Raw genomic sequence first — 112,265 nt, 5'->3', positions numbered from 1 at the left:
CGTGACCACGTGACAAAGTATCCATCGTCGCCTTCGTTGCGCCAATCTCCAGTTACGGGTGGATAGACGACTTTTGCGTCCCGGTGATAGTACCGCTGAATCCGGTCACGGATGAGTTCGCTGTTCGCAACGAACGTATCGACGAAGTCGTTCGCTTCCTTGTCCAACGCGCGCCACCACTTCGCGTAGGTCTTCAGCGCGAACCGAACGCCGGGATAGTCGAATGATTCCATCCGGTCACGATAGAGGTCGTACAGCCATCGCGGTGGACTGTGTGGATAGTGGATGATCGTCTGGTCAACCGTCGGAACGTAGTGTTTAGACAGGGGCGCACTCTCCAAAACCACGTCGTACTGTGTGAGGTCGGGATGCGCGTCGGTCATGTCAATCGCAACAGAAAGCGTTTCAAATGGGTTCGACCCCTCGTTTTTCCATGCGAGGAGATGTTTCGACAGACCACGTGCATACTTTTCTTGCTTGATAGGAATGACACGCACGTCGTCCGGAATCTCCGTGCCTGGGTACACATACATCGTATAGATTGGAGCATTCAGTGTTCGAGCCGCCTCAATGGCGAACTTCTCACCGCCACCGATTTGCGGAAAACGGTCATGAAGAATAGCGACAGAAGGCGAAGCATCGGACTTGGAATCCTGCGAAGTCGAATCAATGTCGCTCATTCGAACGCCTCCCGCAGTTCCTCATCAATTTCCCACGTTCCATCACCCTCTCCACGCAACAGTTCCAAACTCGCGCGGAACAGCGACACCTGCGCGTCGAAAATCGCGTACAGTGGTTGCAGTGGGCCGAGTTGATCGTTTCCACCCAGTCGAACGAAAACCGCGAGCGCGCTGGGGACGACTAACCCGAACGGGCCTGCCGCAACCAGCACGGCACCAGTCAGCAAGCCAATCCCCAACGCGACCAACCACGGTGAAACTATCATGAACCACCAGTTGAACGGAAGCACGAATCCGCCGTAGTTGCCGTGCTTGCCGAGAGCGTCACGGTGCTGGAACAGCAGCCGAATTAGACCCATTCCGCGCCGGTCTTTCTGCAATCGTCGCTTTTTGAAATCGGAGTGTGAGGCCTCGCTGTATCGGATGTCCGGGTCGAAGACGACGCGCTTTCCGTTTCGGCGAATCTTCAGCGCGAGTTCGGTGTCGTCCGCGAGCGAGTTCGGGTCGAGGGGAACGATAGCGTCGTTTTCGAACGCGGAGAACGGCCCGTGGAAGATGAGCGTCGAATCGAGATGTGATTCGAGCGTTTGGACGTGTGCCTGCACGCCGCGATAGCCTTCTTCGACTTCGCTTCCACCGAGAACCTCTGCGTTCTGTCCGGTAACCGCCGCAATTCCGGGGTCAGCGAGATTCGCCGCGGCAACGCGAAGCGCGTCGTTTGCGACGAACGAGTCGCAGTCGGTTTTCACGACCATCTCGTGTTTTGCGGCGGCGTAGGCGTCGTTGAGCGCCGGGGCGAGGCCACGGCGCTCTTCCTCTTCGATGAGGGTCAGTTCGGGATGTTTGTAGTCGCCGAGATACTCCCGAATCAGGTCGGGCGTCTCGTCGTCGCTCGAATCGACGACGACGAGTTCGACTTTCTCCATGGGGTAGTCCAGTTCGAGGAGGTCGTCCAGTTTTTTCTCGATGATGTCCGATTCGTTGTACGTCGGGAGGACGATGCTCACGCTCGGCTCTGCCTCCCGCTTTTTTGCGGGCGAGCCATCGGGACGAATGAGTCCGTATAGGCCGAGAAATGCGAGATAAGGGATTGCAGCGACCGCGACGACGACCGCGGCAGCCTTCGCAAGCCGGTTCATATTCGGTGGTTGGGCGGTTTGTTTTAAACATCTATGGATTGTCCCGGTCGGAAATCCGAGAGGAAAAGGTTGGGCTTTTAGCCCCCGGTGTCTATCTCCCCGACAATGCCCGACTCCGAGGACGTGTGCGTACTCATCCCAACGCTGAACGAAGCCGAAACTATCGGTGACGTTATCCAGGGGTTTCAGGAGCAGGGCTTTTCGAACGTTCTCGTGGTAGACGGCAATTCGGACGACGAGACGCAGGAAATCGCACGAAATCGCGATGCTCGCGTCATCGCACAGTCCGGAGTCGGAAAGGGCCAAGCGGTTCGTGAAGGCATCGAGAACGTCGAAACCGAATACGTCCTGATGCTAGACGGCGACGGCACGTACAAACCGGAAGACGCAGACGTAATGCTCGAACCGCTGGACGACGGCTACGAACACGTCATCGGGAACCGATTCGCCGACATGGAAAACGGGTCGATGACCAAACTGAACCGGTTCGGCAACCGAATCATCAATCAGGCGTTTTCGGTCATCCACGGCCGGGATTTCGGCGACATTCTCAGCGGCTATCGGGCGTTTTCCCGAAAGTCCGCGGAGCGCGCCTATCTCACGTCCGACGGATTCGGCGTCGAAACCGAACTGGCGGTCGAATGCGTGAAACACAGCGTTCCGACGACGGTCGTACCGATTACCTACGAAGAGCGCCCCGACGAGTCGGAGACGAATCTCCACCCGATTTGGGATGGCGGGGACATCATCATGACGCTCTACCAGTTGGCCAAAACCAACAACCCGCTCTTTTATTTCGGAAGCGTCGGATTTTTCTCCATCCTCGTCGGCCTGCTCGTCGGCGGCTACGTTGGATTCGAATGGTTCCTCGCCACACCTCGACGGAGCCACGAAGTCCTCGCCGTCGTCTCCGGAGTCGCCATCATCTTCGGCGTACAACTGCTTATGTTCGGCGTCCTCTCGGATATGATCGTCACGCTTCATCGAGAACAGATGCGGCGGATGGACGAACGGCGATAAAATCTCCGTTCTCGTTTTTCTGTTTCTTGCTTTTGCTTTCAATCTCTTGTTTTCTCTTCCCGTTTTTCGCGGGAGTTAGGCAATATCCCGGCTGGTGTCGATAGCGACCGATTCGGTGAGTTCGAGTTTGATGGTTTCCGGAAGCGCGCGCCCGCCACGGAACTTCGGCACCGCCAACCGGTTTTCCACTCGGTCGCCCGAAATCTCAGTGTGCAGTTGGAACACCACATCGACGGCGTGTTCCGTGATATCGCGTTGGTCGGGGACGCTCCGGCCGTCGAGACAGTGGAGTACGGCGAGGCTGTCGGTGCCGCGAACGTGACTCTGCAAGTCGTGGAGGAAGTTCCGGTATCTGGTCGGGTCTTCGCGTTCGAGCAGGTCAACCGGGTCTACGACGAGCGTCGAGTCGCTCGGCAATCGCTGAAACAGTCGCCGGGCGTGGTCTAAGGGAGCATCGCCGGGTATGTAGCGAACTTCGGGCGTTCGCCTGTCGGATGCGCGCCGAAACTCCGCGCTCACGGATTCCTCGGTGCGGTCGGTCGTGAGATAGAGCGTGGGGCGACTCGACGTGAACTCCGACAGGAGGAGTTCGGCTTGGCTCGCGGGGGGCGCACAGAGAGCGACGGTGCTCCCCGGTGGCAGTCCTCCCTCAAGTTTCCGGTCGAGCACCGGAACGCCGGTCGAAAGTCGCTCTCCCATAAATACGACAACTCCGACAGCGTTCATAAGTGTTTGGACAGGATAGCCGACGCGAGGGCATCGTATGCCCGAGCGACTGATTCGTCGGGAAGAACGGGCGGGCCAACGTCGGGAATCGTCGCCAAAATCGGACTGTCGAGCAATCGCTCGATGCCGGGCGGCGGGCGCTCCGTTTTGGTCACGACGCAACCCACGATGGGCGTGTTCAGCGTGCGCGCCATCGCCGCGGTTTTCGCCGTGTCGCGGAGACAGGCGGGGTCTGGCGTCGTCACCAGCAGAACGTGGTTCACAGCGCGGAGTGGCGTGACGGCGTCCGGCCCTGCCCCGGCGGGACAGTCCACGAGAACGTGGTCTGCACCATTTTCGAGTCGGGAGAGTGCGGCGGGGAAATGAACCTCTCGGGTTCCGGATTGCGGAGCAGGAACCACTCTAACCCCGGAAAGTCCGGACGGTTCGGGCGGTGGGTGCGTAACGTCCTCGATACTGCCGCCGTTTGCGACCGCCGCGAGTCCCGGTTCGCCGTCCACTTCGGCGAGCAGGTGGAGGTTCGGCATGTCGAGGTCGGCGTCAACCGCGAGCACCGACCGACGAGTTCTACCGAATGCACCGGCAAGACCGAGCGTGGTCGTCGTTTTTCCACAGCCTCCCTTTCCCCCTGCAATGGCGAGCATACCGCGATTGGTTCCGCCATCCGATTTAAAATTCGGGGCGACCCGTGGCTTTCAAGACTGGTGGTGACGCCTGTTCAAACGATGCGGGACGACCACCTCATTGATACGAAACAACTCGCGCGCGAGGACATCGAAGCCGTCCTCGACCGCGCCGCCGAAATCGACGCCGACCCCTCGGCGTTCGCCGACCGACACGCGGGGAAACTGCTCGGTCTGCTGTTTTACGAACCGAGCACTCGCACGAAGATGAGCTTCGAAACCGCCATCAAACGCCTCGGTGGGGACATCGTCGATATGGGTTCCGTCGAATCGTCCAGCGTGAAGAAAGGCGAAACCCTCGCCGACACGACGCGGGTCATCGAGGGCTACGCCGACGCGCTCGTACTTCGCCACCCGAGTCAAGGCGCGGCGAAGATGGTGAGCGACTTCGTTGACGTTCCCCTGCTCAACGCGGGCGACGGCGCGGGCCACCATCCGACACAGACCTTGCTCGACCTCTACACGATTCGGGAGAACGCCGGACTGGACGACATCACCATCGGCATCATGGGCGATTTGAAGTACGGGCGGACGGTTCACTCGCTGGCGCACGCGCTGACGAACTTCGACGTCCGTCAGCACTTCATCAGCCCCGGCAGTCTGCAACTCCCACGGAGCGTCCGGTACGACCTCCACGAGTCGGGTGCGAGCGTCCGCGAGCACACCGACATCGAGGACGTGCTCCCGAACTTGGACGTACTCTACGTGACGCGCATTCAGCGCGAACGCTTCCCCGACGAGAACGAATATCGGGAGATTGCTGGCGAATACCGTATCGACATGGAGACACTCGAAAATGCGACGGACGATTTGACCATCATGCACCCGCTTCCCCGCGTCGATGAAATCGCGCCCGAGGTGGACGACACGGAGTACGCGACCTACTTCGAACAGGCGCACAACGGCGTCCCGGTGCGGATGGCGATTCTGGATTCCATGCTGGAGGAACAATGAGCGACCACGAACTTCGCGTCAGTAAGATTCGAAACGGCACCGTAATCGACCACATCCGCGCCGGACAGGCGCTCAACGTCCTCGCCATCCTCGGCATCGACGGAACCGACGGCGAGGCAGTGAGCGTCGGAATGAACGTTCCCAGCGACCGGATGGGACAGAAAGACATCGTGAAAGTCGAGGGCAAAGAGTTGAGCCAAAACGAGGTGGACGTGCTGTCGCTCATCGCCCCCGACGCGAGCATCAACATCATCCGCGAGTACGAGGTTGCAGAAAAACATCGATTAGTGCGTCCCGAGGAAGTTGTCGGTATTCTCTCCTGTCCGAACAGCAACTGTATCACGACGAAAGACGAACCCGTCGAGTCGAAATTCGAGGTGCTTGCGGACGGCGTCCGATGCGAATACTGCGACACGATCATCCGAACCGACCTCGCCGCACATATCAGCGTCAAGTGAGAAACGGCGGCTTAACCCCCAAACTGGCCAAAACGGTCGATTTGGTTTATGCCGTCTCTCGGATTTGTGGCAGTATGAGAGTCCCAGTCGACCACCGGATCACTGTCGTGTCTGTGCTCGTTTTATCGGTTCTCCTCGCACTCTCGGGAGTAACACCGCTCGCTGGCGGCGTCGGTTCGACGCCGAACGCGAAACCGGCCGTCGGCGACAGTTACGAAGCGAATGGCCAAGTCAATCAGTTCGGGCAGTTCGGCCAACTCGGCCAGTACAAAGTCTCCATCGACAACGCGACGATTCGAACGTGGGCACTGCGAAACGCCACGGTGCGAAACGCCACGGTGGATACCGTTCGCGTTCGGAGACTGCAAACGGATGATGAAGTCCGCCGGAACGTTACACTGCGCAACGTCGATGTCGCCGAACTCGAAATCGAAGAAGGGGAACTGAACAACGTGACCGCACAGCGAATCGTCGTCAGAAATCGCTCGATTCTCGATATTCCGGGCGGCGACATCTTCGACCCGGGCGTGAGAGACCGTGTTATCGAGCGAACCGTCCTCGCTAACGTAGTCGTCGAAGGTGCGAACCTCGACGCGCTGACTGTGGAGAACATGACCGTCCGAAACGTGGAGGTGCCAGAACGTTCCGATGAGTCACCGGTTTCGTCTGCCGCGACAGACCCCTCGTCAGCACCGCGACCCGACGTCGTTATTCAAAACGGAACCGCGGAATCGGCGGTCGTTCGAAACGCGACTGCTGGGGAGTGGTCGGCGGAGGAAGTCGATAGGGGAAGCGAAGGACAGGAAACCGCGACGAGTTCGCCCGGAAACGGCTCCGACAACGGGAATGGATCCAACACTGGAGGCGGCTCCGACAACGGTAACGACTCCAACACTGGAAACAACTCGGACAACTAAAACAGATTTTTCGTGTCTATTTCTACTGTTTCGGTTTGCGACCCATCCGAAAACGCATCGCCAGCCAGTCGAAATCGCGGAATCCAAACGTCTTCGCGGTCTCGGATTTCGAGTCCCGGAACGCCCCCGAAAATCAACCTAAATTTTTCCGATGCGGTTTCGTCTCCGTCCGACTCCGAAATCGTGAGTTCGACGGCCTCGAAATGCGCGTCGTCCCACGACCCGAGAGATTCCTCCACCGCGCTTCCGTCCGGATGCAGTTCGACCCGAAACCCCCACGGGGTCATGACGAACGTTCGTCTCCCGTCGCGGTCGCGCACCGACCACCCCGTGTTCTCCGCTCGGTCACAAATCGCGTCGAACTCGCACGTACAGAGTCCGAGATGGTCGAAATGCGGCTTTTGTCCGGGTGCGACCGTGACGTTCGCGTAGCCTCGCTCTGCGTCCTGAAGACGTAGGCGAAAGTCCTCCGGAATCGGTTCGTCTGCATCCAGCGCGTGAGATTCGCCATCGATGTGGCCGAATCGGTGGTTCAGCGGCAAACCGACTTCCGAAAGTCGTCGCTCTGCGCGGCCGACGTCCGGCGTGTTGAAGTGGAGATGAAAGAGTCTCGTCGGGGTGTGCATACCCCGATAGTTGTTTACGGCCGAAAAAACGGTTCGGTTACGGCTTTACTCTTCGACGTCTTCCGCTTCGTCCTCGCCTTCCGCTTCGAGTTCCTCGACGATTTCGTCCTCGTCGATGTCAGCGTCTTCGAGAGCCTCTTCGAGGTCCGCCTCGCCGGCACCGCCCATCATGCCGCCCATACCGCCCATCATGCCACCGGCGGAGCCGTCGATGGTTTCCTGCACGATGACGCGGTCTAAGTCGAGTCGGTCGATGACGTCCTGTGCGATTTGCTGTTTCTGGAACATCCACTGCTGGTTCATCGAGAGCTGTGGCGTCGCCTCGATGTACAGCGTCTCCTTTTCGACCGTCTCGGTTTCGCCGTCTTCGTCCTCTTCCTCGACTTCGTCCGTCTCAATCCACATGTCGAGGTCGGCGTCGATGTACATCGAGAACAGGCCTTTTGCCTTCTCGTCTTGGTCGTCGACTTCTTCGAGCACTTCGTACTCGTATTCGATGTCTTCGCCCGCGAGCGGGTGGTTGAAGTCCACACGTGCGCGGCCGCCGATGATTGTCTCGACGTAGCCCTGCTGGCCGTCAACGTTGACGCGCGCGCCGGGATAACGGTCGTCTTCCTGAATCTTGTCGGCACTGATGGTTCGAACCTCTTCGTTGTCGTACTCGCCGAATGCGAGTTCGACTGTTACCTCACCCTCTGCGCCCGCTTCTTTGCCGTAGATGTCCTCTTCGACACCCTCGAAGATGTGGCCTGCACCGAGAACGATGGTGCGCGGGCCGAACTCTCGGCCTTCGGCTTCGACGCCTTCTTCTTCCGCAACCTCTTCGCTGGTCGTGTCAACGAGGTCGCCTTCTTCGACGGTTCGTGCGGTGTAATCGAGACTGATGAAGTCGCCTTCTTGCAGTCCGTCCTGCTGTTCGGTTTCTTCTTCGGTCGCTTCTGCCTCTTGTTCGTCACTCATACACGAAACGACACCCGTTCGCCCCTTAAGAATCACGTTTCGCCCGCGAGAGAGTGCATCGTTGAAGAGGGACGTTTACATCCCTCCTTCGTGTAGTTTTCGGCGATGAATGCGTCAGAGGCCGCCGCGTTCCTCGCCGGGTCGCCGGAGCGACACCGGTTGCTCGCCCATCTCCGCGAGCAGTCGGGTTCCCCACGGGACATGGCCGACGCGACGGACGTTTCCCGCCGAAGTGTTCAGCGAAATCTCTCTGAGTTCGCAGACCGTGGATGGGTGAAAAAACGTGACGGCGTCTACGAACTCACCACCAGCGGCGAACTCGTCGCTCGAACCCATCGGAAATACATCGAAACGCTCGATACGATTTCTACATACGACCCCTTCTATCGACATCTTCCGGATGCAGACCACGCCCCGAATCCTGCGTGGTTGGCCGACGCGACACTCGTTACGGCATCCCCCGACCAACCACAGGCCCCAGTGAGCCACTACGTAAAGCGACTGCGCGCGCGAGAAACGGAGACGGTTCGCATGCTCGCCCCCGTCCTGAGTAGACTGTATCACGACGCGCACGCAGAACTCGTTCTGTCTGGCGTCGAAACGGAACTCGTCATGCCGCCGGAGCGAATCGAAACCGCACGGTCAAGCAATCCGCTCGAATTTCGGCTCGTCAGTCGCGCCATCGACATCTACGAACACGACGGCCCGGTTGACTTCGGCCTCACACTCGGCGATAATTGGGCGTTCGCGGGCGCATACGACACAGAGGGGCAACTTCGAGCACTGCTTGAGTGCGACGACCCGAAGTTTCTGGATTGGGCTAAAACCCTCTATCAGCAGTATCGCAATCGCTCGTCCCCCATTCGGTGACGGCGGGGAGTTCCGAAGGTGATAAACCACGCCGAACCATTCGCCGGTGTATGGACGTGGCGTTGGGTGGGACGTTTGACCCGGTACACGATGGTCACCGGGCGTTGTTCGAGCGAGCGTTCGAACTCGGCGACGTGACAGTTGGATTGACGAGCGACGACCTCGCGCCGAAAACGCGCAACGAAGACCGGAACGTTCGGTCGTTTGCGAAGCGAAAAGCCGACCTCGAAGCCGAACTCAGACCGTTCGCCGAAGAGAAAGACCGCGAGTTCGACGTTCGAAAACTCACTGAACCGACCGGTATCGCCACTGAGGAAAAGTTCGACGTACTCATCGTTTCCCCCGAAACGAAACACGGCGGCGAGCGAATCAACGAAATCCGGGAAGAGCGGGGATTCGACTCGCTCGAAATCGTGGTCGTCCCGCACGTCGAGGCCGAAGACGGCGACATCATTTCCAGCACGCGAATCGTCAGGGGCGAAATCGACGAGCACGGCAATCTCACCCCGGCCCAGAGCGGACGCGACTGAGTTTTCGGTTTTTCTTTTCGACTGTCTACCACGACGGCGGTTGCAGTCCCGCTGTTTCCAGAATCGTCTTCCAGCGTTGCTGAATCGTCAGCCGGGCGACACCGACCGCATCCGCCACCGCCTGCTGTGAACGCTGGTCCCCCTCGATGAGCGACCCGGCGTAGAGGCTGGCTGCGGCGACCGCGCGCTTCGACCGGTCTTCGGGGTTGTCCACGTCGGAAATCGTGGTGAGAAAGAGGTCGGCCGCGCGCGAGCGCGCCCCGGTTTCGAGTTCCAGACGGTCGGCGGCCTGTTGGAGTTCGGCAAGCCACGCTTCGTTTTCGACTTGGTCACGTGCCCGATACACGACACGAGGTAGCGCGGCATGGAATATAAACGCTCGTCCGACGAGAGCGACAGGTTCTTATCGCAGAGTTCGGAAGTTGATGTTGCGTGCGGGTAGCCAAGCTAGGCCAACGGCGCAGCGCTTAGGACGCTGTCTCGTAGGAGTCCGCCGGTTCGAATCCGGTCCCGCACATTTTGTCACGAACAAATCGTGAGTGACAAAATTGTGCCGAGCAGATTCGAAGTAGACGAGACGCACGCCCGGGAAGCGAAGCGACCCGGAACGTCTTGGCGTGGTTCGAATCCGGTCCCGCACATTCTCCTCGAACTTCGTTCGTGAGAGGAGAATGTGTTCAGCGGATTCGAATCCTGCAAGTCACAACGAATCACATGACTACCGAAAATGAAAAATCACCACTCGCCGCTCAACACAACTTCAGTGGTCGCTGAATCCGTCGATAACGCCGCCACAATCAGGGCACGACACCATTTCTGTGCCGGTACTTTTGTGTCCAGTTGGGTTCCCGTTGCGAGTCGTCTTCGAATTACTGCCGCCGAGTAGTTCAGAACTACAGTATGGGCACTCTTGCATGATACTCACTCACGTTCGATACGTGGTAACACTCGCCAACACACGATGTACCTTGATATACTTTGTGTCGGTGGAAACGTTCAGAAGTGAATTGCAGTAACCAGTTCGGAACGACGTGGAAATCAACGAAAATCGGAGAGAGTCGTCGTCAGGCGAGTGCGTCGCGGGCGTTTTCGACCGCGGCGTCTTTCTTCGCGGGATAGGCCTCGACTTTCGCGCGGAGGGTAATTCCCTCGCCGAGTTCGACCGTGTCGCGGTACGCTGACTGCTTGTCGAGCGAGACAAAGAACGAACAGTTGTCGTCCACGCGCTGGTTTAGTTCGTCCCGGATTTGGTCGATGTCGGCGAGTTCGCGGAGTTTGCCGAGGACGTGGCGCATCTCGTCGGCGTTCTCTACGCGCGCGGAGAGGACGATGATTCGGTCGCCGTGGTGTCCTTCGCTTTTCATTCGGTCGATTTCGACCTCTTCGGGGAGGTACGTTTCGAGGGCGGTTTCGACGCGCTGGTCGTCCTCAGTTGCGTAGCAGAACGTCCGCAGGTCGATGTAGTGGAAGGGAACGCTGGCCATAATGGATGTACGAGTGGAAGAAAGAAAAGTTACGCTTCGTCTTCGACGGCTTCGAGCGAGTCCTCGGGGATGCCCGTTTCCTGTCCGTCTTCGAAGCTAATCGTGTACGTGGCGTCGCCGAACATGCTCTCCATGACCTGCGTTATTTTGCCCTCTTCGCCGTCGTAGTCGCTGTGCTGGTCGTGCAGGATGACGTGGTCGTCTTCCTCGAAGCTCATACCGCCGAATAGCCCGCCCGATGGTAAAAAGCGACCGATTCCGGAGTGTCGGTGACCGAAGGCTTATTCTGCCTGCCGGAATACCGTGGCACATGATTACACTCGCTCCATCTCCTCGCTCGTCTCGTCGGTCGCGCTCCACACCACCACGGTCACGGCCCCACGCGACCAACGATGACGCTCGATGACCTGTGGTTTCTCGCCACCGAGGCGGAACAGCGCGCCGAGCAGGCCTACCACGGACTGACGGACGACCACACGCAGTTTTTGGAGTTTTCACGCACCTACGACGTTTCCCGCCGACGGTTCCGGACGCTCGCCCAAAGAGTGTCAGAAAGCGGCGCACCTTACGGCGCGCACACCGCCGTCTATCGACCGTCAGGCGAACTGCTCCTCGTCTGGCACGAAGGCGTGGATATGTGGGTACTCCCCGGCGGCGGCGTTCGTGACGGGGAATCTTTCCGCGAGACGGCGGAGCGAGAACTCGACGAGGAGGCGGGAATTGGGGCGAAATACGAGGGGTTAGGCATTGCGACCCGAACTGCAATTCGGTGCGGCGACTATTCGACGTGGGGCGTCCTCCCGGTGTTCGAAGCGAAAGCCGAGACGACTTCCCTGACGGTCGATGACCCCGATGGGGAGATTACTGACGCGCAGTGGTTCGCCGAACTGCCCGAAAACACCCGCGACCGCGAGCAGTTGTGCGCGTGGCGAGACGAGCGGTTTTAAAATTCGATTTTGAATTCAGTTTCCGTGCGAGACCCCCTCGCGCGAGTCGGCGTCCATCCGCCGAATCGCGCCGCGAGCGTTGCTGGATTCGTAGCCGAAAAACACGTCGTTCGCGTAGGCGTCCGCGACTTCCGTGGCGTGAATCAGGTTGTCGATGTCGATATCAACCGCGTAGAGTTCGATGCTGAACGGGATGTCGAGCGCGTCTTCGAACCCGGTTGCGATGACCTCCAACCAGTAGGTCGTGGAGTAGGCCATGTCGTACAGCGGGACGACGAACTCGTCTACGTATTCCGACAGGGCGTCCAAATCCAGTCCGGCGCGCTCGTAGAGGTGGCCGGGATAGGGGTCGGGATAGAGTGTGAGATAGGTTTTGCCAGGGATTCGGTCGGTTGCGTCCGCGACGAACTCCGTGATGACGTTGGCTCGCCATTCTTGCCAGTCGTCGTAGTCGCTTTCTTCGAATTCGGATTCACACTGGTCGCAGTGACAGTACTCTGCGCGCGGGAATCCGATGTCGTCTAGTCGAACGTCGGGGTTCGCCTCTGCGGCATCGGAAATCATCTCTAACAATCCTTCGCGGTAGGATTCGCGCGTCGGACAGATGTAGCCCCAATCGAAGTAGGGTCGCTCCCGGGTCGCCAGTTCGCCTTCGTCGCTCACCGGAACCAGCGAAGGGTCGTTTTCGGCGGCGTTGCTGTCGCCGAAACAGGAAATCATGTTCACGCCGGACTCGACTGGTTCGGTTGCGCGTCCCGTTACGTCTTTCATCTCGTAGAAACCCCATTCGAACTCGGGCCAGTCGAGTTCCTCCGGATTTCGAGTCACCACGCCGTACATGATTCGATAGTTGTGTTCGTCCGGGTAATCGGTTTCGGATGCGAAAAATCGCATTTCAGATACACAAAAAATCGGCTACGAACGCGGGTCGGAAAATACGACCGTCGTCCTTTTTAACCATTTTCGAGTGCGCCCGGCATCTTTACCATGCTGTGGGTGGTGTTATCCATCCATGCTTCAAACGCTCTTTCGCGTCGTGAAATCCGGGATTCGACTGTTGACCTCCACTGCCCCCTCCCCCTCGGGAGGCAATTCCTTGGACAAACTGAACGTCATTTCCCTCCTCGCGCAAGCCGGAAACGCATTCCGGAAGGGAGAACCGATGAAAGGCGCGATTTTAATCGGTGCGGCGACCATCGCGCCGAAAAACCGAAAACTGTCGTACCTCGTGCAGGGCGTGGTCACGGCGGACAACATTCGGAAACGGTTCAAATAACGACCGACCGCTAGCCGCTTGTCCGGTTCGCGGCGAGCGAGAACCGGACGGCGATGGGAAAAGTAAAGGATTGACTAGCCGCATTTTCGGGTATGGACTTCAGTCTCTCCGCAGAGCAGAAACAGATTCGGGACATGGTCGCGGAGTTCGTAGACGAGGAAATTAAGCCTCGCGCCGCAGAAATCGACGAAACCGACGAGTTCCCCGCAGACCTCGTGAGCGAGATGGCCGACCTCGGCCTGATGGGAATGCCCTTCCCCGAGGAGTACGGCGGGGCCGGACTCGACTACCACTCTTACGCAATCGGCCTCGAAGAAATCTCGCGCGGTTCTGGCGGCCTCGGCACTATCGTCGCGGCCCACACCAGTCTCGCGGGTAACATGCTCTATGAGTTCGGCAACGAAGAGCAGAAACAGGAGTACCTCACCCCGCTCAACGAAGGCACCGACATCGGTGCCTTCGCGCTCTCGGAACCCGGTGCGGGAAGCGACGTTCCCGCGATGGACACCACCGCCGAAAAGGACGGCGACGAGTACGTCATCAACGGCGGCAAACTCTGGATTTCGAACGGTTCGGTTGCTGAAACCGTTACGGTTTTCGCCAAAACCGACGAGGCCGCGGGCAACAAAGGCATCTCCTCGTTCGTCGTCCGACCCGAGGAAGATGACGGATTCTTCGTCGAGGGCACGGAACACAAACTCGGCGACAAGGGCTGTCCGACCGCAGAACTCCGATTCGACGACATGCGGATTCCCGAAGACCGCTTGCTCGGCGAAGAGGGTCGCGGATTCGTTCACGCGCTGAAGACGCTGAACGGCGGGCGCATTACTATCGCCGCGCGCAGTATCGGACTGGCCCGCGCCGCGAGGGACGACGCGCTGGAGTACGCTCAACAGCGAGAGCAGTTCGACCAACCCATCAGCGACTTCCAGACCATCCAGCACAAACTCGCGGACATGGACACGAAAGTCAGCGCCGCGAAACTGCTCATGCATCAGGCCGCAGACCGCAAGATTCGCGGCGAAGATTACATCAAGCAGGCTGCGCAGGCCAAACTGTTCGCCAGCGAAATCAGCCGCGAGGTCGCAAACGAAGGCATCCAGATTCACGGCGGCTACGGCTACACGACGGATTTCGATGCGGAACGCTACTACCGCGACGCCAAACTGAACGAAATCTACGAAGGAACGAGCGAGGTTCTGCGGAACACCATCGCCGCACAAATGTTGGACTGAACAGTTAGTCGTCTTTTGACAGAGTAGTCTGTTCTCGGCAGACTGTTCGCATTTTTATACGAGTCCGCGAGCGCATGGACAGCCCGCCGAATCCCGAGTGAACCCTCACATTGTAGCCGAAATTCACATTCGGTTACAAACCTTACATCACGCGACCATGGGGGGATACGTAGTCGCAATCGATGGGTCACGGGAAAGCATGGACGCACTTCGATACGCAACCGACCTCGCTCGGGGCACGGGGGCAAACATCACGGCGATTCACATCGTCGTGCCGAATCAGCAGTTCACGGCGGGCGACACCGCGCCGACGAGTTTTGCGGAGGCAGAACGCGACATCCTGCTGTCGAACATCGAAGATGCCGAAACGCACGGACAGGAACTGTTGGACGAAGCGTCGGCAGTCGCGGAACAGGAAGGGTTGGAAATAGAAACCGGACTGCTGTACGGCGAACCGGTCGAACGAATCACGGAGTACGCCGACGAGAACGAGTTCGAGGCCATCTTCCTCGGCCACCGCGGAACGTCGGAACGCTACGAAGGCCTGTTCGGAAGTACTGCAAAAAACGTCGCGGGACGGGCGACCGTTCCGGTGACGATCGTGCGGTAACCATTGTTGTCAACAACTAGTGGTAGGCGGCGATATTGACGGGAGGCGGTATTCTATTAGCCCTCCGTGACGACGACTTGCACATGAACGTCGAACTCTCTCAGTCGTCACTCTCGGGGACGGCGCGGGCACCGTCGTCGAAGAGTTACACCCACAGAGCGATTCTCGCCGCAGGCTATTCCGGCGGCGCACTGGTGTACGACCCACTCGTGAGTGCCGACACGAAAGCCACGATGCGGGCCGTGGAGGCTTTCGGCGGCGACGTAACCGACACCGGAGAGGCCCTCGAAATCGACGGCTTCGACGGGGAACCGCAAGTTCCGGCGGACGTTATCGGCTGCGCGAACAGCGGAACAACGATGCGACTGGTGTCAGGAACGACCGCACTAGTGGACGGTATCACGGTTCTAACCGGCGATTCCTCGCTTCGCTCGCGTCCCCAAGGGCCGATGCTGTCGGCCATCGAACAACTCGATGGCCGGGCCGAGAGCAGTCGCGGAAACGGCAAAGCTCCGCTCGTCGTGAAGGGGCCGGTTTCGGGCGGCACGGTGTCGATTCCGGGCGACGTTTCGTCGCAGTACATCTCCGCCCTGTTGATGGCGGGCGCGCTGACGGAGGACGGCATCGACATCGAACTGGAAACCGAACTCAAATCGGCACCCTACGTTGATATCACGCTGGAACTGCTGGCCGATTTCGGCGTCGAAGCCGAAAAAGACGGTCGAACGTTCCGCGTTCCGGGTGGCCAGTTCTACGAACCGACCGACGGCGAGTACCACGTTCCCGGCGATTTCTCGTCAATCTCCTACCTGCTGGCGGCAGGCGCAGTCGCGGCGAAGGAGGGTGAGGAACTTCGAATCAAAGGTGCGTACCCCAGCGCGCAGGGCGACACGTTCATCGTCGAGGTGTTAGACAGGATGGGCGCAGACGTGAACTGGAATCGGAACGACGGCGTGCTCACGGTGAAACGCTCCTCCTTGTCGGGCGTCGAAGTTGACGTCGGTGATACTCCGGACTTGCTTCCCACCACCGCGGTCCTCGGCGCGATTGCCGACGGCGAGACGACAATCGTCAACTGCGAACACGTCCGGTACAAGGAAACCGACCGCGTGGCCGTGATGGCGAGCGAACTCGACGCCCTCGGCGCAGTCGTCGAGGAAGAAGCAGACGAACTCACGATTTGTGGCGGGGAGTCCGATTTGTCGGGAACGGACGTGGCGGGCCACGGTGACCACCGAATCGTCATGTCGCTCGCGGTCGCGGGACTCGTCGCCGACGGAACCACGACGATTGCGGAGGCGGAACACGTGGATGTTTCCTTCCCGAACTTCTTCGAGGTGCTGTACGACCTCGGTGCAAAGATAGAACGATAGCGTTGGTCGGAACCGAAAGACGAGCGACAGGATTTTACGGAACTCCGACAATTTTCCGGCATGCTTCGGAGCGCAGTCGAACGGAAACTACTTGCAGAACACCGAGAGAGCGACTACGTCTTCCCTGCGTACGACGACTACTGCTTTGCGAACGTCTCTCGAACTGCGCTTTCGGTGCTCGATTCGTCGTTCGACGCCGGACTTCCGGACGACGTGTTCGACGGTGTCGCGTGCGATGCGGAGAACGTCGTCGTCCTGCTCGTGGACGGGTTTGGCTACGAACAGTGGAAACGCGACTACGATGCTCATCCGCTTCTTTCGACATTCACCGAGCGCGGAAGAGTCACGCCGCTGACGTCCGTCTTCCCATCCGAAACTGCCGCGGCGATGACGACGAATCACACTGGCCGCCATCCGGTCGAACACGGACTTCTCGGCTGGTATCAATACTATCAGGAGTTCGAGGGAGTGGTACAGACGCTTCCCTTCAGCACGCGAGCAGACGAACGTGCCGAAAACGTGTTTGATGACGCCGACCCGGAACTGCTCTTTGCGGGAGACTCGTTGTACTCGCGCGCCGAACAAGCAGGAATCGACACGTATCTCGTGCAACCCGCACACACCTTTGACGGTGGGTATTCGGAAATGACGCTGGGGAGCGCGACACCGGTTCCCTACGACAACGTCCCGGAGATGGCGATGAAGATCCGACACACGCTCGAATCGACCGACGAACCGACGTTCGTGTTCGCGTACGTTCCGACAATCGACGCCGTCTCACACGCCGCCGGAACCGACTCGGAAGCGTACCAGACGCAGTTGGCGATGGTCACCGAAAGCGTGCGCCGGGAAGTGGTCGAAAAACTCGACCCCGACATTGCCGACGAGACGCTCCTCGTCGCCACGGCAGACCACGGCCACATCGACACGACCGACAACGTCGATATCAGCGAGTTCGACCCTATTTGGGACAACCTCCGGCGGAACAGCGACGGCGGCCCGATTCCACCGGTCGGCAGTGCGCGAAACGTCCAGTTACATCTTAAGGAAGGCATGGTCGAATCAGTTCGAGACGCAGTCGAGAGCGCATTCGACGTGCGGACGTTTACTCGTGAGGAAGCGACTTCGCGGAATCTGTTCGGCCACAGGTCGCCGAGCAAACGGTTCGAGAAACAGTGTCCCGACCTCGTGGCCGTCCACCGCGAGAAGGGTATGTGGTGGGACGAGTCTGAACTCGACCTTATCGGGATGCACGGGGGACTCTCACGCGAGGAGATGTTGATTCCGTTCGCCGTGGGGAACGTTGCTACTTTACAGTCGTCCCATAGCCTTCGTCCGGATTTTGGCACGTCGCGGTGATGCCGATGCCGTCCATTCCGACATCGACTAAAATCGTGTTCGTCTCACAGCCCCACATATCCCACTCCGCGACGCGCCACATGCCGTTGTCAACCTCGACTCGTACCTCGTATTCGCCTGCTTTCAGCACGTTTTTGCGGGTTCCAACCCACCCGGGCCAAAGGGAAAACTCCGACTCGTAGGCTTCGTCGGAGTCCAGTCCGTGAACCGAGACGAAGACAGCGCGTCTGCTCTTGAAGTAGTTGCGAACGCGGATGCTAACCGGGTTCGCGGGCGGGCCATCGGAGGGGAGGACTCCGACACAGCCCGGGAGGCCTGCAAGACCAAGCAGGGCGGCGAAACGACGCCGTTCCATCGGATTGCCTTTCACTGCCGGGGTATAAATTTTCTTTTGCGATGCGCGGCGAAACGTACCGCCTCCTGCAACATCTAAATGGCCTGCACGCAGAACAGGGTGTATGAACGGAAATCGGTTCGGACGCCTGTTTCAGGTCACGACCTACGGCGAAAGCCACGGCGAGGCGATGGGCGTCACCATCAGCGGTTGTCCGGCGGGACTCGAACTCACAGAAGACGACGTACAGCGCGATTTAGACCGACGGAAACCCGGCCAGTCCATGATAACGACCAGTCGGGGCGAACCGGACGAAGTCACCATCAACAGCGGCGTTCAGGATGGCTACACGACCGGAACCCCAATCGGAATGGTCATTCAGAACAAAGACGCCCGGTCGGGCAAGTACGAACCGTTCATCACGGCCCCGCGACCGAGCCACGGTGATTTCACCTACTCCGCGAAGTTCGGAACTCGGAACTGGGGCGGCGGCGGTCGGTCGTCCGCGCGCGAAACGGTGAATTGGGTCGCTGGCGGCGCAATCGCCAAGAAAATCCTCGCGGAACACGGCGTCGAACTGAAAGCACACGTCAACCAAATCGGCGATATTCAGGCGGACGACGTGACGTTCGAGGACATCAAACAACACAGCGAGGAAAACGAGGTTCGATGTGCCGACCCGAAAGTGGCCGAGGAGATGCGCAAACTGATTGACCAGTATCAGACGGAAGGCGACTCCATCGGCGGGTCGATTTACTTCGAGGCGCGCGGCGTCCCGCGCGGACTCGGTGCGCCGCGCTTCGATGCCGTCGAAGCGCGACTCGGACAGGCGATGATGGCTGTTCCGGCCAGCACCGCCTTCGAGTTCGGACTCGGCAGGGAGGCCCGCGAGTGGGCCGGACACGACAGAAACGACGAGTGGGAGTTCGCATCCGAGTCGCGCGGCGACTCGGATGCGAGCGGGAAGGATGGCGAACCGCAGCAGGTTCCGAAACCGAGTTCGAACCGCCACGGCGGACTCCAAGGCGGAATCACGACCGGGGAGCCGATTTACGGCGAAGTGACCCTTCACGCGCCGACTTCGATTCCGAAGACCCAGACCACGGTGGATTGGGAGGCGGGCGAGGAAAAAGAAGTCCAAGTCGTCGGGCGACACGACCCGGTTCTGCCGCCTCGCGGCGTGCCGGTTGTGGAGGCGATGCTGGCGCTGACACTCGTCGATTTCATGCTTCTCGGTGGACGAATCAATCCCGACAGAATGGATAATAATCCGGGAGAGTACGACACGGACTACCACCCAACCCAGCCTGAAACGTAATTTTATTGCTCTTCGCCCCATCCTCTAGGATAGTACTCCGACCATGCACTCTGACGGGGGGATGGACGCGAGTGAGCCAATGGTCGTAGCGAGCGAACCCCGCGGATACCACGTGTATCACGATTCGCGGGACACGTATTCGCTCAGCGAAACCGTTATCGAAGCGGTTGCGACCATTCGAAACCGCGACCCGACCGACGACCCGATTCCGTTGGCGAGCATCATCGACCCGGACGCGCTCGATTCGCTGTTCGCGAACACACACCGCGGGTCGGAACGAAACGCGGGGCACGTCGTGTTTTTGCTCGACGGACTGGAAGTGTTCGTCCACGCCAACGACCACATTTTCATCCGCGAGCGGCCGTCCGACAACTAAAATTGGCTCTCAAAGAACGACGTCACGGATGAAATGTGTGTTCTCTACAACTATTCTAATATATTAGGTCGAAATTTAATACGACACAGAACGCTAGCTAGTATCGTGGGGGTCGCATACCAGTGCTTAGGTTTGAACCACTCACGGACGCCGACCTCGCCGTCATCGACTCCATCGAGCGACGACGGTACGTCCTCGGCGTTTCGTCCGTGGTGAATCCTGAACCGGCGGACGAAACCCTGTTTCACTTCCCGGTTGACCGGGCGGTGAGGATTTCGACCGACGAACTCCGCCTCGACCAGCGCGTCGATACCTTCGTTCGCGGGGCGCGAGGAGAACCGCTGTTCGAGGTGAGTTCCGACACCAACGAACAGTTGCCTGCGGGAACCTACACCGTCGAGCTGAACGCCCCCGTCAAACTCTACCTTCGAGTCGATGGGGAACTCTCGGTTCGGGCGACCATGGATAGCGTTGTGTTCGGGTTCGATCCCGCGGAGGTACGCATCGGTGCGCGCTCGTATCACAAGCATCCGGCGGTCACGGTGACGACGACGGACGACCCGGAAGACGTGTTTTCCGCCCTCTCGTCGCTGTCGTCCGCCCTAAAAACGACGACCTGCGAACGCTCGTATCCGACTCTCCGTGGTCATCCTCCGAGCGTCGAACTGGGCGACGAACTGCACGTTCCCGACGAACTGGAACGACCGGACACGGGAGTTCGCCTCGAACTGCCGCCGACGCTTCGTTCGGCATACGTTTCGGCACCGCTCGCGTACTATCTCGGTGCAGAGATGGTTCCCGGCGACGACCCGAAACTGGTCGCGGACGGGTTCGAATATCTGCTGTCGGAGGCGAATTTCGAAACCGAAATCGAGCGCGTGTTGAAACAGGTGTTTTTCCTCGACTGTCTCACGCGGACGGAGGGCTACTACCGGGTGGATCTCTATGAACGCGAGCAGGCCGAACGCACCGCAGACCTCACGCTCGATTTCACCGATCTGTACGACCGACCCATCGCCGAGCAGTTGCCGGAGTATCTCTCGGTTTCGTTCGACCGACTCGCCCCGTGGATACCGCGCTGGCCGCTAACTGCGCACGTCGCGCCGACACCGGAGCGAATCGAAGCTCTTCCGTTCGTGGTGAACGACCTCGGAATCGTCAAAACGCCGCGGGCGACACCGGCATCCGTGGACAACATGCTGTCATCCGCGTTGGATTCGTTTCTTCGAACGACGCGGAGTGAGAGTACGACACGGGATGAGGGTACGACGCGAGGATGGCGAAAAAACGATTCGCGATTCGTCTGCGTGCACGCGGACGAATCGCTCGAGCAGGCGTGGTTCGCCGATGACATTCCGCTTCGTGCGACGAAAGCGATGCCGCAGGCGTTTCGGAACAAACTCGACCGGAAACCGAACGCCGATACCATCGACATCGCCGTCGTCTGTAACGACTCGGCGATGGCGGCGGACGAGGGCGTTGAAACCGCCTACGGTCGTCGGCCTGAGGTAGCCTTCGACGTGACGTTTCACGACGACTGTTCGACGGACGAACTTCGTTCCGTCCTCGAATTCGACGTGGATTTCCTCCACTACGTCGGACACATCGACGACGAAGGATTTCGGTGTCGGGACGGTGCACTCGACGCGACGACGCTGACGACTGTGGGAGTGGCGACCTTCCTCCTCAACGCGTGCCAATCGTACGAACAGGGTGTGGCGCTCATCGACGCGGGCGCGGTCGGCGGCGTCGTCACGTTTCACGAGGTGGTGAACGACGGTGCCGCAAAAATCGGGTACGCGATGGCGAGACTGCTGAACCTCGGATTTCCGCTTCGCTCGGCGCTCGCGCTCGCTCGCGCCGAGAGCATCGTGGGAAGTCACTACCTCGTCGTCGGCGACGGAAGCGCGGACGTCGTTCAGGTCGAAGACGGCGTTCCGACCCTCTGTGACATCGTGACGCGCGACGACGGCGAGTACGACGTGACGCCGCGAACCTACCCCTCGCGGGAGGGGAAAGTCGGGACGATGGCGTTTCCGCTGGTGGAATCGAACGACCAGCATTTTCTCGTGCCGGGGGCGACCCGGACGTTTCGATTGACTGCGGACGAGTTACGGCAGTATCTCGTTTGGCATCAGTCTCCCGTGCGAAAAGACGGCGATTTAGTGTGGGACGAACGCTCACTGTAGCGATAGTGCTCGGCTACACAGGGTACGGTTCGTAAACTGGACTACGGCCCGTACACCGCCAGCGTGCCGACGCCCGCCGCGGCGGTGCCTACTTGTGCAAGCAGGCACGCCGCCATGAACAGCACGCCTATCATTCGTGGGTTCTCGCTAAGGTACGATTTGAACGTTTGGTCGGTCATCGGTATGAGATGAATACCAACCTCGACTCACTTCGGTATGAGCCGCGTAGAACGCGATAAACGAACCCTACGCGAACGATAGGTGAGAGTTACGTCGGATACGCACGGCTTTCGGTTTCGGTACGACGTCCATAATATCCCCCATAGATGCGACGCAAATTTTTTACGCCAGCCAAACGCATAGTTTATTCTAATGAGTAGGGTGAACACGGGCTTCGATGAAAACGACCCGAAACCGACGCCTGTTGCGAACGAAACCGGCTATCACGTCTATCACGACGCGACGACCGATTGGGAACTCAGTGAAACTCTGCTCAGTGCAATCGCCGTAATACGGAATATAGACCCAACTAAAACACCGATTCCGTTGACGAACACAGTCGACTCGGACGCGCTCGACGCTCTATTTGCCGACACGCATGACGGCCGAAAGCGAAGACAGGGACACATCGTGTTCGCCATTTCGGGACTCGAAGTGTTCGCGCACGCCAATGGACACGTCTTCATCCGCGAACAACCCGAACTCGCCGGAGTCGGCGACGTACTCTAACCACCGTCTGACGATGACGACTTGCAACGCGAAATCCTCCACTATGACCTCACACAACCGAATCACGAGCGAGCGACAATGACCGAACCAACATTCGATTTCGACGTGGAACGTAGCATCCTCGTCTCCGTTCCGACCCTCTCCGATGCTGTCTGTGACGACGGACACCACCTTTTCGACGCCGAAACGGAGTCCGTCGTCGCAGTGCTGTACGACCGCTCGGCGGACACGTTTCTCCGAACGTGGCGCGACAGCATCGGAACGGTGCCGAAGTACGCCCGAATTGTCGATGTTGAACAGACAATTCGGTCTACGGCGACCGACTCGACGAGCGGTGCGAGCGGAACCCGCGGTACCGTCGTCCAAACCGTTCAACGACCCGACGACCTCGGTGGAGTCGAAACCGCCATCGAATCGGCGCTGGCGTCAGCAACCGGTAAAACGACGCTCGTGTTCGATTCGCTCACATCGTCGCTCGAACACGTCTCGCTCGCCGAAATGGTGCCGTTTTTCCGACAGCTCACCGAACTGCTCGCGGATTTCGATGCGACCGGCTACTTTTACCTCGACCGTCGTGCTCACGACCCTCCACCCGTCAGAACACTTCGCGCACTGGCAGACGCGACGGCCGAACTCACCGACGACGGAACCGAGTGGTCGGTTCGTCGGCGGAACCTACCCATGCCGGACGACCCGTCACTCGACGTAGTGTTCGACGTGCTTCGCTCGAAGCGGCGACGCGAGGCACTGCGGTATCTGCTTTCGAAGCGTGGCCCAGTGGACATAAAAGAACTTGCCACCGCGGTTGCCGACTTCGAGGGAGACGACCGCGCGACGAGGAATCGACATCGCAGATACTACACGACGTTGTATCAACTCCATCTGCCGAAATTGGACGATGCGGGCCTCATCGACCACGATGCCGCGAATCATCGAGTCTCGGTTCGTGAGGCGGCAGATTGGGTCGCACCGTTTCTCGCCCTCGCCGAGGAGTAGTCCCTTTTAGCGTCGCGCTACAACGACGGGTATGGACGCGAATCAGGAAACGCGCTCGAACCCATTCAGCATGGACGAGGCCTGTACGAACTGCGATTTGTGCGAAACCCGCACGAACGTCGTTCACGGGTACGGGGACGTGGGTGCCGAGTTCCTCTTTGTCGGCGAGATGCCGAACGCAGGGGCGGACGAAACGGGAATTCCGTTTACCGGAGACTCTGCGGGAGAGCGATTGCAGGATATCCTCGGCAGACTGGGACTGAGCGAATCCCCCCCGGATGCAGACGACCCCGAAATCGAGAACGCGTTTCTGACGTATCTGACGCGATGTTATCATCCCGAGCGTGGCCCAAACGACAGCGAAATCATGACCTGCGAGCCGTATCTGAACGCCGAAATCCGGATGATAAATCCGGAAATCCTCGTCCCCGTCGGGGAGCGCGCGCTCGAAGCAATCGCCACAGAATACACGACGACGCGCGCGAGCGACCTCGACATTGCGGCCGACCACGCGACGACGATTCGCGGCCGCGGATTCGAACTCGTGCCGATGGTGCATCCGGGAAAACAGACCGACGAACAGACCGAAGCGTTCGTAAAAGCGTTCGCCGAGTTGATGGGTACCGATTATCGCCAGACGAAAGGCCGACAGGGTCGATAAGACGGAGGGAAATTACCAGTACGGATTCTGTCGCCACTGCTTCGATTTCGCGCCGAGAACGGAGAGTGCGACGATAAATACGATACAGAGCGCGAGGGTGGCGACGGCCGCAACGTCCGAAAGGAGGGTCGTCATTAGCAGTGCGAATGCGCCGAGCACGAGCACTGCGAGGACGGCAACGCCGAGCAAGGCAAGGGGTTTCGTTCGTTTCATAGGAAAACTAAGCGCAGTCGGGGCATAAAATGGTGGCTTTCAAGGCCGTCCCGCGCCGACTACCGAGTATGACCACCATCGCCGTGCTGGCCGACCCGCCGCGCGAGGGATTCGTGCTGCCGGAACTCGCACACTCATCGCCGCTCTCCGAATCCGAAGTAGCGGAACTGTACGCCGAAATGCTGAAAGATACGTTCGTCGCCGCCGCGAAAAGCGGCGGCGACCTGCTGGTCAACTACCGTCCCGACGACGCGATTCCGGACGAGTTCGCGGGCGAGACGAGTTCGGAGGACGAACTCCGAAAGCTGGCGGAAAAAGCGCTGGAAGACGTGACACTCGGCGAAGACGACGAGGTTCGCTTCGAGGTGCAGGTCGGCGAGACGTTCGCGGGTCGCGCCGGAAACACCGCGACCCACCTGCTGGAGCAAGAAAGCGTGGATTCCGTCGCAATCGTGGACGGAACCACCCCGATGCTGACGCGCAAAGACCTCGACAGCGCGGCGATGAAACTCCGCCGAAGCGAAGTCGTCCTCGGCCCCGCCGAGGACGGACGAGCGTACTTCGTCGGCCTGAAAGATACCATCGACTTCACGGAGGCCTACGCGACACCGGAACTGGAAACCCTGACCGAGAAAGGCGTTGACGCGGGCCACGAAGTCGATTTCATGCCGACGATGACGAACGTGCGAACGGGCGAGGATTTGCGCTCGCTGGTTCCCCTGCTGAACGCGCGAATCGCCGCCGGTCGAATCGTTCCGGTCAACACAGCGACGTATCTCAACGAACTCGGTCTGCGCGTCGAAGAAGTGGACGGCAGCCGTGAAATCGTTCGGTAGTCGAATCGCGAAAATACGTTACTGCGGTCGTCAGTCCGCGGTCGTGGCGGATTTTTTCTTTTCGGACGGCGTTCCGATTCCCAGTCCCGTCGCGGCCATCGCAAACAGGACGAGGGGTGAGAGGTAGCCGAAGAAGTAGTACGGCGCGTACTGAAGCGTCGGGACGCCCAACGCCGTGGCCATGTACACTGCTCCGGCGTGCCACGGAATGAGTGCGCCGGTCGGCGTTCCGGCGGCCTCGACCGCCCGCGAGAGATCTTTGCTTTCCAGCCCGTACTCCTCGTAGAGGTTTCGGAGCGTCATTCCGGGGACGACGATGCTCATGTACTGCTGGGCCGTGAGAACGTTGGTGAGCGTGGCCGACGCGCCGGTTCCAGCGACCAGTCCGCCGACGCTGCTGACCTTCTTCGAGAGGTGATGGGCAAGCACCGCCAGCGTGCCAGTCGTCTCTAGCAGGCCACCGAGGGTGAGTGCCGCGACCACGACGCTAATCGTCCACGCGGAGCCTTCGATGCCGCCGCTCGCCAAGAGGTTGTTCACCATGTCCATTCCCGTCTCCGGACTGGTGCCGCCGAGAAGCACCTGCCAGCTCTCGGTGAACGACTGCCCTTGCACCAGAATGGTCACTATCGCGCCAGCGAAGACGCCTGCGAGAAGCGACGGAAGCGCGGGGTAGCCGCGCAGTGCGAGTCCGAAGGTGACGACCAGCGGAAGGAAGACGAGCAGTGAAAGCGAGTAGGTGCCCGTCAGTGCGGTCTGAATCTCGCCGACGCTTCCGGTCGAACCGCCGCTAACTGACTGCACGCCGAGGACGGCGTAGCCGAGGACACCGATTCCGAACGCGAGGATTGTTCCGGTTCGCATTCCTCGGATGTGCTCGTAGAGGTTGGTGTTGGTCACCGCCGCGGCGAGGTTCGTGGTGTCCGAAAGCGGTGACTGTTTGTCACCGGCGTAGGCTCCCGAGAGGATGGCACCCGCCGTCATCGGGGCGGGGACGCCCAGTCCGGAACCGATGCCGATGAACGCCACGCCGAGCGTTCCCACCGTGGTCCACGAGGAACCGATGGAGAACGCGACGAGGCCCGACAGCACCGCCGTCACCGGCAGGAAGATGGTCGGTGAGAGGAGTTGGAGGCCGTAGTACATCAGTCCCGGAATGGTGCCGGAGCTAATCCACGTCGAAATGAGCGCGTAAATCGTGAACAGGATGAGAACGGCCTGCAAGCCCATCAGGAGGCTGTCCGCCACGCCGCCGTACAGGTCGTCCCACGACATTCCCAGTCCGTAGTAGCCGACCAGCCCGGTGAACGCGATGGCCCACAGCAGAGGAATGTGTGGATCCATCTTCAGCCAAGCCGAGCCGACACCTAAGAATACGACCGTTGCGAGAACCGGCAGGAGCGCCAGTCTCAGCGACGGTCGCCGGTTCTCCGGTAGCTCCGCGTATGTGAGGGGTTCGAAATCCAGTGACGCCATCGTACCTGTTCCGATGCACCAAGGGAATTAAACGGTTATGGTTCGATGCCTGTGGGTAATCGTTAGGCGAATGATCTATTCGTCCCGATACGTCGGCGGAACCAGACCGACAGTTCTTAAACCCGGTATCCAGTACTGTGGGGTGTGGTGGGATGGCAGAGCGGCCTATTGCGCCTGCCTTGAAAGCAGGTGGCGTCATGCCTCTTGGGTTCAAATCCCAATCCCACCGCTTTTCACACGACTATTCGGCGAGCATCGTGTATTCTCATCTCGTAATATCAAAACTAGTTGATTACGGTGTAATGTAGGAATATTTTTGCCCGCTTATTGGAACTATATTTTATGGAATTTCTCACCCGACGCCAATTTTTAGCAACTAGTTCGGTTTCAATGGGAACGCTCACCGGTTGTTCGTATCTAGATGGCACCAGCCAAGTGACGCTTGGAGGGATTTCGCTCGTCAATACAATCTCCAAAGTGAGGGAATTTCACGTTACGGTCAAGTGCAACGGCGAAAGAATCCACCAGTCTTCTCACGAAGTAGAACCACCGCTTGACGGCAAAAACAATACCATGAAAACGATTGCCCCCGATGTGCCAGAGAATCAATATCCTATCGTTGTTAGTGGACGCATCGGCAATCAACAGCGCACAGTTGATCTGAATAGGGACCAATTTGATGGTCAATGTATGATACCGACATTTATTTTCGAAAAGTATGAAGGAAGTCTTGGAACGACTGTTTTTGCTACGGAGACTTTAGATGATCCTCCAGCGGTTATCAAGTGCGATAAGAAATAACTCCGTTGCGGCATGGGACTGACGAATGCGATTCCTATCGAGAGCAAACGACTGAAGAGACGACGTACCCCCTGAATAGCAACTGCTCGTGATTGGAGACCTTAAGCCATGCAAGCCAAACTCCCGTCCCGTCCTGCCCTCACACCAACCTTTTTCGCGCCGACAGACCTCCCACGAACACATGGGCGCACTCTCCGACCTCCGCGTGCTGGACTTAACACAGGTTCTCGCGGGGCCGTACTGTACGATGTTATTGGCGGATATGGGCGCGGACGTGGTGAAAATCGAACGACCGGGCGGCGATTTGATGCGCTCCAAACAACCCTTTACCGAGGAGGACGACCCCTACGGCGGCTATTTCCAGAGCGTCAACCGCGGCAAGCGGAGCGTCGAACTCGATTTCGGGGACGAAAGCGACAGAGCAGATTTCCTCCGATTGGTCGAGAAAGCCGACGTGGTGGTCGAAAACTACCGCGCCGGGACGATGGAGCGATTCGATTTGGAGTACGAACGACTTCGGGAGCGAAACCCGGAACTCATCTACGCCTCGATTCGCGGGTTCGGCGACCCGCGAACCGGCGAAACCGACCGACAGGGGCGGCCCGCGTTCGACCTCATCGCGCAAGCATTGGGCGGCGTAATGGAGATTACAGGCCACCCTGACGGCCCGCCGACGAAAGTCGGGCCGGGAATCGGCGACTTGTTCGCCGCCGTGCTTCACGGAATGGGGATTCTCGGCGCGCTTCACCACCGAGAACGAACCGGTGAAGGGCAGTACGTCGATACTGCGATGTACGACAGCATGGTGAGCATGTGCGAGCGAACGGTCTACCAGCATTCCTACACCAGCGATGTTCCGGGTCGTGAAGGAAACGCACACCCGACGCTGTTTCCGTACGATGCGTTCGAAGCATGGGACGGATATCTCGTCGTCGCGGCCTTCAGCGACGGCCACTGGCAATCACTCTGTGAGGCCATGAACCGCCCCGAACTAGTCGAGGAGTATCCGACAGGAGACGACCGACTTGAAGACCGCGAGCGACTCCGCGCGGAAATCGAATCGTGGATGGCGGATAAAACCATGAAGACGGTTCTCGACAAACTCGACGGACTCGTTCCCTGCGCACCGGTACAAGACGTTTCGGACGTATTCGCAGATCCGCATATTCACGACCGAGATATGCTGGTTTCCGTCGAACAACCCGGAAGCGACGAAACCGTGACGATTGCGGGGACGCCGATTAAGATGACCGAGACACCGCCGGAACCCGGGACTCGTGCGCCGCTACTGGACGAACATCACGAGTCGGTGCTTCGAGAGTGGAATCGGTGAGCGAGCGCGAGCGCAGAATCCGGACTCGAAATCTCGTTCCAGCCGTCCCACGCAGAATTATCTTCGTCATCATTCGCGTCGTCCCACCAGTTGTTTTCGTCTTCGCCAGTATCCCGACCATCGTTGTCGTCTCTCCAATCGTCTTCGTTGTCGTTCCAATCGCTGGTTCTATCGTTCTGTGCGTTTCCGTTCCCACCCACGCGAACGACCTCGATACCCGAAAGCATCGGGTCTTCGATTTCGTGGAGGAAGCGCACGTCAATCGCGCCGTCGTCCGGTTCTACGGCGAACGATTTCATCGTCCCTCTGTCGTGGCCGAGTTCTTCGTACATGTCGTAATCGTCGAGAACCCGCTCCCCTTCGATTTCGACGTCGAATTTTCGCGGCCCTTTCTCGTCGTAATCGTTCCAACCGGAGTTACCGAAGTACGACTCCACGAAGTAGAGACGGACGACGTATCTGCCATCCTCGACCGGGAACCGATACTGCATTTCCGTGTTGTCGCTGAAGTCGTTCGGATTGTCTGCGTCGTATCGCCTGCTCTGGAAGACCGCTTCGGGCGCTCCGCTGGGGACGGACGGCGTCGTTGCGATTCGGTCGCTCGTCGTGTTCGTGTGACTGCCGCTTTCGCGTGCGTTTCCGAACCGTGATGGGCGCTGTTCGGAGTCCTGTTCCCAGTCGGGACCGCCATCAGACATCGCAATTCGCTGGCCACCGACGTTGACGCGGTAACGCACGGTTTCCTCGGCTGGCTCTGCTGTAGTCGTCTGTGTCGTTGGCGGTGTCGTGGTTTGCGTCGTTTGCGGTTGCTGGGTCGTGGACTGTGCTGATTCAGTCGTTGACTGCTCTCCGGTGGTTTCGGTCGGCTGTGTATTGGTTTGTGTTTCCGTCGGTGCGGATGTCGTCCCGTCGTCCATTCCGCCCGTTGACGACCCGAGGATTCCGGGAATCCCCGCAACGATAATCATCCCAGCGACGAAAAAGACCAGTCCACCACCGATGAGTGCACCGTGAATAAATCCACCCGATGACGCGCCTGACATGTTTCTCAAATCCCCCTCGCGTGCGGCACCATGACCCGTTCTCGCCGTTCTACGGAGTTAATTATACACCTACTAAAGTGCAATTCTCTCGAACTATTCCGACCGAAATAGACGGTCCGATTTAAACGTACATGATTTGGCAAGCAGAAAAGGGAATTGGGTTCTCTTTCATTTCCTTCGGGTGAGTACGATTGCCGAAATTGCACTCCCGGCGAGCGAATTTGCGCTCCGCGAAGCGTTCTCCCGAATCCCCGGAGCCAGATTCGAAATCGTGGGAGTCGTCGCACACGATGCCGAACACGTTATGCCGCAGATGCAGGCGACTGCGTCGGATATTGCAGTTCTTCAGTCGGCGTTGGAAACCGACCCCTCTGTTACCGATGTTACCCTTCTTACGACTCGTGGCAACCGCGGACTGTTCTGGATGAACTGGTGTGAAACCGGTCGAAAAATTGTTCATCTGCTGGCGGAAAGTGATACGACAGTTCTCGCCGCGCATGCGGCGAACAGCGAGTGGCGGTTTCGAATCCAATCTGGTGACCGAGACGCGCTTTCTTCCGTCTACGAATCGTGCCGCGATGCCGGATACCCCGTCGAAATCCAAAACGTTCACGAGCAGACGACGCTGACCGAAAATTCGCGGGGACTCACGACACAGCAGTACGAAACGCTCCAAACCGCAATCGACCGCGGTTACTACGACATTCCACGGAACGCAACCACGGAAGACCTCGCGGACGAATTGGGGTGTCCCATCAGGCCATCTCGGAGCGACTTCGCCGTGACCATCGCAGTCTCGTAAAAAGTGGGCAGTCGTCGTCGAACGACAGTCGTGTATAGATACCCGCGAGCTGACGACGGAAGGGAATCCTTTTCGTCCCCCCGGACTGACGTGCGAACATGGACTGGCCCCACGACCCAGACGGCGAGGAAGGGAGCGAGGGCGGACGGAAGTACGGACTCGCAATCCTCGCAAAGAAACTGGACGAAGACGAGGATTTCCCGCTTTCCAGCGAGGAATTCGCCGAGGAACACGCAGACGAACCGATTCGCATCAACTACAAGAGCGTCGTGAGCGTCGCCGACATCTTCGAGCACGTCGAACCGGCAGAGTACGAGACGATTGTGAATTTCCACCGCGGCGTCGGTGCCGCAATGCGTTCCGGTGGCTTCTGGGACTACCACCCGGTCGGCGAAAACCCGGAAAAGAAACGAGCCTGAGAACCGCGAATCAGCGGACTAACCCTACCTACTCTCGATTTTCCGCCGAGTGCCACCGTTCTCCGCTACCGTCGGATGTCGCGGCAGTCTGCGGCACGCGTCGGCTATCCCTGTCTGCGTGGTCGTCAGAAAGGTTCAGTTCCTCGTCTACGTTCCACGTCGGATGGCTTCTGGCTTCTGCCTGTACTTTCTCCTCAAGCAGGTTGACGGCGACGCGATTCGCACCTTCCGGAATGATGAGGTCGGCGTGCTTTTTCGTCGGTTCGACGAACTGCTCGTGCATCGGTTTCACCGTCGAGAGATATTGGTTCATGACGCCTTCGAGGTCGCGCTCGCGGTCTACCACGTCGCGCTCGATTCGCCGGAGGATGCGAACGTCGGCGTCGGTTTCGACGTACACTTGCAAATCCAGCATCTCGTTGATTTCCGAATCGTAGAGGGCGAGAATCCCTTCGAGAATCACCACGTCGGTCGGTTCGACCGTGACGCGTTCTTCTTTCCGGTTGTGAATCGTGAAATCGTACTGGGGCATCTCGATGGTCTGACCGGAGAGGAGTTCATCGAGATGGTCGCGGAGCAGTTCCCACTCGAACGCCGAGGGGTGGTCGTAGTTGACTTCCGCGCGCTCCTCGAAATTGAGGTGTGAGAGGTCTTCGTAGTAGTTGTCCATCGGAATGCGAGTGACGGAGTCGCTCACGTCCTCGGTTACCTCGCGGGCAACGGTGGTTTTTCCCGCACCGGTTCCCCCGGCGATGCCGATAACGAACGACGGAATGGTCATTGTGGGGAACAGGTGGAACGGATGTTTGAATCTCTCGAAATTCACCGGGCGATTCATATGGTTAGAAAATATAGAGGACAGCCAGCACGAAGCCAATTAGTAGGTAGAGCCAGCAGAAAGCCATCAAAATCCGGATGGACCACGAATCTGTTTGAACCAACTTGACGGTGATTGCCACAAAGAACAGGAAAAGTGTGAATAAAGAAAAAGGAGCTTGATACACCGAAAATGCGATAACCAAAATCAGTAGCACTCCTTTCATATGCTGCTGGTAACGTTCGATAAAATCAAAGCGATTTGAGAGGTGACTCACGCCCCCGTGAAGCAACAGCGTGACCAGTAGAACCAACAATCCGATTTGAAAACTGACGTTCTGTAAAACGTGGGTTAGTATTGGAATAGAACTGTCTACAGGACACGTAAATCCGTATACGGTTTGGAGTGATATAGCACCACCACCGTACAGAATTACCATTTCGAACTGGCGAGACCAGTCAAATATGGTCGGTTCACTGTCGTTCAGTTCTGAACTAGACCTCTGTCCACTAACTCGATTTAAAAATCCAACTTCCGTGAGAAACACACCAGTTGAAAACGATGCTACAATTGAAATCGAATACAGTAGAATAGCACTACCGACGTAGAGCAGCAACGTTCCCAGCGCAGGTATCGGCCCGGCTGTTGGGCAAGCAAGGGATTCTAGTGGCTGCATTTTATGAACTTATTTATTTAATATAAATAAATTCTCGATAATACACTAGGTTGGAATGGATTGCTGACCGTGTTGACCCTGTCCTTGCTTGCAATCCTCTTTTTACTCATATATATAAATGTTAATGTAGTTGTAGATACTACTCGATAAGGTATCACTAACGGTTCTCATTTCTGAGACGCAAATCACGATTAGGACAACTTATAGGCCAGTACGTCAAACCCACAGCCAACAGTGACGAACGCCCAGATTACGTTGGTTCAAATCGACAACTACGGTCCGTGGACCGTGACGCCGGAACCGCGCCGGGAAGTAGACCTCCAGACGCTCCAATCGCGTCTGTACGCCGACCTCTCGCAACTCATCGGCAATCGGCAGGGTTACGTCTTTTTCACCCGGTTCGACAACATGATTGCGGTGACCAACGGCCTGTCGATGGACGACCACGCGCTCGTACAAGAATCGGTCGGAAACCGCTACCCGGTGACGGTCAGCCTCGGTGTCGCCACCGGAACCAGCCCAGTGCAGGCGCTCGCCGACGCAACCGAACAGTTGCAGGACGCGGGAAGCGCACAGGACAAGTCACGTCGGGAAATCCTTCGCGGACGGACAATTGACGAGGAGTTCCGAACCGACGACGACATCCAAATCGCGCATTTCGACGTGAACGACATGACCGGCAACTTCACCGACGAAGTGAACGCCTTCGACTCGTTCATTCACATCGAGCAGGGCTATGCGGAACTGATGAGGTACATGCGCGAAGCCCACGATTCCCTCTCTTTCTTCGTCGGCGGCGACAACGTCATCGCGGTTTGCCCGGAATTGGACGAGGCCGAATACGAAGACGCCATTCGACACGTTCGGGACACGGTGGAAGTCGAACTGAAAGTTGGCGTCGGCAACGGTCGCGTTCCGCAGGATGCCGGAATGGCGGCAAAGCACGCGCTCGAAACGTGTCGCGCGGACGGCAGTAACGTGGAGTTCCAGTAACGAACTGGACTCTGGCGGCAGACCGTAGATATTCGCGGGAGACGGGAATAAAGGTGCCGGGGATAGCTTTTAGCATAGTTGTGTCAAACGTTCACATATGGACGCTGAAGTCACAATCCGGGATATGATGACCCGCGAATACGTGGGGGTCAGTGAATCTGACTCCGTTCTCGGCGCAGTACAACTCATGCAGACGGAAGGCGTGGGGAGCGTCGTCGTCCTTCGGGGACGCGAACCGGTGGGAATCATGACCGAATCGGACGTCGTCGGCCTCGTCGCAGACGAAAGAGATGCTACCGAAACCACCGTCGCCGACGCGATGACGAGTCCTGTCGTCTCGATGCGGGCAGACCGCAGTCTCGCCGACGCCGCGGGGGTAATGGCACAACAGGGAATCAGACGGCTCGTCGTCACCCGCGACGACGAGATGGTCGGCCTGCTCACCGAACGGGACGTGATTTCTGCCTCGGCATCGCCGTCGAGCATTACGTCCTCTCCCGAACCGGAGGTGAGCGACGCCGAACTCGTCGGAACGATGGAAACGAACGGCGGCGACACCGAATACGAAGGGCAAAGCATCTGTGAGGTCTGTGGCAAACTCACGCGGGAACTAGCGAACGTCAACGGCCAACTGGTCTGTACCGACTGCCGCGAATACTAGATAGCTCGGCGACATCTTCTGCAAATAGCGTCTATCGAGCCGAATTTTAAAAATCTCGAAAGGTAGTTTTATATTCCATGAGTCGATACCCATCTCTATCCATGAGATATGGTATCGAACGACGTGACGTTTTGAAAGGTGTCGGAACCGCTGGAATCGCCAGTCTTGCGGGCTGTATCGGCGGTGGCGGCGCTGGAGATGGTGATGGCAATGGAGACGGAAATGGCGGCGGAAACGGTGGTGGCCCGGACGTTATCAACGTTATCGGCTACCCGCAAAGCGGTATCCAACTGTTCCGCGACTATTACAAAAACACCGACGGAAGCCACGACATTATCGTTCCCGACGGACTGCTCGACGCTGACCTCCCGAAGGAGGTCAGCAACGACATGCAGAACGTCACCGGAACCGCTCCGGCCGCCTCCGGGCCGAATCAAGAGGCGTTCACGGAGATGTACCGCGACGAATACGACAGCGCGCCGGGCGTGTTTACCGCACACTCCTACGATGCGGTTGCCATCCTCATCCTCGCCAACGCGGCGGCGGGTGCGAACGATGGTCAAAAGATACGCGACCAGATGCGTCGAGTCGCCAACCCCGGTGGGCAGGAGTTCGGCCCCGAAAACTTCGTGGAAGCGGTCGAAGCCGCGGCACGCGGTGAGGACATCAACTATCAGGGCGCATCCAGTGTGGTCGATTTCAACGAGAAGGGCGACCCGGCCTCCGCGGCTTACAACGTGTGGAAGTTCGCTCCGGATACGGATGCGGGTTCGGAAACCGTCGATACCATCAACTTCGACGGCGACGCTGGTGGCAACATGGCGGACAGTTCGCCCGGCGGCCAAGACCGTGAAATCATGGTCGGTATTCTGCTTCCGGAAACCGGCGACCTCGGTTCCGTCGGGAGCCAGATGATTCAGGCGGCGAACTTGCCGATTCAACAGGTGAACGACGCGGGAATCAGCGTGACAGTTGACTCGCAAGTCGAGGATTCACAAACCACGAAACAGGCCTCGCTTTCCGGTGCGAACGCACTCGTCAGCGCGGGCTACCCGGCCATCTGTGGCCCTGCTTCGTCCGGAAACTTCATCCCGGTGAGCAAACAGGTGTTCACCAAACAGAGCATCGTCGGCTGTTCGCCGTCGAGCACGGCGCTCACGGTGACGAATTTGGAGGACAACGACTTCGTCTTCCGCACAGCCCCGAGCGACCTGCTTCAGGGACAAGTTATGGCACAGGTCGCCGCCGAGCGACTCGGCGGCAGCACCGCCTCGACGCTGTTCGTGAACAACAGCTACGGCCAGCAGTTATCCGAGAAGTTCTCCTCGGCATTCACGGAAGAACAGGACGGCGAAATCCTGAACAAAGTGTCGTTCAACAAGGGCGAAAACTCCTACACCTCCGTCATCAACAAAGCGACGGATTCGAACTAATTCCGTTCTCCCCGCTGGACGCCGCTCTGTAAAAACGGTCATCGATTCTGACACCTGTTGTATCGGTAACGGAGGGATGAATCGACCAAAATCTATAACGATAGTTTAAAATAGACTTTTCCTGCAGAACGACGACAGTTCCCCCGGGTATGAGACACAAAATCGACCGTCGCACCTACCTTCGGGGGATGGGTGGCGTAGGTGTCGCGACGACCGCTGGCCTGATGGGGTCGCTCCAACAGGACGGCGGCCCGGATATGCTCACTATTATCGGCTATCCGCAAAGCGGCATTCAGTTGTTCCGCGACCTGTACGCAACCGGACAGAACCTCGACGTTCTCGTTCCGGACGGCCTACAGTCATCGACGCTTCCGCAGGAAGTCGGCAACGACATGCAGAACGTCACCGGAACCGCACCCGCCGCCGCCGGACCGAACCAAGATGCGTTCAATCAACTGTTCCAAGACCAGTACAACCAACCACCGGGCGTGTTCACCTCGCAGTCCTACGATTCGGTCGCAATCCTGATTCTGGCGAACGCCGCAGCAGGCGAGAACACCGGGTCGGCCATCCGCGAACAGATGCGCCGAATCGCTAACCCCGGCGGGCAGGAGTACGGCCCACAGAACTTTGTGGAGGGAGTTCAAGCCGCCGCGAACGGAGACGACATCAACTACCAAGGAGCATCGAGTACGACCAACTTCGATCAGAACGGCGACCCCGCCGCGGCATCTTACGACGTGTGGCAGTTCGCGCCGCAGACCGAGGACGGCATCAGAACCGTGAACACGCGGCGATTCGAGAGCAACGCGGGCGGGCCGAGCGCGAACAACGCACCCGGCGGAACCGGACGAACCATCAGAGTCGGTATCCTGCTTCCGGAAACCGGCGACCTCGGCTCCGTCGGGACGCCCATGATTCAAGCGTCCAGAATCCCGATTCAGCAGGTGAATCAGGCCGACGTAGACCTGCAAGTCGAAACGCAGGTCGAAGACACGCAAACATCCAGACAACCGGCACTCTCGGGTGCGAACGCGCTCGTCAACGCGGGCTATCCGGCCATCTCCGGCCCGGCATCGTCGGGGAACAACATCCCGGTTTCGAGCGAGGTGTACATCCCGAACGAAATCGTCGGCTGTTCACCGTCCAGTACCGCGATTACCGTCTCGCGCTTGCAGGACAACGACTACGTCTTCCGAACCGCACCGAGCGACCTGCTTCAGGGGCAAGTGATGGCACAAGTCGCGGCCGAACGACTCGGCGCACAATCCGCTTCCACCCTGTTCGTGAACAACGACTACGGCCAACAGTTGTCCGAACAGTTCTCGCAGTCGTTCCAGCAAGACCACGACGGACAGGTCAACAACCAAGTCGCGTTCAACATCGGCGAATCGTCGTACACGTCGGTCATCAATCAGGCGTTGGGCGGGTAACGGAAATCGGATTCACCACGCCGTTTTTCGTCGCGATTCTCGCGATTCGAAAGGTGGCGTTCACATCGGAGTTCGAGCGAATCGGCTAATAAAAAGGCAGAAGCGACAGCGTGTTGTACTGTCAGTAAATGGCTCCCGGAGATTCGGACTTCAGCGGCGCTGTCTTGGGAATACTCATGATTACGATTGGTCTTGCGCCAACGGTACTCTTTTCTTTTGGACTGACCGGGAGAGTGTCATTTATGTGTGACTTCGGAGTAGTACTTGAACAGTCATTCTTGAGCATGCCAATCGTACAGTTCGTCGTGAGCGTCACCGGTTTGTTTCTGGCAGGAATGGGCGTTTTCACGATGAAATACGGACGTTCGGAGATAGTTACGCCCGGATTGTACTGAGTTGAACGACCGGGCAAAGCACCGTTTCAGTGAAAGAAAATCGGGGTTAGCCGCCGAGGAACTCCTGTCTGACCTCATCGTCGGCCAGCAGGGCGTCTCCAGTGTCCATGAACCGGTTGCCACCCTGTACGAGGACGTAGCCGCGGTCGCAGCGCCGTAGAGCCTCCTTCGCATTCTGCTCGACCATCAGAATCGCGGTGCCGGAGTCGTTGATTTCGTCAACCTTGTCGAACATCTCGGCCACGAGGTCGGGAGCCAATCCCGCGCTCGGTTCGTCAAGCATCAGCAAGTCGGGGTCGAGCATCAGCGCCCGCCCCATGGCGAGCATCTGCTGTTGGCCGCCGGACATCGTTCCGGCCTTCTGTTCCCTGCGCTCGTGGAGAATCGGAAAGCGTTCGAACACCTCGGAAAGCGCGTCGTCCGGCACTTCGTCTAGAATGTACGCGCCCATCTCCAAGTTCTCCTGCACGGAGAGCGACCCGAAGATGTTGTCGTTCTGCGGGACGTAGCCAAGTCCCTGGTGGATGATTTGCTCCGGCGTCTTCCGCTGAATTTCGGTTCCTTCGAAGGTGACCGTTCCGCCCATGTAGGTCGTCAGTCCGAAGACGGATTTCATCACGGTCGATTTCCCGGCCCCGTTCGGCCCGACGATGGTGACGTACTCGCCATCTTCGACGCGCATATCCACGTCGTCGAGGATTTGCAAGTCTTCGCCGTACCCCGCGTCGAGGCTGTCGATTTCGAGGAGTGCCATCAGACTTCGTCCCCCAGATAGGCGTCGATGACCTGCTCGTTCGAGCGGATTTCCGCCGGTTCGCCCTCGGCGAGCACCTTGCCTTGGTGCATCACGATGACGTGTTCGCAGTTGTTCATGATAACGTCCATGTCGTGTTCCACGAGCAGGAACGTGTAGCCACGTTCGCGCAGTTCGTGGACGTGTTTCAGCAGTTTCTTTTCAAGCGACGGGTTGACGCCCGCCAGCGGTTCGTCCAGTAGAACCATCTGCGGGTCGGTCATGAGCGCCCGCGCCATCTCCAGCAGTTTTCGCTGGCCGCCGGAGAGGTTGCCCGCATATTCACCCGCGAGATGCTCGATTTCGAAGAAATCGAGCATTTCCCACGCGCGAGAAAGGACTTCTTCTTCCTGTTGTTCGACGCTGCCTCGAAGTCCGGGCGTCACCGACCGCCAGAGTTTCTCGCCCTCCTGCGCTTTCGGCGCGAGCATCATGTTTTCGAGCACTGTCATCTCCGCGAGTTCGCGGGCGATTTGGAACGTCCGCACCAGTCCGCGATTGGCGATTTGGTACGGGCGCTGTCCGGTGATGTCCTCGTCGTCGAAGTACACCGCGCCGCCGTCCGGTTGATAGACGCCGGTGATGAGGTTGAACGTGGTCGATTTTCCGGCCCCGTTCGGCCCGATGAGTCCGGTGAACGACCCCTGTTCGACGGAGAACGTCGCGCCGTCAACCGCAGTAATTCCGCCGAACGTCTTGCGGAGATTTTCGACTCGAAGCGGCGTTTCGCTCAAATCCACCGTTTCACGCCCGATGTCGAGCGTTTCTCTCTGTTCGGATTCGCTTGCAGTCATTGTCCGTCACCTCCTTGTTCGCCACCGTCAGTCGCGGGTTTCGGTTCAGGCGTGCCACCGCCACTGCGCGGACGCGAGAGCGGAATGCTCGCGGCCTCCTCCTTGCGGTGGCCGAGCACGCCCTCAGGGCGGCGTTGCATTATCAAAATGAGCACGACGCCCATGATGACCAACTGCAACGCGTTGATGTTGTTGATGGTGTACGCGACGAACGGCGTGATGTTGCCCGCGAATACCGGGCCGATTGCGTCGGCGAACGTGTTCGGCGACGCCGAAACGTCGTACACCTGCCGAATGATGTTCTTCAGGTACAGCGGCCCTTGGAACAGCAGACCGGCGAACACCGCCGCACCGAGAACGCTACCGGTGTTCGACCCCGCACCGCCGATGATGAGGGCCAACCAGACGAAAAACGTCACCTGCGGTCTGAACGATGTCGGCGTGATGGCACCCTGCCGGAGTTGCCAGAGGATGCCAGCCAGTCCCATCAGTGCACACCCGAGCATGAACGACTTGATTTTGAACCGGTCGGTGTCCTTGCCGAGGGCGTTCGCAACCTCCTCGTCCTCCCGGATGGCCTTGAGAACACGACCGAACGGCGATTCGCCGGTTCGCTTGAGCAACCAGTAGAATCCGGCGACGAATCCCATCAGGATGATTGCGTAAGTTAGCGAATCGAGTACCGGCCCGACACTGCCGCCCACGAGCGGATTCAGCGCGTTCTCCACCGCCGCGTAGGGGGCGCTGTCGAACAGCGGTTGCAGTGGGTCGTCGTAGTTCAACAGCAGACCGCGACCGCCGCCGGTTCCGAGGTTTCTGCCGAATATCACGACGTTCTGGAACTGGTTCGACATCACGGTGAACCGAACGATTTCGGACATCGCGATGGTCACGATGGCGAGATAGTCGGCCCGTAACCGTAACGCCGGAAGCGCGATGAGCAAGCCCAGAAGCGCCGCCGCGAGCATTCCGGCGATGATGCCGACCCAGAGAGGCAGGCCAAGTCCGGACACGGTCGCGGCCCCTGCAGTCGCGCTTGCCGGTGGTTTCGAGACGATGGCCATCGTATACAATCCGACAGCCATGAATCCCGCGATGCCGATGTTGAACAGCCCGGTGTATCCCCATTGTAGGTTCAACGCGAGCGCCAACATTCCGTACACCGCAATGAGGAACGTGAGGCGCGCGAGGGAGTTCAACTGGCCGCGGAACGAGTAGCCGAGCGCCGACCCGGCGAGGAGGTACAGCGCGTACAGGCCGAGAAGCGCGCCGATGATGAGCATCGTGTCGCTGACTTCGAAATCGCGGAAACTCGCGCTCATGCGGTCGTCCTCCCTGCGAACAGTCCCTGCGGCTTAAACAGCAGGATGAGAATCATCATGCCGAACGCGGCGGCCCGGCCGAACTCACCCGGAATCCAGATGATGGCCAAGTCCCATGTCAGTCCGATGACCAACCCGCCGAGAATCGCGCCGTAAATCGACCCGATGCCGCCGAGGATGACCGCGGCGAAAATCGGGAGCAACAGGAGCCAACCGAACTGGAAGTCGATGGTTCCCGTCCAGAGAACCATCAGGTAGCCAGCGACCCCGGTCAGGCCGCCGCCGATTATCCACGTCCAGCGAATGACGCGCTCGGTCGGAATCCCGGTGATTCGCGCGAGGTCTTCGTTGTCGGCCATGGCGCGCATCGCCTTGCCGAGTTTCGTTCGCTGAAGCAGGACGTGAACGCCGACCATCAGCCCCACCGTCGAAACGAGCAAGGTGAGGTCGTGTGCAGTGACGGGAACGGTTCCGTCCCAGAGCAGAAGCCGCCACGAAGGTATCTCCTGTGACGCCGTCGTGCCGCGGTTCTGCGTCGAGAAGACGAACACGATGAGGTATCGAAGCATGAACGCCACGCCGACGCTGGTGATGAGCAGGGCGATACCGCCCGCATCGCGCATCGGTCTGTATACCACGCGGTCGATGAACAGTGCAAGTGCAATCGTTCCCAGCCCGGCGAGAACGAGTCCCAAAATGACCGCGATTGGCGTCGTCGCAATGGTTATGTTGAGGTCGCTCGCGTACACCGTTCCGCCCGCTCCGACCAACAGCAAGCCCGGAAGGCTGGATTGGCTGAACCCGGATACGAGATACGTTACCGCCCAACCGGTGAACGCGCCGCTCGTGATGTAATCGCCGTGAGAGAAGTTGGCGAAGTTCAGAATACTGTACGTCATCGATAGCCCGATTCCGGCAAGGCCAATAATGAGTCCGCGCATGAGTCCGCTCCAGACGAGCGAACCGACGTCGGACACGAGTAGGTCGCCGGATAGCAGGCGGCTTACGAAATCCACGACGAGAAGCGCCGCAAAGAGGCCGACAACCACGAGCAGTGGTCGCTCGACAACGAGGCGTCGTCCACGTGAATAGGTTTCATTTACGCCGTCCATTGGTAACTCTCCACACGATAATCGGTTCCGGTCAAACTATTAAACCTTTCCGACAGAGTCACCGGGCGAATTTCGGTAACGGCGGCATACTTCCGATTGTTCGACAATTATGTCCGATTCTTTTGTTTTTCCACTGTTTACTCGAAAGTGTGTTTATTTTCAGTACCAGCTACCGACACACATATGCCGAGCGGTGTTGGAGGCACAGGTATGCCTATTCAGACCCTGGACGACCTCGCCGTCCAAGGGACGACCCTCGGCGTGCGCATCGACATCAACAGTCCGTTGACCGAGTCCGGTGACCTCGCCGACGACGCGCGACTCCGGGCGCACGTCGATACCCTCTCGGAACTGTTGGAACGCGGCGGTAAGGTGGCGATTCTCGCGCACCAAGGGCGGCCCGGGAGCGACGATTTCGCAAGCCTCTCCCCGCACGCGGAGCGACTGGACGAACTACTATCCTACCCCGTCTCCCACTGCGACGCGACATTCTCGGGCGATGCGCGAACAGCGGTCACAAACCTCCGCGAGAGCGAAGCGGTCGTCCTCGAAAACACCCGTTTTTACAGCGAGGAGTACATGGAGTTCCCGGCCGAAGAGGCCGCCGAAACCCATCTGGTTGACCGTCTGGTTCCCGAACTCGACGCCTACGTCAACGACGCATTCGCGGCGGCCCATCGCTCTCAGCCCTCGCTCGTCGGCTTTCCGACGCGGCTTCCGGGCTACGTCGGCAGAGTCATGGAGAACGAACTCGACGTCCTCGGCGACATCGACGCGACACCTCGCCCGCGGGTGTACGTCGTCGGTGGTGCGAAAGTATCCGACTCCATCGCCGTCGCAAAGAACGTGCTGGAGCGCGACCTCGCAGACCATGTCCTGACGGCGGGCGTCGTCGGCAACGTCTTCCTGTTCGCCGACGGTGCTGACCTCGGTGACGCCAGCGCGGACTTTATCCACGACCAAGGCTACTGGGACTACATCGACGACGCCGCAGACCTCCTCGAAGCCTACAGCGATAAGATTCACCTGCCGAAAGACGCGGCAGTCTCCCGCGACGGCGAACGTGCGGAAATCACGCGCGGCGACTTCCCGCCGAAAGAAGACGAGGGTGCGATGGACATCGGCAACGCCACCATCACCGCCTATTCGAAAATTCTCCGGGATGCCGGAACCGTCATCCTCAACGGGCCAGCAGGCGTCTTCGAGGACGACACCTTCGCCGACGGAACCAGAGAACTGTACACCGAAGCCGTGAACGCCGAGTACAGCATCGTCGGCGGCGGCGACACCGCGGCCGCGATTCGGAAGTTCGGCCTGTCCGGATTCGACCACGTCAGCACGGGCGGCGGCGCGTGCCTTCGGATGTTGACCGGCGACCCGCTCCCCGCGGTGGAAGCACTCTCACGATAGCTAGCACAGCAGAAATGGTCACGATAGAGGCGGCGACGAGCGGGGACATGGACACCGTCACCGACCTCTGGGTCGAACTCGCGTGCGACCAACGTGCGCACGGTTCACATTTTCTTCCGGACGAGAACCGCGACACTATCCGCGACAGCGTCGCTCGGCACGTCATCGAAAACACCCTGCTCGTTGCCCGTGAGACTGACATCGTCGGATTCGTGATGTTCGACCTGCAATCGGGGATGTACGAACAGGCGACGACTCGCGGCATCATCCAGAACGTCTACGTCGAACCCGAACACCGCGATTCGGGAATCGGTTCGGAACTGTTGGACGCCGCCGAAACGGCACTCGTCGAGCGCGGGGCCGAGCGGTTGGCCTTGGAAGTGATGGCGAAGAACAAAAACGCCCGAAGACTGTACCAAAGTCGGGGGTACGAACCGCATCGAATCGAGCTGGAAAAATCGGTCGAAAACGATAACCACTCAAAGGAGTAGCCACAATCACCATCTGCGCCAAGGGAGCTTGGGTGGTTCAAGCACTCGATTTGTAATCGAGAATACGTGGGTTCAAATCCCACCCTTGGCTTCAAACTCTTTGTTCAGGATCCATTTCGTTGAGTGTTATCTCAAAATCGGACGAAATATCACATAATCGACGTAACCTTGAATACAGTCCATGAATCGGAGTCTGAACGCGAAGCCATCCACCACACGGCCACTGCTTGCGCTCATCCTGACAACCCTCCTTCCGTTGATGGGCCTCGCGTTTTTGAACTGGCATTTCGGAACCCTTCAACTGCTGTACTGGCTAGAAATCTGGACAGTTCTCTTCTGGTCTGCGGTGGAAATCCTGTTCGCAGAACGAACGCACGACCCCACAAAAGCGTTGGCACTCGAAGACGAAGTGCTTCAGTTCGAGGGATTCAGGCGGAAAATCGGGGAACTCGAAATCGCGGGGGGCTACCCACCAGTGTATCCGCGGAACGCTTCGACAGCAGTTCGCCTCCTCCTCGGCGGCGCAGTACCGCTGGTGATTCTCTCACTCGCGCTCGACCCACTCGGATGGCTCAGTTTCGGCGCTCTCACGAAACTTTCGACGGTGACGATGCTGTTCGTCGCTGGCTGTTGTTTCGTCAGTCGTGGAATCGTGGTTCGGGAGGCCTCCCTCGGACGGCGACAGTTCGAAAGGGTTTCCGACCTCGGTCTGTACCAGCAGGCGGGACAGTATTTCCTCTTCGTCGGCGGCTTGGTGCTGTTGATGGCCGCCGACAGGGCCTCCCCACCGACGATATTCGTGCTATTCGTGCTGGTGAAACTCGGCTACGAACTGCTTCGCCACCGTCCCGGTCGAATCCCGAAACACTGGAACCGAGTGACGCGGTATTTTCGAGACGAACCGAACTGGATAGAACCCACTTGTATCGAATCGCCGGAGGGGAAACCGAGTATCGAAATCTCCGCAAATCGTGAAACCGTTGCCCGAGCGGGTGTCGCTCGCGCATTCCTGTCCGATTTGATGAAATACTGGTACTACGGCCTGCTCGGGCCGCTGTGGGTCGTCAGTTTCGCGGGGATTCTTGCGGTCGGAAGCGACCTGTGGTGGATGGCCGGGGTGATGGCGATTACGACAGTTGTTCTCACTGTCGCGTTCGTTCCGGTGAAAACCGCAGAGTACGTCGCCGAATACGGTCACATGACCTATCGTGTGTACGACGACGAAATCGTGGGGTACGACGAGTGGTTGACCGAAGTGCAGTGGCGACTCGAATTTCGGGATGTTACCGAGATTTCGATTCAGCAGGGGCGTATCGACCGCCGACTCGGAACGCGGACGATAGAACTCGAAACAAAAGACGGTCGGCGGATTCGACTCGCCAACCTTCCCGAGGGACACGCCATTCACGAGGATGTGAAACATCGCATTCGATAATCTCTTCGTTCACCGTGACTCGCCGTCGGCGTCATCGTCCGCTCGTTCTTCCAAATTTCTTCTAAACCTTCGCTGAGCAGGATTGCGAGAACCTCTAAACAAGCTACTCAACCACCTGCTCGTTCCTCAAACTAACTCAAGTAGACAGTACCGAACGATTTACCATATCGGAAAATCTTATTATAAAATATTTGAATATAAACATGAATCGGAGAGCTTTGATAGGCAGCATCATCGTCATTACAACTGCTGGATGTCTTACTGAGACAGAAGGAGATCGTTCACCAACAACGACCGATTCTGGCGACTCGGACGAATCCACGCCGACCGACTCCGACAACGCTGTCGAAAACCGCGTCAAAGCATGCGAGCGCCAGTACATCGAACGCGAGATTGTCGATGACGACGAGACGATAGGCGACTCGCTGGAGCCACAAGTTATCGAAACCGAAGCGCGCTCCGAGGGTGAATACGTGAAACTGGAGACGGCGTTCGGCGTGACAAAATCGTCGGGCGACGAACCCGACGAACACCGCGACTATCTCGTCAAAGCGGCGTACCTCGTGACCGACGACGAAACGTACCGAACCAAAGGAACGGACGCCGAGGGCAACCCACGCGACGGAACGACTCTCGATTGCTGAAACTCGCGGTCGTTCCTCCGTTCTGCGTATCTCAACGACGACACTGTCGGTTCGTGTAATCGAACGCGTCAGCATCATCTTCGATGTGAGGACAGGTTTAAAATAAAATCACTTCAGACATACTTTCATATCTCTCAACTGTTCGACCCGAATTCTGATGACGTCTGCCAAACCATTTATTGTTGATTCACAGGACGCAACCGGGATATGTTCTCACTACAGAAACGACTAATTCAGACGACACAACCATCGGGAGACAGAATTAATCTGCTCTTAACGTCGCGTCCCGCTTTGTGAACTGTTGTTGGCCGACCGACCGCCCACAACTATCGGCCGGTTTTATACCGATACGGTGCCTGTCCGTTTTTTATGAGCCGCACCCAGAGCGTCCCCCTCTGGATGGCCTCCCCCGAGGAGTTCCGGAGTACGCTGAAAATGGTGTTGAGTACGGCGTACAAAAACGACCGCCGGTTCGACCGCTCGTGGACGTTCAGCTATCCAGACGACGACCTGTCCGACCTGATGGTCGAAATTACGCATTTGGAAAAGGGTGGGACAGAAGTACTAATGAACCCACCACAGCCGACGAAACCGCCGGAGCAGGCCGTCGTCAAGGATTTCCGCGACGTGCTCGGCGACCTCCTGTTGAAGGGCCACCACCGAGGTATCGAGTTCGACCGCTCGTGGACGCTGCGCTATCCCGAAGCAAACCACCCCGACCTGATGGTCGAGGTGACGCACGTAAGAAGCGATTAGACCACCCCCGAAAATTTTGACCCTCGACGGTGTATCGATAGGCATGGAATGTACTGTCGTTCGAGGGGACATCCGGGTGTCCGGAACGGCCATCTCGTTTAGATAGTCATTTTCGACAGTTCCTACTGTCGGCTTAGACATCGTCTAACTCCGTGTCCTCTTCCGTATCGCCCGACCCGATGCCGAGCGTGGCGGCGGTTTCGATGGCATCCAAGTCGTCGATTTCACAGAGGTCGGCGACGGATTCCTGGGGAACGACGACGCGCAGAGACTCGAACGCGAGTTCGGCATCGACTTCGCCGCCGAGTGCTTCGACGCGCGATTCGACCCCTTCGGGGTCTGCATCGCCCAATCGAAGCACGAGCGTCACCGATTCGTCTCTCGGGTCGTCGCGCATTCTCCGAACGGGGTGTGAGAGGTACGTCATTCGAGCGTCGAAAGGATTTCCGTGGCGTGACCGTCGGGCGAGACATCGTCGAAGACGTGTTCGATTTTTCCGTCGGAACCGACGACGAACGTGTTTCGGAAAACGCCGTCGAAGGTGTTGCCGAACATGTTTTTCTCACCGTAGGAGTCGTAGGCGCTTGCGACTGCTCCGGATTCGTCGCTGAGCAGGTGAAATGGGAGGTCGTGTTTCTCGCGGAATTTGTCAAGGTCGGAAATCGGGTCGTCGCTGATTCCGAGGACAGGGATGCCACGTTTTTCGAACTCCCCCCACGAATCGCGGAAGCCACACGCCTCCGTGGTGCAACCGGCGGTGTCGGCGCGCGGATAGAAGTAGACGACGACTCTGCCGTCGAAGTCGTCGAGTGAAACCGTTTCACCCGCATGATTCGGGAGTTCGAACGATGGTGCCTGTTGGCCGGGGTTGAGCATGACAGTCGCTTCGAAGCGAGCGACGAACTGCGTTACGGAGTCAGTCGCCAGCGACGACGAACGTGCGCCCGCCTTTCCGTTCGAGGTGAACCGCACCTTCCTCGGTTGACGCTTGGACATACGCTGCAACTTCGTTGGCCGAGAGTCCAGAAACGTCTGCTGAGTTCCACGGTCGCCGCTCCGGTTGTATGGTTCGCGTTTCGAGGTTCATGTCTGTTTCTTGTCCGGTCAACTATTGAAGGCGAGCCTAGCGGAGTGAAAGTGAAAGTAGTTCGGAAAATGGGACAACGAGCAGTCAGACTAGTTCGATAACGTAACCGTTTCGCCGTCCTGTTCCACCAGTTCGCGCTCTCGCAGGGTTCGAACGATGGTGTACAGTGACATCTTCGGCAGTCCCAGTCCGTTTTGCAGTTCGTCCAACGTCGCGCTCCGTGCTGTCGTGAGGTACAGATAGACGAGTTTCGCCCGGGGAGACGCCAGCTCGTCGGGTATCGGTGCAGTCTGTGAGGCTCTAACGCTCATGTGATGTGGGACAAAACATTCGACAATAATAAAACTTCGTGACGACAATTGTCGAAATACGGGAGTACATCGATTTTCCGACCCGTATTCTCACGGAGGGAAACTGCCGGTGATTTTATGTAACGACCCGTGGTAGCGGACTCGCATGGGGCCAGCGCGGGACGAATCCGAGACGGAAACGGGAAAAGTCCTTTCGGCGGACGAACTCGACATCGAGAACAGTGAAAACGTCGTCGAGCTAGACGAGGGACGCTACGTTATCGGTGCCGAAGGGCAACCGTCGGTACCCAACGCGCCCGATAGCTCGGCGATTACGTCCGCGTCTGCATCCGATTCGGCATCCCCGCCATCGACGCAATTCTCCGATTCTGGCGCGCCGACTGCATCTGCATCGGAACCGACACCGAATCCGCCACAGCAACAATCCGGTGATGTTGCTGAAACCGATGTGCAACCGCCACAAGAACCGCAAGAGCAGCAACCGGCACAAGAGTCCACAATCGATTCCAGCGACGTTCGCAGGTGGTTGGAAAAAGACTTGGGCGACGTGGACTCTCGCTACGGATTTCATATCTCCAGCAAATCCGAAGGGGCAATCAGTCACCAGCAGATGTTTTCCGACGACGTGGGAACCGTCTTCGACGGCCTGCTCATGTGGTACGCCCAGCAGGTCGATAGGAGTACGGCGGTCGAAGACGTTCTCGGCATCCTCCTGATGGAGTCGAACGTCAGGGTGCGCTATTCGCCGCGCTGTTTCCGCGGCGTCCTCGAAGCGCACGACCTCTCGCCGGACGACAGCATCGCCGACCTGTTCGAGGCGATTCGGGACGCGAACGGCGTCGTGTTCCCGCCGGAAGCCGACCGGTAAATTATCCGTCGTGATAGCAGGGGGAGGGTTTTATGTTCCGGACTTCGATGTATAGACTAGCTGACTATGAGCGCAACGGAACAGGAACCTGTGGACGAGGGCGAACCGGTTGCGGAGACGCAGGTCGTCGAATTTCGACTCGGCGACGACATCTGCGCGATAAATATCGACCAAGTGGACAGCATCGTGGAGGTAAAACGGGTCACGCGGATTCCGCGCACGTCCGACTCCATCGAGGGCGTGATGGATTTGCGCGGCGAGACGACGGCCATCATCGACCCGAAACAGTTCCTTTCGGTCGATTCCGACGAGCGCGGGGAAGGCGTACTCGTCTTAGATCGTCCGGACGACAAGCAGAAAATCGGCATCCGCGTGGACGAAGTTCTCGACGTGACGGCGCACGCCGAAAAGCACATCGACACGGGCGACGAGTTGGAAAATCTCAGCACGCGGGGAATTCGCGACCAAATCGCTCACGGAATTATCCGGAAACCGACCGATGAGGGTCTCGACTTGGTCATTTGGGTCGATATTGACAAGATGATTGACAGCCTCAACTGAGTTCGTCAACCAAACATCAACTGTGATAATCACAGGGGAGCATTTATTTTACCGCCTTTCAAAGCCTCTCGCAGGTGAAAAATGAATGGCGAATGACGTACTAATTGTCGACGACTCAGAATTTATGCGGAACCTGCTACGCGAGATTCTGGAGGAGAACTTCGAAATAGCTGACGAGGCCGAAAACGGCGTCGAGGCGATCGAACTGTACAAGGAGAAACAGCCGGACTTCGTGATGATGGACATCGTGATGCCGATTCGAGACGGTATCGAAGCGACATCCGAAATCAAAGGTTTCGATTCGGGGGCGAAAGTCATCATGTGTACGAGTATCGGACAGGAAGAGAAAATGAAGAAGGCGGTCAAGGCCGGTGCGGATGGTTACATCACGAAACCGTTCCAGAAACCCAGCGTGATGGAAGCCATCAACGACGTTATCTCAGCATGACGCGGGCGGTCGTCGTAGACGACTCCCACTTCATGCGCACCGTCATCTCCGACATTCTCGAATCGGGGGGTATCGAGGTGGTCGCACAAGCAACCGACGGCAGAGAAGCCGTGTCCGCCGTCGCCGAACACGAACCCGACGTGGTGACGATGGACGTGGAAATGCCCGAAATGAACGGCATCGAAGCCGTTGCCGCCATCATGGACGAAACGCCGACGCCGGTTCTCATGCTTTCGGCGCACACCGAGAAAGGCGCGGAAGCGACCTTTGAAGCACTCGACCGGGGCGCAATCGACGTGCTGGCGAAACCCGGCGGTGAGGTTTCGACCGGGATTTCGGCCCACAAGGACGACCTCGTGGACAAAGTTCGCTCCGTCGCGCGCGCCGACGTTTCGGCGGGCACACCGAGCGATTCGGCGACCACGCCAATCGAGCGCGACGAAACATACGTCGAAAACGCGACGGTCGTCATCGGCGCTTCGACCGGCGGGCCGCGGGTCGTAGAGAGCGTTCTCTCGGGACTTCCTCGCTCGGCGAACCTGCGCGTGCTCATCGTACAACACATGCCCGACAGTTTTACTGACAGATTCGCGAAACGGTTGGACGGGAGAACTGAATACGACGTTCGGGAGGCCCGAGACGGCGACAGAATCGGCGGCGGGGAAGCCCTCGTCGCGCGCGGCGATTACCACATGGCAGTATCGAACTACGCCAAAGGCCGACTTCGCGTCCGACTGACACAGGACGAGCAACGCCACGGCGTGCGCCCCGCCATCGACGTGACGATGGAGACGGCCGCAAAGACGATTTCAGACCCGCTTACCGGCGTCGTCCTCACCGGAATGGGTGCGGACGGTGCAGTCGGCATCGAAGCCATCAAAGGCGCAGGTGGGCAGACCATCGCGCAGGACGAAGCGACCTGTTCGGTGTTCGGTATTCCGGCGAGAGCCATCGAAACGGGATGTGTCGATGAGGTGCTTCCCGCAGACGGTGTCTCCGGTGGAATACTTTCGACAGTACGCAAACCAACGTGATAGGATATGGACGAATACATACAGGATTTCATTCGTGAAAGCGAAGAGAACATCACAGAACTGAACAACTCACTGCTCGAACTCGAAGACGACCCGAACGACGAGGAGGCGATGGACTCCATCTTCCGAACCGCCCACACGCTGAAAGGCAACTTCGCGGCGATGGGGTTTCAGGACGCGAGCAACCTCGCGCACGCCATCGAAGACCTGCTGGACGAGATTCGACAGGGCCGAATGGAGGTCACCTCGGAAATTATGGATCACGTCTTCGCGGGCGTAGACCAAATCGAGGTCATCCTCGGCGAAATCGAAGAACACGGCGAGTCGAAAACCGACCCGAGCGCGACGATTCAGGAGATTCGCGCGATACTGGAAGGCGGCGGCGTCGAATCGGCGAGCGAAGCCGCAGGCGACACCGAAGTCGATGGAGACACCGAAACGAGCCACGATGCCACAACCGCACTCGCGGAACTCGACAATCCGGCCGCACTCGCTGACGTAGACGACGTGCGCCACGCCCGCGTGGAGATGGGCGATTCGCAGATGAAAGGCGTGGACGCGATGTTCGTCCTCGGCAGCGTTACCGACGAGTTCGACTTGCTCGGGGCGGTTCCACCCCTCGAAGCCATCGACGAGGGCGAGTACGACGACGGATTCGATCTGTTCCTCACGGGAGCCTCCGCGGACGAAATTTCGGAACTGCTGAACGGCAGTTCGAAGGTCGAATCGGCCAGCGTGAGCGACGTGAGCGACGTGAGCGACGTGAGCGACGAAGTTTCGGATGCGGCAGAAGCAGATACGGAAAGCGAACCCGAATCCGGTTCGGAACCGGACACGGCGGACGACGCCGAATTTTCGTTCGAATCCGAAGTGGATTCCGCATCGGTCGAATCAGCAACCGCCACCGACGAACCGCCGACGGACGCACCAGCGTCGTCGTCGGCAGTGGACGAAATCCACTCGGTTCGGGTAGACGTTGATCAACTCGACGATTTACACGGATTGGTCGAGCAGTTAGTGACCAGTCGCATCAAACTTCGGCGGTCGGTCGAACAGGGCGAACTCGGAAGCGCGACCGACAATCTGGACGAACTCGACAAGATTACGTCCAGTTTGCAGGACACGGTGATGGACATGCGGCTTGTCCCGCTGAAGAAAATCGTCAATAAGTTCCCGCGACTGGTTCGTGACCTCTCGCGGACACAGGAGAAAGAAATCGACTTCGTGATGGAGGGCGAGGACATCGAACTCGACCGCACCATCCTGAACGAAATCAGCGACCCGCTGATGCACCTGCTCCGGAACGCGGTCGACCATGGTATCGAATCGCCCGACGTGCGCGAGGCGAACGACAAATCGCCCGAGGGAACGATTCACCTCCGCGGCATGCGCGAACGCGACCGTGTGACCATCGAAGTCGCCGACGACGGTGGCGGCATCGACGCCGACGCCGTCCGAACCAAGGCGGTCAGCAAGGGAATCATGACCCGACAGGAGGCGGACGCACTGGACGACGAGGATGCGTACCAACTCATCTTCCACGCCGGATTCTCGACCACGGAAGAAATCACCGACGTGAGCGGTCGCGGCGTCGGCATGGACGTGGTGCAGAACACCATCAAGCGACTCGACGGCGACATCAGCGTCGAGAGCGAACTCGGCGAAGGAACGACCATCAGCCTCTCGCTTCCGGTCACAGTCGCAATCGTCAAGGTGCTGTTCGTGGAGTCCGGCGAAGAAGAGTACGGCATCCCCATCAAGAACGTGGACGAGATTCGTCGGATGGGTGCCGTCCAGCACGTCGAAGGCGAGGAAGTCATCACGCACGACGAGACGGTGTACCCGCTCATTCGACTCGGACAGGCGCTCGACGTGCCCGGTGAGACGAAAAACGGCGACGGAATGCTCGTTCGGGTCAAGGAATCCGAGCGACAGGTCGCCATCCACTGCGATGCCGTAAGTAGACAGGAGGAAGTCGTCGTCAAACCGTTCGAAGGCATTCTCTCCGGTATTCCGGGGCTGTCCGGCGCGGCGGTGCTTGGAGAAGGTGACGTCGTGACCATCCTCGACGTGGAGAGTCTCTAATGAGCCTGAAAATCGACATTCGGAAGTTGAGCCTGTTCAACAGGATGGCGAAACAGGGGGCGAACACGGTCGCAAATCACCTGAATCAGATGACGGGGATGGAAACCGAGATGGAGATAACGAAAACGAACTTCATCGACATCCGCGACATCCGCTCGCACATGGGCCACGAGAAACAGGTCGGCATCCACATCGAACTGGTCGAACAGCCCTACGGCTACATTCTGTTTTTGTTCTCCGCGGCGAGCGCGAAGCAACTCGCACACGGGATGATGGGTGGGATGGGCGAACCCGCAAAAAAGGGGTTCAGCGACATGGAGAAATCTGCAGTCCAGGAAATCGGCAACATCATGACGAGCGGGTTTATCGACGGGTGGGCAAACGTGCTTCAGACCACTATCGACTTCTCGACGCCGACGTTCACCTACGGCCCATCGAGTCGAATCGTGGAATCGCTGGTCGGCCACCGCGACGACGACGTCGCAATGGTGCTCGATTCGCGCGTCTGTGTGCCGGACTCGAACGTCGAGGTGAAGGTGTACACCTTCCCCGAACTCGAAGAACTCGTCACGATGATGCGGAGGATAGAGGTGTAAGATGCAGGTAGATATTCAGGAACTCGGTGCCGTCAACCGGATGGCACACGAGGGAGCGGAGCGCGCCGCTTCGCATCTGTCCGCGATGACGGACATCGAGACGTTCGTGGACGTGACGCGGACGCACGTACAAACGACTCCCGAACGGGACGATTCGACTGCTTCTGCACGAGCAGACTCGACTGCACAGCAGTCGGGTCTGGCGACGCCGGACGAGAATCGGCGCGTCGGCGTCATCATCGAACTCGACGGCGGTCTGCGCGGGAGAACTGCGTTCACGTTCTCCAGAGAGAGCGTGGAACGGGTTCGGGAAATCCTCGCTCCGGGGGCAGACGACATGGACGAAAGTCTCGTCCGCGAACTCGGCAACGTGATGGCCGGTGGCTTCGTCGACGGCTGGGCCGACTACCTCGGCACGACCATCGACATCTCGCCGCCGACCTACGTCGATGGAACGCCGGAACTCGATGCGGACGGCCCGACGTTCGTCTTCGCCAGCGAAGTCGGTGCGGTCGATGAATCCGTTTCGTTCAGCGTTCAGTTGTCGCCAGAACCGGACTGCATGACCGATATCCTGTCCGGTGACGGCGAGACGGTTTCCGTCGAGAATCTGTCGAACTTCGACGAGATGACCCGCATCGGCGCGATTTCGGTCGCGGAGAACCTGTCGATGATGACGGGTATCGACACGACAGTGGACATTACGAACGTGAACTTCGTCCCCGTCGAAGAGGTTTCGGAGGGGATGGGCGAAACGATGTGCGTCGGGGTGGTGTTCGAACTCGAAAGCGCGCCCGGTGGGTTCGTGTTGATACTGTTCGACGAGTCGTCGGCCCACGACGTCGCTCGGGCGATGGTTCCGAGCGACAACGGCGAGGAGTTCGACGAAATGGAAAAAAACGCCATTCGGGAGATGGGGAACATCATGGCGAGTAGCTTCATCGACGGGTGGGCGAACGCTCTCGAATCGACCATCGACATTTCCACGCCGAAGTTCGCCCACGACATGGGTGGTGCAATCGTTGACCCGCTCGTGGCTCATCTCGGCCAGTCACAGCAGTTCGCGTTCGTCTCGGATGCAACTATCCGCGCCGACGACGAGACGTTCGACTGCACGCTGTACGCACTTCCTGACGAATCTGATCTCCGCGATGCGCTCTCCTCACTCGATACGGACGTGAGTGCCGAGCGAGTGACGAAGGCAGGCAGATTATGAAAGTGTATCGGAGCGAGTCCTCACGTCAGGACGCCCCGATAAAAGTCGGCGTGGCGGATTACGCCGTGACGAGCGCAAATACACAACTGACGACGACTGGACTCGGTTCGTGTCTCGGCATCGCACTGTCGGATGCTACTGCCGGGGTGACGGGACTCGCACACGTCATGCTCCCGTCAGCACCCGAATCCCGCGACGGCGACGAAGCGAAATTCGTAGACACGGCTATCGACGGGATGCTTTCGCAGATGACCGATGCCGGCGGTAACGTCGAAACCATCGAAGCGAAAATCGCGGGGGGAAGCAACATGCTCGAACTCTCGGGAATCGGTCGGGAAATCGGAACCCGAAACGTCGAAGCCAGCAAGGAACTGTTGGCAGAACACGGCATTCCAATTGTGGGGGAAGACACTGGCGGAAGCCACGGCCGATCACTCGAACTCCACACCGACACGGCAGTGCTCGTCGTGAAAAGTGCCCACCGGGGAGTGAACCAGATTTGAACGCATTCGAAGAGTTACTCTCGTATGTAGAGACGGAACTCGGATTTGCAACGAGTCATTACGACGAGTCGTATTTAGACCGGCGCGTCTCCTCTCGGATGCGTCGAACCGACATCGAGGGACATCGACAGTACCTCCGCCGACTGAAGACGGACGAATCAGAACGGGAAGCCCTCCTCGATGCGCTGTCGGTCAACGTGACGAGTTTCTTCCGAAACCCGAAAGTGTGGGAGGAAATTGGGACTGTTCTCGAATCGGTTTCGGAGAACCGACGCAAAATCAAGCTCTGGAGTGCGGCCTGTTCCGACGGCCGCGAACCGTATTCGATGGCACTGCTCGTCGTCTCAAATCCGGAGATTCAGCACAGAAACGTCGAGATTACTGCGACTGACATCGACCGGGAAGTGCTTTCCCACGCACGACAGGGCGTCTATCACAGCACTCGAACGACCGACATCGCGGAACAACTCGCCACACTTTCGGGATACGAAGAATTCGTTCGACAGGACGATTCTCGATACGAGGTTTCAGAGCGCGTCAAAGGATTGGTTCGGTTCGAACACCACGATCTGATAAACGGCCGGTCGAAATCGAATTTCGACCTCGTCTCCTGTCGCAACCTGTTCATCTACATCAACGCCGAACACAAACTGCCGATGCTCCGGACGATTACCGATTCGCTTCGGGACGGTGGCTATCTCGTCATCGGCAAGACTGAGACGCTTCCGGAACTGTTGAAAGACGAGTACGAACCGGTCGATAAGCGGTTGCGTATCTACCGGAAGCGATGACGCAAACTCGTTTTTTCGTCTCGAACGGAACCGGCGGTTCGTTTCGGCCGTAGCAATTTATCCACAGCCTTCTGAAACAAACTGGTCAACTGGCCCGTTCAGTTGCCCAAATATGTCTAGAATAAGTACAACCATATTTGAGCGGTGTCTGAATAGATATTCCGGCATTTTCGATAGATAGAGCGTCTAAAATGGGGACTAAGGAGTAATAATAAAATAATATCAATTGTGATAACTCAGGCAGAAGATTAATGAGGTGAACGTTCGGTGTTGTCCATAATGAAACTTATAACTCTCGCCCCCGACCTCGTTCCCATTATTGCGAGTGGGTCGTTGGCCATGGGTGCCATGGGAATCATGGACTTCATGGAGGACGACGAAAACTCCGACGAGGGCGCGGACGGCGATGACCTGTTCGACGACGACCTCGGTGGTGACGACCTCGGCGGAGACGACTTCGGCGGAATGGACGGCGGGATGGACGACTGGGGCGGTGGCGGCGACGATGGATTCGGTGACATGGGTGGCGGCGGCGCGGCCACGCAGGAACTCGAAAACCGTCTCGACGACCTCGAAAACGAAGTCGGCGACATCGCTTCGACCGTCAGCACGGTTCGGAGTGAAAACGAGCAGATCAGCGAGAAGGTGGACGACGTCGAAGAAAACGTCCGCAAACTGCTCGAAATCTACGAGATGGTCACGCGCGGCGTCAACCCCTTCGTGGACGACGTGCCGAACGGTGGCATGGGCGGTGACGCCTTCGGCGGCGGAGACGGTGCCGGTAGCTTCGGCCTGTTCGACGAAGAGGAAGAAGAAGAGGCGGACAGCGAAGACCTCGACGACGACGTGGCCGACGCGGACGCGGAGAGCTTCTTCGACGAATCCTTCGACGACATCGAGGACGAAGACGAACTGGACGAGTTCGAAGACGACGAGAAGGGAGATATGGACGGGGAGACGGACGAATCCGACGACGGAGGACAAGCAGGAGGTTCGACGTTCCAAGAACTCAAAGAGGAGTACGAATCCGGCGAAGCGGACTGGGCCGACGAAGCCGCGGCCGACGAGGGAGAACCGGAGCCCGAACTGGAGATGGATATGGAACCGGAAATCGAACCGGAATCGGAGATGGAACCAGAACCCGAACCGGAGATGGACGACGGCGATTTCGAGTTCCAAGAACCCGAACAGACCACGGAGTCCCAGGCCGCAGAGACGACGATGCAGATGCGAAACGGGATGGAAAAGCCGTACCTCGCGGTTCTCCCGTCGGGCTACATCGTGGACTTGGTCGTTCTGGAATGGCTTGAATTCCTCGTGGAGGAGTTCGGCCCGGAAGACACCATCCGCACCATCGCCTACTACGAGGACATCGAGTGGATAAGCGAACCGGTCAAAGAGGACTTGCTTTCGTTCGTCGGCGGTATTGCCGACGTGTCGGACGTCGATTCGGAGGCGACACCGGCGACCCTCGGCGTGCACGACCACGTCCGAAGCCTCTCGTTCATGAGCCAACTCTCGGGCGACGCAATCGAGCAGAAAGTCGTTGACCACTGTGCACAGATACGGGGAGAGGGCAATGGGCTTCAGCGTTAGTGGTGCCACCGCCATCATCTTCTTGGCGATGTTCCTGAGCTTCGGCATCGTCTACTCGGCCGCGTACAACGGATACGAACGCGTCAACGATGCTCAAAGCGATCGCGCCGAGGGAGTGCTCGACCAGCGAAACACGGCTCTGAATATCACAACACTGAACTATTCGGGCGAAAATCTGAACGTAACCGTGACTAACACCGGTTCGACGACCCTCGACGTGAACGACACCGACGTTCTCGTCGATGGGTCTTACGTAGCTACCGCCGACATCGTGTCCCACGACGTGAACGGTGATTCGGCAACCGAGCTATGGCTCCCCGGCGAGGCCCTCCATTTCGAAATATCCGTGTCCTCGTCTCCAGCGCGAGTAAAGGTCGTTTCCGGCCCCGGACTCGCGGACACGGAGGCGGTGTAAGTGGCGAGCGTCTCCACTTCGCACCTCATTCTGTTCATCGCTAGTCTCATCATCGCCGCGAGCGTCGCCGGGACGTTTACCACCGGCATCCAACGACTGTCTGGTGCGCTCGGCGACAGGAGTTACGACGTGAGTACCGACGTTCGAACTGACATCGAAATCATCAGTGACCCCGGAAGCGACGCAGTTTATAACGGCAGTGAGAACGAAAATATTACCGTACTGGTGAAAAATACCGGGTCACAGAATTTAAAGGGGACGGGTGACCAGATTGAAGTACTACTAGACGGAAGGTATCAAACCAACGTCTCCCTCGAAGTCGTAGACGGAGCGGACTGGGAAGTTGGAAACGTAGTCAGAGTTACAATCGGAAACGACACCCCGTTATCGCCGGGCGACCACCGCGTGAAGCTAATCGTCAACGGCGATGAAGAAGTGCTGGAGTTCAGACCATGAGTTCGAATAATCTATACTCGCTCGGCTTGGAAGAACACGACCGCCTGAACAACGAACTCGGCGGTGGAATCCCCCGTGGCTCGATTATCCTCGTCGAAGGCGATTACGGCGCTGGAAAGAGTGCGATGAGCCAACGGTTCAGCTACGGCCTGTGTGAGACTGACCACAGTGTAACACTGCTCTCGACGGAACTGACGGTTCGCGGGTTCATCGACCAGATGCACTCGCTTTCGTACAACGTCGAAGAGCATCTCCTGAACGAGCGACTGTTGTTCCTCCACGCGGACGTGGACTCCGGAAGCCGTCAAATCAGGGCCCCGGCGGACAGGGACGACGGGTCGCGCAAGGAACTGCTGAACCGCTTGATGAAGGCAGAAGAAATGTGGAACGCGGATGTCATCGTCATCGACACGTTCGACGCGATTCTCCGCAACGACCCGACGTTCGAGGCGCTGGTCAGACAGAACGAGGAGCGCCAAGCCGCACTCGAAATCATCTCGTTCTTCCGTGACCTCGTCTCGCAGGGCAAAGTCGTCATGCTAACGGTTGACCCGTCCACGGTTGACCAAGAGGCGATTGGCCCGTTCCGGGCCATCGCCGACGTGTTCATGGAGCTCCAGATGGTCGAAGTCGGCAACGACGTTCGCCGCAACATTTCGGTAAAACGGTTCGCCGGAATGGGTGAACAGGTCGGAGACACTATCGGATACTCGGTTCGCGCCGACGCCGGTATCGTCATCGAAAGTCGTAGCGTCGCTTGAACTGAACCAATGACCGAACACGGAACCACCCAAATAGATGATAACCTCCGCGAGGTGGCGATGCGCCGTCCCCACCTGCGGGATTATTTGAAGCGATTCAAGCAGTTTACGGGTGAGTTCCCGAAACTCGTCGAGGAGCCATCGAGCGAGTGGGAAGCCGACAAGCCGAACGTCATCTATCCGGCGGGCGGTCCGATTTACTGTCACATTTACGGCGATGTCGGACGCGATACGAAATACTACGCCATCGAACCAGACCTCACGGACACGGAACAGAACATGTTCTGGGACGTTCGTGGGAAGATTTTGGAAAAAAGCGTCTCGAAGCCAGCGCCACAGAACGAATCAGAGTACGACGACAGAATCGAGGAACTGCTCCAAGATACCGTTCGTATCGGCGACGGAACCGGCGGGTTACGAACTCGAATTGCCGACTTTTCGCCGAAAACCCTGCAAAAACGCGTCCAGAACGTTTCGCCACAAGAAATCGCACGCAGAGTCGGCAGTATCTCCTACGGCGACGTGAAGGCGGGTATTCAATCGCTCAGGGAAAACGACGTGGTGGAAGAGCTGATGAGCTACTCGGGCATCGGCAAGTACGAAATTACGGAGCAAACCTACGAGAACATCCGCTACCGTCTGAACCGTGACATCGTCGGGTTCGGCCCGCTCGAACCAATTATGCGCGACCCGGCGAACGAGGACATTCACGTTATCGGCCCTCACGAAACCTACGTAGACCACGGCACCTACGGGATGCTCGGAACGACCGTCGATTTCGGCACGGGCGAGCATTTCGACAATTGGCTCCGCAACATGGGTGAGCGAATCGGCGACCCCGTCTCCGACTCCGACCCCATCGTGGACTCTACCCTGCCGGACGGGTCGCGTATCAACATCATCTACAGCGACGACGTGAGCCTGAAGGGGCCGAGTCTCACCATCCGTCAGGGCGAAGGGACGCCGCTCTCGGTCGCCCAGATTACGAAGTGGGGAACCCTTTCGCCGAAACTTGCCGCCTATCTCTGGCTCTGTCTGGAGAACGAACAGACGGTGTTCGTGGTCGGCGAGACGGCATCCGGGAAGACGACGACGCTGAACTGTATTCTCTCGTTCATCCCCCGCGACAGCAAGATTTACACGGCGGAGGACACCGCCGAAGTGCTACCGCCCCACAACACGTGGCAGCAGTTGTTGACTCGTGAAGGCAAGGGAGAAACCAGTTCCGACGTGGACATGTTCGACCTCGTCGCGGCGGCACTGCGTTCGCGCCCCGATTACATCATCGTGGGGGAGGTTCGTGGTGAAGAGGGTCGGATGGCGTTTCAGGCCGCCCAGACCGGCCACCCGGTGATGCTCACGTTCCACGCGAGCGACATCGTCTCGATGATTCAGCGTTTCACTGGCGACCCCATCAGCGTCCCCGAGACGTTCATGGACAACGCCGACGTGGCGCTGTTCCAGAACCGGGTCAAGCAGGGCGATAAGGTTCTGCGCCGGGTGACGAGCGTGCAGGAAATCGAAGGCTACTCGAAGGACATGGGCGGGGTCGTCACCCGGCAGGCGTTCTACTGGGACCCCGTCGAGGACGAAATCGTCTTCCAAGGAATGAACAACTCCTACGTGTTAGAAGAGCAGATTGCGACGCTCCTCGGCTACAAAAACACCCGCGACATCTACGACGACCTCGACTTCCGCGCACAGATAATGGAACGAATGATAGAGGAGAACGTTCTCGGCTATCACGAAGTGAACGAAGTCATCGAATCCTACCAGCGCGACGGCGTCGATGGGCTTCCATTCGACATCCATCGGTCGATTTGACATGGCTGACGCAGAAGCAACCGCGAAACCGGATGCGAAACAACTCCTTAGCTCCGCCGCCTCCTCGACCATCGAGGCGTACCAGCAGATGGAGATGGAGATGTTTCGGTACATCGGGCTGGTCGTGGTGCCGTCTGCGCTCATCTTCGTCGGTTCCATCGTCACAGTTCTCACCGTCGAGTTACCGTTCATGGTTGCAGTGCCGATTCCACTGCTCGGAATTTTGGGACTCGGAACGGCAGTTGTCTATCCAAAACTGCTTAGAGACCGCCGCAGGAAGGAGATAGAGGATAGGCTTCACCTGTTCATCACGCACATGACCATCCTCTCGACGGCAAACATGGACCGTGTGGAGGTTTTTCGCATCCTGTCGCACGAACAGGAGTACAAAGAACTCGCGCGGGAGATGCGTCGGGTCGTGGAACTCGTGGACACGTGGAATCAGAGTTTGGACGACGCGCTCCGAATCCGGGCGCGAAAAGTGCCGAGCAAGCCTCTTTCTGACTTCTTCGATCGACTCGCCTACACGATTAGCGCGGGCCAAGAGATTCAGGAGTTCCTCCTTTCGGAACAGGACGTAGTCATCCAGAAGTACGTCACCATCTACGAGGGGTCGTTACAGAACCTCGAAGTGATGAAAGACCTCTACCTGTCGATGGTGCTTTCGGTCACCTTCGCTCTCGTGTTCGCAACCGTCCTGCCGATTCTGACGGGGACGAATCCGACGATGACCGTCGGTGCTGTCGTGGTCATGTTCGCGTTCGTACAGGCTGGCTTCCTGTTCATGATTCAGACCACTGCCCCCTACGACCCGGTGTGGTACCATCCCGACGCTCGCGGACGAACCGCCTCCGAGCGAAAGATTCGCATCAGCGTCGTCCTCGGTATTCTGTTGACCGCCGTGTCGATTTTCGTCTGTCTGAACATCCTCCTCGGAAATACGTCCATTCAGCCCGATGCGATTCCCCTGCCGATTTACGCCGCACTGCCGACGACGCCGCTCCTCCTCCCGGGGTTCATCGTCCGCAGGGAAGAGAACAAGGTAAAAGAGCGCGACGGCGAGTTTCCAAACTTCGTTCGGGCGCTTGGAGCGAGCGAGAGCGCAAAGCAGAGCACGACCTCGCGGGTGCTCGAAACGCTCCGGAAGAAGGACTTCGGGGCGCTCACGCCGGACATAAACGACCTCTACAAGCGGCTGAACATGCGCATCGAATCCGAGATGGCGTGGCGGTTGTTCACCTCCGATGCGCGTTCGTACCTCATTCAGAAGTTCAGCGAGATGTATCTCATCGGTCGGCAGATGGGTGGCGAACCACAACGCCTCGGTGAACTCATCAGCGGCAACATGAACGAGGTCATGCAACTGCGCGAACAGCGAGAACAGTCCACCGTGACGCTCATCGGCGTTCTATACGGAATTACCGCCGCCTCGACGTTCGCGTTCTTCATCGGCCTCGAAATCGTCGCCATCCTTTCGAGCATGTCCATCGGGCTGAACACGCCGCAGTTCAACTTCGGGACGATAATTCACACCGAGGTGTACGACAACATCATGATTGAGTACCTGCTCGTCATCATCATCCTGCTCAATTCGGTGCTGTCGTCGCTCATGATTCGAATCGTCGATGGCGGCCACAAAGTGAACGCCTACCTGCATTTCGTCCTTCTGACGTGGATTAGTGCAGTTATCGCGTGGGTGACGCGAAACGTCGTCGGAACGTTCTTGAACGTATGAGGTACGTATTTATGAATCGAGCACACAGGAAAGGAAAACGGGTTCCAAGGAAACGACATGTCTGAAACAGTTATCGCCGATTTCGTCGCACGGTTCAGCCTCGACACGCGTGAAACAGCAGAGCCAATCAAGGGCCGAATCATCTTGAGCCAGAAACGGCTCGTGCTGGCAACCAGCGAGTCGAAGACGACAGTTCCGATCACCGCCGTCTTCGACGTTTCCGTCGGCCACGTCCCGGGTGATTTGGAGGAGTTCTTTCAGGACACCATCACCGTCGCCTACGAAGGAGACGATAGGCGAAACACCGTCGTCATCGAAGCCCAGAGCGATGACCACGTCGCCCGGTTCAAGGTGCTCCTGTTCAAGGCCATGCTAAGCGGCACGCCCGTCATGGTGAAACACCCCGCCCGCGTCGGCGGGCGCGTTACCGGCAACGAATTTCAATCCGGTAAACTCCGCATTCAACCCGGGAAAGTCGAGTTCCTCGGCGTTTCCCGACCTTTCGTCGTAGATCTCTCGGGCGTCACCTACTTTCAGAAACAAGACCGCGATGTCGGCGGTACGAAACGAACCGTCGTCGCCATCCGCCACACCACCGATGGCCAGACCATGACCTCCGAATTCGCCGTCGCCGACGACCGCAAACTGAACCTTCTCGGGCGCTATCTCCGCCTCGAATACGGTGAAATCTCCCAGCAGGCCGAACGTATCAACGTCACCGAACAGGAGATGGAAGCCCTCGTCGCCATCTACTCCGGCGCGAGCAGCGGGAATCTCGCGGGAACTCTCGGCATCGACGCCGGAAGCGCCGCGATGGTGCTCACCGAAATCGAAAAGAAAGAACTGGTGGAAGAGGGTTCCGGCGGGTTGTCGTTGACCCCACCTGCGAAGATGATTGTCAGCGACCGCATCGAGAAAGTCAACACGTAATCTGGAGACTGCGATACAGACTATCGAATTGGCTTACGCAGAAATAAATTCAACGTAAATGATAAATTCTTTCTGAAAGTAACTTCTATCTTCGAAGTCACACTATGCACGAGGGAGATGAAATAACGCTCGAACCAGACCCTGTTTGGACAGACCGCTATGAAGAAGAGCGAAAACGGATACTAAATGTTTCAGGGAAACAACTTCTCGGTGTCTTCCACGTCGGTAGTACTGCCATTCCTGACCTGCCGGGTAAACCTGCGCTGGACATAATTTCGGTTTTCGCTGATTATGAGTCCATGCGCGCGACAGCAGACGCGCTTACCGAGGAAGATTACAAACTCGAATACGACAGTCAAGACTCTGCATTGGTAATTCAGTGGGGTGACCATGGTGCTGTTTTCATCAAGATGCACATCCAAGACGATGAAAAAGTGCGCAACCAGCTCCTGTTTCGGGAGTATCTCCGTGAAACACCCGAAGCACGCCGGAAATACGAGCGCGTCAAACGGAAAGCCGCGGCGGAGCATCCCCACGACCAAAGAGCGTACACAGAAGCCAAGGCAGACGTGGTACATTCGATTTTGGAACAAGCGCGCACCCGAGGCTACGCTGAACGGCTTCCAAAATATGTCTGACTGACCGATTTACTGTCGATTTTTACACTTCGATGAGATGATTCCACCCAACTATGCTGTTAACAGTTTCCGACTCCAATGAGACCGCTACCGCACCTCGTCCTCCCCAGCCTCCTCCTTCACTTCGTTCAGTCGTCCCTCGCGCGGGCGACCTTCGGTCGCCATCACGCGCCGAGGAAGTTCGGAATAATCCGCACAAGTCGAATGTTCCACATGGCGCGCGCTGGGACAGGGCTGAGGACTTCACGTCCGAAGACCGGTTCTAATAGCGTGCGAGGGATGAGTGAACGAGCAACTGCGAGTGAGCGAATCGGTTGGGGGAGGACGTGGTCGTTGCGGGGCGGTTGCGGTATGATAGGAGTCGGCAGTAGCTAGCGACACCGCTTTCCAAGGAAGTCGTAAGCGATGAGTAGTATACTATAAACGTCGCTAGATATCACACACAAAAACCGCTACTTCTCGCTGATGGATTCGCTAATAAACTACTTCTCGCTGATGGACTCGCTGGCGATGTTTCGCCCGCGAGTCTTCAAACTGACCTCGCGGCGCTTTCGCACCTCGTCCAGCACGTCCAGTTCGATGAGGCGTTCGAAGATTTCCTCGACCCTATCCACGTCCATTCCGAGGAAGTCGGGAATTTCGAACGACGAAACCCCGGTGTAAAGCGCCATCAGAACCTCTTTTTCCGTCTCGGACAGTTCGGCACCGGTTTTGCTCTGTTGTTCGCCCTTCTGAAGAAGTGACCCGAGGAGCGCACAGCGTCGTCCCTTTCCGGAGATGTAAGTCTGCACGCTCGTCGTTCCCTCCGAGTGTTCGACTTCGAGAACCGTGCGGCTCTCGCCTTCGACGGTTCGCTTGGCGGTATCGACCTGTCCGACGTCGTCCAGTTCGACCTGAATGAACACGCCGCTGGCGACGGCAATGCCGACCTCGCCGACATCGACTTTAACGCGGGCGCGCTCCCAGTCTGTGTTTTGCACCACGCCGCCTTTCACGGCAGGGTGTTTGACCAGAATCATCGACTGGTTCAACATCGCGCCGTACAGTTTGGCCTCGAACTCCTCGATCTCCATCTGCGAGGAAATCAAAAAGACGTCGCCCTCGAATTCGAGGCTGATGTAATCGGACACGCTGGCGACCGACTGGTTCACGTCGTAGCGCCCCGTTACCCCGTCGATTTTCGAGAGCGGGATTGTTCGCTTTCCCTCGTTTCCGGCGAGAATGAGTCGCTTGTTCGAGAGAAGAATGCGGCCGCTCGTCCAAGCGGCATCTTTGAGTTTCTGCCCACTCTTCATCGCTTGGAGGAACTTCCCCCGCGTGTCCGTTATCTTGTATTCGCTTTCGCTCATGCGTGAAAGGGATGTGAACTGCTCCGCACCGGTTATTGGTTCGACCCGGCGGTCAAATCACCGACTCGGTCGGCGAGTTCGCTGATTGCCGCGGTCTGTTCCATGCTGGCACCGACGATGTCCGATGTTGCTTCCTCAACCTGTTCGGTCGTATCGCGCACGTCCTCGACGGTTGCCATGACCTGTTCGACGTTCGCCGCCTGTTCGTCGTTTGCCTCTGCAACCTCGGTCACGCCGGTTGCAGCTTCATCGACTGCATCCGCGATTTCTTCGAGCGCGATGAGGGCGTCCTCGATTTCGCTTCCCGCGTATCGGACTTGCTGATTGGACTCCTCGACAGCCACGACCGTTTCGTTGGCCTGCGACTGGATGTCCTCGATTCGGCCCGCAATTTCTTCGGTGTGTTCGCGCGTTTCGTTGGCGAGTTCTTTCACCTCGTCGGCGACGACTTCGAACCCGCTTCCGGCCTCGCCCGCGCGGGCGGCCTCGATGTTGGCGTTCAGCGCGAGGAGGTTCGTCTGGTCTGCGACTTCCGCGATGACTTCGATGACGCCCTCGATTTCCGTCATCTGCGATTCGAGTTCAGTTACGGTGTCCACGAGGTCGTCGCTCATTTCGATGACGTCGTCAGTCGCTTCGCGTGCGCCTTCACTTGAGTCCAAACCGCTGTCGGCGGCCGCTTTCGCCTGTTCCGCCGCGGACGCGACTTGGTCGGAACTCGCAGCGACTTCCTGCATGCTCGCGCTGAAGTTCTCCATCTCGGTTGCGACGATGGAAAGGAGGGCTGTCTGTTCGTCCACACGCTCTTCGATGGTGTGTGCAGACCCGGATGCTCGGTCAACCGAATCGGCGAGTTCGGTAGCCTGTTCATCGACACGCATGGCGAGCATTTGGAACCGTTCGCCCATGTCGTTGACTTGGTCAACCACAGAGACGAGACGGTCATCCACGACATCGTATTCGTCGGTGAAGTCCGCACGCGCGGACAGGTCGCCATTCCGCATCGAGGTGAGCGTCGTCCCGAGTTCCTCGACCAGCCCGGTTACGCTTTCGTGACGCCGGATGTCCTCGGTTCGGTCAGTGACCGTTTCGACGACTGCCATGAGTTCGCCGTCTTCGTAAATCGGTTTCGCGGTGAACGTGATTTCCCGCTCTTCGCCGTCTTGTGCGACCATCGTTCCCTCGTCCTCGTAGAGCGTTAGCTCGGTGCTCGCTCGCTCGATGTCGAACACTTCGTTGGCATTTTCGGGTGCTTCGAGCACTTTCTGCGCGAGGGTTTTTCCTCGTCGCCCATCGGCGTAGAACGCTTCGCTGACGTTGTCGAGCGCGGCTGCTTGTTCCGTATCGACTCCAGTGAGTTCCTCCATCGCCCCGTTCCATGCTCGAACCTGCGAGTCAGCACAAATCATAAACACAGGAACACCGATGCCGTCTAAGAGTTCCTCGTCGTCCACGTCGAACTCCTCGTCATCGGGGTCACTATCGACCGTGTTGGCGTCGTATGCGTCCAATCCTGCCTGCATGCCGGAAACTCCTGCCCAAATCGCATCGACCAGTTCCGACTCGGCTCGTCCGAGTTCGTCGGACACCGCATCGTTACCGTCGCCGAGGCGATGGTCGAGACGCTCGAATGCCGTCTCGATAATCGTCTCGAACGCCATGCCATACGTGGCAGCAAACGTCGAACCCGGAACGTTGGCATCGGCGTGTTCGCGCCCGAGGGTAGGTGCCTCGGCAATCGTCGCTTCGGTGTCCGAAAACAACCCATTCAGGTGTGCGACCTGTGCGTTTTGCAAATCTGTACTCGCGTTCGTTCCTCCGTACACATCCGCGAGAGAATCTATCGAAATATTGGTATTATTTTGAACAGCAACCTCGCCGTTTTGTGTTCCCCCATCGAATGTGATACGTTTTTGAGACTCACCGGATGAACTGGTTTCCCTCGAAACCTTCTTTAGAACCCGGATAAGCGTGTCAGTAACCATCTTGGCGAATCAAGACACTAGCCGAATATAAAACTTTAGTAAAATCTCAAAATAGATAACGTGGCTGACTAGCGGTATGAATTCCAAATGATATTAGGCTCGCCCACCCAGCTTCGACAGCGCCGAGAACGCCCGCTTTCTGACTTCCTCGTCGTCGGTCGTATCGACGAGGCTGTCGAGTCGTTCTCTGGAGCGTTCGCCGCCGACTTTCCCGAGGCCGAATGCGGCCATCGCCTGTGCATCCGTCGTCGCTTCTGGGTCGGAGAGCAGTTCTAGTAAAGCAGTCTCGACAGACTCCCCACCGATAGTCGCCAGACTCGTCACGGCGAACTGTGAAGTCATGCCATCCTCGTCGTCCAGCACGCTGACGAGTGCCTCTATCGCGGCCCAGCGGTTGTGCTCGCCCGTAACCCGTCCGAGCAGCCACGTCGCATTTCGTCGCTGGTGTGCTTGCGAACCCTGTTCGATGATGTCGATGAGCGAACTGACCACGACTCGGTGGTCGCTGGCGCTTAGCTTTTCCACCATCGTCTCACGAAGTTCGTGGCTCTGCTCCGGCGGTGCGTTAGAGAGCAGTTCGATGAGCGAGAACACCGCCGCCTTTCTGACCGCCTCTGACTTGTCGCTCAACAGTCCGATAAGTGCGTCTAACGGTTTCACGCTCCCGAAATTACCGAGCGACCCGGCGGCGATTCGACGAACCGTTTCCGCCGGGTCGTTCAACATTCCGAGGAGGATGGACAGCGCTTCGTCACCCTGCATTCGTCCAAGCGCTTCCGCAGTTTCGCGCCGAACTTCGACCACTTCGTCGGTTCGTCGTTTAGCGAGCGCGGAAACAGCTCGTCGATCTTCGAGCCGACCTAACGCCCGAGCGACCCGGGAACGAACCCGAGGATCAGGGTCGGGTAGTTGTTGAATGAGATCTTGGGCCGATGACCGACTGCCGATGCGTCCGAGAACGTTCGCGGCGGCCATCCTGAGTTCCGGTTGGTCGGACGAAAGCGCATCCGTAAGCGCCTCCGCCCGTGCCCACTCCGCTTGACTGCCACTTATTTCCTCGCCGACAATCGCGCTGATGAGTTGCTCGACCGCTTCGCGCTGGTCTAGCGCGTCGATGGCCGCGGCACGGACGCCCGCATCGGGGTCGTCCTGCGCGGCGGCAGTTAGCGATTCGACAACTTCGTCGTCAGGAACGTCCAAGTCACCGAGGATTTCCGCGGATCGCTGTCGAACCGTGTCCGTGTTGCTGTCCGCGAGCAACGTCGTGAGGCGTTCGGCGTCGGCCTCCTTTTCTAAGGTGAACAGCGAAGTCACGAGTTGGAATTAACGCACTGCATGAAAAACCTACCTCTCTGCAGAGCGTAGGCTATGGGGTGGTTGCACCAATAAAAATTTCGAAACGATTTTTCGGTCGTTAGACCGTCACAGCACTCTCTTGGGAGAGCGACTGTGGAACGTTCGCGCGGTAGAGCGTCACAGCACCGTACTGGGTGGTGAGACGGAGTTCGACCGTCTGACCCTCGCCGAGTCCGTCACTGCCGCTGATGGCTGCTGCGTCCATCGAGATAGTGAAGCGGTCGTCCTGACTGTTGAGGACAGGAACGGAGCCGTCCTGGTCTTTGATGTCGGAGACACTGAAGTCGCTGTTAGTTGCCGTGTCGTTCTCAACTAGCGTGGTTGCTGTGTTCGGGCCGATCCACTCGATAGTGGCAGTAGAGAGGTTGATGTCGTCCGAACCGGAACCGCGCATGACGGTTAGATCGATTTGGTCGACGACTTCATTGCCGCTACTATCATTGACGGTACCGAAGCCGCTGACGACCTGCACGCGGTTCGAGACTTGGGCACTGCTGTCCTGACCCGTCTGTTCGGACTTCGACTGGAGGAACCCTGCCGTGTTGATGAGGACGCCTGCGGCGATTGCGGCGACCAGCACCATTGCGATGAACACGATGAGTGTTCCGATACCGACTTGACCTCGATTGTCGAGGCGTTCTTTGATTGCGTCTTTCATGTTTTCACCTTAGACCGTCACCGCGCTCTCCTGCGAGAGCGATTGTGGGATGCTTGCGCGGTAGAGCGTCACGGCACCGTACTGGGTCGTGAGTTTCAGCTCGACCGTCTCACCCTCGCCGAGGTTGTTTCCACCGATTGCGCCAGCATTCATCGAGATGGTGAAGCGGTCGTCCTGACTGTTGAGGACAGGTGCGGAACCGTCCTGATCTTTGATGTCGGAGACGTTGAAGTGCGTACTGTCTGTGCTGTCAACGTCATTGATGTCTCCCGAAACGAGCGTAGTTGCCTTGTTCGGTCCAATCCACTCGATAGTGGCAGTAGAGAGGTTGATATCATCAGAGCCGGAACCGCGCATGACGGTAAGATTGATGTAATCGACGTCTTCGGCGTCCGTAACGTTACCGAAGCCGCTGACGACCTGCACGCGGTTCGAGACTTGGGCACTGCTGTCCTGACCCGTCTGTTCGGACTTCGACTGGAGGAAACCAGCCGTGTTGATGAGGACACCGGCCGCGATTGCGGCGACCAGCACCATTGCGATGAACACGATGAGTGTTCCGATACCGACCTGACCTCTGTTGTTGAGGCGTTGTTGAATTGCGTCTTTCATGATTTCTCACATCATGTCCGAGGAGATATGTATCACAACTCGGACTCTATCGAGAACGAATCAAAGGACTGTATTAAATCTACGTATCCAATTATCAGGCGTGATATCAGCTCTACAAGGCCTGAGTCGGAGTTTCATGGCAAACTATACTGCAGCGTAGAATGAAATCGTGCCTAAAATATCATTTTCTAATGATTGAGAAGATAATAAACAGGTATCCGATGGATGAAAGGAGGTAGTTGACGGACAGCAGGATACGGATTCCGTCGAACTGGAACAGGAACGCGCTGATGGTCGTTGCGAGGGATGCCGCGACGACACAAGTAAATCCAACGGACAGATGAAACAGCGCAGGACGGGACGTTCGGCGATAGCCACGCACCGCGAATCCGACCATCGAAAGACCGGCGACTGTGATAGTGAAGCTAAACAGACCGTACAGAAGTTCGATTATTTGCATATTATTCTTTTAAATCGCGCCACACATCGACCAGCGAGTTTTCGACTTCGGGACGTTCATCGACACCGACCTCGATACCCTCGCTCGAAAAGCCAATCGAGATACCCTCGATATCCCGACGGTACACTTTGGTTCGACGTCCTTCGTTGGAGAACTCCCGGCCAGTGAGTTCGAGCAGATTCGCCTCGGTCAACTCCTCTATTCGGCGATAACTCGTCGCTATCGGGATGCCGAGTTCCTCGCTCAACTCCTGCGCGGACTTCGGCGTATGCGTCGCGTCGAGTATCTCGGCGTTGTACTTGTTTCCGAGAACTCGGAGCAGTTCCACAGACCCCATCAATTATCGGGTTTGATAACAAGAGCATAAAAAGATACCGTCCCAAATCTCTCAGAACTTATTGCAAAAAAACTCAAATTGTAGACTGCTAACGGAGAACGAACGGACAAATATGTCACGAGAGCACTCGGCGGAACAGTAAAGTGGGTACCCGGGAGAGAGAGAATTATGTCAAAATCCGTTTCAGAGCTACAAGTGCTCGTTTTTAAACTTGAGAACAAGAACTACTGTGTCGATATTGGACATATCGATGAAATCGTTGACAGGGACGAGTTGACGAAACTCCCCGACTCCGCACGACACGTCGAGGGCGTGATGGATCTCCGCGGCACGACGACCACCATCGTCAATCCGAAAACGGTGCTGGGGCTTCCCGACTCTAGTACGGGCGACCGCGTGGTCGTTTTCGAGACGGAAGACGAACGAAGTATCGGCTGGGTCATCGACGAAGTGAATCAGGTCGTGAGCGTGGACGAAGCGGACGTAGACGATTCCGTGGAAAGCAAATCGGTTCACGGCGTCATTCGTCAAGACGACGATTTCGTCATCTGGGTCAAACCATCGGAAATCAACGTCTGAGGCAGGTGGAGTGGTAATCGGGGGGTTGTGGTGGAGAGTACGGCGGTCTTAGGGTGCGCTAAGACCGCCCTTCGGTCTCTTCAGCGACTGTATAACAAAGGTGGAATCCGGGTATTCGTAGATACTGTTCAGCCCTCGACAGCAGTCCTGTCGCGGCGCTCAGGACACGACAGAGGCGAGTCACCTATGAGATTTCCGAACGCTAGACAAACGGTAGGTCGGGGTCGCAACGCACAGCAGAACGAACGCCATCTTTCATTCAGTCAGCAATGAGTATGAACGACAGTTTGGGGGTGTCGCGCTAATGTGTGGAATCATCGGTCGCGTCGGCGAAACGGACGACGCCGTGGAGGAACTTCTCGTCGGCCTCGAAAACTTGGAATATCGAGGGTACGATTCGGCGGGATTGGCGGTGAAAAACGGGCGTGGCCCAGCAGTGTTCAAGCGAGAAGGCCAGATTTCGAACCTCAAAGATTCGCTTGCGACTGAGGTTCCCGCCGGGGGACTCGGCATCGGCCACACCCGCTGGAGCACGCACGGGCCGCCGACCGACGCAAACGCACATCCGCATACGGACTGTTCCGGCCGCGTCGCGGTCGTTCACAACGGTATCATCGAGAATCACGACGAACTTCGGAGAGAACTGCAAAAACGCGGTCACACGTTCCAGAGTGACACCGACACCGAGGTCATTCCGCATCTGGTGGAAGAACACCTCGAGGACGGTGTCCCCCCCAAGCAAGCCTTCAGACGGACGGTTCGTCGGCTTTCGGGGAGCTACGCCGTCGCAATGTTAGTTGACGAGAGCGACGCAATCTACGCGACTCGTTCCGGCTCTCCCCTCGTGTTGGGTGTCCGGGACGGGAAATACTTCCTCGCCAGCGACGTGCCCGCGTTTTTGGATTTCACCGACGAGGTCATGTTCCTCGACGACGGCGACGTGGTCGTCATCGAACCGGGACAGCACGAAATCACGACGCTCGACGGAGAAGCGGTCGAACGCCCGACCCAGATTATCGACTGGGACCCGGAAGACGCCGGAAAAGGCGGCTACGACCACTACATGCTAAAGGAGATTCACGAACAGCCGACTTCGCTCCGGCAGACGCTTCGTGGTCGCGCAGACCCTGCGACCGGCGACATCGCTCTCGAAGACTTCCCGCCGGGAACGTTCGAGGGAATCAGTCGCGTTCAGTTCGTCGCCTGCGGAACGTCCTACCATGCGGGACTCGTCGGCAGCCACTTCATCGGCAGTCGCGGCCTTCCGGCACAAACGTTCCTCGCCAGCGAGTACGCCGTCTCCCCGCCGCCAGTGGACGAGAACACGCTCGTCGTCGGTGTCACCCAGAGCGGAGAAACGGCGGATACGCTTTCCGCACTGCGGCGCGCCGAGGCAGGCGGTGCGCGGACGCTCGCCGTCACGAACGTCGTCGGTTCGACGGCGGCGCGAGAATGTGACGACGCGCTGTTCATCCGGGCCGGGCCGGAAATCGGCGTTGCGGCGACGAAGACGTTCTCCTCGCAGGTCGTTTCGCTTTCCCTCCTCGGGGAGCGACTCGTCCGCGACGTAGTCGGACGGCGAAGCGACGACATACAGGACGTGCTGTCCGCACTGGCAGACCTGCCCGACCACGTCCAGCGGATTCTCGACTACACGAAGGCCCACCGAGTCGCAAAGCGGTACCGCGACTCCGAGTCGTACTTCTTCATCGGTCGCGGGTCGGTGTTTCCGGTCGCATTGGAAGGCGCGCTCAAATTCAAGGAGATTTCCTACGAACACGCCGAAGGCTTCGCGGCAGGGGAGCTGAAACACGGGCCGCTGGCGTTGGTAACGCCCGCAACACCCGTTTTCGCGGTTTTCACGGGGCGTCACGACCGGAAGACGTTGAGCAACGTGAAGGAAGTCGAAGCCCGCGGCGCGCCGGTCGTCGCGGTTGCCAGCGAAACCAACGAGGAAATCGTCCAGTACGCGGACGACGTATTGACCATACCCGACACGCATCCCGACGTTGCAGGGATTCTCGCCAACGTGCAACTGCAGTTGCTCTCGTACCACGCCGCGGCGCAACTCGACCGACCCATCGACAAGCCGCGTAATCTGGCGAAGAGCGTGACCGTCGAATGAACCGGACGGGTAATCGAAGCTTACCCGTCCGAATCTACCTGAACGGTCGGCGCGGTTTAATCGCTCACCGACCCCAGTTTCCTTACGAATGAACGCCGTCGTACTCTCTCTGGACGCCGAACTCGCGTGGGGGTACCACGACCCCTCCGAGATTCCTGACCACGTTGAGAGCGCGCGCACCTCGTGGTCACGACTCCTCGCGCTCTTCGACGAATTTGACGTCCCGGCTACGTGGGCCATCGTCGGCCATCTCTTTCTCGACTCGTGCGACGGAACCCATGCAGGCCACGCAACGCCGACGGACGACTGGTTCGACCACGACCCGGGTGGTGTCGCCGAGTGCCATCCGCGGTGGTTCGCGGACGGCCTCATCGAAGACATCAACGACGCAACCGCAACCCACGAAATCGCCTGTCATTCGTTTTCGCACGTCGAATACGGCGACGTGCGAACCAGCAGAGAAATCGCCGTCGCCGAGACGCGAACCAGCCTCGAAATCGCGGACGACGGCGGCTACGATTTGGAATCGTTCGTTTTCCCGCAGAACAGCGTCGGCCACCGGGACGTGCTCGCGGCCTACGGCTTCACGTGCTACCGTGGCACCAGACCCGAACTCTGGTACGACAAAACCCGGTTTCGGTCGTTGGCCAAGTTCATCGACCGAACTGTGAGCAGGACGGGGCCGCCACTCGTGACTCCGGAAACGGACGACTACGGACTGGTGAACATCCCTGCGTCGATGTTCCTGTTCGGCGACGACAGTCGCGTTCGAACCCTCACGAAGAACGTCTGGGACGATCCACTCATCCGCTCGGCGAAGCGCGGCATCGACCGCGCCGCGGATGCCGACGACGGTGTGTTCCACCTCTGGATGCGCCCCGGAAACTTCACCGAAGAGCGCGATTTCAAGCGCCTGCGCGTCGTCCTCGAACACCTCGCCATGCGCCGGGACGAGGCGCGAGTGAAAGTGCTGACGATGGGACAAATCGCGGGCCACCTCCGGGACGAAGACCCAACGACGACGCGAACCCCCATCGGCCCACGGTGACGATAAGAGCGATTTTTTGGAGTTTGCAGTCGTGGACGAGTTGGACTTTTTCGACATTAGATTTCGAGTGGCATCGCAACTGTAACACTCAGACTGACAGCGACCGCAGAAGTCACGACTCAAAATACGCCCTCACTCGTCACGCTCCTTCCAGTCGCTCGTTTCTCGTTCGCCTGATTCCACGGGAAGAAGCACGTTTTTCCCTGCTGGTTACGAACGTGGAGCGTTCGTCACATCAGAAAAATCTCCGGTTTTCAGGACATCAAAATCGCGGCGCGATTGTGAGACACCAGGAACCGCAAGTGGTTGTTTGGTTTGTCCCCGATCTCGGTAGGACGAGTTTCCGAAAACAGCCGACCAAATTTTGGATTGGCCGGGCGCGCTCGCGCGCCCGGCCTTCGGTGGCCTGGTGGCAACGGGCGAGCGAAGGCGGGAACGAGTGGCTCTACCACGAGTGACCGCGAGAGCGAGGGCGTGACCTAGAGTCGTGACTTCTGCAGTCACGGACTTTGCAGTTGTCGCTCCAGTTCACCAAAGCCATACTCCGAGAACTTTCTTCCGACAATCTCGCAGTCGTTTTCACTCGTCGTGTCCACTCGTCGCAGAAACGGAAGGGGCGGGATTCGAACCAGAACAAGACATTCCGGGCATGCGGCGTTCCGCCGTTCCGTGCTGTGTCTTGTAGGATTCGAATCCCTTTCTCGCTTTTCCTCGTCACGTCCGTTCCTCGCAAAAGCGGAAGGGGCGGGATTCGAACCACGCGAAGCCTGTCAGGCTCCCACCGACAAATCGGTGGTGCTCTACCACTGAGCCACCCTTCCACGATTTACACATTGGGGGGAACTATCTTTGTTATGGGCGGGCTGAAGACAGTTCATCTACGGCTTCGACGCCCACAAACAAACCGGTTGTGGGCGAGGGAAGTTCAGACCGTCAGTTCTCCGACGAGCGATTGAAGCCCCGCGGAGAGCGAAACCGTCGGCTCGTAGTCCAACTTCTCGCGCGCTCTTCGCACGTCTGCCCGACTGTGGTCGATGTCACCCTGTCTGGGTTCGACGTGGACGATGTCGGAATCCGAATCGCTGGCGTCTCGAACCGCCTCCGCGAGTTCCCGAATCGTCACGCTCTCCCCGGTTCCGACGTTGAACGCCTCGCCGGTTCGGTCGGTAACTGCCGCGCGGAGGTTGGCCTGCACCACGTCCGAGATATGGACGAAATCCCGCGTTTGGGTGCCGTCTCCTTCAATCGTAATGTTGTCGTCTCTGCTGGCCTGTTCCATGAACACCCGGACGACCGCGCTGTACTCCGGATTCTGTCGCGGGCCGTAGATGTTGAAATACCGCAGAACGACCGTCTCAAGCCCGTACAGATCGGAAAATCGCCGCGCGTACTGGTCGGCGACGAGTTTGTCGATGCCGTAGGGCGAGGTCGGCGTCTTCCGCGCCGATTCCGAAATCGGCACCGACTCGGGGTGGCCGTACACCGCCGCGCTGGAGGCGAGGACGACCCGGGCGTCCTCCCGCCGGGCGCAATCGAGGACGACCAGCGACCCGTCGCCCGTGACGGCGTGGCTTCGAAGCGGGTGTTCGACCGACTGCTCGACGCTGACCATCGCGGCCTGATGGAAGACGGTATCGACGCCTGCCATCGCGTTTCGCACGGTTCTCGGGTCGCGCACGTCGCCCTCCACGATTTCGGCGTTTTCGGGAACGTTCCCGCGATTGCCGGACGAGAAGTCATCGAGAACGCGAACCTCGTTGTCGGCAGTGAGAGCATCCACGAGGTGACTGCCGACGAATCCTGCGCCGCCAGTGACGAGAATCGTCTGGTCGGTCGGAGACGGAATCGTGGGCGAATCCGAACCGGCGATGTCGAGCGAATTGCCGGTTCGGGCGAAACTGTCGGTTCGCTCTGAGTCGCCGATTTTACCGCTCATTCCATATACCCGAGGCCGCGGAGTCGGTCTTCCACGTCGTCGAAGTCGGCTTCGACTTCCGCCGAATGTCCCGCCTGCCCATATTCGCGCTGTGAAACCGCCCGGCGACCGGGTTTCGACCCACCGTGGAAGATTTCTTTCAGCACGCGTCCGTCGGCGTCCGACGGAACCGCCTCGTCGAGCGCGTGGAGAATCGTCGGGGCAACGTCGGTCACGCTCGCGTCGGTGGCACTCGCACCCTGTTCGACGCTCGGCCCCCACGCGAGGAAAATTCCTTCCGGTCTATGGCTGGCAACTTTGCTTCCGCTATCCCGAAACACGTCCCGTGTCAGCGACACCGCGGTTTCGTACTCCGCTTTCCCTTTGACGACGAGGTCGGGGGAATGGAGGTCGGTCGGAAACAGTTCGTCGCCGTCGTGAACGTCGAGGACGCGGTTTTCGGTTTCCGGGTCGGTCAGTCCCTCGAACAGGGAACGGAGTTCGCTTTTGATTGCGGGGACATCTTCGGGCGCGACGACGCCCGGGTCGAACCGAATCGTATCGTTGACGTAGATGTTGCCTGAACCGTGAGCGAACGCGACGGTGTCCTCGAACTCCACGTCGTAGAGGTTGTGCTCGCCGGGAACCTGCGCCGCAACGGTATCGACGACGGATTTCGGCAGGTGTTCGACCAGCGACTTCTCGCTCACACCGAGCCGGGAGAGAAGTCCCTGAACGCGGTTTTTCGTCAGACCGACGCGAGCGAGCGCGCCGCGAGTTCCGTCGCCACCTTTCCGCTGGAGGTGTCCCTCGCGTTCCAGCAGGGTGTTGAGAAAGACGAATCGGGAAATCGGGCCGAAACCGTGGTCGGAGACGATGAACAGCGCAGAATCGCGCGATTCCGTGTACTCCATCACCTCGCCGAGGATGTCGTCCAGTTCGCGGTAGTGGGAGAGCAGAGCGTCTTCTTCCCAGATGAGATGCTGAAGTCTGTCCGGTGCGGTGTAAACGAAAAAGAAGAGTCGCCACTCCTCGTCCATCAGCCGACGCATCAGCTTCCTGCGGGTGTCGAGCAAGGAAGACAGTTCCTCTCGAAACTCGTCCGGCCGGTCGCGGAACTCGTCCCACGAGAGGCCGATTCGGTAGTCCGGAATCGTCTCTTTCAACTCTTTTCCGAACTCCGTCGGGTGGGAGAACCGCTCGTCCATTTCGGGCGTCATCATCCCCGTGACGAGCGTCCCGTCGATTTCGCTGGCCGGGTAGGTCATCGGCACGTTGCCCACGACGGCGGGCGAGAGGATGTCCCAAAGTTCGGGCCGTCGCACGTCCGCGCTGGTGTTCATCCGGTGGGTGTACTCCCGCTCCAACTGCTGGAAACCGTACAGGCCGTGTTTGTCGGGCCACACCCCCGTCGCAATCGTCGGCCACGCGAGCGGCGTGGCGTCCGGTGTCGTGCTCGAAAGCGGGCCGGAGGCACCCTCCTCGACCACTCGTGCGAAGTTTGGTAGCTTTCCTTCCTCTGTCCATCGGCGAATCAAGTCCCATGGGACGCCGTCCAATCCGAGGACGAACGCTCGTTCCGGGTTCGCTGTTTCCATCGACATAGCTAAAGTCACCGGGGCAGGCCGACCTGCCCATGGCTCTGTCCCTTCGCACCACCGGGGTTCGCTTTGTTATGGGCCGACTGCGGTTTTCGTGGGATTTCCTGTCCGTGGTAGGCGTGGGCTGATGGATTCGTCGTAGTCGAGTTGTGCTCTTTTTCGGAGCCGGGAGGATGGCTGTTAGTGTGGTCGTTACTACTCGATATAGGCACCGTCTACGATACCCTCACTCGGATTGTAGAGCTGGAAGTCTATTTGTCGATAGTTGTTCACCCTCTGCAGAGAGGCATTCGTTTTGATGAAGAGAAGCCTGCAACTCAGGCCTGCGAAAACGGTTTCTCGTGATGGAGTGCCGGTTGCGATTCCCGACTCCACATATCCCTCGCACGGGCACTCGCTCTTGCCACAGATTTCGGCAGGAGGAGTTTCCGAAAAGACCGGCTGACCAAAGTTGGATTGGACGGGCAGGCCAGCGGCCTGCCCGCCTTGCTGTCCTTGGCAGATTACGGGCGAACGAGGAACGAGGGACTGGAAGGAGCGTGACGAGTGAGGGCGTGTGGAGTCGTGACTGCTGCGATTGCAGTCGATTTTACTCTCACGACTACAAAATCAGTTCCAACAAAAATCACTAGACGAAGCCACAACTCACCCTTCCTAGTCCTCTACGCGAACACGCGCAGAACCCGCCGAATATCCAACAGTCCACTCGCAGTCGCCAATCCCGCCCAAACGGCCCCGCCCAACAGCACCACCGCGACCAGCGAGATCAGGCCCGAAACGAACTGGAGCGAGGCGAAGACGACCGCCGACATAGCCGCCGCGATGGCGCAGACGAATCCGACGTGGCGGAGCAATCTGGAAATCGAAAGCGACAGTTCGTGATGCACCACGGCCAAGTTGACCAGCACGTAGACGGAGTGGGTTACGACGGTTGCGAGGGCCGCGCCGACCGCGCCGAGGGAGGGAATAAGCAGGAGGTTGAGACCGAAGTTTGCCGCGGAGGTTCCACCCTTGGCAATCGCGCGCTCTCGCGCCCTGCCGAGGTAATCCAGCGCATCGCTGGTGATGAGGGTTATCGCCTGTAACACGGTGTACACCGCGAACACCTGCACGACGGGAATCGCTTCGGCGTACCCCGACCCAAACACCTGCGTCACCGCGGGGTCGGCCACGAGAATCAACCCGGCGGCGGCAGGGACGTACAGCAGGAGAACGTGCTGAAACGTCGTCTCGTACAGTCGGGCTGCCGACTCGCGTTCGTTTCCGGCCTTCTGCTCGCCGTAGGTCGGCGAGATGGTGAACCCGAGCGAGGACGCCGGGGCCTCGACGAACGCCGAGATGGTTTTGGCGAGATGGTAGTAGCCTGCCGCGGTTGCCCCGGCGATGCCGCCGACCAGAATCGTGTCGATGTACTTGTCCAAAACGTTCGCCCCCTGTGTCGCGGTGAGGGGAATGCTGTACCGCAGTACCCGTCGATTCAGTCCGTCCTCGCGCTGGCCCACTGCGTGCGTCGAGTAGAATCGTCGGTAGAGGACGCCCAGTCCGACGACCGTGGCCAGCGCGTAACTCAGGACGTACCCGACCACTGCGCCGACCGCGCCGCCGACGAAAACCACGCCGAGGATGACGAAGACGACGAGGCTGACGCTCCCTGTCGCCCGCGTTATCGCACTCCACAGCACCCGATTGTAGCCCTGAAACACGACGACGGCGAACGTCGAGAGCGAGTATACCGCGATGTAGGCACCGCCGAACACCAACAGCGGCGCGAGTTTGGGCTGATTGGCGATTCGGGCAATCGTCCCGGCGAACACCGTGAAGGCGACGAACACCAGCGCGATTGCGACGAGTCGGTATCTGAGTGCGGAGCGCAGGACGTGGGGAACCTGTCCGGGGTCGCGTTCGCGGTATTCCGTGACGTATCTGGCCGCCGATTTCGACGTGCCGAGATCCGCGAACAGGCCCGCAACCCCGAACACCGCGAGGGCACTGCCGAGCAGGCCGTACTCAGTCGGCGTCAGCAGAAACCGAGTGAGGATGACCACCAGCACACCGTTCGCGGCGATGTGTACTGTTCGAGCGCCGAGCATCGCCTTGAAGCCTTGCGCGAAGCTTTTCACATCCATTATTTGATGAGTATCTCGTCGTTATTCGATGTGGTAGAGGTCGAAGCCGCCGCCCGACTGTACCCGCGAGACGCCGGGGTGACTGTCGAGCGTTCGAAAGCCGTCTCTTGGGAACCGAAGCCCACCGAAAACGGCGATTTCCCGCTGTTTCGCCGAATCAGTGACCGGCAGATACCGTGGCTCTTCGAACGCGGTCGTGAGCCGATTCGCGGTGAAGTTCTCCTCAGTTGCGTTCAAATCACCCCCGTAAATCGCCTGTCCGCGCCAGCCTCCTTCCCTGCTCGCTTCGTACCCCAAAATTCCGTCCGAGTAGCGTTCCCCGGACGACCGGAGTCCGGTGAACAGCGCGTCCCCGCGGTTGTCGAGTGCAGTTTCGTAGCCCGTCATCTGGGACTCAGAGACGTGCCCGGAGGCTTGGTACATGTACGGCGAGTGGAACACCGTCAGTAGCGAGAGAACGAGTAGCAGGGCGAACAGTCCGGCCGCGAACGCCCCGATCGCACCGTCGCTCGAAATCCTCGTTTCGAGGGCACCGACACCACGGGCGAGCGCGATGCCGCCCAAAATCGTCACTGGAACCATCATGAAACCAAGTATTCGAAAGTGGAACTGCCCCAAACTCGCCACGAAAAATACTCCAAACAGCACTGTCAGCGGAACCATGCCGACGGCGACGTATTTGCTGAAGGCAGTCGCGTTCGTCCCGCGAACCCGGTCGAACAGGCCGCCGAGCATGAAGAGTCCCGCGAAGAGGCTGAACAGCACCCCGACGAGAAACAGCTTCAAGAACAGCAGTTGGATGCTCCCACCGAGTTGCGAGAGGCTCGCCGCGGCGTTCGCGGTGTCGGTCGCCGCCGCCGGATTTTCGAGGAGGCTCGTGATGAGCGCCGACACCGTCCCGCCCGACCGCTCGTGGAGGGGCGTCCACGCCAGAAACGCCAGCGCGAGAATCACGGTCTGTCCGTACAGCGTGCGATGACGGGCGATTGTGTGCCCGTTTCGGAACAGTCGATAGACGAACTGGACGACGACGACGCCGCCGAACAGCAAGATTGCGTTCGCGGCCTGCTGTGGATGGACGAAAACGATGGCAATCGACGCCAGCGCGAGCAGTATTCCCGCCGACGAACCGAACAGCGGTAACCGACTCCCGTCGGTTGCCGTGACGTACTTCGCCAGCAGGTACAGGACGAGCGGCAGGAACATAATCGCCTGCGAGGTCGGGTGCGGCATGGCGAAGACGCTGATTGCGTTGATGGGCAGAAGGAGGAATCCGGCCAGCGCGGCGAACGTCACGGCGCGGTCATCGACCGCGATGACCCGCGCCGTCAGTGGAACGAAGAGCAAGAAGACGAGGACGAACGCCGACACCATCACCAACAGCGCCCGTCGAAGCGGTAGTCCGGTCAGTTCGCTGATGACGACGCCGACGGTGTGCGTGCCGGGATACAGCAGGTCGTAGGGTGCCATCGACCCCGTAACGATGTCCCTCGCCCAGCCGAGATGGGTCAGCGAATCGCCCGCGCCGTAGAAGTGATAACCTCGGATAATCGGGAGCGAGACGATAGACAGAACACACATCCCACCCAGAGCGAGCGCGAGCGAGCGATACCAATCGGGAGAGGACACCGAAACTGCGATTCCGGTCAGGAGAGCGACCGCAATTCCGACCCAAAAGAGCGGGGGAGTTCCCCGGTAAATCGACAGTTCGTAGGCTCGCGCGGGTGATGTGTGTGCCACGAGAACGCCCGCGCTAAGGGCCAAAAAACCGAGAACGAGGGCGATTTTCTCCAGTCTGTGTGTAGCAGTTCGTGCCATTCGCTCGTCTCCCGCGTCGGCGGTTTCACCCTTTGTTATGGACAGCCTGTCGGAACCAACTCGACCGCTGGCCGCGACCGGATTGGACGAGCAGTTCGGTCGCGTAACCCGCCACGTCGATTTTATCCTCGATGAGTCGTTCTCGCCGCCGCTCGAACGTCTCGCGGTCTGCCTCACGAACCAGCGACTTCGCCTTTGCCACGGCGTCTCGGTCGTCCGCCGTCGAGTAGAGCAGTCCGTAGTCGGCCAGTTCGAGGAAGTTCGTCATGTCGTCCGCCCCGGCGAACGACTGCGCTCTGACGGCGGGCGTTCCGAGAACCGCAGCCTCCGTCGCCATCGTCGCCGAATCACCGACGTAGAGGTCGGCGAAGGCAAGTAGGTTGTGAACCAGATGCGGCGGAACCGGCAGTTCGTACTCCGCGAACTCCGCCGGAAGCGGGGATTCGCTCGTCACGTACACCTCGCCGTGGTCGGCGAGAAACGAAACGAGGTCGCATTTCGCGTCGTGCGAAAAGCCGGTCTGGCCCACGTCGTGCAGGGCAGACCACTGCCGAAATCGGACGAGGAAGAACGGTTCTTCCGGATTCACGCCGTGTTCTCGCAGACTGTCCGGATTCGGCGTAAATCGCTTCGGATGGAGATACGCGAGTTCGTGATAGCCGTCGTAGCGAACGTGGTTCGCGCCGAAATCGTCTCGGAACTTTCGGGGCGTGCAGATGACGTGCGCTAGCGGTGTCGTGAGTTTGTGCGACTGCGCGCCTTCGTTGTCTATCCAGACCACACTCCGCGCGCCGACTAACGGGGCGACGTGCGACACCGCAACGCCGCCGATTGCGGTCATCACGTCGGGACGAATCCGCATGGATTCGTGGAGCAGTCGCGCCTCGTAGGTCGCTTGTACGCGAGCCAATCCCGTAAGCGAGTCCGCCTTCCCGGCGAGAACCGTATGCTCAATCCCGTAGTGGTCGAGCAGGTCAAGCGCGATGTCCTTGTCACGGGCGAAGACGTGAACGTCGTGTCCGTCTTCCGACAGCGACGTGATAACGTGGCGATAGAAGTGGACGTGTGCCGGATGCTGAATAGTGATGACAACCTTCATTGTACGACCGTTTCGTAGACGCTGTGGATTCGTTCTCCCATCCGTTCGAGGCTGATGTCGCGGACGTGTTCGCGCCCGTTCGACCGTCGCGGGTCGGAAAGCACGTCGACCAATCCGGCGACGAGTTCGCCGTCCGAAGAACAGACGTGCGAGGGCGATACGTCCAACAATCGGTCGCGCACGTCCCCCACGTCCGTCGTCACGACCGGCACGTTACAAGCCATCGCCTCCTTCACCGAGTTCGGCGAGCCTTCGCTTTTCGAGGGGAGCAACAGCACGTCCGCGGCGTTGTAGTAGTTCGCCATCTCGTCGTGTGACACGCCGAATACGCTCTGGAGTTCGACCTGTCCGTCCACCCGTTCCGCAGTTTCGGCGACGACTCGCTCCGCCCGCGGGAAATCCTTCACTTCACGAGTGGGTGGATACGGAAAGAGAATCTGTTTTTTCTGGTCGCTCCAGCCGACCTTCTCCCGCGCCTCCGCCGTCGGCATCGGCGCGAACCGCGAGAGGTTGATTCCATGGGGGATGACGTGGCAATCGCTGTCGAGTTCCTCGGCCATTCCCTCGGACATCACGATGACCGCATCGCAGTGGCGAGCACAGCGTTTGCTTAGCCACCCGTACTCGCCGAGGAGGTCTGACCCCCACAGCGAGAGGACGACCGGCAATCGCGGTTGGGCCAGCGCCATCGGCGCGGTGAGTCCGTAGTTCGCGTGAATCAGGTCGTATTCGCCGAGCGAGTTGCGCATGACGGTCGGAAAAAACCGCAGATAATCCGTCGGCGACCGTCGGGTCACGGAATCGTCGCGGGCGCGGTGAATACCGGTCGGGGAGAGCGTCTCCCCTTGGACGCCGAACTCGCGGAGCACGCGAACCTGTTCGTTGAAAAAGCGCGCATCCGCGTTCGTCACGAGGTTTAGTACTCGGAGCGAAGATTCCGTGTCGGTACGCGATTGCATAGCTCCCCTCGTCACAGTGGGCGAAACGTCGCCGGAGAACCGTTTTGTTATCCGCCGCTTTATCGACTCGTCCAGCGTGACAGGGCGGTCGTACCCACGTCCCGGAAATTCACGCCTCGGAGATGCGAATTCAGGAAATTCGAATCCCGGAAACCCGTCCCCCGTCATCGTCTGGACACCGCCGCGGTTCGTTCTATCGATTCCGTCGCCGGAACCGCTTTCGTCGCAACGTCTACGATAACGTCGGTCAGGTTCACCTTGTCCGCGAGATACGAATCGCGCCGCTCGCGGAGGCGTTCCTTCGCGAAATCGTCCGCGAGGATGGCGAGCGACCGGGCTAACACGTCCTCGAAATTACGGAAGTTGTCGATGAGTCCCTCGCGTTCGAGTTCGAGGAAGTTGCCCATATCCGACTCGCCGACGAAGGAGTTCGACCGAATTGCGGGCGTTCCGAGCAGTGCGGCCTCCGTCACCATCGTCTGGGTGTCCGCGACCAGCAAGGACGCCTCCGCCAGCGCATCGTGTAGTCGTGCCGGATGGAGGTCGAACGACCGGGAATCGCCGGGTGCCGGATTGCCTCCCTCGTCCGAAACGAACACCGTCGCGTGTTCCGAGAGTGCCGAAACGAGTTTCCGACGCTTTGCGGGCGTGAATCCCGAATGGCCGACGTCGTGGTGCGAGCCGAAGGCGTTGAATCGAACGATTGCGAACTTTTCGTACGGTTCGACACCCAACCGTTCCCGAATGGTCGGGTCGGGTTCGTACACATCGGGGTGCAGATAGGCGAGTTCCTTGAAGCCGCGAAACTCGTAATGTTTCGCCCCGAGGTCTTTCCCGAACGTGTGCGGCGTCAGGAACGTGTTCACGAACGGACGGGCGACGGCGTGGTCGATGGTCGTCGGTTCCGAATCCGCGACGACCACGACCGGCGTTCGCGTCAGTGCACCCGCGTGGGCCGCATACGACCCGACGCCGAAGATGAGTTCGGGGTCGTACTGCCGGGCGCGCCGGAAGATTTCGAAGTAATGCTCCGGGAGTTCGCGGAACAGCGAGAGCTTCGTCGTCCCGCACTGGCCGTAGATTTCGTGGGGCAGGTCGTGATATTCGAGCAGGGCGCGGGTACAGCCGTAATCGCGCCCGAGGACGAGTACGTCGTGTCCACGCTCGCGCAGGGTTTCCACCGCGTGTCGATACAGGTGGACGTGCGCGGGCGTGTTGGTGAAAAACAGGTATCTCATCCCCTGACGAACTGGTAGGCTCGTTTCGCGGCATCCATGGTTCTGCCACTCGATTCGACGAGGTAATAGGGAACAAGGTCGGCCCCGAACTTCGCTTTGTACCGACAGAGCCGTTCCGTGTTCGCCCCCATCAGGTCGTAAGTGGTCACCGATTCGACCGGTGAACCCGACACGATATCCTTGATGATATGCCAGTGGACGAGGCTGTTCACGCTGGTTCCCTCGTAAACCGCTCTCGCGCCGCCCTGCCAGAAGTACGCCGCGTCGTTGGAGTACAGAGCAGTAATGCCGCTCAAATAATTCCCCGACGAATCCCGGGCCACGTAGGTCTGGGCGTGGTCGTCCAGTCCTTCCCACAGGTCGCGGACGTACTCCCACGACAGACCGAGGGTTTCGCCCTGCTCGTCGTATCGCTCGATGGTGTCCGAATACACCTCGCGCGCACCTTCGAGTCCCTCTTTCTCGACGCTCACTTCCAACTCCTTTGCGTCTCGAATTTCCCGTCGGAGGCTCTTGCTGAACGATTTTTTCACCGCGTCAGCCGTCGTCGCTTCGAGGTCGAGATGGTACGTGAAGTACGGTTCCACGTCCAAATCGCCCCAGACGTAGGGGCGCGGGTCACCGTAAGCGGTTCCACAGAGCATTCGGAACAGGGTCAGGCCGGATTCCATCTGTTCGCCCACGCGCTGTGCGACCGGGGAATCGAACCCGACGCGAGCGAGTTGCGCGGTGTAGTCGGTTCGAATCCGGTCGAGCACCGTTTCGGTGAACTCGCGGTTTACTTTCTCTTGCTTCCGTCGTTTCGGACTCGTCGGCATCAGAATCGGCCCGAGTCGCGGTATCGCCAACCCCGGCGGCGGCGAGAGCGCGGCGGTTCCGAGCGGGCCGTTTCTGACGACGACCGGAAGCAGGGCAATCGCTTGCTGTCCTTTGAACCCCCCGTACAGGCGAAGTTCTCCCGCCGTGTGGCGCTCGATAGCGGCGAGCGCGTCGGGGAGGTGGAACACCTCAAACCCGCTTTTGGGGAGATGGTCTTCCCATTCATCGAGGTCTAAACGTTCGACTCTCATTCGTCTCGCCAGTCGATAGCGCCGGTTTTCACTTTGTTATCCTCCACCTGCTTCGAAAAAGGGTGCCCAGAACTCGCGTCAGGCGGTGGCTACGGCCCGTGTAGGCCCGCCGTGCCGGTCGGTTTCGTGGATAGGGGAGAGAGCCTATCACAGAGGTCTCCCGGCGGGCCGACCCACGCACCGCGTTCCAGCGCCCCCTCGATGAGCTTTCGATACAGTCGGCGGTGACCGGGGAACTCGTCCGCAAACATGCGAGGGTGCCAGAGAATCGTCATCACCGCGTCGTTTTCCGCGGCTTCGTCCAGCAGTTGCTCGCAGGTATCCCACGCCGTCTCGAACTTCGTTCCGGGGTCGGCCACCGCGATGTCCATCATCGTCAGCGGGAAGACGAGGAAATCGTCGTCGAAGGGTCGTTTCACCTCGTAGCCGTGCTGAAAACCGTATTCGCTGCTCGACCCGAGCGTCGCATCGTATTTCAGCCCGATTTCGCGGTGGTGATTCCACGTCGATTCGTTCCGGTTGAGATGATGCTGGCGGCCGCCGCGAATCGTGTGTCCTAATGCGGCTTCGAGCGCGGTTTTCTGCTCGCGGAGGGCGTCGGGGTCGTCGTAGGAATCGTAGGAGCCGTGAAGCCCGACTTCCCACCCGCCGTCGTCCAACTCGTGAAGGACGTCCAGAATGTCGGTGTCGAACAGGTCGTACCGGCCCAGATGTTCTATCCAGTAGCGCGGCGTGAGCCACTCGTCTGGCGATTTTTTGAAAATCGGCTCCTCTTGGAGGAAGTAAAACGCCGAGCGAACGCCCAGCGACTCCTCTAACTCCATTATCTCCTCGAACTGCCACCACGGGTTGACACCCGGCAACAGCCCCGTGAGATGGCGAGGGTTTCTATTCGAAAATGCGTAGTAGGGGGCCTGTATCCCCTTGTACGGCCTATCCACGTCGTGCGTTAAACACAGTTCGAACTCATATCCCGGTAGCATTGGCAAGCACCTCCACGATTCGTTCAGCAGCGTTCCCGTCGCCGTAGGGCGCGGGCTTCTCGTCCGGTTTCGTCGCATCGCGCATCGCACGCCGGATCGCTTCTCCGTCGGCACCGACCAGCGTGTTCCATCCGCTTTCGACCGTTTCGACCCACTCCGTCTCTTCGCGGAAGGTGACACAGGGCGTGTCGAGGAAGAACGCCTCTTTTTGCACGCCGCCGGAGTCGGTCGTCACGACGGCCGCCGAATCCAGCAGGGCGACGAACTGGCGGTAGCCGACGGGGTCGGTGAGCGTCAGTTCCCGCTCGGCCAGTTCGTACAGACCGAACGCTTCGAGACAGTCCACAGTTCGCGGATGCGCTGGCAGGACGACCCGTCTCGGGTCGTCCGCCAGCGCGGAGAGGATGGCCTCCAATCGCTCCGGGTCGTCGGTGTTCGTATCCCGGTGAACCGTCGCCAAGACGAACTCCTCCGCTGCGATTCCAACATCGGAGAGGACGCTTTCGTCCGCTCGCTCCCGCGCCCACAGCAGGGCGTCGTATCCCACGTCGCCCGTAAAGTGGACGCCCTCCGTGATTCCCTCGCGTTCGAGGTTGTCGAGCGCATCGGGGGACGGCGCGAGCAGGAGGTCACCACCGTGGTCGGTGAGAACGCGGTTCGTCTCCTCCGGAATGTCGCTTCCGCTCCGCATTCCGGCTTCGACGTGGGCCAGAGGCGGTTCCATCTTCGAGGCCGCGATTGCCGCCGCGAGGGTAGAGTTGGTGTCGCCGTACACGAGAACCACGTCGGGGTTTTCGTCCTCGATTTTCGTCTCCAGTCCGGCGAGCATCTCCGCGGTCTGTTTTCCGTGCGATTTCGAGCCGACGCCGAGGTTGTAGTCCGGGCGCGGAATCGACAGTTCCTCGAAAAACACCTCGGACAGCTCTTCGTCGTAGTGTTGGCCGGTGTGAACGAGAACTTCCTCGTGGTCGTTCCGCTTCCTCCGCAGTTCGCGCGAAACGACGGCGGCCTTCACGAACTGCGGGCGCGCGCCGACGACGGTCAGTACTTTCATTCGTCGTGCACCTCCCCGCCGTCCCGTGGTTTCCACTCGTCTTGTTCTTGCCAGTCGCGCTGTCCCTTCCAGTCGTCCTCCATCTCGCCGTGAACTTCCAACTCGTCGCGTTCTTCCAGTCCCTCGTTCGCGTGCCTGTCAAACGTCATCGCAAGCACGATACAGAGGCCACCGAGGAGTGTAGCCGAAAGGCCGTCGTTCGTTTCGCGCTGCTTTCGAAGCAGGGTGAGCAGGCCTGCGCCCGTCCCCAGCGCACCGAGACCGTACAGGAACGCGAGTGGGTGGAAATCCCTGACGAGGTATTTTGCTTTGAGTCGCCAGAGGAATCCCCACAACAGCAGCGCGGACAGTTTCGGCACGAACGTCGTGTACCGAATCGTGCTTCGTTCGTCGCCGTACACGGCGGGCATGGTCACGTCGGCAACCCGCATGTCGTGGACGTTCAATCTGACCAGCAACGCATTTGCGAAGCCGTAATCGTCGTAGACGGCTTCGATGTCCAACTCGGAGAGCGCCCGTCCCGAAATCGCGGTGTAGCCGTTCTGCGGGTCAACCATCCCCCAGTAGCCGCTTGCGACCTTCGTGAGAAAGGTCAGGAGCCAGTTGCCGAAACTCCGCCACGTCGACATTCCTTCGCGGAATCCCGGCGTCGAAAGCCGGTTTCCTTTCGCGTAGTCGGCGCGGCCATCGACAATCGGTTGGATGACGCGGGCCAGCATGTCGGGTTCCATCTGCCCGTCTCCGGCCATTACCGCGGTCACGTCGATTCCGTCCTCCCGAGCGCGACAGTAGCCGGTTTTGATGGCCGCGCCGACGCCCCGATTTGCCGAATGTCGAATCGGGACGACGCGCTGGTCGAACGGAGAATCGGTGTCGCCACCGTCGGTAATCGGAACTGTCCGCCCGGCGTGAGCGCGGATTTCGTCCCACGTTTCGTCGGTCGAACAGTCGTCTACGGCGTACACCCTATCGACGAACTCGGGCACGGTGTCGATGACGCGTCCGACCAATCCTTCCTCGTTGTACGCCGGAATCACGACGGCGACGGTGTGTCCCTCGTACATTCAGTCACCTCCGATGGTGTAGACTCGATGATTCGACCACGACAGGTCGAGAGCGTCCCGGCCGTCCACGACCACCATCGGGTCGAATCCGGCCCAGTCGATGCCCGCGAACTCGTCGTGGTTGGTGACGAGGATTGCGGCGTCGAACTCGTACTCGCCGAGGGATTCGAGCGCGACGTTCGTCGCGTCGAATCCCGAGATGTCATCCAACATGGGGTCAACGGCGAACACCTCTGCACCGCGTTCCGTGAGGTCTGCGCAAATCGGCTTTGCGGGGGTCGCCCGCGTTTCCTCTACACCCGGACGATACGTCAGTCCGAGGACGAGCACTCGCGAGTCCGACACCGGTTTTCCTTCTTCGGCCAGCAACTCCGCGGTCTTTTCGACCGTGAAGGCGGGCATGGAATCGTTCACCTCGCGGGCGGTTCGCAGAAGCGGGAACTCCGCGTCGAACTGCTCTACGAGGAAGTACGGGTAGTACGGAATGCAGTGCCCCCCGACGCCGGGCCCCGGTTTGTGGATGTCACAGAAGGGCTGGGTGTTCGCCGTTTCGATTGCCCCGTTGACGCTGATTCCGGCGTCGTCGGCGATTTTGGCGAGTTCGTTCGCCAGCGCGATGTTCACGTCGCGGTAGACGCCCTCGAACACTTTCACCGCCTCCGCGGTCGTCGCATTCGGCACGGGAATCACGTCGTTGTCGGTGAGTTCGCCGTAGACGAGTTCCGCAACGCGGGTGCTTTCGTCGTCCACGCCGCCGACGACTTTCGGGTAGGCTCCGCGAATGTCCTCCAAGGCGCGCCCGCTTGCGGTTCGTTCCGGACAAACTGCGACGCCGAACTCCTCGCGCGAAAGCCCGCTCTCGCGCTCCAACAGCGGGAGCAGTTCGTCGCGGGTCGTCCCCGGCGGAACCGTGCATTCGACCACGACGAGGTCACCCGGTTCGAGTCCTTCGGCGATGGCTTCGGCCACCGACTGAAGGATGGCGAGGTCGGGTTCGTTCGAATCCGTAATCGGCGTCGGGACGATGACGACGTGAATCGCGGCCTCGTGTGCCGCTTTCGTCGGCGATTCGACTGCTCGAAGCGCCCCCGACTCGACCGTCTCGGAAACGAGTTCGGGGAGTCCGGGTTCGCGCTTGACGTGGCAGTCGCCGCGATTGATGGCGGCGACGACTTCGGGGTCGATGTCCGCGCCGACGACGTTGCCGCAGGTTTCTGCGTACACCGCCGCGAGGGGCAGGCCCATCTTGCCGAGGCCGTACACCGCGACCGGGACGTTTCCCGAACGGAACGCTTCGCGCTGGTCGTTCGCGTCAACGTCGCTTCCGTAGAGCGTTTTTGCTTCCCGTAGGCTCACCCGAGATGCACCTCCTGTTCGCGTAACCCCGACGCCAAATCGTCGATTTCCCGCGCGACTTCGAGGACGCGAAGGCCGTCCTCGCCGGTCACGACCGGCGTCGAACCCGTGGTTACACTTCGAACGAACGAGCGAAGTTCGTTTTTCAGCGGTTCGCCGTTTTCGACGGTTGGCCGTTCCACGATGCTCTCGTGGCGGTAGCGCAGATCGCCGTTGTCCTCGATGTATTCCGGCATGGAGTGGCGGTGAATCTCCACCGACTGATTGGTGTAATCGACGTTCACTCGGCACTCTTCGGCCGTAATCGAGAGTTTTCGAACCTTTTCCTGCGTCACGCGACTCGCCGTCAATCCGGCGACGACGCCGCCGTCGAACTCGATGTTCGCGCTGGCGTAGCGGTTGTCCTGCGTTCCGATCGCGGTTACCGAGGTGATGTCGTCGTCCACGATGGAGAGCAGCACGTCCAAATCGTGAATCATCAAATCCATCACCGCGCTCACGTCCACGGCCCGGCCCTCCGGCGGCGGGCCGAGTCGCTGTGCGTCGATGGCGATGATGTCGAGCTCGGAGACGATTTCCGAGAGGGTTCGAATCGCCGGATTAAACCGTTCGATGTGGCCGACCTGTATCGTGACACCCGCGTTCTCTGCGCGTGCGATGAGGTCTCGGCCTTCCTCCGGTTCCGCGACGAACGGTTTTTCGACGAGGATGTGAACGCCACCTTCGATGCACCGTTTCGCCGTCTCGTAGTGATAGGGCGTCGGAACGGCGATGGAGGCGATGTCCGCTTCGCGGATTGCTTCCTCCATACCGACCGCCTGCGACCCGTGGTCGCGGGCGGCTTCGGATGCTCGTTTCTCGTCCACGTCGTGAATGCCGACGAGGTTGACCTCCGGCAGTTCGCTGTAGACGCGGGCGTGATGGCGACCCATACTTCCAACGCCGATAACGACCGCGTTGATTGATTCACTCATAACTCGTAATCACGGATGCAATGGTTCGCACGTCGTCGCTCGACAGCCCCGGATGAATCGGCAACGAAAGCACTTCTTCCGCGGCCCGCTCCGAAATCGGGGCGTCGTGTTCGACGTGTCGGTACGCTGGCTGTTCGTGGATGGGCGTCGGATAGTAGACGCCGGTTCCGACGCCCGCCGATTCGAGATACTGCTTCAGACCCTCGCGGTCGTCCGTGCGCACGGTGTACTGATGGTAGACGTGCCGCCGGTCGTCCGGTTCGACGGGGGTCGTCACGGACGACCCCCGGAGTCTGTCGGAGAGGTACGCCGCGTTCGCGCGTCGGGTTTCGTTGTACTCCGGCAGGCGCGACAACTGCACGCGACCGATTGCCGCGGCCATGCTCGTCATGCGGAAGTTGTGGCCGAGACGAACGTGGTCGTAGCCACCTCCCGCGGTTCGGCCGTGGTTGATAAAACTCGCCGCGCGCTCGGCCACGTCTCTGCGGTCGGTCGTCACCATCCCTCCTTCCCCCGTCGTCATGTTCTTCGTCGGATAGAAGGAGAAACAGGCCGCGTCGCCGAACGACCCGACTGGTTGCCCGTCGAACGCCGCGCCGTGCGCTTGGGCGGCGTCCTCGATGAGCGGAATGTCGTGCGTTTCGGCGATGTCTTCGAGATGGCCCATGTTCGCTGGCAAGCCGTAGAGGTGAACCGGAAGAATGGCGTCCGCCTCGTGTTCCCGCACCGCCTCCTCCGTGGCGTAGGGGTCTAGCGTGTACGTCGCCGGGTCGATGTCGGCGAAGACGGGTTCCGCCCCGGCCAGTCGGATCGCGTTCGCGCTGGCAACGAAGGAGAACGGCGAGGTGACGACCGTATCCCCCTCTCCGATTTCCAGCGCGGCGAAGGCGGCGTGGAGGGCGGTCGTCCCGTTGCTCGCGGCGACGCCGAACTCCGCCCCGCAGAAGTCGGCGAACTCCGATTCGAACGTCCTGACTTCGGGGCCGTCCGCCAACTGTCCGCTTTCGAGACAGTCGATTGCCGACTCGATTTCTTCTGCTCCCAGTTCAGGGTCGGCGATAGGAATCAAATGTCGTTTCCTCCCGTAAGCGACTCGGGGAGCGGACGGTGTTCGGCGGGTGCGCCGACCGCGAGGGTTCCGGGCGGAACGTCATCTATCACGACGGCACCCGCTGCGACGAAAGAACCTTTGCCGACCGTAACGCCGGGCAGGAGCGTGGCGTTCGCGCCGATTGAAACGTCGTCCTCGATTGTCGGGCCTTCGAGTTCGAACGAGCGTCGAATCGGGTATCTGTCGTTCGTGAACGTCGCCGACGGCCCGATGAACACGCGTTCTCCGATGGTGGTGTTCGTCGGCACGTAGACGTTCGTCTGCATACTCACGCGAGAGCCGATGGTCGTCTGTCCGTCGATGACCGCGTTCGTTCCGACGACGACTTCGTCGCCGATACTCGTCTCTTCCCGGACGAGCGCACCGTGGCCGGTCGAAAACCCGTCACCAATCGTTACGTCGTCGTAGATGACGGTTCCCGACCGGATGGTCGCATCGTCGCCGATGACGGGGTCGGTCGAGTCCTCGGAGTAGGCGTAGCCGACTGTCGCGTCTGCATGGACGCTTCGGTCTTGACTCTGCGGTTCGGTCACCGATGACCACCCCTGTCGGGACACGGGTCGCAGGGCGTGTCAGTGGTTAGTAGTGAGTTCATAGGTTGGGTCGTGGATAGCCCGTTTCGGCCGTGAGAACGGCGAACAGGCGTTATTCCCTCCATGCCTACCAGTCCTCTTTGTTATACGCTCCTTGGCGGGTGGTAGTTCGAGACTAGCCCCGACAGCGGCAGTTGAATCGCCGTAATCTACGTTTCGGGGCCGAAATGACGGGATATACGCCGACTGTCCGTCTGTATGGCGACGCTACCCCCGAACAGCACCGTGGTAACAAAGTGTAGCAGTGGCGATAGCCGGTATATGCGGTGGTGGCATCTGTGACTGCGGGGTGGTCACGAAGCGAAGGAGGTGTACTGTTTCCGATGAGTGGTCGCCAAACTCTGTCTTCACACGATGGCTAGTTCCGGACTCTCACAGGACCAAGTGTTCGAAGTTCTCAAGAGTCCGCGACGGCGGTACGCGCTCTACTACCTGCGTCGAGAGGGGGGAACTGTCGAACTGTCCGGTCTGACCGAACAAGTCGCGGCGTGGGAAAACGACACGACGACCGCCGAAATCACGAGCGACCAGCGAAAACGAGTGTACATCTCGCTCTACCAGACGCATCTCCCGAAGTTGGACGATGCCAAAATCATCGAGTACGACCGCGAAGACGGGAAGGTAAGCCTCTCGCGTCGCGCACGGGAACTCGACACCTACCTCAGGGACGTCTCCCGACCGGAAATCCCGTGGGACAGATACTATCTGGCGCTGTCAGCCGGAAGCATCCTGCTCGTTCTCGGCGTCTGGTTCGAAATCTACCCGTTCGTCCTCCTTTCGGGAATCGCAACCGCGATACTCATTTTGGTCGTCTACGCGCTCTCCGCCATCGGCCAGTATGTCTACTACCGGCGGCGAACCGTGCAGGGGACGCCGCCGGAACTTCGGCGGGCGGAGGGGCAGTAGCCGCGTTTTCACGGTTGGTTCTGTTTCAGCCGCAGGCTGTACCCAGTCTACCCTTCTCGCTGTAGCTACTCCAGTTTCAAAGCAGGAAAAACGCCGGCGAGGAACCGAGAGTTCCTACACCCTATCTTCGACGTTGCAGACCGAACTCGCTTCCGCGAGGATGAAGGCGTCGTCGCGAAGCATCTCCTCGTCTTTCGGGAGGAACATGAGCCGTCCCTTGTCGTTTTTGCTGGCGCGAATCACGTCCCACTCGTCGATTTCGTAGCCGAGGTCGCCTTCGAGGTCGGGGTCGGCTGGAAGCTGTTTCCACTGTACGCTACTCATTGGTTTTGCTCCACGCTGACCCACGCTTTCGCGCCGCCGTCGATTTCGATGCGCTGTAAGTCGCCGGAGAACCGGTAGGCGTCCGTGCCGTCGATAACTCTGCCTTTCACTCGCTTGCCGGAAATCGTATCGAAGTCGTTGGCGGAACCGAGGTCGTCGTCTTTCGCAACCGAACCGCCGATGTCGAAGGTGTAGGTGCTGGCCCCGTCGCCCTTGCTTCCGTCGATGACGAGGGTTTTCGGCAGGCCGAGTTTGCCGGGCGTGACGCGCTTGCCGTTCAGATAGAGGGTCGCGTTGCCGTCGAGGCTGAACTTCGTGAGGGTTCCGGCGAACTGATAGCTGTCGGTACCGCCAGCGACCGCACCGGAGACGGTGCCGTTCTCGATTGTGTCCTCTTTGCTCTTCGTTCCGCCCCGCTTGGCGGATTTTTTGACCTTGCCCGTAACCTCGAACTCGTAGTTCGCTTCGGTCGAGGCGTCGGAACTCGAAATGCTCAGGACGTTCGGAAGTCCCTGTGCCTTGGCCTGTTTCTGCTGAGTCGCTTGTTTACGGTTGCCCGAACTGCCGCCAGCGCCGCTCGCGGCCTGCTCGGCCGACATCGGGACGCCCTTCGGCGGAGTCAGGTCAGCAGCCTCTCCAATCCGGGTGTTCGTTTCGGTGACGGTGCCGCCGTCGATGGTGGCGATGTCGCCGACGATGTCGCAGTTTCGGAGGTGGGTTTCGCCGTACCACGACCAGATTGCCCGCGTGTTGGTGGAACCGGGGGCGGAACAGCCGACGCCGCAGGGTTGCGCGCCGGTCGTGTCGATAACCGTATTCGTCACGTTACAGGGGCGAGTTTTCGAGTTGAGTCGAACGTTCGAGATGGTGTTGCCCTTGAAGTACGAGGATTCGACGTGGAGGTTACCGCCGTAGCCCTGTGCACCGGGGCCTGAGCCGTACAGGCCGTTGTCGATCATACCTGCGATGTGGACGTTTCGGAAGGTGATGGTGCCTTGGTGGGGGAGGTTTGCATCGACCCAGATGCCGCCGCTTTTCGTTCGCGGGGCCTGTCCGTCGCCCATGTAGACGTTCTCGATGAGGGCGGTGCCTTCCGGGTCGGAGACGCCGGGTGTCATGAGGTAGTGACCGCCGGGATGTTCGCCTTTGAAGCCGACGTTCCGAATCGTCCAGCCGGAACCGATCGTCGTGATGAGCACCGATGCGCCGCTCGCGCTCATGTCGATGAGTTTGTTCTCGAACGTTTCGCCGTCGCCGACCGCGATGGACTTCGTCTCGCCTGCGGGAACGGTAATCGTCTCGTACTCGTTCGTGCCGACCGCTGACCCGGTCGCCGCGAACGTTGCCGCCGTTGCACCTGCAAACTTCAGGTACGAGCGTCGATTCAGGTGGCCCTTTCTCTCGGAACCGCGTGCCGTTTCGTCGCGTGCCATGAATTCAATGCTACCTTACTGATTTAAGTAGATTCCGATTCAGTCTCAATGAGAAATGGATTATTTAAATACTATTGCTGTCGCGTTGACGGCAGAAAAAGGTGGGCTTACGCCCAGAAATATCGCGTTACCGCAGAGTTAGTTGCCTTTCGCGGCCTGCTCCGCGCTCTGGGGAACCTTCTTCGGAATCTTCGTTTTCGGATTGCTTTCGACGCTTTGGGTCTTGACGGAGCCGCTGGTCGGCCCTTCGACCTGCGAATTCTTGACGACGACTTCGCCACCGTGGAAGCCACCGTTGACGGCCTCGTAGTCGGTGACGCTCACGTCGCAGTTTTCGACGGTAATGGGAACGTACCAGCCCCAGATTCCGCGCTTGTTCGGTCCGTTCGGGTGATGGACGGAAGAGTCCGTGTTCTCGATGACGGAATCTTTGACGTAGGAACCCGGCGTGCCGAGTCGAACGTTGGCGATGTCGTTGTTCGCACAGTAACATTCCTCGACTTTGACGGGGCCGCCCGCACCCGCACCCTGTGCCGCACCGGGGCCGCTCGCGTACAGACCGTTGTTCGCGTACTTCTGGATGTTGACGTGGCGGAACGTCAGTTCGCCCTCGTGGGGCGTGTTCGCGTTGACCCAGACTGCACCGGGTTCCGCTTCGTTCGCGCTGTTCGTTTCGACGCCGTCGCCCATGTAGACGTTCTCGATGAGGCCTTTGCCGCCCGAGGAAACGCTCGGAATCATGCTGAACGAACCGAAATTCTTCGCACTGCAACCACCCTTGAAGCCCACGTTTCGAATCGTCCAGTCGCTTCCGCTCGCCTCTATCATCACCGACGCGCCCGATGCGCTCTGGTCGATGAGTTTGTTCTCGAACGTTTCGCCGGAACCGACGGAGATGTTCTTCGTCTCGCCTGCCGAAACGGTAATCGTCTCATACTCGCTTGCCGAAACGCCTGTGCTCGCTACACCGAGTCCGGCAGTGGCGGTTACCGCAGCGCCAGCCGTCTTCAGGAACGAACGTCGATTGAGTTTCTCACTTCTCTTTTGGTCGCGTGCCATTGCAGGTTCAATGCTATCTTACTGATTTAAGTATCCTCTGGTTCAGTCTCAATGCTGCCTTACGAATTTAAACATGGTGGCCGATTTCACAGCAGACACTCGCTACCCGTTCAGGCCGCGGTTTCTCGACCGCCACCGAGCCATACTAAGTAGAAAAACGGGGTTCGAACCTCGAAACCCGTGGAAACGTGCTATTGAATCACACGTAACCGCAGACTCGGATGTTTGGGCGAATATCGCCGGTATGACCAGTCTGCACCGGGAGAAACCGGCGCATAACAAAGGACGCAGAAGGGTTTTTCGCAGACAGCATGGACTGTCAACTACAGACGCTCCTCGTCGGTATCGACGCCGGGTGTCGCTCCGTTCTCGACCCACTGTTCGAGGACGACGCGCTTCCGCACCTCCGGTCGATTTTCGCCGAGGGGTCGTCAGGGCCACTGGAATCGCAGATTCCGCCGTGGACACCCAGTGCGTGGCCCTCGCTGTACACCGGGGTCAACCCCGGTAAGCACGGCGTTTTCGGCTTCCTCGACTTCGACGGCTACGACTGGGATGTCGTGAACGCGAGCCGAGTCCGCGAACACACGCTCTGGGAACTCCTCGACTTCCACGACCGTTCGAGCGTCGTCGTCAACGCTCCGGTGACACATCCACCGCGGGCAATCGACGGGGCGGTTCTCCCGGGCTACACCGCGCCGGAAAATCCTCGCTGTCACCCCGAAGGACTGCTGAACGATGTGCGAAACGAAATCGGCGGCTATCGGGTGTATGCCCCGCGAAACCTTCCGAAAGACAAGTCGGTCGAGTGGTACCGGCGTCTCACGCGCATGCGTGGTGACGCATTTCGATACCTCGCAAATCGCTTCGACCCGGAGTTTGGCTTCGTTCAGTTTCAGAGCACCGACTCCGTCTTTCACGAGTGTCCGGGCGAGGAGGACATCGTTCGGGCCGTCTACGAAGCGGTTGACGAACAAATCGGAGAAATTCTCGACGACTGCGACCCGGATACGGTCATCGTCGCCAGCGACCACGGAATCGGCGAATACACCGGCTACGAGTTCCGCGTCAACGATTTCTTGTGCGATGAAGGCTACGTGAAAACGGTTCGCGGCGGCGAAGGAATGCCGTCGTGGTCTACCATTGCAGGCAACCAGTTACAGCAGGGAGAAGAAAGTTCACCGCGAAAACAGGGCGCAGTCGAGCGGGGACTCACACTCGCCGCGAAAGTCGGCATTACGAGCCAACGAATCGGAAGCATCCTCGCTCGCGCGGGACTGGACGAGTTCGTCGCAAAACGAGTCCCGGAGAATTTCATCCGGGCCGCGACCGAACAGGTCGATTTCTCGAACTCCGCTGCCTTCATGCGCGACAGAATCGAATGCGGGGTTCGAATCAACCTCGAAGGGCGCGATCCCGACGGCGTCGTCCCCCCGGAAAAGTACGACGAGGTTCGTTCCGAACTCGTCGGGAAACTGGACAGCGTCAGAACGCCGGACGGCAAACCGGTCTTCGAGACGGTTGCGCCCCGCGAGGCGTTTTTCACCGGGCCGTACAGCGACGAGGCGGTTGACGTGGTTTGTGTTCCTGCCGACTTCGACCAGTTCCTTTCGGCACAACTGCGCGGCCAGCAGTTCGGCCCGCCGCGCGAACCGTGGAACCACAAACTGAACGGAATTTTTGCGGCCACGGGAGCAAATATCGACGCCGACGCGACCCTCTCGGACGCCCATCTGTTCGACGTGGCTCCGACGATTCTGGCGAGCCTCGGCGTTCCCGCGAGCGACCGGATGGACGGGCGCGTCCTTCCCATTGTGGAAGCAGTCGGCGAGCAGAGCTACCCCGCCTACGACGCGGGTGAGACGGTTGAAACCGACGACGAGCGCGTGGAAGCGCGACTCGCAGACCTCGGATATCTCGAATGAGTGTAACCATCGAAAAAAACGGCATCAGAGTAGAGCGCGCAGACGACGTAGACCGCTGGGACGATTACGTGGAGCGGTCGCCACATGGTGACGTGTTCCACCGACTTGACGCCCTGCGGGCGCAGGCGGAACACACGGGAGCTACGCTTCACCCACTAGTCGGCTACAAAGGACAGGAACCGGTCGGTCTGTTTCCCGCCTTCACGATTTCGAAGGGGGGCGTCACGACTGCTTTCTCACCGCCGCCGAACCTCTGGCTTCCGCATCTCGGCCCGGTGCTGTTGAACATGGAGAAGTTGAAACGACGCAAAGCAGAGCGCAGACACCGCCGATTCATCGACGGCTGTCTCGACTGGTTGGACAGCCAGTACGGGCCGAAGTACGTCCACGTTCGAACCGGCGGGCGATACGAGGACATTCGTCCGTTCGAGTGGAACGAGTTCGAGGTGCTTCCGCGGCACACCTACGAAGTTGACCTCACGCCCGGCGAAGAAGACGTGCTTTCGAGTTTCAGCAGTGACGCCCGGAGCAACACCCGAACCGATGAGAGCAAATTCGACATCCGCATCGGCGGCGTAGACGCCATCCGACGAATCATTCGGCAGGTCAAAGACCGCCACGACGCGCAGGACGAACCCTACCGCCTCTCTGCAAACTTCGTCGCCGACCTCTACCAGAGCCTTCCTGAAGGCGCGGTTCGGCCCTACGTCTGCGAAGTCGATGGCGAGTTCGCGGGCGGGATGGTCGCGCTGGCGGACGACGAACGAATCTATCGTTGGCAGGGCGGCGCGAAACACGACCACGACGTGCCAGTGAACGACCTCGTGGACTGGAAAATTATGCGCGACGCGATGGACGAGGGAATCCCGCGCTACGACCTCGTCGGCGCGAACGAGCGCCGACTCTGCGGTTACAAGGCGAAGTTCAACCCCGAACTCGTGCGCTACTACAGTTTGGAGCGCGGCACCCGGATGATGAACCTGCTGACGGACGTGTACAAGCGATTTAGATGAACTGACAAAATTTTTGTTTATCCGTCACAGCGACCACGTATGGAAAACCCACTCGTGGCGGCAGGCCTCGCACTGATTGCGTGGTCGATTGGAATCTCGTTCGGGCCGGTCGGTGTTTTTATCGCCGGATTTCTTCTCGTCGCGCTCGGACTGTCTTCAGTGCAAATCGATGGACTGTCGTGGAACGGCTGTCCCACCTGTGGGAAGAAAATCGACCGTAACGACAATATTTGTCAGCACTGCGGAACGAGACTACCGGAAGAATAGCCGACAGTTTGTTTTAAAATCCGTTATCAACGACCGATTACCGGCGCGTAACGGACAATTTTCCGCGGGACGCCGGGCATCCCATCGACTAGCCACAGGAAGAAGACGAAGAACAGGAGGCCGAGTTCGAGTGCGAGATAGCTCTGAATCTCGGGGTCGTTCAGGTAGGTGAGGTAGTCGCCGAAGTATTGGCGAAACCGGGCCAAAAAGCCGAGACTCGACTGGTCTTGCGGAACGGAGACGAGGGGCCACAGCAGAAATCCCGGTGCGGGGTCTTTGCCGACCGCAATCGGGTAGATGATGTCGCCAGCGAGGTGTGAGAGGTAGCCAACCGTGAACGCCACGCCGATGTCTGTTCGACGGGCGCGGTGGGCCAAAACCAGCGCGACCGCAGAAAGCGGGAGCGCGGTCAGCAGCGAATGGGCCAGCGAGTGCCCGCTCGGAAGAATCGAAAGCGTCCACGCGAGGGGCTTGTCCACGAGGTCGGGCAGTTGTGTTGCGATTCCGAGAGCGACGACCGCGTCGCTCCGCGGCGGTTTTCCGGTGACGAGCCGCCTCGAAGCCGAGTAGGCCAGATAGCCGAACGCGAGGTGTTCCCACGGCCACATTATTCCGCCTCGGTGGTAGTTTCGGTCTCGTTCACACCGACGGTTATCCAGATGTAGGCGTGTTCGTCCGCGTTTTCGATGGTCGGGTCGGTCGGCGGGTCGCCCGTGTAGAGCAGGTATACCACCCGGAGGTTGTCACCGGCCATCGTCGGCGCGATGTCGTGTTGGGTTCGCCACGATTCGCCCGCCGGAACGCGCTGGTCGAATCGCTCCAGTCCCTCCTCTTCGACGATGCGCGCGCTCCCGTCAGGTCGCTGTTCGACGCGCTGAAGTTCCGCGACGACGGTGTATTCGACTCGCTCTTCTTCGTGGTTCGCTACCGAGACGTACACCGGTTGCGTCTCACCCGGCGTGAACGATTCCGGGTAGTTCTCCGCGACGAACTCGCCGTCGTCGGTTTGCGTGAGCAGGGACAGCTGGGAAAACTGCTCGCCGTCCTGTGGCGCGACGAACGCGTAGCCGACTGCCGACAGTGCGACGACCACGGACAGCGCGAGAACGATGTTGAGGGCGACATCCGCACCGGTTTCGGCGTCGAAGAGGGAACTGTGGAGTCGGGAAGCGCCGCCGCGAATCGAGACGGAAAACCGGTCGTCAGCGTGCGTAGTGAGGCGGCGAATCACTGCGAGAACCGTCACACCGAGCGTGAGCGAAACGAGGCCGAAGAGGACGGTAAACAGCGTGAATGAAAATCCAGCGAGTGAGAGTGCCAGACCGAACAGCGGGAGGAGGCTAAGACTGACGCCGAACGAAAGCGCGAGTCGCTCGCCTACGGTAATTCCGCCGCGTCGAAGCCGATTCGGAAGAGAACGGGCCGAACGACGCGACGGCCCGTTCCCGGGAAACAGGAGCGAAACGACGGCGTAGCCCGGCGCAAATAGCGCGACCGGAAGTCCCAGCGCCGCGGCGAGCGGCGTCCCATGAATTTCGGATTGATAGAGCGGGAACGCGGCCAGCGCAACTGCGGTTCCGAGAAACGCGAGGTCGAGGGGTAATTCAAGTACCGGGCGCGCGAGTTTCGCCCACCACGAATCGTTCGCTCCGTGGCTCATGTCGTTCCCGAACGACCGTCGGTCTTCGCGCGGTGCTGTCCCGTCTTTGGTTCTCTAAACACCATCGAAATCAGTCCGTGACTCGGATATTCCTCGATGGTACTTTGTTATCCTGCGCGTACTCCCTCGGCGACGGTTCGAACCGCCGCTATCGGTTCGTTGCTCCGGAATACCTCGCTTTCACGGGATTACAATCACTCCCTGTAGGGTTGCAGGCGGGACATAACAAAGTATGAGACGGCACCATAGTCGTCTGCTTGCCTTGCCGAAGGTCGAGTCGAACGATGGTGATTTACTCTGAATTGGACACGCTCAGCCGACGATTTCGAGGCACAGGTTCCCGACGACGAAGTCATGTTCGCACTAGACGAAGACGAGAATGGGGATGAACTCGCCGTCATCGCGGACGTGACACGAGATGAGGCGTGGATTTCGATGCCGGCCTCGGAATCGCAGGTCATCTCGCAGTGGCGCTAACTCCAAACTACTTTTTACTGCGCTGTCCGCAGAGGATTCACAATGAATCTCACACTGACGGTGCTTGCACTGCTGACCGGCGTCATCACCGGGGGACTGTTTCACTCCCTCGGCGTGCCGATTCCCGCCCGCCAAAACTCCCCGGCATCATCGGCATCTACCTCGGATACCTCATCGTCGAAACGATGGGGTGGACCGTCGATCTACTGACCAAACTCGGAATCTCGGGCTAGCGACTAAAAGAGGATTGGCGAACTGTAGCCGTGTTTTCGGTTACGCTTGAAACTGCGATTGTAGGTTTTCACAATGGATAGTCGGTGCTTTGTGTGGTAATCGATTGCAATTCCCGACTCCAAACCCACCCTCCCTCGTCACTCGCTCCTTGCAGTCGCTCACTCCTCGTTCGCCCGTATCCACGGAAAGAGACACGCTCTTTCCTGCCGTTGAAAACGCTCTGCGTTTTCGAGACACCAGGTCAGCAGGGCGGGCAGGCCAGCGGCCTGCCCGCCCAACCCAAGACCGACCAGCCGTTTTTTCGGAAACTTATTTTCCAACCTACGGCGGAAAGCCGAGCAATCAGTTGAGGGCCGAGTGCGACGCACTCGGCCCTCTTGCTGTCCTGGTGGCAACGGGCGAAGCGAGGAATAAGCGACTGTAAGGAGCGAATGACGAGCGAGGGCGTGACTTGGAGTCGGCAGTTGCAAAACTACCAAGTCAAAACGAATGCAAGAACTTCCAAACCCAAAATTGTTATTCAAACGCTCACCGAAGCAAAAATTCAAAATATGGTGAAACCACCAAAACACCGAAAAAGTCGAACTTAGTAGCTTCGAATCTTCGGTTCGTACTTCTTCTCCGCACCTTCGAGGATGGACGGCTTGAACCAGAGTTCAGGCGTGCCGTTGTTCCACGAGAGGAGCGTGTGTTTGAGCCAGTTTTCGTCCCTGCGCTCCTGATGTTCCTGTCGCCAGTGGGCACCACGGAACTCGTCGCGGGCGAGTGCGCCGAGGGTGATGGCCTCCGCGAGGTCGATGAGGTTGCGCATCTCGATGGTGTGGATGAGGTCGGTGTTGAACGTCCGCGACGGGTCGTTGACGTAGACGTTCTCGAACTCCTCGCGCACGTCGCGGATGTCGCGGAGCGCCTGCTTGAGGCCGTCTTCGTTCCGGAAGACGTTGACGTTCTGGGTCATCGACTTCTGGAGTTTGGCGCGCAGTTCGGCCTGCTGGACGCCTTCGTCCTTCTCGATGAGGTTCTCGACGCGAGCGCGCTCGGCTTCGAGCGCGGTTTCGACGGTCTGTGACGGTTCGGTAACCGCGGTTCCGCCGTCCGCCACTGCGTCTTCCGGCGTGCCGACTGCACCGGGTTCGACGGGCGTATCGACTTGGCCGAGTTCGCTGTCCTCGGTCTTGCCGGTCGTGATTTCAGGCTCGCCGAGGTCTTTCCCTGCGGCGTGGCGACCCGCGCGCGCACCGAAGACGATGAGTTCGGGCAGGGCGTTCCCGCCGAGTCGGTTCGCGCCGTGAACCGACACGCAGGCGCATTCGCCCGCGGCGTACAGCCCAGAGATGCAGGTTTCGCCGTTTTCGTCCGTTTCGACGCCGCCCATGGCGTAGTGCTGGCCGGGTTTGACGGGCATCGGTTCTTCGAGCGCATTGACGCCCTCGAAGTCCTCCGCGAGGTGGAGGATGTTTTCGAGGCGGTCGGTGATGCGCTCCTCCCCGAGGTGGCGCATGTCGAGGTGGACGTACTCGTCGTTGACGCCCCGTCCGTTGTTCACTTCGGTCAGTTCGGCGCGGGCGACCACGTCGCGGGACGCGAGTTCCCCCTCGTTGTTCGCGTAGCCGTGTTCGAACATGAACCGTTCTCCCTCGCTGTTGTAGAGGATACCACCCTCACCGCGCACACCTTCGGAAATCAGCACTCCAGTCGAAGGAAGCGTCGTCGGGTGAAACTGGATGAACTCCATGTCCTCCAGCGGGACGCCAGCGCGGTAGGCCATCGCGGCCCCGTCGCCGGTGTTCGCCACGGCATTCGTCGTGTGGTCGAAGACCTGTCCGAGTCCGCCGGTCGCCAGGATGACGCCGTTTTTGGCCGTGAAGCCCTGCACCTCGCCCGATTTGATGTCGTAGGCGATGACGCCGTGGCAGTCGCGCTCTGTGGGGTCGTCGTGGTTCGTGACAGCGAGTCGGGAAACGTACCACTCGTCGTACACCTGAATGCCGCGTTTGACGACTTGCTCGTACATCGTGTGGAGCAGGTGGTGTCCCGTCTCCGCCCCCGCGTAGGTCGTTCGTGGGAACGAGAGGCCACCGAACGGTCGCTGGGAGACGCTTCCGTCCTCTTCGCGCGAGAATGCCATTCCCCAGTGTTCGAGTTGGATGGTTTCTTTCGGACTGTCCTGACACAGCGTTTCGATTGCCGGGGCGTCACCGAGATAGTCAGACCCCTTCATCGTGTCGTAGGCGTGGTCTTCCCACGAGTCGCCGTCTCGAATCGCCGCGTTGATACCGCCTTCCGCCGCGCCGGTGTGGCTTCGCACGGGGTGAAGCTTCGTGACGAGGGCAACGTCCGCGCCCTCTTCGTGGGCCGCGATGGCCGCGCGAAGTCCCGCACCGCCCGCACCGACGACGATTACGTCGTGTTCGTACATTGTTGCTAAATTAGGCTTACCAGAACTTGAGGTTGTTCTTCACTGCCGAGCGTTTGAGTTCCTGAATGTGCTCGGTCAGCGGGATGTCTTTCGGACAGACGTTCGTACAGGAGAACTGGGTCTGACAGCGCCAGACGCCGTGTTCTTGGTCGAGAATTTTGAAACGGTGTTCGCGCATATCCTCGCCTTCGCGCTCGTCCATGGCGAATCGGAACGCCTTGTTCAGCGCCGCCGGGCCGAGATATTCGTTGTCTCCTGCCGCGATGTTACACGAGGACATACACGCACCACACCAGATACAGCGCGTGGACATCTTCACTTTCTCGCGGTTTTCGCGCGTCTGATGCTGTTCTTGGAGTTCGTCGCTCGGAGCCTCGTTCGTCTGGAAATACGGCTCCACCGCGTGCATCTGGTCGTAGAAATGCTCCATGTCCACGACGAGGTCTTTGACGACTTCGGCGTGCGGGAGCGGTTCCACGCGAACTGGCTCTTCCAAGTCCGAAATCTGGGTCTTGCAACCCAGTCGCTGGGTGCCGTTGATGAACAGCGCGTCACTGCCACAGATGGCCTGACGGCACGAGTGACGGAACGTCAGCGTCGTGTCGAATCGGTCGCGCGCCAGCATGAGCGCGTCCAAGACGGTCATTCCCTTCGTGAAGGGAACGTGGAAGTCGTCGAATCGGGGTTCCATCTTCCCCTCGATTTCGGGGTCGTAGCGGAACACCTTGAGGTGAATTGACTCTTCTTCCGTCTCGGTCGTCTCCTGCACCTCGGTTGATTCCTGCTGTCGGGCGCGTTTTTCGGCCCGTCTGCGGTCACCGGGGGTTTCTGTGCGCTCCGGTTCGGTTTCGGATTCGGTCTCTGATTCGGCTTTTTCGGGTACTTGCGTGCTCATTTAAATCAGTCCGTTCATGACGAGTGCGACGTAGGTTCCCTGTCCCGCGAGCAGGAGGCCAGCAACGACCAGCACCCACTTCACGGCGGTCTGCTGACCGCCGGACAGTCCTTGGTTCACGAGGGCTGCGTAGACGCCGTTCACACCGTGGAACGTCGCCGTGATGAGGAACAGGGTCATCGTGAGGAAGTAGCCCCAGTCAGACATCCGTCCCTGCGTATCCGCAAACGTGATGTCCGCCGGATGGTGGACGAAATGGAGCAGGAAGAAGTGGAACGCCAGCACCACGACGAGGAACGCCGCCGTGACACGCTGGAGGAACCACGTCATGCTTCCGCTCTGGAACGACGAATATCGCTCTGCCATCAGAACGCCCCCTGCATGAAGGTCGGGACACTCGCAAGCACGATGACCGCGGTCACCACGAGCGAGGCGTAGAAGCTCTTGTCCTGCGATTCCAGTCCCATGCCGAGGTCAACGAAGAGGAGTCTGACGCCGTTCAAGATATGGAACACGGCAACGGCGAGCAGTCCGACTTCGCCGACTCGGACGAGAAATATGCTTTCGAGACCCTGAATCGTCGCGGTGTAGGTTTCTGGACCCGCAGTGGACGTGCTTAGCACGGCAATATGCGTGAACAGGTAGCCGATAAGCACCCACCCGGTGAATTTGTGGAAAATCCAGGCCCACATTCCGGCCGAAAATTCCCGCCATCGGCCGAAGTCCTCGACGAGGCCCCGGTTGTACGATTGACTCATTCCAGTCGGATGGTCGGTACCGGGGGCAAATAGAAGTTACTACCTGCCGCCGTTCTCGCCGGTATATTGAAATGTCGATTAGAAGTGATTTTCTACCGTCCTACTGCTCCACTGATTCCGGCGTTCCCACGTAGCCCGGCGGTTGCACGTCGCCCTCGGATTCCGCGTGTGCGCGGTCACGTTTGAGCGCCCGGCGGGTGTCGGCGTTCAGTTCGACGATGTGACACAGCGGATTGCCGGGGTAGACGACGGGATTTTCGAGGACACCCACGAGCAGGCCGGTAAAGGGTGCCTCGACGTGTTCGTTTTCGGTTTTGAACGGGTTCGTGATGGTGCAGATGGGCGTCCCCTCGTAGACGAGCGACCCCCTGTCGTAGTGCATCTCGACCAGTCCGCCCGCGTCCGCGCGGAGCCACGTTTTTTCCTTCTCGTCGTCGATGACCGTGCGCCAACCGGGCCACTTTACCGGGTCGTCTGGGTGGATGTTGTACTCCGCGAAGACGCTCATCACGCCTTCGAGCGCCCGGTCGATGAAATGTCGCTGGAAGCGGTGGGCTTCGCCCATCTCGATGGTGATGGTCGGCGCGCCGCCCTCCGAAACTTCTCGGCGAAGCGTTCCGGACGGGCCGGTAGATGAGATGATGACGTTCGAACCGAACGCCCGTGCGAGGCGCGCGGCTTCCGGGTCTTGCATGTCCGCTCGAACGTGGAGCATGTTCGTTCGTCCCCGCGTAGACGTGTGGAAATCGATACCGAGGTCACACGGTTCGAGGAAGTTGCGATAAATCTGGTCGGCCATCCGCTTCGCGCTGGTGGAGTCCTCGCGCCCCGGGAACGAGCGATTCAGGTCGCGGTCGTAGATGGGGAGGTAGCGCTGTTGGGCGAGAAATCCGGGGACGTTCAGCACGGGGAGACAGACGATGGTTCCGTGCAGGTCGTCGTGATTCCAGTCGTGGGCGACTTCACGAACCACTTCGATGCCGTTGAGTTCGTCGCCGTGGGCCGCCGCCGAGAGAAAAATCGTCGGGCCGGGATGTTCACCGTTGATGATAGTTACGGGAATGCGCACCGGGTCACCGAGATACGTCTCACTGATTCCGTACCGGATATTTTGCGTCTCGCCCGGCTCTACGATACCGCCATTGTACGTAAACGGTTCAGCCTCGTCCCCAGTCATGTACAGCACTCGGGGGTCACCGTATAAAAACATACTACTACACATGTCCATCGCCGAAACTATTAGCATGAGGCTCGTTGGCGCTTCAAATCGACTGGGAACGATTTAAGACGGGACCCCCGAAATGTACTATACATGCCTGCCGACGGCTCACCTGTTCGCGTTGGGGTACTCAGTCTACACAACAGCAAGGAAACGAAAGCAATCTGTAACGCTGTCGAAGACCTCGGTCACAAGCCGGAGTGGCTTCGACACGAGAATACAGCAGTGGACATCAACGACGGAGCGGTCACGCTCGAACCAGATATTGATATTGTCGCCAACCGACTTCTCCTTTCGAACACCGAACAGCCATCCGAGGCACTCGGGTTAGCGAACATCTACGACTCTCTCGTCCCAGTTCTCAATCGACCGTGTGCCGTGATGACGGCGATTCACAAATTCTCGACCGCATCGAGACTCGCCGACGCCGGTATCGCCGTTCCAGACGCACTTCTCGCGCTCGACACCAACCGACTGAACAACGGTCGTCCGGATTTCGGTGACGAAGCGGTGTACAAAACCGCAATCGGAACCCACGGGGGCGGAACGTGGAAGGTCGGTGCGGACGAGATGGTCAACCCGCGGGTCGGGGAACGACAAGCGTTCTTGCAGAAACTCATCGAGCGAGACGAGGGACGACACCGCGACCTTCGCGTCTACGTCGTCGGTGACCAAATCATCGGGGCGATGAACCGCTACGCGCCGGAAAACGACTGGCGAACGAATGTCGCGCTCGGCGGCGACGTGGAGGACATGACCCACGAACTGCCGGACGAAGTCGTCGATATCGCTCGCCGAGCGACCGACGTTATCGGACTCGACTACGCCGGCGTTGACCTCATCGAAGGTAACGACGGCTGGTACGTCCTCGAAGTCAACCCGACTGCGGGATTCAAAGGACTGTACAAAGCAACTGGTCGGAGCGCGGCCCCGTACATAGCGAAGGCCGCTATCGAAGCCGCAGGCGGCGAAGTCGACCACGACCGTGTCGACGAACTATCCGTCACACTGGACGATTCGGTTCCGTCGTGTAAGCCCGTCAGCACCAGTCCTGACCCGACGGAAACCATCGTCATCGGTTACACCGAAGACGTGCTGGTGGGCGGAACCAGCGGTTCCGAAACCGTTCTCGCAAAATCCGACACGGGCGCAACCCGGACGAGCATCGACACGAAGCTCGCGGCCCAAATCGGCGCAGGCCCAATCAAGAGCATGACGCGAGTCAAATCCGGAAGCCGAAAATCCAGCAAGTCGCGTCCGGTCGTGGACGTCGTCGTCGGCGTCGGCGGCAACCGCCACACGGTTACCGCGAGCATCGAAGACCGGAGCCACATGGACTACCCGGTGCTGCTGGGCCGCGACATCCTGAAACACTACCAAGTTGACGTGCGCCGTCGCGTGGACGACGACGACGAAGTCGAGATGGAAGAGGAAGAAGAAGAGCGACTGGAGTAACGAGCGACAGAAGACGAATGCAAGCGAACAGACACGAAAACACACCTGCATCTCGTGTCGGATTTGCACCAACCCTTCTTGCGAATCTTCTCCCGCTAGGTGGTATCATCTGGTTGGACTGGCGAATCAGCGAGTTGTTCGCCATTTACTGGATAGAGATATGGATACTCCTGTTCACCTACGGCAGTGCGGCGCTGTTCGCCCAGCGCCCACTCATAGCGAAGGGTCGCACGATGACGCTCCCCGGCGTCAGTCGGGATAAAGCGCGCGACGAATCCCGATGGGGTGGCGAACCGCGAACCATCTCCCTCTTCGAATCGTTGCCACCGATGTATCCCCGGAATTTCCGCCTTACCGGGCTGTCCCTCGTTTGGGGAATCGGCCTGTTAGTCCAACCTGTGCTCATGTTCGATAACACCCTCAACCTCCTGTCAACGCACTCCCTTTCACTCGCCGGAACAGCCGTCGCAATCGCCGGGTCGCATCTGTTCGAACTCCGGCGTGAGTTCTTCGCCGACCGGCAGTACGAGGAGATGTCCGCCCACATGGTTCTCGAAATACCATGCCGAGTCATCTTCTTTGCATTCTGTTACGTCATGTGTCTGCTCTTCGTCGGTGTTCTCTGTCTTCTCGCCATCGGCGCGATTATTCAACAAACGAACCTGCATATCCCCGACGAAGCCGTCGTACTGTCGTTCGTGACGTTGGTCGTTCTCGGAAAGGTTTTCATCGAATGGTCGAAGTACCGAGCCGAAACGGAGCCGAACCCGAACGGTTTTGCGACGTGGTTTCTCGCGGAAGACCCACGTTCGTCGTCGTAACGAAACGCGAACCGGATAGAAACACCTTTTCTCGACTCGTCCCTACCGACTGTCGAACGCGACCAGTGACACGACAACTCATGAACGACGATGCCCTTTCCACGCTCCGAACTGACCCGGTGATGGCGGCTCTGCTCGACAAACACGACCCGCACACGGAGCGCAGTTGGAGCGAATTCGAACGACTCTGTATTTCGATTATCAACCAACAGCTCTCGACGGCGAGCGCGAAGGCCGTCAAAAAGCGGGTCTTCGACGTGCTAGACCACGAGGTGACGCCCGAAACCGTGCTGGCCGCGAGCGAGGAAAAACTTCGGGATGCGGGCCTCTCGCGCACGAAAGTAGAGTACATCAAAAACTCGGCCCGAGCCTTCCAGCGCGACGACTACACTAAATCCGGATTGGCCGACTGCTCGGACGAAGAAGTCGTCTCCCGACTCACCGAAATCAAGGGCGTCGGCGACTGGACTGCCCGGATGTACCTCCTGTTCGTCCTCGAACGCGAGGACGTGCTTCCCCTCGGTGACCTCGCGGTTCGGCGCGGTATCGAACAACTGTACGGCGACGGCGAGGAGATGACTCGCGCGGAGATGCGCGACATCGCCGAGGCGTGGCGGCCGTATCGGTCGCTGGCGACGCGATACATCTGGGCGGAGTACGAGGCTGACTGAGGTAGAGCCAAGAAAAAGACAATCAGCGGTTCCCGCCCGCGAGCTTTTCGGCGTCCGGAAGTACTCGAAGTCGGAGCATCGCAAGCGTTCCGAGCGCAGAACCGATTGCAAGGGGAGCGAACGCCCACCGCCAGTCGACGAAGAATGTAGCGATACTGTATTCCGAAACGAGGTCGTTATGAGAATCAAATCCTTTGATTCAGTTCCGCCTTTGAGTTCCTTACCGGTCATTAGTCGGATAGCAACGACAACAATGGACATAGCGATAGCTGTGGCAATTACGATTCCAATATAGATTATCAGTCGTGGTTCGAAATCGGGAGTGTACTGGATAATCAAACTCCAGCCAAGAAGACTGAAGAAGAGCCATATCGCTGTTCGGCCGAATTCTTCTCGGACAACTCTCTCTGTATTTTGTGCCATACTGTGTCTATTGGATGCAGTATAAGAAATGGGAATAAAAGTTTTGTACAGGGTTACTAGTTCAGACGCATTCAAGCGATTATCCGAATAAAATAGTTGACTACCAGAGTAACCGTTCAGTTGTCGATTTCCGTATCGACTGCCGCGCGGGCGTCGAGGTGACCCTTGCCGCTGTAACTTGGCTGTCCAACGTCCTCGCCGGTCGATTCAAGATGAGTACGGATTTGGCTCGGCGTGGCGTCTGGATTGACGCTCTTGACGAGCGCGGCGGCGGCCGAAACCTGTGGTGCGGCCATGCTGCTTCCGGCTTTCCAGCCGTAGGCGGGAACCATTCCATCGTCTCCCCACTCGAAAATCGTACTGAGAACCATGTTGTACTGCCAGTTCTCACCCTCGGGTTCCGAAGGGATGGCGTTGCCACCCTCCGCGCTGATGTCGATAGC

120 protein-coding genes and 4 tRNA genes (2 of these 124 running past the window's edge) are annotated in these 112,265 nt (G+C 59.0%); 65 read left to right on the top strand and 59 right to left on the bottom strand.

The features are described from left to right. Positions 1–680, bottom strand: partial view of a glycosyltransferase gene (locus HL45_RS06350; RefSeq protein WP_049970306.1) — the 5' portion only. 475 nt of this gene lie to the left of the window's left edge; the window shows 680 of its 1,155 coding nt (coding positions 1–680); it begins with the start codon at positions 678–680; the stop codon falls past the left edge of the window. After that, positions 677–1,819, bottom strand: coding sequence for a glycosyltransferase (locus HL45_RS06345; protein ID WP_049970305.1), 1,143 nt, complete (start codon positions 1,817–1,819; stop codon positions 677–679). Before HL45_RS06345 ends, HL45_RS06350 begins: the two co-directional genes overlap by 4 nt. A 105-nt stretch (positions 1,820–1,924) precedes the next feature. On the opposite strand from HL45_RS06345, the gene aglJ reads away from it, so the two are divergent. Continuing rightward, positions 1,925–2,839, top strand: coding sequence for an S-layer glycoprotein N-glycosyltransferase AglJ (gene aglJ / locus HL45_RS06340; protein WP_049970304.1), 915 nt, complete (start codon positions 1,925–1,927; stop codon positions 2,837–2,839). 75 nt (positions 2,840–2,914) lie between these two features. Here the strand turns inward: aglJ and HL45_RS06335 are convergent, their stop codons facing one another. Both HL45_RS06335 and HL45_RS06330 read right to left on the bottom strand, forming a co-directional pair. Continuing rightward, the gene (locus HL45_RS06335) at positions 2,915–3,538 is read right to left on the bottom strand and encodes an RAD55 family ATPase (RefSeq protein WP_049970303.1); all 624 of its coding nucleotides are present in this window, start codon (positions 3,536–3,538) and stop codon (positions 2,915–2,917) included. Between the two features lie 23 nt (positions 3,539–3,561). Beyond that, positions 3,562–4,209 (bottom strand): MinD/ParA family ATP-binding protein, encoded by a 648-nt coding sequence (locus tag HL45_RS06330; RefSeq protein WP_049970302.1) that lies wholly within the window; start codon positions 4,207–4,209, stop codon positions 3,562–3,564. A gap of 81 nt (positions 4,210–4,290) precedes the next feature. Here HL45_RS06330 and pyrB point away from each other — a divergent pair, with 81 nt between their 5' ends. The 3 genes from pyrB (at position 4,291) to HL45_RS06315 (ending at position 6,577) form a co-directional block, all read left to right on the top strand. Then, positions 4,291–5,202 carry an aspartate carbamoyltransferase gene (gene pyrB / locus HL45_RS06325; RefSeq protein WP_049970301.1) on the top strand — a complete coding sequence of 304 codons (912 nt, stop codon included), beginning with the start codon at positions 4,291–4,293 and terminating at the stop codon, positions 5,200–5,202. Further along, positions 5,199–5,660 carry an aspartate carbamoyltransferase regulatory subunit gene (pyrI, locus tag HL45_RS06320; RefSeq protein ID WP_049970300.1) on the top strand — a complete coding sequence of 154 codons (462 nt, stop codon included), beginning with the start codon at positions 5,199–5,201 and terminating at the stop codon, positions 5,658–5,660. Before pyrB ends, pyrI begins: the two co-directional genes overlap by 4 nt. Before the next feature lie 74 nt (positions 5,661–5,734). Further along, a complete protein-coding gene (locus HL45_RS06315) occupies positions 5,735–6,577 on the top strand; it encodes a hypothetical protein (RefSeq protein ID WP_049970299.1) in 843 nt (280 codons plus the stop codon). Here the strand turns inward: HL45_RS06315 and HL45_RS06310 are convergent. Both HL45_RS06310 and HL45_RS06305 read right to left on the bottom strand, forming a co-directional pair. Next, positions 6,574–7,203: a hypothetical protein gene (locus HL45_RS06310; protein WP_049970298.1), complete on the bottom strand. Its 630-nt coding sequence runs from the start codon at positions 7,201–7,203 to the stop codon at positions 6,574–6,576. The genes HL45_RS06315 and HL45_RS06310 overlap by 4 nt on opposite strands. 45 nt (positions 7,204–7,248) lie before the next feature. Further along, the gene (locus HL45_RS06305; protein WP_049970297.1) at positions 7,249–8,163 is read right to left on the bottom strand and encodes an FKBP-type peptidyl-prolyl cis-trans isomerase; all 915 of its coding nucleotides are present in this window, start codon (positions 8,161–8,163) and stop codon (positions 7,249–7,251) included. A gap of 105 nt (positions 8,164–8,268) precedes the next feature. Here HL45_RS06305 and HL45_RS06300 point away from each other — a divergent pair, with 105 nt between their 5' ends. Continuing rightward, entirely contained in the window at positions 8,269–9,033 is a 765-nt protein-coding gene (locus HL45_RS06300) for a helix-turn-helix transcriptional regulator (protein WP_049970296.1), read from the top strand. A gap of 50 nt (positions 9,034–9,083) precedes the next feature. After that, on the top strand, positions 9,084–9,563 hold the full coding sequence (locus HL45_RS06295; protein ID WP_049970295.1) for a phosphopantetheine adenylyltransferase: 480 nt from the start codon (positions 9,084–9,086) through the stop codon (positions 9,561–9,563). A gap of 25 nt (positions 9,564–9,588) precedes the next feature. On the opposite strand, the gene HL45_RS06290 is transcribed toward HL45_RS06295, so the two are convergent. Next, a complete protein-coding gene (locus HL45_RS06290) occupies positions 9,589–9,909 on the bottom strand; it encodes a transcription initiation factor IIB family protein (protein ID WP_049970294.1) in 321 nt (106 codons plus the stop codon). An 86-nt stretch (positions 9,910–9,995) separates the two neighbouring features. Here HL45_RS06290 and HL45_RS06285 point away from each other — a divergent pair. After that, a tRNA-Leu gene (locus tag HL45_RS06285) sits at positions 9,996–10,080 on the top strand. A gap of 547 nt (positions 10,081–10,627) precedes the next feature. On the opposite strand, the gene HL45_RS06280 is transcribed toward HL45_RS06285, so the two are convergent. Continuing rightward, on the bottom strand, positions 10,628–11,047 hold the full coding sequence (locus HL45_RS06280) for an RNA-binding protein (RefSeq protein ID WP_049970293.1): 420 nt from the start codon (positions 11,045–11,047) through the stop codon (positions 10,628–10,630). Positions 11,048–11,076: 29 nt separating this feature from the next. Then, positions 11,077–11,265 (bottom strand): hypothetical protein, encoded by a 189-nt coding sequence (locus HL45_RS06275; protein WP_049970292.1) that lies wholly within the window; start codon positions 11,263–11,265, stop codon positions 11,077–11,079. 174 nt (positions 11,266–11,439) lie between these two features. On the opposite strand from HL45_RS06275, the gene HL45_RS06270 reads away from it, so the two are divergent. Continuing rightward, complete coding sequence (locus tag HL45_RS06270; RefSeq protein WP_049970291.1) at positions 11,440–11,994, top strand: NUDIX hydrolase; 555 nt, start codon at positions 11,440–11,442, stop codon at positions 11,992–11,994. 15 nt (positions 11,995–12,009) lie between these two features. On the opposite strand, the gene HL45_RS06265 is transcribed toward HL45_RS06270, so the two are convergent. Continuing rightward, entirely contained in the window at positions 12,010–12,834 is an 825-nt protein-coding gene (locus HL45_RS06265) for a hypothetical protein (RefSeq protein WP_049971922.1), read from the bottom strand. A 172-nt stretch (positions 12,835–13,006) separates the two neighbouring features. On the opposite strand from HL45_RS06265, the gene HL45_RS06260 reads away from it, so the two are divergent. The 5 genes from HL45_RS06260 to HL45_RS06240 all read left to right on the top strand — a co-directional run bounded on the left by HL45_RS06260 (position 13,007) and on the right by HL45_RS06240 (position 17,847). Beyond that, a complete protein-coding gene (locus HL45_RS06260; protein ID WP_049970290.1) occupies positions 13,007–13,270 on the top strand; it encodes a hypothetical protein in 264 nt (87 codons plus the stop codon). Positions 13,271–13,362: 92 nt separating this feature from the next. Beyond that, the gene (locus tag HL45_RS06255) at positions 13,363–14,505 is read left to right on the top strand and encodes an acyl-CoA dehydrogenase (RefSeq protein ID WP_049970289.1); all 1,143 of its coding nucleotides are present in this window, start codon (positions 13,363–13,365) and stop codon (positions 14,503–14,505) included. Positions 14,506–14,662: 157 nt separating this feature from the next. Next, positions 14,663–15,115: a universal stress protein gene (locus HL45_RS06250; protein ID WP_049970288.1), complete on the top strand. Its 453-nt coding sequence runs from the start codon at positions 14,663–14,665 to the stop codon at positions 15,113–15,115. 83 nt (positions 15,116–15,198) lie between these two features. Then, on the top strand, positions 15,199–16,488 hold the full coding sequence (gene aroA / locus HL45_RS06245; protein ID WP_049970287.1) for a 3-phosphoshikimate 1-carboxyvinyltransferase: 1,290 nt from the start codon (positions 15,199–15,201) through the stop codon (positions 16,486–16,488). 60 nt (positions 16,489–16,548) lie between these two features. Continuing rightward, entirely contained in the window at positions 16,549–17,847 is a 1,299-nt protein-coding gene (locus HL45_RS06240; RefSeq protein WP_049970286.1) for an alkaline phosphatase family protein, read from the top strand. On the opposite strand, the gene HL45_RS06235 is transcribed toward HL45_RS06240, so the two are convergent. After that, a complete protein-coding gene (locus tag HL45_RS06235; protein WP_049970285.1) occupies positions 17,795–18,202 on the bottom strand; it encodes a hypothetical protein in 408 nt (135 codons plus the stop codon). The genes HL45_RS06240 and HL45_RS06235 overlap by 53 nt on opposite strands. A gap of 103 nt (positions 18,203–18,305) precedes the next feature. Between HL45_RS06235 and aroC the strand changes: the two genes are divergently transcribed. The 3 genes from aroC to HL45_RS06220 all read left to right on the top strand — a co-directional run bounded on the left by aroC (position 18,306) and on the right by HL45_RS06220 (position 22,064). Continuing rightward, complete coding sequence (gene aroC / locus HL45_RS06230; protein WP_049970284.1) at positions 18,306–19,499, top strand: chorismate synthase; 1,194 nt, start codon at positions 18,306–18,308, stop codon at positions 19,497–19,499. 79 nt (positions 19,500–19,578) lie between these two features. Continuing rightward, positions 19,579–19,875: a HalOD1 output domain-containing protein gene (locus HL45_RS06225; protein WP_144240021.1), complete on the top strand. Its 297-nt coding sequence runs from the start codon at positions 19,579–19,581 to the stop codon at positions 19,873–19,875. Positions 19,876–19,997: 122 nt separating this feature from the next. After that, positions 19,998–22,064 (top strand): hypothetical protein, encoded by a 2,067-nt coding sequence (locus HL45_RS06220; protein ID WP_144240020.1) that lies wholly within the window; start codon positions 19,998–20,000, stop codon positions 22,062–22,064. A 41-nt stretch (positions 22,065–22,105) separates the two neighbouring features. On the opposite strand, the gene HL45_RS20755 is transcribed toward HL45_RS06220, so the two are convergent. Continuing rightward, positions 22,106–22,243: a DUF7503 family protein gene (locus HL45_RS20755; RefSeq protein WP_158413667.1), complete on the bottom strand. Its 138-nt coding sequence runs from the start codon at positions 22,241–22,243 to the stop codon at positions 22,106–22,108. Between the two features lie 193 nt (positions 22,244–22,436). On the opposite strand from HL45_RS20755, the gene HL45_RS06215 reads away from it, so the two are divergent. The 3 genes from HL45_RS06215 (at position 22,437) to HL45_RS06205 (ending at position 24,450) form a co-directional block, all read left to right on the top strand. Beyond that, positions 22,437–22,793 (top strand): HalOD1 output domain-containing protein, encoded by a 357-nt coding sequence (locus HL45_RS06215; protein WP_049970281.1) that lies wholly within the window; start codon positions 22,437–22,439, stop codon positions 22,791–22,793. Positions 22,794–22,871: 78 nt separating this feature from the next. Continuing rightward, positions 22,872–23,789, top strand: a complete 918-nt coding sequence (locus tag HL45_RS06210) for a DUF7504 family protein (protein WP_084156969.1) — start codon at positions 22,872–22,874, stop codon at positions 23,787–23,789. Positions 23,790–23,820: 31 nt separating this feature from the next. Further along, positions 23,821–24,450, top strand: coding sequence for a uracil-DNA glycosylase (locus HL45_RS06205; protein WP_049970279.1), 630 nt, complete (start codon positions 23,821–23,823; stop codon positions 24,448–24,450). 12 nt (positions 24,451–24,462) lie between these two features. Here HL45_RS06205 and HL45_RS06200 read toward each other — a convergent pair whose 3' ends face one another. Continuing rightward, a complete protein-coding gene (locus HL45_RS06200; RefSeq protein ID WP_049970278.1) occupies positions 24,463–24,663 on the bottom strand; it encodes a hypothetical protein in 201 nt (66 codons plus the stop codon). A gap of 68 nt (positions 24,664–24,731) precedes the next feature. Between HL45_RS06200 and HL45_RS06195 the strand changes: the two genes are divergently transcribed. Beyond that, positions 24,732–25,499 carry a TIGR04282 family arsenosugar biosynthesis glycosyltransferase gene (locus HL45_RS06195; protein WP_049970277.1) on the top strand — a complete coding sequence of 256 codons (768 nt, stop codon included), beginning with the start codon at positions 24,732–24,734 and terminating at the stop codon, positions 25,497–25,499. Positions 25,500–25,529: 30 nt separating this feature from the next. On the opposite strand, the gene arcD is transcribed toward HL45_RS06195, so the two are convergent. Then, positions 25,530–26,975, bottom strand: coding sequence for an arginine/ornithine antiporter ArcD (arcD, locus tag HL45_RS06190; protein WP_049970276.1), 1,446 nt, complete (start codon positions 26,973–26,975; stop codon positions 25,530–25,532). Positions 26,976–27,121: 146 nt separating this feature from the next. On the opposite strand from arcD, the gene HL45_RS06185 reads away from it, so the two are divergent. The 3 genes from HL45_RS06185 to mct all read left to right on the top strand — a co-directional run bounded on the left by HL45_RS06185 (position 27,122) and on the right by mct (position 29,109). Beyond that, positions 27,122–27,204, top strand: a tRNA-Ser gene (locus HL45_RS06185). A 113-nt stretch (positions 27,205–27,317) separates the two neighbouring features. Continuing rightward, positions 27,318–27,776 carry a hypothetical protein gene (locus HL45_RS06180; RefSeq protein WP_144240019.1) on the top strand — a complete coding sequence of 153 codons (459 nt, stop codon included), beginning with the start codon at positions 27,318–27,320 and terminating at the stop codon, positions 27,774–27,776. 181 nt (positions 27,777–27,957) lie between these two features. After that, entirely contained in the window at positions 27,958–29,109 is a 1,152-nt protein-coding gene (gene mct, locus HL45_RS06175; RefSeq protein WP_049970274.1) for a succinyl-CoA:mesaconate CoA-transferase, read from the top strand. Here mct and HL45_RS06170 read toward each other — a convergent pair. Further along, a complete protein-coding gene (locus HL45_RS06170) occupies positions 29,076–30,152 on the bottom strand; it encodes a malectin domain-containing carbohydrate-binding protein (RefSeq protein WP_049970273.1) in 1,077 nt (358 codons plus the stop codon). The two genes, mct and HL45_RS06170, sit on opposite strands and share 34 nt — an antisense overlap. Before the next feature lie 181 nt (positions 30,153–30,333). Between HL45_RS06170 and HL45_RS21380 the strand changes: the two genes are divergently transcribed. Beyond that, positions 30,334–30,954, top strand: a complete 621-nt coding sequence (locus HL45_RS21380) for a helix-turn-helix domain-containing protein (protein ID WP_049970272.1) — start codon at positions 30,334–30,336, stop codon at positions 30,952–30,954. A 98-nt stretch (positions 30,955–31,052) separates the two neighbouring features. Beyond that, complete coding sequence (locus HL45_RS06160) at positions 31,053–31,373, top strand: DUF5785 family protein (RefSeq protein ID WP_049970271.1); 321 nt, start codon at positions 31,053–31,055, stop codon at positions 31,371–31,373. 28 nt (positions 31,374–31,401) lie between these two features. Here the strand turns inward: HL45_RS06160 and udk are convergent, their stop codons facing one another. Together udk and HL45_RS06150 are read right to left on the bottom strand one after the other, a co-directional pair. Continuing rightward, positions 31,402–32,154 (bottom strand): uridine kinase, encoded by a 753-nt coding sequence (gene udk, locus HL45_RS06155; RefSeq protein WP_049971921.1) that lies wholly within the window; start codon positions 32,152–32,154, stop codon positions 31,402–31,404. A gap of 61 nt (positions 32,155–32,215) precedes the next feature. Then, complete coding sequence (locus tag HL45_RS06150; protein WP_049970270.1) at positions 32,216–32,866, bottom strand: hypothetical protein; 651 nt, start codon at positions 32,864–32,866, stop codon at positions 32,216–32,218. 234 nt (positions 32,867–33,100) lie between these two features. Here HL45_RS06150 and HL45_RS06145 point away from each other — a divergent pair, with 234 nt between their 5' ends. The 5 genes from HL45_RS06145 to HL45_RS06125 all read left to right on the top strand — a co-directional run bounded on the left by HL45_RS06145 (position 33,101) and on the right by HL45_RS06125 (position 37,781). After that, the gene (locus HL45_RS06145) at positions 33,101–33,859 is read left to right on the top strand and encodes a GTP cyclohydrolase III (RefSeq protein WP_049970269.1); all 759 of its coding nucleotides are present in this window, start codon (positions 33,101–33,103) and stop codon (positions 33,857–33,859) included. A gap of 97 nt (positions 33,860–33,956) precedes the next feature. After that, positions 33,957–34,520, top strand: coding sequence for a CBS domain-containing protein (locus HL45_RS06140; protein WP_049970268.1), 564 nt, complete (start codon positions 33,957–33,959; stop codon positions 34,518–34,520). A 101-nt stretch (positions 34,521–34,621) separates the two neighbouring features. After that, complete coding sequence (locus HL45_RS06135) at positions 34,622–35,953, top strand: ABC transporter substrate-binding protein (RefSeq protein ID WP_049970267.1); 1,332 nt, start codon at positions 34,622–34,624, stop codon at positions 35,951–35,953. A 188-nt stretch (positions 35,954–36,141) separates the two neighbouring features. Then, the gene (locus HL45_RS06130) at positions 36,142–37,386 is read left to right on the top strand and encodes an ABC transporter substrate-binding protein (protein ID WP_368085936.1); all 1,245 of its coding nucleotides are present in this window, start codon (positions 36,142–36,144) and stop codon (positions 37,384–37,386) included. Positions 37,387–37,514: 128 nt separating this feature from the next. Continuing rightward, positions 37,515–37,781, top strand: coding sequence for a hypothetical protein (locus HL45_RS06125; RefSeq protein WP_049970265.1), 267 nt, complete (start codon positions 37,515–37,517; stop codon positions 37,779–37,781). A gap of 46 nt (positions 37,782–37,827) precedes the next feature. On the opposite strand, the gene HL45_RS06120 is transcribed toward HL45_RS06125, so the two are convergent. From HL45_RS06120 to HL45_RS06105, 4 genes are read right to left on the bottom strand one after another with little or no spacing between them, the layout of a single operon-like run. Next, positions 37,828–38,535, bottom strand: a complete 708-nt coding sequence (locus tag HL45_RS06120; RefSeq protein WP_049970264.1) for an ABC transporter ATP-binding protein — start codon at positions 38,533–38,535, stop codon at positions 37,828–37,830. Continuing rightward, positions 38,535–39,368 carry an ABC transporter ATP-binding protein gene (locus HL45_RS06115; RefSeq protein ID WP_049970263.1) on the bottom strand — a complete coding sequence of 278 codons (834 nt, stop codon included), beginning with the start codon at positions 39,366–39,368 and terminating at the stop codon, positions 38,535–38,537. The genes HL45_RS06120 and HL45_RS06115 overlap by 1 nt, the downstream gene beginning before the upstream one ends. Further along, the gene (locus HL45_RS06110; RefSeq protein ID WP_049970262.1) at positions 39,365–40,690 is read right to left on the bottom strand and encodes a branched-chain amino acid ABC transporter permease; all 1,326 of its coding nucleotides are present in this window, start codon (positions 40,688–40,690) and stop codon (positions 39,365–39,367) included. Before HL45_RS06110 ends, HL45_RS06115 begins: the two co-directional genes overlap by 4 nt. After that, entirely contained in the window at positions 40,687–41,802 is a 1,116-nt protein-coding gene (locus HL45_RS06105) for a branched-chain amino acid ABC transporter permease (protein WP_049970261.1), read from the bottom strand. Before HL45_RS06105 ends, HL45_RS06110 begins: the two co-directional genes overlap by 4 nt. A 210-nt stretch (positions 41,803–42,012) precedes the next feature. Here HL45_RS06105 and HL45_RS06100 point away from each other — a divergent pair, with 210 nt between their 5' ends. The 6 genes from HL45_RS06100 to HL45_RS06075 all read left to right on the top strand — a co-directional run bounded on the left by HL45_RS06100 (position 42,013) and on the right by HL45_RS06075 (position 46,538). Beyond that, entirely contained in the window at positions 42,013–43,212 is a 1,200-nt protein-coding gene (locus HL45_RS06100; RefSeq protein WP_049971920.1) for a phosphoglycerate kinase, read from the top strand. Between the two features lie 14 nt (positions 43,213–43,226). Next, on the top strand, positions 43,227–43,703 hold the full coding sequence (locus tag HL45_RS06095) for a GNAT family N-acetyltransferase (protein ID WP_049970260.1): 477 nt from the start codon (positions 43,227–43,229) through the stop codon (positions 43,701–43,703). Positions 43,704–43,720: 17 nt separating this feature from the next. Further along, positions 43,721–43,794 (top strand) — tRNA-Thr (locus tag HL45_RS06090). 90 nt (positions 43,795–43,884) lie between these two features. Then, positions 43,885–45,138 (top strand): PH domain-containing protein, encoded by a 1,254-nt coding sequence (locus tag HL45_RS06085; RefSeq protein ID WP_084156812.1) that lies wholly within the window; start codon positions 43,885–43,887, stop codon positions 45,136–45,138. Between the two features lie 218 nt (positions 45,139–45,356). Continuing rightward, positions 45,357–45,782: a hypothetical protein gene (locus tag HL45_RS06080; RefSeq protein ID WP_049970258.1), complete on the top strand. Its 426-nt coding sequence runs from the start codon at positions 45,357–45,359 to the stop codon at positions 45,780–45,782. Between the two features lie 369 nt (positions 45,783–46,151). Next, entirely contained in the window at positions 46,152–46,538 is a 387-nt protein-coding gene (locus tag HL45_RS06075; protein ID WP_233274701.1) for a hypothetical protein, read from the top strand. A gap of 133 nt (positions 46,539–46,671) precedes the next feature. On the opposite strand, the gene HL45_RS06070 is transcribed toward HL45_RS06075, so the two are convergent. The 4 genes from HL45_RS06070 to HL45_RS06060 all read right to left on the bottom strand — a co-directional run bounded on the left by HL45_RS06070 (position 46,672) and on the right by HL45_RS06060 (position 47,936). After that, complete coding sequence (locus tag HL45_RS06070) at positions 46,672–46,965, bottom strand: hypothetical protein (protein ID WP_049970256.1); 294 nt, start codon at positions 46,963–46,965, stop codon at positions 46,672–46,674. Continuing rightward, complete coding sequence (bcp, locus tag HL45_RS06065; protein WP_049970255.1) at positions 46,962–47,414, bottom strand: thioredoxin-dependent thiol peroxidase; 453 nt, start codon at positions 47,412–47,414, stop codon at positions 46,962–46,964. Before bcp ends, HL45_RS06070 begins: the two co-directional genes overlap by 4 nt. A gap of 40 nt (positions 47,415–47,454) precedes the next feature. Continuing rightward, complete coding sequence (locus HL45_RS21140) at positions 47,455–47,625, bottom strand: hypothetical protein (RefSeq protein ID WP_162833854.1); 171 nt, start codon at positions 47,623–47,625, stop codon at positions 47,455–47,457. An 89-nt stretch (positions 47,626–47,714) separates the two neighbouring features. After that, positions 47,715–47,936, bottom strand: a complete 222-nt coding sequence (locus HL45_RS06060) for a helix-turn-helix domain-containing protein (protein WP_049970254.1) — start codon at positions 47,934–47,936, stop codon at positions 47,715–47,717. A gap of 145 nt (positions 47,937–48,081) precedes the next feature. On the opposite strand from HL45_RS06060, the gene HL45_RS06055 reads away from it, so the two are divergent. The 17 genes from HL45_RS06055 to HL45_RS05975 all read left to right on the top strand — a co-directional run bounded on the left by HL45_RS06055 (position 48,082) and on the right by HL45_RS05975 (position 64,393). Continuing rightward, entirely contained in the window at positions 48,082–48,804 is a 723-nt protein-coding gene (locus HL45_RS06055) for a DUF7500 family protein (protein ID WP_049970253.1), read from the top strand. Positions 48,805–48,870: 66 nt separating this feature from the next. Then, on the top strand, positions 48,871–49,365 hold the full coding sequence (locus HL45_RS06050) for a chemotaxis protein CheW (RefSeq protein ID WP_049970252.1): 495 nt from the start codon (positions 48,871–48,873) through the stop codon (positions 49,363–49,365). A gap of 85 nt (positions 49,366–49,450) precedes the next feature. Further along, positions 49,451–49,813, top strand: a complete 363-nt coding sequence (cheY, locus tag HL45_RS06045) for a chemotaxis protein CheY (protein WP_049970251.1) — start codon at positions 49,451–49,453, stop codon at positions 49,811–49,813. Continuing rightward, entirely contained in the window at positions 49,810–50,847 is a 1,038-nt protein-coding gene (gene cheB / locus HL45_RS06040; RefSeq protein ID WP_049970250.1) for a chemotaxis-specific protein-glutamate methyltransferase CheB, read from the top strand. Before cheY ends, cheB begins: the two co-directional genes overlap by 4 nt. 6 nt (positions 50,848–50,853) lie before the next feature. Beyond that, positions 50,854–52,932, top strand: coding sequence for a chemotaxis protein CheA (gene cheA / locus HL45_RS06035; protein ID WP_049970249.1), 2,079 nt, complete (start codon positions 50,854–50,856; stop codon positions 52,930–52,932). Then, positions 52,932–53,528 (top strand): chemotaxis protein CheC, encoded by a 597-nt coding sequence (locus tag HL45_RS06030; protein ID WP_049970248.1) that lies wholly within the window; start codon positions 52,932–52,934, stop codon positions 53,526–53,528. Before cheA ends, HL45_RS06030 begins: the two co-directional genes overlap by 1 nt. Position 53,529: 1 nt before the next feature. Further along, on the top strand, positions 53,530–54,744 hold the full coding sequence (locus HL45_RS06025; protein WP_049970247.1) for a chemotaxis protein CheC: 1,215 nt from the start codon (positions 53,530–53,532) through the stop codon (positions 54,742–54,744). Further along, positions 54,741–55,247, top strand: a complete 507-nt coding sequence (locus tag HL45_RS06020) for a chemotaxis protein CheD (protein ID WP_049970246.1) — start codon at positions 54,741–54,743, stop codon at positions 55,245–55,247. Before HL45_RS06025 ends, HL45_RS06020 begins: the two co-directional genes overlap by 4 nt. Further along, complete coding sequence (locus tag HL45_RS06015; protein ID WP_049970245.1) at positions 55,244–56,038, top strand: CheR family methyltransferase; 795 nt, start codon at positions 55,244–55,246, stop codon at positions 56,036–56,038. Before HL45_RS06020 ends, HL45_RS06015 begins: the two co-directional genes overlap by 4 nt. Positions 56,039–56,317: 279 nt before the next feature. After that, on the top strand, positions 56,318–57,634 hold the full coding sequence (locus HL45_RS06010) for a FlaD/FlaE family flagellar protein (RefSeq protein ID WP_233274700.1): 1,317 nt from the start codon (positions 56,318–56,320) through the stop codon (positions 57,632–57,634). Continuing rightward, entirely contained in the window at positions 57,618–58,049 is a 432-nt protein-coding gene (locus HL45_RS06005) for a fla cluster protein FlaF (RefSeq protein ID WP_049970244.1), read from the top strand. The genes HL45_RS06010 and HL45_RS06005 overlap by 17 nt, the downstream gene beginning before the upstream one ends. Then, on the top strand, positions 58,050–58,505 hold the full coding sequence (locus HL45_RS06000; protein WP_049970243.1) for a flagellar protein G: 456 nt from the start codon (positions 58,050–58,052) through the stop codon (positions 58,503–58,505). It begins immediately after the preceding gene. Continuing rightward, positions 58,502–59,266, top strand: a complete 765-nt coding sequence (locus HL45_RS05995; RefSeq protein ID WP_049970242.1) for an ATPase domain-containing protein — start codon at positions 58,502–58,504, stop codon at positions 59,264–59,266. The genes HL45_RS06000 and HL45_RS05995 overlap by 4 nt, the downstream gene beginning before the upstream one ends. 9 nt (positions 59,267–59,275) lie before the next feature. Beyond that, positions 59,276–61,090, top strand: coding sequence for a type II/IV secretion system ATPase subunit (locus HL45_RS05990; RefSeq protein ID WP_049970241.1), 1,815 nt, complete (start codon positions 59,276–59,278; stop codon positions 61,088–61,090). Position 61,091: 1 nt separating this feature from the next. Continuing rightward, positions 61,092–62,825, top strand: a complete 1,734-nt coding sequence (gene flaJ / locus HL45_RS05985) for an archaellar assembly protein FlaJ (protein ID WP_049970240.1) — start codon at positions 61,092–61,094, stop codon at positions 62,823–62,825. 57 nt (positions 62,826–62,882) lie between these two features. Next, a complete protein-coding gene (locus HL45_RS05980; RefSeq protein ID WP_049970239.1) occupies positions 62,883–63,755 on the top strand; it encodes a CheF family chemotaxis protein in 873 nt (290 codons plus the stop codon). A gap of 104 nt (positions 63,756–63,859) precedes the next feature. Then, positions 63,860–64,393: a GrpB family protein gene (locus HL45_RS05975; RefSeq protein ID WP_049970238.1), complete on the top strand. Its 534-nt coding sequence runs from the start codon at positions 63,860–63,862 to the stop codon at positions 64,391–64,393. Positions 64,394–64,875: 482 nt separating this feature from the next. Here HL45_RS05975 and HL45_RS05970 read toward each other — a convergent pair whose 3' ends face one another. The 7 genes from HL45_RS05970 to HL45_RS05940 form a co-directional block, all read right to left on the bottom strand. Then, entirely contained in the window at positions 64,876–65,742 is an 867-nt protein-coding gene (locus HL45_RS05970; protein ID WP_049970237.1) for a CheF family chemotaxis protein, read from the bottom strand. A gap of 32 nt (positions 65,743–65,774) precedes the next feature. Then, positions 65,775–67,538, bottom strand: coding sequence for a methyl-accepting chemotaxis protein (locus tag HL45_RS05965; RefSeq protein ID WP_233274699.1), 1,764 nt, complete (start codon positions 67,536–67,538; stop codon positions 65,775–65,777). 282 nt (positions 67,539–67,820) lie between these two features. After that, positions 67,821–69,041: a HEAT repeat domain-containing protein gene (locus tag HL45_RS05960; protein WP_049970236.1), complete on the bottom strand. Its 1,221-nt coding sequence runs from the start codon at positions 69,039–69,041 to the stop codon at positions 67,821–67,823. A gap of 100 nt (positions 69,042–69,141) precedes the next feature. Beyond that, positions 69,142–69,741: an archaellin/type IV pilin N-terminal domain-containing protein gene (locus HL45_RS05955; protein WP_049970235.1), complete on the bottom strand. Its 600-nt coding sequence runs from the start codon at positions 69,739–69,741 to the stop codon at positions 69,142–69,144. A 9-nt stretch (positions 69,742–69,750) separates the two neighbouring features. After that, entirely contained in the window at positions 69,751–70,353 is a 603-nt protein-coding gene (locus tag HL45_RS05950) for an archaellin/type IV pilin N-terminal domain-containing protein (protein ID WP_049970234.1), read from the bottom strand. 181 nt (positions 70,354–70,534) lie between these two features. Next, a complete protein-coding gene (locus HL45_RS05945) occupies positions 70,535–70,813 on the bottom strand; it encodes a DUF7521 family protein (protein ID WP_049970233.1) in 279 nt (92 codons plus the stop codon). Position 70,814: 1 nt separating this feature from the next. After that, positions 70,815–71,150 (bottom strand): ArsR/SmtB family transcription factor, encoded by a 336-nt coding sequence (locus tag HL45_RS05940; RefSeq protein WP_049970231.1) that lies wholly within the window; start codon positions 71,148–71,150, stop codon positions 70,815–70,817. A 168-nt stretch (positions 71,151–71,318) separates the two neighbouring features. Here HL45_RS05940 and HL45_RS05935 point away from each other — a divergent pair, with 168 nt between their 5' ends. From HL45_RS05935 to HL45_RS05925, 3 genes are all read left to right on the top strand, one after another. Further along, positions 71,319–71,729 carry a chemotaxis protein CheW gene (locus HL45_RS05935; RefSeq protein WP_049970230.1) on the top strand — a complete coding sequence of 137 codons (411 nt, stop codon included), beginning with the start codon at positions 71,319–71,321 and terminating at the stop codon, positions 71,727–71,729. A gap of 304 nt (positions 71,730–72,033) precedes the next feature. Continuing rightward, positions 72,034–73,854: a glutamine--fructose-6-phosphate transaminase (isomerizing) gene (glmS, locus tag HL45_RS05930; protein ID WP_049970229.1), complete on the top strand. Its 1,821-nt coding sequence runs from the start codon at positions 72,034–72,036 to the stop codon at positions 73,852–73,854. Positions 73,855–73,942: 88 nt separating this feature from the next. Beyond that, positions 73,943–74,902, top strand: coding sequence for a polysaccharide deacetylase family protein (locus HL45_RS05925; RefSeq protein WP_049970228.1), 960 nt, complete (start codon positions 73,943–73,945; stop codon positions 74,900–74,902). Between the two features lie 736 nt (positions 74,903–75,638). Here HL45_RS05925 and HL45_RS05920 read toward each other — a convergent pair. The 16 genes from HL45_RS05920 to HL45_RS05845 form a co-directional block, all read right to left on the bottom strand. Continuing rightward, positions 75,639–75,723: transfer RNA gene (locus HL45_RS05920), tRNA-OTHER, on the bottom strand. A gap of 104 nt (positions 75,724–75,827) precedes the next feature. After that, entirely contained in the window at positions 75,828–76,838 is a 1,011-nt protein-coding gene (locus HL45_RS05915; RefSeq protein WP_084156811.1) for an NAD-dependent epimerase/dehydratase family protein, read from the bottom strand. Beyond that, entirely contained in the window at positions 76,835–78,421 is a 1,587-nt protein-coding gene (locus HL45_RS05910; RefSeq protein ID WP_049970227.1) for an alkaline phosphatase family protein, read from the bottom strand. The genes HL45_RS05915 and HL45_RS05910 overlap by 4 nt, the downstream gene beginning before the upstream one ends. A 659-nt stretch (positions 78,422–79,080) precedes the next feature. Beyond that, entirely contained in the window at positions 79,081–80,544 is a 1,464-nt protein-coding gene (locus HL45_RS05905) for a flippase (RefSeq protein WP_049970226.1), read from the bottom strand. Between the two features lie 21 nt (positions 80,545–80,565). Continuing rightward, complete coding sequence (locus HL45_RS05900) at positions 80,566–82,362, bottom strand: hypothetical protein (protein ID WP_049970225.1); 1,797 nt, start codon at positions 82,360–82,362, stop codon at positions 80,566–80,568. Between the two features lie 25 nt (positions 82,363–82,387). Further along, positions 82,388–83,461 (bottom strand): DUF354 domain-containing protein, encoded by a 1,074-nt coding sequence (locus HL45_RS05895; RefSeq protein ID WP_049970224.1) that lies wholly within the window; start codon positions 83,459–83,461, stop codon positions 82,388–82,390. Next, positions 83,458–84,420 carry a glycosyltransferase family 4 protein gene (locus tag HL45_RS05890; RefSeq protein WP_049970223.1) on the bottom strand — a complete coding sequence of 321 codons (963 nt, stop codon included), beginning with the start codon at positions 84,418–84,420 and terminating at the stop codon, positions 83,458–83,460. Before HL45_RS05890 ends, HL45_RS05895 begins: the two co-directional genes overlap by 4 nt. Positions 84,421–84,584: 164 nt before the next feature. Further along, positions 84,585–85,658 carry a DUF354 domain-containing protein gene (locus tag HL45_RS05885; protein ID WP_049970222.1) on the bottom strand — a complete coding sequence of 358 codons (1,074 nt, stop codon included), beginning with the start codon at positions 85,656–85,658 and terminating at the stop codon, positions 84,585–84,587. After that, positions 85,655–86,728 carry a GNAT family N-acetyltransferase gene (locus HL45_RS05880; protein WP_049970221.1) on the bottom strand — a complete coding sequence of 358 codons (1,074 nt, stop codon included), beginning with the start codon at positions 86,726–86,728 and terminating at the stop codon, positions 85,655–85,657. Before HL45_RS05880 ends, HL45_RS05885 begins: the two co-directional genes overlap by 4 nt. Positions 86,729–86,817: 89 nt before the next feature. After that, positions 86,818–87,711, bottom strand: a complete 894-nt coding sequence (locus HL45_RS05875; protein WP_049970220.1) for a polysaccharide deacetylase family protein — start codon at positions 87,709–87,711, stop codon at positions 86,818–86,820. Then, positions 87,695–88,765, bottom strand: a complete 1,071-nt coding sequence (wecB, locus tag HL45_RS05870; RefSeq protein ID WP_049970219.1) for a non-hydrolyzing UDP-N-acetylglucosamine 2-epimerase — start codon at positions 88,763–88,765, stop codon at positions 87,695–87,697. The genes HL45_RS05875 and wecB overlap by 17 nt, the downstream gene beginning before the upstream one ends. Further along, a complete protein-coding gene (locus HL45_RS05865; RefSeq protein WP_084156810.1) occupies positions 88,762–89,829 on the bottom strand; it encodes a glycosyltransferase family 2 protein in 1,068 nt (355 codons plus the stop codon). The genes wecB and HL45_RS05865 overlap by 4 nt, the downstream gene beginning before the upstream one ends. Then, positions 89,830–91,185, bottom strand: a complete 1,356-nt coding sequence (locus tag HL45_RS05860; protein WP_049970218.1) for a nucleotide sugar dehydrogenase — start codon at positions 91,183–91,185, stop codon at positions 89,830–89,832. It lies immediately after the preceding gene. Further along, positions 91,182–92,159 (bottom strand): Gfo/Idh/MocA family protein, encoded by a 978-nt coding sequence (locus HL45_RS05855; RefSeq protein ID WP_049970217.1) that lies wholly within the window; start codon positions 92,157–92,159, stop codon positions 91,182–91,184. The genes HL45_RS05860 and HL45_RS05855 overlap by 4 nt, the downstream gene beginning before the upstream one ends. Beyond that, positions 92,152–93,228 (bottom strand): DegT/DnrJ/EryC1/StrS family aminotransferase, encoded by a 1,077-nt coding sequence (locus tag HL45_RS05850; protein ID WP_049970216.1) that lies wholly within the window; start codon positions 93,226–93,228, stop codon positions 92,152–92,154. The genes HL45_RS05855 and HL45_RS05850 overlap by 8 nt, the downstream gene beginning before the upstream one ends. Continuing rightward, on the bottom strand, positions 93,225–93,803 hold the full coding sequence (locus HL45_RS05845) for an acyltransferase (protein ID WP_049970215.1): 579 nt from the start codon (positions 93,801–93,803) through the stop codon (positions 93,225–93,227). The genes HL45_RS05850 and HL45_RS05845 overlap by 4 nt, the downstream gene beginning before the upstream one ends. A 414-nt stretch (positions 93,804–94,217) precedes the next feature. On the opposite strand from HL45_RS05845, the gene HL45_RS05840 reads away from it, so the two are divergent. Further along, positions 94,218–94,769: a DUF7344 domain-containing protein gene (locus tag HL45_RS05840; RefSeq protein WP_049970214.1), complete on the top strand. Its 552-nt coding sequence runs from the start codon at positions 94,218–94,220 to the stop codon at positions 94,767–94,769. A gap of 114 nt (positions 94,770–94,883) precedes the next feature. Here HL45_RS05840 and HL45_RS05835 read toward each other — a convergent pair whose 3' ends face one another. The 3 genes from HL45_RS05835 to HL45_RS05825 form a co-directional block, all read right to left on the bottom strand. Then, entirely contained in the window at positions 94,884–95,093 is a 210-nt protein-coding gene (locus HL45_RS05835; protein ID WP_049970213.1) for a hypothetical protein, read from the bottom strand. Beyond that, positions 95,090–96,526, bottom strand: a complete 1,437-nt coding sequence (locus HL45_RS05830; protein WP_049970212.1) for a hypothetical protein — start codon at positions 96,524–96,526, stop codon at positions 95,090–95,092. Before HL45_RS05830 ends, HL45_RS05835 begins: the two co-directional genes overlap by 4 nt. 138 nt (positions 96,527–96,664) lie before the next feature. Continuing rightward, positions 96,665–97,585, bottom strand: coding sequence for a twin-arginine translocation signal domain-containing protein (locus HL45_RS05825; RefSeq protein WP_049970211.1), 921 nt, complete (start codon positions 97,583–97,585; stop codon positions 96,665–96,667). Positions 97,586–97,896: 311 nt separating this feature from the next. Here HL45_RS05825 and HL45_RS05820 point away from each other — a divergent pair, with 311 nt between their 5' ends. The 3 genes from HL45_RS05820 to HL45_RS05810 are packed head-to-tail and all read left to right on the top strand — an operon-like array spanning position 97,897 to position 100,790. Beyond that, positions 97,897–99,510, top strand: coding sequence for an alkaline phosphatase family protein (locus HL45_RS05820; protein ID WP_049970210.1), 1,614 nt, complete (start codon positions 97,897–97,899; stop codon positions 99,508–99,510). Then, positions 99,507–100,523 (top strand): lipid II:glycine glycyltransferase FemX, encoded by a 1,017-nt coding sequence (locus HL45_RS05815; RefSeq protein WP_049970209.1) that lies wholly within the window; start codon positions 99,507–99,509, stop codon positions 100,521–100,523. Before HL45_RS05820 ends, HL45_RS05815 begins: the two co-directional genes overlap by 4 nt. 39 nt (positions 100,524–100,562) lie before the next feature. Then, positions 100,563–100,790 (top strand): zinc-ribbon domain-containing protein, encoded by a 228-nt coding sequence (locus HL45_RS05810; protein ID WP_049970208.1) that lies wholly within the window; start codon positions 100,563–100,565, stop codon positions 100,788–100,790. A gap of 26 nt (positions 100,791–100,816) precedes the next feature. On the opposite strand, the gene HL45_RS05805 is transcribed toward HL45_RS05810, so the two are convergent. After that, positions 100,817–101,398, bottom strand: a complete 582-nt coding sequence (locus HL45_RS05805) for a metal-dependent hydrolase (protein ID WP_049970207.1) — start codon at positions 101,396–101,398, stop codon at positions 100,817–100,819. Next, positions 101,398–102,450 carry a DUF1616 domain-containing protein gene (locus HL45_RS05800; RefSeq protein WP_049970206.1) on the bottom strand — a complete coding sequence of 351 codons (1,053 nt, stop codon included), beginning with the start codon at positions 102,448–102,450 and terminating at the stop codon, positions 101,398–101,400. Before HL45_RS05800 ends, HL45_RS05805 begins: the two co-directional genes overlap by 1 nt. 297 nt (positions 102,451–102,747) lie before the next feature. Between HL45_RS05800 and HL45_RS21780 the strand changes: the two genes are divergently transcribed. Further along, the gene (locus tag HL45_RS21780; protein WP_449404100.1) at positions 102,748–102,927 is read left to right on the top strand and encodes a DUF7556 family protein; all 180 of its coding nucleotides are present in this window, start codon (positions 102,748–102,750) and stop codon (positions 102,925–102,927) included. Positions 102,928–102,969: 42 nt separating this feature from the next. Continuing rightward, positions 102,970–103,137, top strand: coding sequence for a hypothetical protein (locus tag HL45_RS05795; RefSeq protein ID WP_233274698.1), 168 nt, complete (start codon positions 102,970–102,972; stop codon positions 103,135–103,137). Positions 103,138–103,747: 610 nt separating this feature from the next. On the opposite strand, the gene HL45_RS05790 is transcribed toward HL45_RS05795, so the two are convergent. The 5 genes from HL45_RS05790 to HL45_RS05770 form a co-directional block, all read right to left on the bottom strand. After that, on the bottom strand, positions 103,748–105,580 hold the full coding sequence (locus HL45_RS05790; protein ID WP_049970205.1) for an FAD-binding protein: 1,833 nt from the start codon (positions 105,578–105,580) through the stop codon (positions 103,748–103,750). Positions 105,581–105,596: 16 nt separating this feature from the next. Beyond that, on the bottom strand, positions 105,597–106,475 hold the full coding sequence (locus HL45_RS05785; RefSeq protein WP_049970204.1) for a succinate dehydrogenase/fumarate reductase iron-sulfur subunit: 879 nt from the start codon (positions 106,473–106,475) through the stop codon (positions 105,597–105,599). After that, positions 106,476–106,841, bottom strand: coding sequence for a succinate dehydrogenase hydrophobic membrane anchor subunit (locus tag HL45_RS05780; protein ID WP_049970203.1), 366 nt, complete (start codon positions 106,839–106,841; stop codon positions 106,476–106,478). Then, the gene (gene sdhC / locus HL45_RS05775; RefSeq protein WP_049970202.1) at positions 106,841–107,233 is read right to left on the bottom strand and encodes a succinate dehydrogenase, cytochrome b556 subunit; all 393 of its coding nucleotides are present in this window, start codon (positions 107,231–107,233) and stop codon (positions 106,841–106,843) included. The genes HL45_RS05780 and sdhC overlap by 1 nt, the downstream gene beginning before the upstream one ends. Positions 107,234–107,333: 100 nt before the next feature. Then, entirely contained in the window at positions 107,334–108,410 is a 1,077-nt protein-coding gene (locus HL45_RS05770; protein WP_049970201.1) for a succinylglutamate desuccinylase/aspartoacylase family protein, read from the bottom strand. A 135-nt stretch (positions 108,411–108,545) separates the two neighbouring features. Here HL45_RS05770 and HL45_RS05765 point away from each other — a divergent pair, with 135 nt between their 5' ends. The 3 genes from HL45_RS05765 to HL45_RS05755 all read left to right on the top strand — a co-directional run bounded on the left by HL45_RS05765 (position 108,546) and on the right by HL45_RS05755 (position 111,399). Then, positions 108,546–109,907 carry an ATP-grasp domain-containing protein gene (locus tag HL45_RS05765; protein ID WP_049970200.1) on the top strand — a complete coding sequence of 454 codons (1,362 nt, stop codon included), beginning with the start codon at positions 108,546–108,548 and terminating at the stop codon, positions 109,905–109,907. Positions 109,908–109,924: 17 nt separating this feature from the next. Beyond that, complete coding sequence (locus HL45_RS05760) at positions 109,925–110,728, top strand: DUF6498-containing protein (protein ID WP_049970199.1); 804 nt, start codon at positions 109,925–109,927, stop codon at positions 110,726–110,728. An 80-nt stretch (positions 110,729–110,808) separates the two neighbouring features. After that, a complete protein-coding gene (locus HL45_RS05755) occupies positions 110,809–111,399 on the top strand; it encodes a DNA-3-methyladenine glycosylase family protein (RefSeq protein ID WP_049971916.1) in 591 nt (196 codons plus the stop codon). Positions 111,400–111,938: 539 nt separating this feature from the next. Here the strand turns inward: HL45_RS05755 and HL45_RS21565 are convergent. Next, a protein-coding gene (locus tag HL45_RS21565) for a S8 family serine peptidase (RefSeq protein ID WP_267879584.1) crosses the window boundary here: on the bottom strand, positions 111,939–112,265 show its 3' portion. Its footprint extends 330 nt past the window's final position; 327 of the gene's 657 nt are visible here — the last part of the coding sequence; its start codon lies beyond the right edge, outside the window — the gene reads right to left on this strand; its stop codon occupies positions 111,939–111,941.

This window comes from Haladaptatus cibarius D43, assembly GCF_000710615.1.
GTDB lineage: Archaea > Halobacteriota > Halobacteria > Halobacteriales > Haladaptataceae > Haladaptatus > Haladaptatus cibarius.
Note: the sequence above shows the minus strand (reverse complement) of the source record. Positions and strands in the feature narration are given on the sequence as shown.

Bases quoted from the DNA above. Each gene is read 5' to 3' on its own strand.
- HL45_RS06345 (WP_049970305.1), bottom strand. From the start codon at position 1,819: ATGAACCGGCTTGCGAAGGCTGCCGCGGTCGTCGTCGCGGTCGCTGCA.
- aglJ (WP_049970304.1), top strand. From the start codon at position 1,925: ATGCCCGACTCCGAGGACGTGTGCGTACTCATCCCAACGCTGAACGAA.
- HL45_RS06335 (WP_049970303.1), bottom strand. From the start codon at position 3,538: ATGGGAGAGCGACTTTCGACCGGCGTTCCGGTGCTCGACCGGAAACTT.
- HL45_RS06330 (WP_049970302.1), bottom strand. From the start codon at position 4,209: ATGCTCGCCATTGCAGGGGGAAAGGGAGGCTGTGGAAAAACGACGACC.
- pyrB (WP_049970301.1), top strand. From the start codon at position 4,291: ATGCGGGACGACCACCTCATTGATACGAAACAACTCGCGCGCGAGGAC.
- pyrI (WP_049970300.1), top strand. From the start codon at position 5,199: ATGAGCGACCACGAACTTCGCGTCAGTAAGATTCGAAACGGCACCGTA.
- HL45_RS06315 (WP_049970299.1), top strand. From the start codon at position 5,735: ATGAGAGTCCCAGTCGACCACCGGATCACTGTCGTGTCTGTGCTCGTT.
- HL45_RS06310 (WP_049970298.1), bottom strand. From the start codon at position 7,203: ATGCACACCCCGACGAGACTCTTTCATCTCCACTTCAACACGCCGGAC.
- HL45_RS06305 (WP_049970297.1), bottom strand. From the start codon at position 8,163: ATGAGTGACGAACAAGAGGCAGAAGCGACCGAAGAAGAAACCGAACAG.
- HL45_RS06300 (WP_049970296.1), top strand. From the start codon at position 8,269: ATGAATGCGTCAGAGGCCGCCGCGTTCCTCGCCGGGTCGCCGGAGCGA.
- HL45_RS06295 (WP_049970295.1), top strand. From the start codon at position 9,084: ATGGACGTGGCGTTGGGTGGGACGTTTGACCCGGTACACGATGGTCAC.
- HL45_RS06280 (WP_049970293.1), bottom strand. From the start codon at position 11,047: ATGGCCAGCGTTCCCTTCCACTACATCGACCTGCGGACGTTCTGCTAC.
- HL45_RS06275 (WP_049970292.1), bottom strand. From the start codon at position 11,265: ATGAGCTTCGAGGAAGACGACCACGTCATCCTGCACGACCAGCACAGC.
- HL45_RS06270 (WP_049970291.1), top strand. From the start codon at position 11,440: ATGACGCTCGATGACCTGTGGTTTCTCGCCACCGAGGCGGAACAGCGC.
- HL45_RS06265 (WP_049971922.1), bottom strand. From the start codon at position 12,834: ATGTACGGCGTGGTGACTCGAAATCCGGAGGAACTCGACTGGCCCGAG.
- HL45_RS06260 (WP_049970290.1), top strand. From the start codon at position 13,007: ATGCTTCAAACGCTCTTTCGCGTCGTGAAATCCGGGATTCGACTGTTG.
- HL45_RS06255 (WP_049970289.1), top strand. From the start codon at position 13,363: ATGGACTTCAGTCTCTCCGCAGAGCAGAAACAGATTCGGGACATGGTC.
- HL45_RS06250 (WP_049970288.1), top strand. From the start codon at position 14,663: ATGGGGGGATACGTAGTCGCAATCGATGGGTCACGGGAAAGCATGGAC.
- aroA (WP_049970287.1), top strand. From the start codon at position 15,199: ATGAACGTCGAACTCTCTCAGTCGTCACTCTCGGGGACGGCGCGGGCA.
- HL45_RS06240 (WP_049970286.1), top strand. From the start codon at position 16,549: ATGCTTCGGAGCGCAGTCGAACGGAAACTACTTGCAGAACACCGAGAG.
- HL45_RS06235 (WP_049970285.1), bottom strand. From the start codon at position 18,202: ATGGAACGGCGTCGTTTCGCCGCCCTGCTTGGTCTTGCAGGCCTCCCG.
- aroC (WP_049970284.1), top strand. From the start codon at position 18,306: ATGAACGGAAATCGGTTCGGACGCCTGTTTCAGGTCACGACCTACGGC.
- HL45_RS06225 (WP_144240021.1), top strand. From the start codon at position 19,579: ATGGTCGTAGCGAGCGAACCCCGCGGATACCACGTGTATCACGATTCG.
- HL45_RS20755 (WP_158413667.1), bottom strand. From the start codon at position 22,243: ATGACCGACCAAACGTTCAAATCGTACCTTAGCGAGAACCCACGAATG.
- HL45_RS06215 (WP_049970281.1), top strand. From the start codon at position 22,437: ATGAGTAGGGTGAACACGGGCTTCGATGAAAACGACCCGAAACCGACG.
- HL45_RS06210 (WP_084156969.1), top strand. From the start codon at position 22,872: ATGACCGAACCAACATTCGATTTCGACGTGGAACGTAGCATCCTCGTC.
- HL45_RS06205 (WP_049970279.1), top strand. From the start codon at position 23,821: ATGGACGCGAATCAGGAAACGCGCTCGAACCCATTCAGCATGGACGAG.
- HL45_RS06200 (WP_049970278.1), bottom strand. From the start codon at position 24,663: ATGAAACGAACGAAACCCCTTGCCTTGCTCGGCGTTGCCGTCCTCGCA.
- HL45_RS06195 (WP_049970277.1), top strand. From the start codon at position 24,732: ATGACCACCATCGCCGTGCTGGCCGACCCGCCGCGCGAGGGATTCGTG.
- arcD (WP_049970276.1), bottom strand. From the start codon at position 26,975: ATGGCGTCACTGGATTTCGAACCCCTCACATACGCGGAGCTACCGGAG.
- HL45_RS06180 (WP_144240019.1), top strand. From the start codon at position 27,318: ATGGAATTTCTCACCCGACGCCAATTTTTAGCAACTAGTTCGGTTTCA.
- mct (WP_049970274.1), top strand. From the start codon at position 27,958: ATGGGCGCACTCTCCGACCTCCGCGTGCTGGACTTAACACAGGTTCTC.
- HL45_RS06170 (WP_049970273.1), bottom strand. From the start codon at position 30,152: ATGTCAGGCGCGTCATCGGGTGGATTTATTCACGGTGCACTCATCGGT.
- HL45_RS06160 (WP_049970271.1), top strand. From the start codon at position 31,053: ATGGACTGGCCCCACGACCCAGACGGCGAGGAAGGGAGCGAGGGCGGA.
- udk (WP_049971921.1), bottom strand. From the start codon at position 32,154: ATGACCATTCCGTCGTTCGTTATCGGCATCGCCGGGGGAACCGGTGCG.
- HL45_RS06150 (WP_049970270.1), bottom strand. From the start codon at position 32,866: ATGCAGCCACTAGAATCCCTTGCTTGCCCAACAGCCGGGCCGATACCT.
- HL45_RS06140 (WP_049970268.1), top strand. From the start codon at position 33,957: ATGGACGCTGAAGTCACAATCCGGGATATGATGACCCGCGAATACGTG.
- HL45_RS06135 (WP_049970267.1), top strand. From the start codon at position 34,622: ATGAGATATGGTATCGAACGACGTGACGTTTTGAAAGGTGTCGGAACC.
- HL45_RS06130 (WP_368085936.1), top strand. From the start codon at position 36,142: ATGGGTGGCGTAGGTGTCGCGACGACCGCTGGCCTGATGGGGTCGCTC.
- HL45_RS06125 (WP_049970265.1), top strand. From the start codon at position 37,515: ATGGCTCCCGGAGATTCGGACTTCAGCGGCGCTGTCTTGGGAATACTC.
- HL45_RS06120 (WP_049970264.1), bottom strand. From the start codon at position 38,535: ATGGCACTCCTCGAAATCGACAGCCTCGACGCGGGGTACGGCGAAGAC.
- HL45_RS06115 (WP_049970263.1), bottom strand. From the start codon at position 39,368: ATGACTGCAAGCGAATCCGAACAGAGAGAAACGCTCGACATCGGGCGT.
- HL45_RS06110 (WP_049970262.1), bottom strand. From the start codon at position 40,690: ATGAGCGCGAGTTTCCGCGATTTCGAAGTCAGCGACACGATGCTCATC.
- HL45_RS06105 (WP_049970261.1), bottom strand. From the start codon at position 41,802: ATGGACGGCGTAAATGAAACCTATTCACGTGGACGACGCCTCGTTGTC.
- HL45_RS06100 (WP_049971920.1), top strand. From the start codon at position 42,013: ATGCCTATTCAGACCCTGGACGACCTCGCCGTCCAAGGGACGACCCTC.
- HL45_RS06095 (WP_049970260.1), top strand. From the start codon at position 43,227: ATGGTCACGATAGAGGCGGCGACGAGCGGGGACATGGACACCGTCACC.
- HL45_RS06085 (WP_084156812.1), top strand. From the start codon at position 43,885: ATGAATCGGAGTCTGAACGCGAAGCCATCCACCACACGGCCACTGCTT.
- HL45_RS06075 (WP_233274701.1), top strand. From the start codon at position 46,152: ATGAGCCGCACCCAGAGCGTCCCCCTCTGGATGGCCTCCCCCGAGGAG.
- HL45_RS06070 (WP_049970256.1), bottom strand. From the start codon at position 46,965: ATGACGTACCTCTCACACCCCGTTCGGAGAATGCGCGACGACCCGAGA.
- bcp (WP_049970255.1), bottom strand. From the start codon at position 47,414: ATGCTCAACCCCGGCCAACAGGCACCATCGTTCGAACTCCCGAATCAT.
- HL45_RS21140 (WP_162833854.1), bottom strand. From the start codon at position 47,625: ATGAACCTCGAAACGCGAACCATACAACCGGAGCGGCGACCGTGGAAC.
- HL45_RS06060 (WP_049970254.1), bottom strand. From the start codon at position 47,936: ATGAGCGTTAGAGCCTCACAGACTGCACCGATACCCGACGAGCTGGCG.
- HL45_RS06055 (WP_049970253.1), top strand. From the start codon at position 48,082: ATGGGGCCAGCGCGGGACGAATCCGAGACGGAAACGGGAAAAGTCCTT.
- HL45_RS06050 (WP_049970252.1), top strand. From the start codon at position 48,871: ATGAGCGCAACGGAACAGGAACCTGTGGACGAGGGCGAACCGGTTGCG.
- cheY (WP_049970251.1), top strand. From the start codon at position 49,451: ATGGCGAATGACGTACTAATTGTCGACGACTCAGAATTTATGCGGAAC.
- cheB (WP_049970250.1), top strand. From the start codon at position 49,810: ATGACGCGGGCGGTCGTCGTAGACGACTCCCACTTCATGCGCACCGTC.
- cheA (WP_049970249.1), top strand. From the start codon at position 50,854: ATGGACGAATACATACAGGATTTCATTCGTGAAAGCGAAGAGAACATC.
- HL45_RS06030 (WP_049970248.1), top strand. From the start codon at position 52,932: ATGAGCCTGAAAATCGACATTCGGAAGTTGAGCCTGTTCAACAGGATG.
- HL45_RS06025 (WP_049970247.1), top strand. From the start codon at position 53,530: ATGCAGGTAGATATTCAGGAACTCGGTGCCGTCAACCGGATGGCACAC.
- HL45_RS06020 (WP_049970246.1), top strand. From the start codon at position 54,741: ATGAAAGTGTATCGGAGCGAGTCCTCACGTCAGGACGCCCCGATAAAA.
- HL45_RS06010 (WP_233274700.1), top strand. From the start codon at position 56,318: ATGAAACTTATAACTCTCGCCCCCGACCTCGTTCCCATTATTGCGAGT.
- HL45_RS06005 (WP_049970244.1), top strand. From the start codon at position 57,618: ATGGGCTTCAGCGTTAGTGGTGCCACCGCCATCATCTTCTTGGCGATG.
- HL45_RS05995 (WP_049970242.1), top strand. From the start codon at position 58,502: ATGAGTTCGAATAATCTATACTCGCTCGGCTTGGAAGAACACGACCGC.
- HL45_RS05990 (WP_049970241.1), top strand. From the start codon at position 59,276: ATGACCGAACACGGAACCACCCAAATAGATGATAACCTCCGCGAGGTG.
- flaJ (WP_049970240.1), top strand. From the start codon at position 61,092: ATGGCTGACGCAGAAGCAACCGCGAAACCGGATGCGAAACAACTCCTT.
- HL45_RS05980 (WP_049970239.1), top strand. From the start codon at position 62,883: ATGTCTGAAACAGTTATCGCCGATTTCGTCGCACGGTTCAGCCTCGAC.
- HL45_RS05975 (WP_049970238.1), top strand. From the start codon at position 63,860: ATGCACGAGGGAGATGAAATAACGCTCGAACCAGACCCTGTTTGGACA.
- HL45_RS05970 (WP_049970237.1), bottom strand. From the start codon at position 65,742: ATGAGCGAAAGCGAATACAAGATAACGGACACGCGGGGGAAGTTCCTC.
- HL45_RS05955 (WP_049970235.1), bottom strand. From the start codon at position 69,741: ATGAAAGACGCAATCAAAGAACGCCTCGACAATCGAGGTCAAGTCGGT.
- HL45_RS05950 (WP_049970234.1), bottom strand. From the start codon at position 70,353: ATGAAAGACGCAATTCAACAACGCCTCAACAACAGAGGTCAGGTCGGT.
- HL45_RS05945 (WP_049970233.1), bottom strand. From the start codon at position 70,813: ATGCAAATAATCGAACTTCTGTACGGTCTGTTTAGCTTCACTATCACA.
- HL45_RS05940 (WP_049970231.1), bottom strand. From the start codon at position 71,150: ATGGGGTCTGTGGAACTGCTCCGAGTTCTCGGAAACAAGTACAACGCC.
- HL45_RS05935 (WP_049970230.1), top strand. From the start codon at position 71,319: ATGTCAAAATCCGTTTCAGAGCTACAAGTGCTCGTTTTTAAACTTGAG.
- glmS (WP_049970229.1), top strand. From the start codon at position 72,034: ATGTGTGGAATCATCGGTCGCGTCGGCGAAACGGACGACGCCGTGGAG.
- HL45_RS05925 (WP_049970228.1), top strand. From the start codon at position 73,943: ATGAACGCCGTCGTACTCTCTCTGGACGCCGAACTCGCGTGGGGGTAC.
- HL45_RS05915 (WP_084156811.1), bottom strand. From the start codon at position 76,838: ATGAGCGGTAAAATCGGCGACTCAGAGCGAACCGACAGTTTCGCCCGA.
- HL45_RS05910 (WP_049970227.1), bottom strand. From the start codon at position 78,421: ATGTCGATGGAAACAGCGAACCCGGAACGAGCGTTCGTCCTCGGATTG.
- HL45_RS05905 (WP_049970226.1), bottom strand. From the start codon at position 80,544: ATGGATGTGAAAAGCTTCGCGCAAGGCTTCAAGGCGATGCTCGGCGCT.
- HL45_RS05900 (WP_049970225.1), bottom strand. From the start codon at position 82,362: ATGGCACGAACTGCTACACACAGACTGGAGAAAATCGCCCTCGTTCTC.
- HL45_RS05895 (WP_049970224.1), bottom strand. From the start codon at position 83,461: ATGAAGGTTGTCATCACTATTCAGCATCCGGCACACGTCCACTTCTAT.
- HL45_RS05890 (WP_049970223.1), bottom strand. From the start codon at position 84,420: ATGCAATCGCGTACCGACACGGAATCTTCGCTCCGAGTACTAAACCTC.
- HL45_RS05885 (WP_049970222.1), bottom strand. From the start codon at position 85,658: ATGAGATACCTGTTTTTCACCAACACGCCCGCGCACGTCCACCTGTAT.
- HL45_RS05880 (WP_049970221.1), bottom strand. From the start codon at position 86,728: ATGAGAGTCGAACGTTTAGACCTCGATGAATGGGAAGACCATCTCCCC.
- HL45_RS05875 (WP_049970220.1), bottom strand. From the start codon at position 87,711: ATGCTACCGGGATATGAGTTCGAACTGTGTTTAACGCACGACGTGGAT.
- wecB (WP_049970219.1), bottom strand. From the start codon at position 88,765: ATGAAAGTACTGACCGTCGTCGGCGCGCGCCCGCAGTTCGTGAAGGCC.
- HL45_RS05865 (WP_084156810.1), bottom strand. From the start codon at position 89,829: ATGTACGAGGGACACACCGTCGCCGTCGTGATTCCGGCGTACAACGAG.
- HL45_RS05855 (WP_049970217.1), bottom strand. From the start codon at position 92,159: ATGAGTGAATCAATCAACGCGGTCGTTATCGGCGTTGGAAGTATGGGT.
- HL45_RS05840 (WP_049970214.1), top strand. From the start codon at position 94,218: ATGGCTAGTTCCGGACTCTCACAGGACCAAGTGTTCGAAGTTCTCAAG.
- HL45_RS05835 (WP_049970213.1), bottom strand. From the start codon at position 95,093: ATGAGTAGCGTACAGTGGAAACAGCTTCCAGCCGACCCCGACCTCGAA.
- HL45_RS05830 (WP_049970212.1), bottom strand. From the start codon at position 96,526: ATGGCACGCGACGAAACGGCACGCGGTTCCGAGAGAAAGGGCCACCTG.
- HL45_RS05825 (WP_049970211.1), bottom strand. From the start codon at position 97,585: ATGGCACGCGACCAAAAGAGAAGTGAGAAACTCAATCGACGTTCGTTC.
- HL45_RS05820 (WP_049970210.1), top strand. From the start codon at position 97,897: ATGGACTGTCAACTACAGACGCTCCTCGTCGGTATCGACGCCGGGTGT.
- HL45_RS05815 (WP_049970209.1), top strand. From the start codon at position 99,507: ATGAGTGTAACCATCGAAAAAAACGGCATCAGAGTAGAGCGCGCAGAC.
- HL45_RS05810 (WP_049970208.1), top strand. From the start codon at position 100,563: ATGGAAAACCCACTCGTGGCGGCAGGCCTCGCACTGATTGCGTGGTCG.
- HL45_RS05805 (WP_049970207.1), bottom strand. From the start codon at position 101,398: ATGTGGCCGTGGGAACACCTCGCGTTCGGCTATCTGGCCTACTCGGCT.
- HL45_RS05800 (WP_049970206.1), bottom strand. From the start codon at position 102,450: ATGAGCCACGGAGCGAACGATTCGTGGTGGGCGAAACTCGCGCGCCCG.
- HL45_RS05795 (WP_233274698.1), top strand. From the start codon at position 102,970: ATGAATCTCACACTGACGGTGCTTGCACTGCTGACCGGCGTCATCACC.
- HL45_RS05790 (WP_049970205.1), bottom strand. From the start codon at position 105,580: ATGTACGAACACGACGTAATCGTCGTCGGTGCGGGCGGTGCGGGACTT.
- HL45_RS05785 (WP_049970204.1), bottom strand. From the start codon at position 106,475: ATGAGCACGCAAGTACCCGAAAAAGCCGAATCAGAGACCGAATCCGAA.
- HL45_RS05780 (WP_049970203.1), bottom strand. From the start codon at position 106,841: ATGGCAGAGCGATATTCGTCGTTCCAGAGCGGAAGCATGACGTGGTTC.
- sdhC (WP_049970202.1), bottom strand. From the start codon at position 107,233: ATGAGTCAATCGTACAACCGGGGCCTCGTCGAGGACTTCGGCCGATGG.
- HL45_RS05770 (WP_049970201.1), bottom strand. From the start codon at position 108,410: ATGACTGGGGACGAGGCTGAACCGTTTACGTACAATGGCGGTATCGTA.
- HL45_RS05765 (WP_049970200.1), top strand. From the start codon at position 108,546: ATGCCTGCCGACGGCTCACCTGTTCGCGTTGGGGTACTCAGTCTACAC.
- HL45_RS05760 (WP_049970199.1), top strand. From the start codon at position 109,925: ATGCAAGCGAACAGACACGAAAACACACCTGCATCTCGTGTCGGATTT.
- HL45_RS05755 (WP_049971916.1), top strand. From the start codon at position 110,809: ATGAACGACGATGCCCTTTCCACGCTCCGAACTGACCCGGTGATGGCG.